The 112998-nt window shown below is 67.9% G+C and carries 112 protein-coding genes, 2 tRNA genes and 1 pseudogene (1 of these 115 only partly in view); 76 read left to right on the top strand and 39 right to left on the bottom strand.

Annotated elements, in window-relative coordinates; genetic code table 11:
- Nucleotides 1-287 (top strand): annotated as a pseudogene (locus tag QMG61_RS00005) (HNH endonuclease); the annotation flags it as partial.
- 14 nt (nt 288-301) lie between these two features.
- Here QMG61_RS00005 and QMG61_RS00010 read toward each other — a convergent pair.
- The 5 genes from QMG61_RS00010 to QMG61_RS00030 are packed head-to-tail and all read right to left on the bottom strand — an operon-like array spanning nt 302 to nt 4464.
- The gene (locus QMG61_RS00010; protein ID WP_283492281.1) at nt 302-658 is read right to left on the bottom strand and encodes a DUF1801 domain-containing protein; all 357 of its coding nucleotides are present in this window, start codon (nt 656-658) and stop codon (nt 302-304) included.
- Nucleotides 659-710: 52 nt separating this feature from the next.
- Entirely contained in the window at nt 711-1304 is a 594-nt protein-coding gene (locus tag QMG61_RS00015) for an energy-coupling factor transporter transmembrane component T family protein (RefSeq protein WP_283492282.1), read from the bottom strand.
- Nucleotides 1301-1981, bottom strand: a complete 681-nt coding sequence (locus QMG61_RS00020; RefSeq protein ID WP_283492283.1) for an energy-coupling factor ABC transporter ATP-binding protein — start codon at nt 1979-1981, stop codon at nt 1301-1303. Before QMG61_RS00020 ends, QMG61_RS00015 begins: the two co-directional genes overlap by 4 nt.
- Nucleotides 1978-2586 (bottom strand): biotin transporter BioY, encoded by a 609-nt coding sequence (locus tag QMG61_RS00025; protein WP_283492284.1) that lies wholly within the window; start codon nt 2584-2586, stop codon nt 1978-1980. The genes QMG61_RS00020 and QMG61_RS00025 overlap by 4 nt, the downstream gene beginning before the upstream one ends.
- Before the next feature lie 45 nt (nt 2587-2631).
- Nucleotides 2632-4464, bottom strand: coding sequence for a glycoside hydrolase family 15 protein (locus QMG61_RS00030; RefSeq protein WP_283492285.1), 1833 nt, complete (start codon nt 4462-4464; stop codon nt 2632-2634).
- A 29-nt stretch (nt 4465-4493) separates the two neighbouring features.
- Here QMG61_RS00030 and QMG61_RS00035 point away from each other — a divergent pair, with 29 nt between their 5' ends.
- Nucleotides 4494-5870 (top strand): glucose-6-phosphate dehydrogenase, encoded by a 1377-nt coding sequence (locus QMG61_RS00035; protein WP_283492286.1) that lies wholly within the window; start codon nt 4494-4496, stop codon nt 5868-5870.
- A gap of 18 nt (nt 5871-5888) precedes the next feature.
- Here the strand turns inward: QMG61_RS00035 and QMG61_RS00040 are convergent, their stop codons facing one another.
- Both QMG61_RS00040 and QMG61_RS00045 read right to left on the bottom strand, forming a co-directional pair.
- Nucleotides 5889-6227: a hypothetical protein gene (locus QMG61_RS00040; RefSeq protein ID WP_283492287.1), complete on the bottom strand. Its 339-nt coding sequence runs from the start codon at nt 6225-6227 to the stop codon at nt 5889-5891.
- 144 nt (nt 6228-6371) lie between these two features.
- Nucleotides 6372-6560: a hypothetical protein gene (locus tag QMG61_RS00045; RefSeq protein WP_283492288.1), complete on the bottom strand. Its 189-nt coding sequence runs from the start codon at nt 6558-6560 to the stop codon at nt 6372-6374.
- A 116-nt stretch (nt 6561-6676) separates the two neighbouring features.
- Between QMG61_RS00045 and QMG61_RS00050 the strand changes: the two genes are divergently transcribed.
- From QMG61_RS00050 to QMG61_RS00100, 11 genes are all read left to right on the top strand, one after another.
- Nucleotides 6677-7291 (top strand): TetR/AcrR family transcriptional regulator, encoded by a 615-nt coding sequence (locus QMG61_RS00050; RefSeq protein WP_283492289.1) that lies wholly within the window; start codon nt 6677-6679, stop codon nt 7289-7291.
- A 4-nt stretch (nt 7292-7295) separates the two neighbouring features.
- On the top strand, nt 7296-10178 hold the full coding sequence (locus QMG61_RS00055) for an MMPL family transporter (RefSeq protein ID WP_283492290.1): 2883 nt from the start codon (nt 7296-7298) through the stop codon (nt 10176-10178).
- A complete protein-coding gene (locus QMG61_RS00060; protein ID WP_283492291.1) occupies nt 10175-12094 on the top strand; it encodes a YhgE/Pip family protein in 1920 nt (639 codons plus the stop codon). The genes QMG61_RS00055 and QMG61_RS00060 overlap by 4 nt, the downstream gene beginning before the upstream one ends.
- Nucleotides 12095-12205: 111 nt before the next feature.
- A complete protein-coding gene (locus QMG61_RS00065) occupies nt 12206-14434 on the top strand; it encodes a bifunctional alpha,alpha-trehalose-phosphate synthase (UDP-forming)/trehalose-phosphatase (protein WP_283492610.1) in 2229 nt (742 codons plus the stop codon).
- Nucleotides 14435-14443: 9 nt separating this feature from the next.
- Nucleotides 14444-16138, top strand: coding sequence for a dihydroxy-acid dehydratase (ilvD, locus tag QMG61_RS00070; protein ID WP_283492292.1), 1695 nt, complete (start codon nt 14444-14446; stop codon nt 16136-16138).
- 37 nt (nt 16139-16175) lie between these two features.
- Entirely contained in the window at nt 16176-17996 is a 1821-nt protein-coding gene (locus tag QMG61_RS00075) for an acetolactate synthase large subunit (RefSeq protein WP_283492293.1), read from the top strand.
- 2 nt (nt 17997-17998) lie between these two features.
- Entirely contained in the window at nt 17999-18508 is a 510-nt protein-coding gene (gene ilvN, locus QMG61_RS00080) for an acetolactate synthase small subunit (RefSeq protein WP_283492294.1), read from the top strand.
- A gap of 81 nt (nt 18509-18589) precedes the next feature.
- On the top strand, nt 18590-19618 hold the full coding sequence (gene ilvC / locus QMG61_RS00085; protein WP_283492295.1) for a ketol-acid reductoisomerase: 1029 nt from the start codon (nt 18590-18592) through the stop codon (nt 19616-19618).
- A gap of 24 nt (nt 19619-19642) precedes the next feature.
- On the top strand, nt 19643-20353 hold the full coding sequence (locus QMG61_RS00090; RefSeq protein WP_283492296.1) for a DUF998 domain-containing protein: 711 nt from the start codon (nt 19643-19645) through the stop codon (nt 20351-20353).
- 4 nt (nt 20354-20357) lie between these two features.
- Nucleotides 20358-20846, top strand: coding sequence for a DNA polymerase III subunit gamma/tau (locus tag QMG61_RS00095; protein WP_283492297.1), 489 nt, complete (start codon nt 20358-20360; stop codon nt 20844-20846).
- Nucleotides 20843-21199: a bacitracin resistance protein gene (locus QMG61_RS00100; RefSeq protein WP_283492298.1), complete on the top strand. Its 357-nt coding sequence runs from the start codon at nt 20843-20845 to the stop codon at nt 21197-21199. The genes QMG61_RS00095 and QMG61_RS00100 overlap by 4 nt, the downstream gene beginning before the upstream one ends.
- 112 nt (nt 21200-21311) lie before the next feature.
- Here the strand turns inward: QMG61_RS00100 and QMG61_RS00105 are convergent, their stop codons facing one another.
- A complete protein-coding gene (locus QMG61_RS00105) occupies nt 21312-21716 on the bottom strand; it encodes a DoxX family protein (RefSeq protein ID WP_283492299.1) in 405 nt (134 codons plus the stop codon).
- Nucleotides 21717-21813: 97 nt separating this feature from the next.
- Here QMG61_RS00105 and serA point away from each other — a divergent pair, with 97 nt between their 5' ends.
- Nucleotides 21814-23406 carry a phosphoglycerate dehydrogenase gene (gene serA, locus QMG61_RS00110; RefSeq protein WP_283492300.1) on the top strand — a complete coding sequence of 531 codons (1593 nt, stop codon included), beginning with the start codon at nt 21814-21816 and terminating at the stop codon, nt 23404-23406.
- Here the strand turns inward: serA and QMG61_RS00115 are convergent.
- Nucleotides 23396-23965 (bottom strand): TetR family transcriptional regulator, encoded by a 570-nt coding sequence (locus tag QMG61_RS00115; RefSeq protein WP_283492301.1) that lies wholly within the window; start codon nt 23963-23965, stop codon nt 23396-23398. The genes serA and QMG61_RS00115 overlap by 11 nt on opposite strands.
- Before the next feature lie 62 nt (nt 23966-24027).
- Here QMG61_RS00115 and QMG61_RS00120 point away from each other — a divergent pair, with 62 nt between their 5' ends.
- Entirely contained in the window at nt 24028-25554 is a 1527-nt protein-coding gene (locus QMG61_RS00120) for an MFS transporter (RefSeq protein WP_283492302.1), read from the top strand.
- Nucleotides 25555-25658: 104 nt separating this feature from the next.
- Here the strand turns inward: QMG61_RS00120 and QMG61_RS00125 are convergent, their stop codons facing one another.
- Nucleotides 25659-25898: a DUF6458 family protein gene (locus tag QMG61_RS00125; protein ID WP_283492303.1), complete on the bottom strand. Its 240-nt coding sequence runs from the start codon at nt 25896-25898 to the stop codon at nt 25659-25661.
- A gap of 116 nt (nt 25899-26014) precedes the next feature.
- Between QMG61_RS00125 and QMG61_RS00130 the strand changes: the two genes are divergently transcribed.
- The 3 genes from QMG61_RS00130 to QMG61_RS00140 are packed head-to-tail and all read left to right on the top strand — an operon-like array spanning nt 26015 to nt 29000.
- The gene (locus QMG61_RS00130; RefSeq protein ID WP_283492304.1) at nt 26015-27097 is read left to right on the top strand and encodes a 3-isopropylmalate dehydrogenase; all 1083 of its coding nucleotides are present in this window, start codon (nt 26015-26017) and stop codon (nt 27095-27097) included.
- On the top strand, nt 27094-28239 hold the full coding sequence (locus QMG61_RS00135) for a branched-chain amino acid aminotransferase (RefSeq protein WP_283492305.1): 1146 nt from the start codon (nt 27094-27096) through the stop codon (nt 28237-28239). The genes QMG61_RS00130 and QMG61_RS00135 overlap by 4 nt, the downstream gene beginning before the upstream one ends.
- Entirely contained in the window at nt 28236-29000 is a 765-nt protein-coding gene (locus tag QMG61_RS00140; protein ID WP_283492306.1) for a fumarylacetoacetate hydrolase family protein, read from the top strand. Before QMG61_RS00135 ends, QMG61_RS00140 begins: the two co-directional genes overlap by 4 nt.
- Here QMG61_RS00140 and QMG61_RS00145 read toward each other — a convergent pair.
- Nucleotides 28997-29584: a TetR/AcrR family transcriptional regulator gene (locus tag QMG61_RS00145; RefSeq protein ID WP_283492307.1), complete on the bottom strand. Its 588-nt coding sequence runs from the start codon at nt 29582-29584 to the stop codon at nt 28997-28999. The two genes, QMG61_RS00140 and QMG61_RS00145, sit on opposite strands and share 4 nt — an antisense overlap.
- Nucleotides 29585-29678: 94 nt before the next feature.
- Here QMG61_RS00145 and QMG61_RS00150 point away from each other — a divergent pair, with 94 nt between their 5' ends.
- Entirely contained in the window at nt 29679-30698 is a 1020-nt protein-coding gene (locus QMG61_RS00150) for an NADP-dependent oxidoreductase (protein ID WP_283492308.1), read from the top strand.
- A 55-nt stretch (nt 30699-30753) separates the two neighbouring features.
- Nucleotides 30754-31461, top strand: a complete 708-nt coding sequence (locus tag QMG61_RS00155; protein ID WP_283492309.1) for a type 1 glutamine amidotransferase domain-containing protein — start codon at nt 30754-30756, stop codon at nt 31459-31461.
- A gap of 4 nt (nt 31462-31465) precedes the next feature.
- Here QMG61_RS00155 and QMG61_RS00160 read toward each other — a convergent pair whose 3' ends face one another.
- Nucleotides 31466-32554, bottom strand: a complete 1089-nt coding sequence (locus QMG61_RS00160; RefSeq protein ID WP_283492310.1) for an aminotransferase class V-fold PLP-dependent enzyme — start codon at nt 32552-32554, stop codon at nt 31466-31468.
- Between the two features lie 81 nt (nt 32555-32635).
- Here QMG61_RS00160 and QMG61_RS00165 point away from each other — a divergent pair, with 81 nt between their 5' ends.
- The 4 genes from QMG61_RS00165 (at nt 32636) to QMG61_RS00180 (ending at nt 35928) form a co-directional block, all read left to right on the top strand.
- A complete protein-coding gene (locus QMG61_RS00165; protein WP_283492311.1) occupies nt 32636-33604 on the top strand; it encodes a LysR family transcriptional regulator in 969 nt (322 codons plus the stop codon).
- A gap of 12 nt (nt 33605-33616) precedes the next feature.
- Nucleotides 33617-35137, top strand: coding sequence for a glutamate--tRNA ligase (gene gltX, locus QMG61_RS00170; protein ID WP_283492312.1), 1521 nt, complete (start codon nt 33617-33619; stop codon nt 35135-35137).
- A 76-nt stretch (nt 35138-35213) separates the two neighbouring features.
- A tRNA-Gln gene (locus QMG61_RS00175) sits at nt 35214-35285 on the top strand.
- A 427-nt stretch (nt 35286-35712) separates the two neighbouring features.
- The gene (locus tag QMG61_RS00180; protein WP_283492313.1) at nt 35713-35928 is read left to right on the top strand and encodes a hypothetical protein; all 216 of its coding nucleotides are present in this window, start codon (nt 35713-35715) and stop codon (nt 35926-35928) included.
- A gap of 673 nt (nt 35929-36601) precedes the next feature.
- Here QMG61_RS00180 and QMG61_RS00185 read toward each other — a convergent pair.
- On the bottom strand, nt 36602-37222 hold the full coding sequence (locus QMG61_RS00185) for a TetR/AcrR family transcriptional regulator (RefSeq protein ID WP_283492314.1): 621 nt from the start codon (nt 37220-37222) through the stop codon (nt 36602-36604).
- A gap of 124 nt (nt 37223-37346) precedes the next feature.
- On the opposite strand from QMG61_RS00185, the gene pdhA reads away from it, so the two are divergent.
- The 8 genes from pdhA to QMG61_RS00225 all read left to right on the top strand — a co-directional run bounded on the left by pdhA (nt 37347) and on the right by QMG61_RS00225 (nt 43793).
- Entirely contained in the window at nt 37347-38498 is a 1152-nt protein-coding gene (pdhA, locus tag QMG61_RS00190; RefSeq protein WP_283492315.1) for a pyruvate dehydrogenase (acetyl-transferring) E1 component subunit alpha, read from the top strand.
- Nucleotides 38495-39511, top strand: a complete 1017-nt coding sequence (locus QMG61_RS00195; RefSeq protein WP_283492316.1) for an alpha-ketoacid dehydrogenase subunit beta — start codon at nt 38495-38497, stop codon at nt 39509-39511. The genes pdhA and QMG61_RS00195 overlap by 4 nt, the downstream gene beginning before the upstream one ends.
- Nucleotides 39508-40839, top strand: coding sequence for a dihydrolipoamide acetyltransferase family protein (locus QMG61_RS00200; RefSeq protein ID WP_283492317.1), 1332 nt, complete (start codon nt 39508-39510; stop codon nt 40837-40839). Before QMG61_RS00195 ends, QMG61_RS00200 begins: the two co-directional genes overlap by 4 nt.
- A 39-nt stretch (nt 40840-40878) precedes the next feature.
- The gene (locus QMG61_RS00205) at nt 40879-41211 is read left to right on the top strand and encodes a cupin domain-containing protein (protein ID WP_283492318.1); all 333 of its coding nucleotides are present in this window, start codon (nt 40879-40881) and stop codon (nt 41209-41211) included.
- A 97-nt stretch (nt 41212-41308) separates the two neighbouring features.
- Nucleotides 41309-41845, top strand: coding sequence for a DUF488 domain-containing protein (locus QMG61_RS00210; RefSeq protein ID WP_283492319.1), 537 nt, complete (start codon nt 41309-41311; stop codon nt 41843-41845).
- Between the two features lie 2 nt (nt 41846-41847).
- The gene (locus tag QMG61_RS00215; protein WP_283492320.1) at nt 41848-42138 is read left to right on the top strand and encodes an MGMT family protein; all 291 of its coding nucleotides are present in this window, start codon (nt 41848-41850) and stop codon (nt 42136-42138) included.
- On the top strand, nt 42138-42794 hold the full coding sequence (locus QMG61_RS00220; protein WP_283492322.1) for a uracil-DNA glycosylase family protein: 657 nt from the start codon (nt 42138-42140) through the stop codon (nt 42792-42794). Before QMG61_RS00215 ends, QMG61_RS00220 begins: the two co-directional genes overlap by 1 nt.
- A gap of 834 nt (nt 42795-43628) precedes the next feature.
- Nucleotides 43629-43793: a hypothetical protein gene (locus QMG61_RS00225; protein ID WP_283492323.1), complete on the top strand. Its 165-nt coding sequence runs from the start codon at nt 43629-43631 to the stop codon at nt 43791-43793.
- On the opposite strand, the gene QMG61_RS00230 is transcribed toward QMG61_RS00225, so the two are convergent.
- Together QMG61_RS00230 and deoD are read right to left on the bottom strand one after the other, a co-directional pair.
- Entirely contained in the window at nt 43787-45199 is a 1413-nt protein-coding gene (locus tag QMG61_RS00230) for an MFS transporter (RefSeq protein ID WP_283492324.1), read from the bottom strand. The genes QMG61_RS00225 and QMG61_RS00230 overlap by 7 nt on opposite strands.
- Complete coding sequence (gene deoD, locus QMG61_RS00235; RefSeq protein ID WP_283492325.1) at nt 45199-45909, bottom strand: purine-nucleoside phosphorylase; 711 nt, start codon at nt 45907-45909, stop codon at nt 45199-45201. Before deoD ends, QMG61_RS00230 begins: the two co-directional genes overlap by 1 nt.
- A gap of 90 nt (nt 45910-45999) precedes the next feature.
- Between deoD and QMG61_RS00240 the strand changes: the two genes are divergently transcribed.
- Nucleotides 46000-46791 carry a GntR family transcriptional regulator gene (locus tag QMG61_RS00240; protein WP_283492326.1) on the top strand — a complete coding sequence of 264 codons (792 nt, stop codon included), beginning with the start codon at nt 46000-46002 and terminating at the stop codon, nt 46789-46791.
- 306 nt (nt 46792-47097) lie between these two features.
- On the top strand, nt 47098-47424 hold the full coding sequence (locus tag QMG61_RS00245) for a LapA family protein (protein WP_283492327.1): 327 nt from the start codon (nt 47098-47100) through the stop codon (nt 47422-47424).
- Between the two features lie 10 nt (nt 47425-47434).
- Here QMG61_RS00245 and QMG61_RS00250 read toward each other — a convergent pair whose 3' ends face one another.
- Both QMG61_RS00250 and QMG61_RS00255 read right to left on the bottom strand, forming a co-directional pair.
- Complete coding sequence (locus QMG61_RS00250; RefSeq protein ID WP_283492328.1) at nt 47435-48766, bottom strand: APC family permease; 1332 nt, start codon at nt 48764-48766, stop codon at nt 47435-47437.
- A complete protein-coding gene (locus QMG61_RS00255; protein ID WP_283492329.1) occupies nt 48766-49968 on the bottom strand; it encodes a PucR family transcriptional regulator in 1203 nt (400 codons plus the stop codon). Before QMG61_RS00255 ends, QMG61_RS00250 begins: the two co-directional genes overlap by 1 nt.
- A gap of 380 nt (nt 49969-50348) precedes the next feature.
- Here QMG61_RS00255 and ald point away from each other — a divergent pair, with 380 nt between their 5' ends.
- Nucleotides 50349-51467, top strand: a complete 1119-nt coding sequence (gene ald / locus QMG61_RS00260; protein ID WP_283492330.1) for an alanine dehydrogenase — start codon at nt 50349-50351, stop codon at nt 51465-51467.
- Here ald and QMG61_RS00265 read toward each other — a convergent pair.
- From QMG61_RS00265 to QMG61_RS00280, 4 genes are all read right to left on the bottom strand, one after another.
- Complete coding sequence (locus tag QMG61_RS00265) at nt 51457-52107, bottom strand: TetR/AcrR family transcriptional regulator (RefSeq protein ID WP_283492331.1); 651 nt, start codon at nt 52105-52107, stop codon at nt 51457-51459. The two genes, ald and QMG61_RS00265, sit on opposite strands and share 11 nt — an antisense overlap.
- 8 nt (nt 52108-52115) lie before the next feature.
- Entirely contained in the window at nt 52116-53417 is a 1302-nt protein-coding gene (locus QMG61_RS00270) for an ABC transporter permease (protein ID WP_283492332.1), read from the bottom strand.
- Complete coding sequence (locus QMG61_RS00275; RefSeq protein WP_283492333.1) at nt 53414-54148, bottom strand: ABC transporter ATP-binding protein; 735 nt, start codon at nt 54146-54148, stop codon at nt 53414-53416. The genes QMG61_RS00270 and QMG61_RS00275 overlap by 4 nt, the downstream gene beginning before the upstream one ends.
- Nucleotides 54149-54334: 186 nt before the next feature.
- Nucleotides 54335-54973, bottom strand: coding sequence for an MBL fold metallo-hydrolase (locus QMG61_RS00280; RefSeq protein WP_283492334.1), 639 nt, complete (start codon nt 54971-54973; stop codon nt 54335-54337).
- A 76-nt stretch (nt 54974-55049) separates the two neighbouring features.
- On the opposite strand from QMG61_RS00280, the gene QMG61_RS00285 reads away from it, so the two are divergent.
- The 10 genes from QMG61_RS00285 (at nt 55050) to QMG61_RS00330 (ending at nt 64960) form a co-directional block, all read left to right on the top strand.
- Complete coding sequence (locus QMG61_RS00285; RefSeq protein WP_283492335.1) at nt 55050-55952, top strand: diacylglycerol/lipid kinase family protein; 903 nt, start codon at nt 55050-55052, stop codon at nt 55950-55952.
- 55 nt (nt 55953-56007) lie between these two features.
- A tRNA-Glu gene (locus QMG61_RS00290) sits at nt 56008-56080 on the top strand.
- A 263-nt stretch (nt 56081-56343) separates the two neighbouring features.
- Nucleotides 56344-57369 carry a TerC family protein gene (locus tag QMG61_RS00295; RefSeq protein ID WP_283492336.1) on the top strand — a complete coding sequence of 342 codons (1026 nt, stop codon included), beginning with the start codon at nt 56344-56346 and terminating at the stop codon, nt 57367-57369.
- A 113-nt stretch (nt 57370-57482) separates the two neighbouring features.
- Entirely contained in the window at nt 57483-58328 is an 846-nt protein-coding gene (locus QMG61_RS00300; protein ID WP_283492337.1) for a PP2C family protein-serine/threonine phosphatase, read from the top strand.
- A 167-nt stretch (nt 58329-58495) separates the two neighbouring features.
- Nucleotides 58496-59941 carry a 3-isopropylmalate dehydratase large subunit gene (gene leuC / locus QMG61_RS00305; RefSeq protein ID WP_283492338.1) on the top strand — a complete coding sequence of 482 codons (1446 nt, stop codon included), beginning with the start codon at nt 58496-58498 and terminating at the stop codon, nt 59939-59941.
- Nucleotide 59942: 1 nt separating this feature from the next.
- The gene (leuD, locus tag QMG61_RS00310; protein WP_283492339.1) at nt 59943-60551 is read left to right on the top strand and encodes a 3-isopropylmalate dehydratase small subunit; all 609 of its coding nucleotides are present in this window, start codon (nt 59943-59945) and stop codon (nt 60549-60551) included.
- A 101-nt stretch (nt 60552-60652) separates the two neighbouring features.
- Entirely contained in the window at nt 60653-61981 is a 1329-nt protein-coding gene (murA, locus tag QMG61_RS00315; protein WP_283492611.1) for a UDP-N-acetylglucosamine 1-carboxyvinyltransferase, read from the top strand.
- A 100-nt stretch (nt 61982-62081) separates the two neighbouring features.
- Entirely contained in the window at nt 62082-62837 is a 756-nt protein-coding gene (locus QMG61_RS00320; protein ID WP_283492612.1) for a lysophospholipid acyltransferase family protein, read from the top strand.
- A complete protein-coding gene (locus QMG61_RS00325; RefSeq protein WP_283492340.1) occupies nt 62827-63954 on the top strand; it encodes an NAD(P)H-dependent glycerol-3-phosphate dehydrogenase in 1128 nt (375 codons plus the stop codon). Before QMG61_RS00320 ends, QMG61_RS00325 begins: the two co-directional genes overlap by 11 nt.
- Nucleotides 63857-64960 (top strand): D-alanine--D-alanine ligase family protein, encoded by a 1104-nt coding sequence (locus QMG61_RS00330; protein ID WP_283492341.1) that lies wholly within the window; start codon nt 63857-63859, stop codon nt 64958-64960. Before QMG61_RS00325 ends, QMG61_RS00330 begins: the two co-directional genes overlap by 98 nt.
- A gap of 15 nt (nt 64961-64975) precedes the next feature.
- Here QMG61_RS00330 and QMG61_RS00335 read toward each other — a convergent pair whose 3' ends face one another.
- Entirely contained in the window at nt 64976-65491 is a 516-nt protein-coding gene (locus QMG61_RS00335) for a DUF3515 family protein (protein WP_283492342.1), read from the bottom strand.
- A 24-nt stretch (nt 65492-65515) separates the two neighbouring features.
- Here QMG61_RS00335 and thiL point away from each other — a divergent pair, with 24 nt between their 5' ends.
- Nucleotides 65516-66523: a thiamine-phosphate kinase gene (gene thiL, locus QMG61_RS00340; protein ID WP_283492343.1), complete on the top strand. Its 1008-nt coding sequence runs from the start codon at nt 65516-65518 to the stop codon at nt 66521-66523.
- A gap of 102 nt (nt 66524-66625) precedes the next feature.
- On the opposite strand, the gene rsmD is transcribed toward thiL, so the two are convergent.
- Nucleotides 66626-67216 carry a 16S rRNA (guanine(966)-N(2))-methyltransferase RsmD gene (rsmD, locus tag QMG61_RS00345; protein ID WP_283492344.1) on the bottom strand — a complete coding sequence of 197 codons (591 nt, stop codon included), beginning with the start codon at nt 67214-67216 and terminating at the stop codon, nt 66626-66628.
- Nucleotides 67217-67288: 72 nt separating this feature from the next.
- On the opposite strand from rsmD, the gene QMG61_RS00350 reads away from it, so the two are divergent.
- From QMG61_RS00350 to mutM, 9 genes are all read left to right on the top strand, one after another.
- Nucleotides 67289-69481, top strand: a complete 2193-nt coding sequence (locus tag QMG61_RS00350) for an ATP-dependent DNA helicase RecG (RefSeq protein WP_283492345.1) — start codon at nt 67289-67291, stop codon at nt 69479-69481.
- 35 nt (nt 69482-69516) lie between these two features.
- Nucleotides 69517-70005, top strand: coding sequence for a pantetheine-phosphate adenylyltransferase (gene coaD / locus QMG61_RS00355; RefSeq protein WP_283492346.1), 489 nt, complete (start codon nt 69517-69519; stop codon nt 70003-70005).
- A 98-nt stretch (nt 70006-70103) separates the two neighbouring features.
- A complete protein-coding gene (locus QMG61_RS00360) occupies nt 70104-71078 on the top strand; it encodes an AAA family ATPase (protein ID WP_283492613.1) in 975 nt (324 codons plus the stop codon).
- Between the two features lie 4 nt (nt 71079-71082).
- Nucleotides 71083-72537: a DUF58 domain-containing protein gene (locus QMG61_RS00365; protein ID WP_283492347.1), complete on the top strand. Its 1455-nt coding sequence runs from the start codon at nt 71083-71085 to the stop codon at nt 72535-72537.
- Nucleotides 72534-74876, top strand: a complete 2343-nt coding sequence (locus QMG61_RS00370; protein WP_283492348.1) for a transglutaminase TgpA family protein — start codon at nt 72534-72536, stop codon at nt 74874-74876. The genes QMG61_RS00365 and QMG61_RS00370 overlap by 4 nt, the downstream gene beginning before the upstream one ends.
- Before the next feature lie 11 nt (nt 74877-74887).
- Complete coding sequence (locus tag QMG61_RS00375) at nt 74888-75460, top strand: YceD family protein (protein ID WP_283492349.1); 573 nt, start codon at nt 74888-74890, stop codon at nt 75458-75460.
- A gap of 2 nt (nt 75461-75462) precedes the next feature.
- Nucleotides 75463-75666, top strand: coding sequence for a 50S ribosomal protein L32 (gene rpmF, locus QMG61_RS00380; RefSeq protein WP_066596228.1), 204 nt, complete (start codon nt 75463-75465; stop codon nt 75664-75666).
- A gap of 122 nt (nt 75667-75788) precedes the next feature.
- A complete protein-coding gene (gene rnc / locus QMG61_RS00385; RefSeq protein WP_283492350.1) occupies nt 75789-76478 on the top strand; it encodes a ribonuclease III in 690 nt (229 codons plus the stop codon).
- A 24-nt stretch (nt 76479-76502) separates the two neighbouring features.
- Entirely contained in the window at nt 76503-77408 is a 906-nt protein-coding gene (gene mutM / locus QMG61_RS00390; protein ID WP_283492351.1) for a bifunctional DNA-formamidopyrimidine glycosylase/DNA-(apurinic or apyrimidinic site) lyase, read from the top strand.
- Here the strand turns inward: mutM and QMG61_RS00395 are convergent.
- A complete protein-coding gene (locus tag QMG61_RS00395) occupies nt 77359-78495 on the bottom strand; it encodes a GNAT family N-acetyltransferase (protein WP_283492352.1) in 1137 nt (378 codons plus the stop codon). The two genes, mutM and QMG61_RS00395, sit on opposite strands and share 50 nt — an antisense overlap.
- Before the next feature lie 124 nt (nt 78496-78619).
- Here QMG61_RS00395 and smc point away from each other — a divergent pair, with 124 nt between their 5' ends.
- Nucleotides 78620-82150, top strand: a complete 3531-nt coding sequence (smc, locus tag QMG61_RS00400; RefSeq protein ID WP_283492353.1) for a chromosome segregation protein SMC — start codon at nt 78620-78622, stop codon at nt 82148-82150.
- A 24-nt stretch (nt 82151-82174) separates the two neighbouring features.
- Here smc and QMG61_RS00405 read toward each other — a convergent pair whose 3' ends face one another.
- The 12 genes from QMG61_RS00405 to QMG61_RS00460 form a co-directional block, all read right to left on the bottom strand.
- The gene (locus QMG61_RS00405) at nt 82175-82570 is read right to left on the bottom strand and encodes a four-helix bundle copper-binding protein (RefSeq protein ID WP_283492354.1); all 396 of its coding nucleotides are present in this window, start codon (nt 82568-82570) and stop codon (nt 82175-82177) included.
- Between the two features lie 35 nt (nt 82571-82605).
- Nucleotides 82606-82935 (bottom strand): ferredoxin, encoded by a 330-nt coding sequence (gene fdxA / locus QMG61_RS00410; protein ID WP_283492355.1) that lies wholly within the window; start codon nt 82933-82935, stop codon nt 82606-82608.
- A complete protein-coding gene (locus QMG61_RS00415; protein WP_283492356.1) occupies nt 82932-84338 on the bottom strand; it encodes an FAD-dependent oxidoreductase in 1407 nt (468 codons plus the stop codon). The genes fdxA and QMG61_RS00415 overlap by 4 nt, the downstream gene beginning before the upstream one ends.
- A complete protein-coding gene (gene cobA, locus QMG61_RS00420) occupies nt 84335-85597 on the bottom strand; it encodes a uroporphyrinogen-III C-methyltransferase (RefSeq protein ID WP_283492357.1) in 1263 nt (420 codons plus the stop codon). The genes QMG61_RS00415 and cobA overlap by 4 nt, the downstream gene beginning before the upstream one ends.
- Entirely contained in the window at nt 85594-86505 is a 912-nt protein-coding gene (locus QMG61_RS00425) for an ABC transporter permease (RefSeq protein WP_283492358.1), read from the bottom strand. The genes cobA and QMG61_RS00425 overlap by 4 nt, the downstream gene beginning before the upstream one ends.
- Nucleotides 86495-87247, bottom strand: a complete 753-nt coding sequence (locus tag QMG61_RS00430) for an ABC transporter ATP-binding protein (RefSeq protein WP_283492359.1) — start codon at nt 87245-87247, stop codon at nt 86495-86497. Before QMG61_RS00430 ends, QMG61_RS00425 begins: the two co-directional genes overlap by 11 nt.
- A 3-nt stretch (nt 87248-87250) precedes the next feature.
- The gene (locus tag QMG61_RS00435; protein WP_283492360.1) at nt 87251-88327 is read right to left on the bottom strand and encodes an ABC transporter substrate-binding protein; all 1077 of its coding nucleotides are present in this window, start codon (nt 88325-88327) and stop codon (nt 87251-87253) included.
- The gene (locus QMG61_RS00440) at nt 88324-89709 is read right to left on the bottom strand and encodes a sulfate adenylyltransferase subunit 1 (protein ID WP_283492361.1); all 1386 of its coding nucleotides are present in this window, start codon (nt 89707-89709) and stop codon (nt 88324-88326) included. Before QMG61_RS00440 ends, QMG61_RS00435 begins: the two co-directional genes overlap by 4 nt.
- Complete coding sequence (gene cysD / locus QMG61_RS00445; protein ID WP_283492362.1) at nt 89709-90710, bottom strand: sulfate adenylyltransferase subunit CysD; 1002 nt, start codon at nt 90708-90710, stop codon at nt 89709-89711. The genes QMG61_RS00440 and cysD overlap by 1 nt, the downstream gene beginning before the upstream one ends.
- Complete coding sequence (locus QMG61_RS00450; protein ID WP_502846979.1) at nt 90707-91444, bottom strand: phosphoadenylyl-sulfate reductase; 738 nt, start codon at nt 91442-91444, stop codon at nt 90707-90709. Before QMG61_RS00450 ends, cysD begins: the two co-directional genes overlap by 4 nt.
- Nucleotides 91408-93117 carry a nitrite/sulfite reductase gene (locus QMG61_RS00455; RefSeq protein WP_283492364.1) on the bottom strand — a complete coding sequence of 570 codons (1710 nt, stop codon included), beginning with the start codon at nt 93115-93117 and terminating at the stop codon, nt 91408-91410. The genes QMG61_RS00450 and QMG61_RS00455 overlap by 37 nt, the downstream gene beginning before the upstream one ends.
- A 157-nt stretch (nt 93118-93274) precedes the next feature.
- On the bottom strand, nt 93275-93985 hold the full coding sequence (locus QMG61_RS00460) for a sirohydrochlorin chelatase (protein ID WP_283492365.1): 711 nt from the start codon (nt 93983-93985) through the stop codon (nt 93275-93277).
- 75 nt (nt 93986-94060) lie between these two features.
- Between QMG61_RS00460 and ftsY the strand changes: the two genes are divergently transcribed.
- From ftsY to QMG61_RS00480, 4 genes are all read left to right on the top strand, one after another.
- Nucleotides 94061-94936 (top strand): signal recognition particle-docking protein FtsY, encoded by an 876-nt coding sequence (gene ftsY, locus QMG61_RS00465; protein WP_283492366.1) that lies wholly within the window; start codon nt 94061-94063, stop codon nt 94934-94936.
- A 7-nt stretch (nt 94937-94943) separates the two neighbouring features.
- Nucleotides 94944-95447 carry a DUF2004 domain-containing protein gene (locus QMG61_RS00470; RefSeq protein WP_283492367.1) on the top strand — a complete coding sequence of 168 codons (504 nt, stop codon included), beginning with the start codon at nt 94944-94946 and terminating at the stop codon, nt 95445-95447.
- Nucleotides 95448-95498: 51 nt separating this feature from the next.
- A complete protein-coding gene (ffh, locus tag QMG61_RS00475) occupies nt 95499-97079 on the top strand; it encodes a signal recognition particle protein (RefSeq protein WP_283492368.1) in 1581 nt (526 codons plus the stop codon).
- Between the two features lie 71 nt (nt 97080-97150).
- Nucleotides 97151-97942, top strand: coding sequence for an LLM class F420-dependent oxidoreductase (locus QMG61_RS00480; protein WP_283492369.1), 792 nt, complete (start codon nt 97151-97153; stop codon nt 97940-97942).
- A gap of 30 nt (nt 97943-97972) precedes the next feature.
- On the opposite strand, the gene QMG61_RS00485 is transcribed toward QMG61_RS00480, so the two are convergent.
- Nucleotides 97973-99283 (bottom strand): HNH endonuclease, encoded by a 1311-nt coding sequence (locus QMG61_RS00485; protein WP_283492370.1) that lies wholly within the window; start codon nt 99281-99283, stop codon nt 97973-97975.
- Nucleotides 99284-99493: 210 nt separating this feature from the next.
- Nucleotides 99494-100633: a glutamate--cysteine ligase gene (locus QMG61_RS00490; protein ID WP_283492371.1), complete on the bottom strand. Its 1140-nt coding sequence runs from the start codon at nt 100631-100633 to the stop codon at nt 99494-99496.
- Nucleotides 100634-100896: 263 nt separating this feature from the next.
- Here QMG61_RS00490 and rpsP point away from each other — a divergent pair, with 263 nt between their 5' ends.
- The 11 genes from rpsP to QMG61_RS00545 all read left to right on the top strand — a co-directional run bounded on the left by rpsP (nt 100897) and on the right by QMG61_RS00545 (nt 108389).
- Nucleotides 100897-101322, top strand: a complete 426-nt coding sequence (gene rpsP, locus QMG61_RS00495) for a 30S ribosomal protein S16 (protein WP_283492372.1) — start codon at nt 100897-100899, stop codon at nt 101320-101322.
- 2 nt (nt 101323-101324) lie between these two features.
- A complete protein-coding gene (locus tag QMG61_RS00500; RefSeq protein ID WP_283492373.1) occupies nt 101325-101561 on the top strand; it encodes an RNA-binding protein in 237 nt (78 codons plus the stop codon).
- Between the two features lie 24 nt (nt 101562-101585).
- A complete protein-coding gene (rimM, locus tag QMG61_RS00505; protein WP_283492374.1) occupies nt 101586-102266 on the top strand; it encodes a ribosome maturation factor RimM in 681 nt (226 codons plus the stop codon).
- Nucleotides 102267-102359: 93 nt separating this feature from the next.
- Nucleotides 102360-103199, top strand: a complete 840-nt coding sequence (locus tag QMG61_RS00510; RefSeq protein WP_283492375.1) for a formate/nitrite transporter family protein — start codon at nt 102360-102362, stop codon at nt 103197-103199.
- Between the two features lie 9 nt (nt 103200-103208).
- Nucleotides 103209-103964 carry a tRNA (guanosine(37)-N1)-methyltransferase TrmD gene (trmD, locus tag QMG61_RS00515; RefSeq protein ID WP_283492376.1) on the top strand — a complete coding sequence of 252 codons (756 nt, stop codon included), beginning with the start codon at nt 103209-103211 and terminating at the stop codon, nt 103962-103964.
- Nucleotides 103965-103973: 9 nt separating this feature from the next.
- Entirely contained in the window at nt 103974-104504 is a 531-nt protein-coding gene (locus QMG61_RS00520) for an MFS transporter (RefSeq protein WP_283492377.1), read from the top strand.
- Nucleotides 104505-104695: 191 nt separating this feature from the next.
- On the top strand, nt 104696-105040 hold the full coding sequence (gene rplS / locus QMG61_RS00525; RefSeq protein WP_134368536.1) for a 50S ribosomal protein L19: 345 nt from the start codon (nt 104696-104698) through the stop codon (nt 105038-105040).
- Nucleotides 105041-105117: 77 nt separating this feature from the next.
- Nucleotides 105118-105864 carry a signal peptidase I gene (lepB, locus tag QMG61_RS00530; RefSeq protein ID WP_283492378.1) on the top strand — a complete coding sequence of 249 codons (747 nt, stop codon included), beginning with the start codon at nt 105118-105120 and terminating at the stop codon, nt 105862-105864.
- On the top strand, nt 105865-106509 hold the full coding sequence (rnhB, locus tag QMG61_RS00535; RefSeq protein WP_283492379.1) for a ribonuclease HII: 645 nt from the start codon (nt 105865-105867) through the stop codon (nt 106507-106509).
- 12 nt (nt 106510-106521) lie between these two features.
- Entirely contained in the window at nt 106522-106845 is a 324-nt protein-coding gene (locus QMG61_RS00540; protein WP_130176401.1) for a DUF2469 family protein, read from the top strand.
- Between the two features lie 59 nt (nt 106846-106904).
- Nucleotides 106905-108389 (top strand): glyceraldehyde-3-phosphate dehydrogenase, encoded by a 1485-nt coding sequence (locus QMG61_RS00545; protein ID WP_283492380.1) that lies wholly within the window; start codon nt 106905-106907, stop codon nt 108387-108389.
- 10 nt (nt 108390-108399) lie between these two features.
- On the opposite strand, the gene QMG61_RS00550 is transcribed toward QMG61_RS00545, so the two are convergent.
- Nucleotides 108400-108840, bottom strand: coding sequence for a nitroreductase/quinone reductase family protein (locus QMG61_RS00550; RefSeq protein ID WP_283492381.1), 441 nt, complete (start codon nt 108838-108840; stop codon nt 108400-108402).
- A gap of 47 nt (nt 108841-108887) precedes the next feature.
- Here QMG61_RS00550 and QMG61_RS00555 point away from each other — a divergent pair, with 47 nt between their 5' ends.
- From QMG61_RS00555 to dprA, 5 genes are all read left to right on the top strand, one after another.
- Nucleotides 108888-109973, top strand: a complete 1086-nt coding sequence (locus QMG61_RS00555) for a dipeptidase (protein WP_283492382.1) — start codon at nt 108888-108890, stop codon at nt 109971-109973.
- A gap of 73 nt (nt 109974-110046) precedes the next feature.
- A complete protein-coding gene (locus QMG61_RS00560; RefSeq protein ID WP_283492383.1) occupies nt 110047-110745 on the top strand; it encodes an SGNH/GDSL hydrolase family protein in 699 nt (232 codons plus the stop codon).
- 124 nt (nt 110746-110869) lie between these two features.
- Nucleotides 110870-111226, top strand: coding sequence for a YraN family protein (locus QMG61_RS00565; protein WP_283492384.1), 357 nt, complete (start codon nt 110870-110872; stop codon nt 111224-111226).
- 16 nt (nt 111227-111242) lie between these two features.
- A complete protein-coding gene (locus tag QMG61_RS00570) occupies nt 111243-112778 on the top strand; it encodes a YifB family Mg chelatase-like AAA ATPase (protein WP_283492385.1) in 1536 nt (511 codons plus the stop codon).
- On the top strand, nt 112778-112998 hold the 5' end (the start) of the coding sequence (gene dprA, locus QMG61_RS00575; RefSeq protein WP_283492614.1) for a DNA-processing protein DprA. The gene runs 1039 nt beyond the window's last position; only the first 221 of its 1260 coding nucleotides appear in the window; it begins with the start codon at nt 112778-112780; its stop codon lies beyond the right edge, outside the window. The genes QMG61_RS00570 and dprA overlap by 1 nt, the downstream gene beginning before the upstream one ends.

Here is a 112998-nt window from a genome sequence, read left to right on the forward strand (position 1 = left end):
TCGTGGGCTGCAACCGGTCCGCACGCAACGCGGAACTCGACCACACCCATGACTGGGCGCTGCTGGGCATGACCGCAGCCGACAACCTCGCCCACCTCTGCACGGCCAGCCACGCCCTGAAAACCCAGACCCGCTGGACCGTCGCCCAACAACCCGGCGGCATCCTCACCTGGACCTCACCCACCGGGCGCGACTTCACCACCGAACCCGCCACCGTGCTCCCCACCGGACCACCACCGACAGCGCCGCCGCAGCCGGCAGCCAACTACGACGACGCACCGTTCTGAGCGCCGGGCGGTGTCTAGGCTGCACCGAGTTCGCGCACCTGTCGGAGCCAGTCTGCCTGCAAGGGAAGATCGAGGTCCGAGTCGCTGTGGAGCTTCACCGAACTCATCGTGCCCGACCCGGCCGCTTCCAGGCGGCCGGAGGGATCCACGATCTCCTGGCCTCGCCAGAGAAGCAGGGTGACATAGGCCGGATAGGCCTTGAACCCGGCCACAGGGGTCTTGGCGGAGAGCCAGACGGGGTGGCCGTGCCACATCTGTCCGTCCGAACGCGGTAGCGCCGCGTCAAGTTGTTCCCGCAAGGTCTTGCCAATGTTGGCCAGGTAGTCGGGGAGGGCATCGAGGTACTCGTCAACGGTCGCGGGGGAGGACATGCTGGGCTCCTGACTTCGGCTGGCGCGGGCTCCCAATCTAGAGCGGATGCGCTCAGTCGTCGAGCCCGCGGGCCACCAAAGCCTCACCGATCGCATCCGCCGCGTACAGCGACCGCACGACAACGGGAACCGCCAGCGCCAGCAGGGAACCCTGGGTTCCTCTGGCCTTCCGGGCCTCACGCACCTCGGTGACGATCTCCGCAACGAGGGGGATGCAGCGCAGGGTGAGCGCGACCAGAAGGCCGACCCGATCCGCGTCGACCCAGCGACGGAACGGGCGCAGCAGCGCCTGGAATGCTTCCAGTACGGCCGTGACCGTGGTCGTGAGGGTGAACAGCGCAGCCAGGGCGACCGCGACGACCAGGCGCCCCGCCATCATGCCCGCGACCGTCCAGCCGGCGAACAACGCCTGAAACGGCACGGCGATGACCAGGATCCAGAGGATTGGCCCGATCTGCTGCCAGGCCGGCCGGGGTGGAATGCCGGCAATCACGTAGACAATGACCACCGCGGCGAGGGCGGTGAGGAGTTGCCACGGTTCGCCGAGCAGCCCCACCACGGTCACTGCGATGGAGAGCAGCAGCAGCTTGAGCAGGGTCGGCGTGCGGTGCACGACCGACTTTCCCGGGTGGTAGAGGCCGATCACGCGAGCAGCTCCCGATAGGCATCGATGGCCGTGTCCGGGGTGCCGTCGAAGGCCACCTCACCCTCCTCGATCACCACAACCCGGTCAAAGCCGGCGAGCAATTCGAGTTGGTGTGTCACGACGATGACCTGTTGGCTCAGCTCCCGCAGGAGTTCGCTGATCCGCCGGGCGTTCCGTGCGTCGAGGAGCGTGGTCGGTTCATCGGCCACGACGATGGAGGGTTCCGCGACGAGAACGGAGGCGAGCGCCAGCAGCTGCTTCTGGCCACCGGAGAGCCGGTGGGCCGGATGATCGGCATGGGCGCGGAGCCCGAATCGGTCGAGGGCATCGTTGGTGCGTTCGGTGACCTGTTCCCGGGTCAGCCCCCGACGGCGCAGCGTGAAGGCCACGTCCTCCTGCACGGTCGGCATGACGATCTGGTTGTCCGGATTGGTGAAGATGAACCCGACCTTCCGGCGCACCTCCCTGGTGTTCCGGGCCACGTCGAGGCCGTCGACGCTGACCGTACCGGCGGTGGGGGTGATCAGCCCGTTGATCATCCGGACCAGGGTGGACTTTCCGGAGCCGTTGGCCCCGACCACCCCGATCCGGTGTTCGGTGAGGTCGAGCCGGATGTCCCGCAGCACGCTGCGCTCCCCGTAGGAATGGGACACCCCCTCGAACGTGATCCGGGTCATCGACCAGTGTGCCCTGCCGCCAAGGCCGGCTTGGGCCGCACGGCGCCGGGGATCAGCCCGGGATACGCCCGGTGCACCTGGCGGGCGACCAGCACGGTCACGACGGCCTTGGCCACGTCACCGGGCAGGAACTTGACGCTGTCCGCAAGCGCGGCCCAGAGCGGCAGGCCCAGGTTCAGGGCGGTGACGGGAACGCCGAACAGGTAGATTGCGAAGACGCCGCCGAGGATTGTTGCACCCAGCGCCGGCCAGAACGGGTATTTCGGGAGCAGCACCGCGGTGAGGTAGCCGATCACCGCGACCCCCGCTAACCATCCGTAGAGGTAGCCGGCTGACGGTGACGTGGTGAACCAGACGAGGCCACCCCGGCCGCCGGAGAGGAGCGGGAGGCCGGCCGCAGTGAGCAGGAGCAAGAGGAGTACGGCGAAGAAGCCTTTGCGGGCCCCGAGGATTGCTCCCGCGAGCATCACGCCCAGCGTCTGGAAGGTGATCGGCACGGCGACGGCGCCGATCGTGAGGGCGCCGGGGAGCCCGAGTGCGGCGATCAGTGCGGCGAAGATGGCGATCTGAGCGAGATCGCGCACGGTGAGGGTTCGGGCTGTCATGTTCTACAATCTAGAATTCGCGGCACCTCCGCCGCTGGAGAAGACCTACAAAGAATCGGGCGAAACTCTGGTCGGCGCATCGTGCGTGGCCGCCGCCCCCGCGATGCCCGTGGAACGGGCGATCGCGTCGGCCGCCCGCACCAGGGCGAGGTGGCTGAGCGCCTGCGGGGTATTGCCGGCCTGCAGACCGGCCTCGACGTCATATTCCTCCGACAGAAGCCCCACGTCATTGGCGAAGCCGACCAGCCGGTCCATGAGGGCGACCGCGTCCGCGTCGCGACCGGAACTCGCATACTGCTCGACCAGCCAGAATGAGCAGGCCAGGAACGGATGCTCGCCGGCGGTCAGACCGTCGACGGCCGCGTCGGTGCGGTAACGCAGCACCAGGCCGCGCTGCAGCAGGTCGGCCTCGATCGCGGCGACTGTACCGAGCATCCGCGGGTCGTTGGCGTCGCAGAAGCCGACCTGGGGCAGAACGAGAAGGGAGGCGTCCACCTCGTCACCGCCGAAATACTGGGTGTAGCAGTTTCGGGCCCGGTTGAAGCCGCGGTCCTCGATTTCGCGGCGCACCACGTCTCGGAGTCGTTTCCAGCGTTCCATCGGGCCGTGCAGCCCGAACTCGGTCGCGCCGCGCACCAGCCGGTCGAACGCGGCCCAGACCATGACCCGGGAATGGGTGAATTCGCGGGCCGGCCCGCGCACCTCCCAGATTCCCTGGTCGGGCCGCGACCAGTTCTCCTCGAGGAAGCCGGCCAGGGCCAGCTGGAGCGGCCAGGAGAACTCGTTCTCGGTGACGCCGGCTTCGCGGGCGTCGTGCAGGGCGACCATTACCTCGCCGATCACGTCGGACTGGAACTGGTCGACGGCGCCGTTTCCCACCCGAACCGGTCCGGAACCCTGGTAACCGGGCAGGCTGCTGAGCTCTCTTTCGGGGAGATACCGTTCCCCGGCAAGCCCGTACAGGATCTGCACGTCGTTCGGGTCGCCCGCCACGGCCCGCAGCAGCCAGGCCCGCCAGTGCTTGGCCTCAGATTCGTACCCGTGCGCAAGCAGCACCGTCAGGGTCAGGGCAGCGTCCCGGAGCCACACGTAGCGGTAATCCCAGTTGCGATGACCGCCGCGCTGCTCCGGCAGGGAGGTCGTGGCCGCGGCGACGATGCCCCCGGTGGTTTCGTGGGTCAACGCGCGAAGCACGAGCATGGACCGTACGACCTCCTCGTGGTACGGCCCTTCGTGCGTGCAGTTCCTCGCCCAGTCGCGCCACCACGTGCACGTGATCTCACGGGTTACGGAGAAGTTCAGGGCGACGGGTGGCTCCCGGTGCGACGGATACCAACTCAACTGAAGATCGACGTCCTGGCCTGCCGCCACCGAAAACGTGGCCACGTGCCGATGGTCGGCGGCGTGCAACTCCGGTCCACGCACGATGATCGCGTCGGGGCCGGCCGCCGCGACCAGCCCGTGGTCGTCGGCGGTCTGCACCTGGCGCACCCACGGCATGGTCGTCGCGTAACCGAAACGGATGCGCAGATCCTCGGTCATCTCGACCGATCCACTGACCCCGTGCACCCGGCGCAGCACGTCCGCCCGATCCTCGGAGTGTGGCATGAAATCGACCACCTCGACCGAACCGGTGGCGGTCGTCCAGACCGTGCTGAGGATGAAGGTGTCCGCCTCGTACGAGCGGGTGCAGGTGGCCGTGGGATCGGCCGGGGCCAGGAGCCAGCGCCCGTGTTCCTCGTCTCCGAGCAGCGCCCCGAACATCGACGCCGAGTCGTACCGGGGGAGACAGAGCCAATCGATGCTCCCGTCCCGGCCGACGAGAGCTGCTGACTGAGAGTCACTGAGCAGGGCGTAATCCTCGATATTGAGTGCCATGAAGTCATCCTGCCAGCTACGTTGGGCTGATGAAGAAGCCAATCTCCACGCTCCTGATCCTCGGAGCCGGCGGCGACCTCGCCTCCCGGCTGCTCCTGCCAGCCCTCGGCCAGCTCCTCACCCGACACCCCGATCGGCGGGTTCGCCTGATCGGCGCCGGTCGCGAGGAGTTCACCGCGGCCGAGTGGCTGGCCAGGCTCAAGAAGTCATTCGCGCTTTCCGAGGCAACCGGTGCTGCGGTCGACGACATCCTGGCCACCACGGAGTACCACACCAGCGACCTGGCCGACCCGGACGAGCTGGAACGTCTGATCGCCCTGTGCCCCGGCGTGCCCGCGATCTATTTCGCCCTGCCGCCCGCCGTCGCCGCCGGCGTCTGCGACGCACTCGCCGACGTCGCCCTTCCCGATGGAACCCAACTCGCCCTGGAGAAACCGTTCGGCGTCGACGAGCAGAGCGCCATCGCCCTGAACGCGCGTCTGGCCCGGCTCGTTCCGGAGAATCAGATCCACCGGGTCGACCACTTCCTGGGGCGTTCCACGGTGCTCAACCTCGTGGGGCTGCGATTCGCCAACCGCATCTTCGAACCGCTCTGGAGCAACATCCACATCGAGCGGGTCGACGTCGTCTACGACGAGCAGCTCGGGTTGGAGGGCCGCGCCGGCTACTACGACAAGGCCGGGGCCATGGTCGACATGATCCAGAGCCATCTCCTGCAGGTTCTCGCCGTGCTGGCCATGGAGCCCCCGGCGTCGCTGGGAGCCGCCGACCTCCGCGATGCGAAGGGCATCGTGCTCAGGGCCACCCGGTTGCGCGGCGGCAGCCCAACCCGGTCGACCCGGCGAGGCCGCTATACCGCGGGTTCGGTCGACGGCAAGCAGGTGCCGGCCTACCTCGACGAAGACGGGGTCCGGGCGGTCAACCACACCGAGACCCTTGCCGAGGTGACCTTCGAAATCAACAACTGGCGTTGGGCGGGAGTGCCATTCACCCTCCGCTCGGGGAAGGCACTGAGTTCCAGACGACGAGAGATCGCCATCACCTTCAAGGCCGTACCGCACCTGCCGACCGGGCTGACCGGGCTGCCGGGGCCGACCGTCCTGCGAATCTTCCTCGGCCCGGATGAGATGGCCATCGACCTCAACCTGAACGGGCCGGGAGACCCGCGCACTCTCGATCAGGTGCGACTCGGGGCCTCATTCGGACCGGGCCAGTTGCTGGCCTACGGTGAGGTGCTCGAAGGTGTGCTCGATTCAGACCCTGCGCTGTCGGTTCGCGCGGACGCGGCGGTGGAATGCTGGAGGATCGTCGCACCGGTGCTTGAGGCCTGGCGTGCGGGCAAGGTGCCACTGGAGCCCTACCCGGCCGGGTCGGATGGGCCGGCCGAATGGAAAAAGCTCGGCTGAGTCGGTGCGCTGAGCGGGTCAGGCGACGAGGCGAGCGCGCTCCGCGGCCGAGAAACTGGGGAGGTGCACGGGGGCATTCGATGCCGCCCGTTCGGGTTCGGCCCACACCGAGATGGGAGCGGGAGTCCACGGCAGCGCGGTGGGCTCTGCGACGACCTCTCCGCGCAGCAGTGCGGTTTCCGAGCGCAGCACTTCGGTCAGCGAGGCGGCGATCTGGTGGGCCTTGAGGCCGTGGAAGATCACGTCGGTGTCGTTCTCGCTGCGGGGCACGAGAGTCCATTTGCCCTGCGCGCCCACCAGTTCAGACAACTGGCCGTGCAGGAGAGCGAAAACCTGCTCATCGCTGAGCTCAGGCACGGGCGTAGGTGCGGCAATGACCGGTGCGACGCGACGTCGGCGACCAAACATCGGGAGCCCCTCTCAATTGGCATGCTGGTGTTGATACCAGTCTGCCGGTCGGGTGGGCGCCGTTCCGGCTGACACGCCGGGTGAATGCGTAAGTCAGCTCTCGATTTGCCGTTCGTCGGCGTCTTTTACGACCGTTCCGATGGCAACCGCCGCGCTGAGAGCCCAGCCGAGCCACATCAGGACCAGTCGCCAGTCGCGCGGCCCCTGCCTGGTGGCCTGCAGAATATTCCAGCCACCGGCAACGACGCCGATGATGGCGGTACTGAAGATGAATTTTCGCATTGAAGGCCTCCTCCGTCCTACGCTACCCGGCCTGGCGGTGTCGCGGTTCCTGCGTGTTGTCTCGGAGTCTGACCGATCGTGCAGATCCTGACCGATCGGTCAACTAGCGTGGGCGAGTGCCTATCGATTCCGTATCGCCCCATCCTGCAGCTCGACCGAACGCCGGCCAGGAACTGCGGGCCACCGCCCTGGCCCAGTTCGCGTCGATCGGGTTCGCCGGCACCTCCCTGCAACAGATCGCCGACGCGGCCGGATATTCCAAGTCGAGCGTGCTCTACCATTTCGCGTCGAAGGAGGCCCTCCTCGGGGAGGTCCTCACTCCGGCGATCGACCGGCTCGAACTCATCCTCGACCGGTTCGTCGCTTCTCCCGGCGAGAGCGAGTCCAGACGGCGGTTCGTCGACGACTTCATCGACTTTCTGCTTGAGTTTCGGCTCGAGCTGCACACCTTCATCAACCAGGCGCAGTCGCTCAGGGGAATCCCGGTGATCGACCGGGCGGGAGCCCTGATCGTGCGCCTCTCCGACACCCTCTGTCATGAGCAAGCCAGCACGGAGGACCGCATCCGTTTCGGCATCGCGCTCGGTGGCGCCGCGTACACCCTCGTCGCGGGGATGACGTTTCTCAGCAAGGACATCGCCCCCGCCGACGAGATCCGCGAGGCCCTCTCCGTGGTGATCACCGAACTGCTCGCCCCCGTGGCCGTCCACACGATTCAGTCTCGGGAGTAGCCCCATGGCCACCATGCTCTACCGCATCGGGCACTTCGCCTACCGCCGCGCCTGGCTCGTGCTCGGTATCTGGGTACTGCTCCTCGCCGGGATCCTCGGTGGAGGCTTCGCCCTGGGCGGCCAGACCCAGGAGTCCTACGCGATCCCCGGGACCGAATCGCAGGACACCATCGACAAGCTCGCCGAGGTGTTCCCCGCCGCGGCAGGCGCCCAGGTGCAGGTCGTCTACCGGGCGCCCGACGGGGCATCCGTCACCGCGCCCGCCTACCGCGCCGCCATCGAGGAGATGGCCACCGCTATCGGCGACGTGCCCGGTGTGAACACGGTCATCACTCCGTTCTCGGAATATGCCTCCGGCGCGATCTCCCAGGACGAATCGACCGCGTTCAGCCAGGCCCAGCTCAGCGGGCCGTCGACCGAGGTGACGCAGGCCACTCTCGACGGTCTCACCGAGACGGCCGCGATCGGCGAGGATGCCGGGCTGCAGGTTGCCTTCGGCGGGCAGGTGTTCCAGGACAACTCGTTCGGTATCACGATCACCGAGGTCTTCGGGCTGCTCTTCGCCGGGGTCGTCTTGCTGGTCACCTTCGGTTCGCTCGTCTCAGCCGGAATGCCGCTGCTGATGGCCCTGATCGGAGTCGGCGTCGCAATCGGCGGCATCACCGCAATCTCCGCGTTCGTCCCGGTCTCGAGCACCGCGCCCATGCTCGCGCTCATGCTCGGCCTCGCCGTGGGCATCGACTACTCCCTGTTCATCCTGTCCAGGCACCGCACCCAGTTGGCCCGCGGCACCGACCCTCACGATTCCGCCGCCACCGCCGTCGCCACGGCCGGCAGCGCCGTCGTGTTCGCCGGCCTGACCGTGATCATCGCCCTGCTCGGGCTCCTTGTCGTCGGGATCCCGTTCCTCAGCGTGATGGGAGTTGCCGCGGCGTTCGCGGTCTTCGTCTCGATCGGTGTGGCGATCACCCTCCTGCCCGCCATCCTCGGTCTGGCCGGGGGGAGACTCGCCCCGAAACCGGGCGGTCGTGCCCACCGACGCGCCATGATGCCGGACACCGGGCGTCCCACCCTGGGGCGGCTCTGGGTGGGCATCGTGCTCAAGGCTCCTGCCCTCGTGGTGATCGTGGTCGTGGGGATCCTCGGAACGCTGGCGATTCCCGCGCTTAGCCTGGACCTCAACCTGCCCGACGGGGCCTCGGAACCGGCCGCCTCGACCCAGTACAAGGCCTTCAACCTGATCGAGGACGGCTTCGGGCCCGGCTACAACGGGCCGCTGATCGTGGTCGTCGACATCACCCAGACCACGGAGATTTTCGCCGACCTCGACACCATCGGCGCACGGCTGCGCGCCCTGCCCGATGTCGCCTTCGTGAGCAAGGGAACACCGAATCCGACGGTCGACACGGCCATCATCCAGGTGATGCCGGGCAGCGCTCCCAATGCACAGGAGACCAAGGACCTCGTGCAGTCGATCAGGGCCATCGCCCCTGAGATCGACGCATCGCTGGGCACCCCCATCGCGGTGACCGGTGCCACGGCGGTCTCGATCGACATCTCCAACCGGCTCAGCAATGCCCTCATCCCGTTCGCGCTGATCGTGGTCGGGCTGTCGATCATCCTGCTCACCATGGTCTTCCGCTCGATCTTCGTGCCAATCAAGGCTGCGCTGGGCTTCCTGCTCTCCGTCTTCGCGTCGATCGGCGCCACCGTGGCGATCTTCCAATGGGGGTGGTTCGCCGACCTGATCGGCGTCGCCAACCCGGGGCCGATCCTGAGCTTCCTGCCGATCCTCCTGATGGCGGTGCTCTTCGGACTCGCCATGGACTACGAGGTCTTCCTCGTCTCCGGGATGCGTGAGGAATTCGTGGCCACGGGCCGGCCGCACGACGCCATCGTGCACGGCTTCTCCCACGCGGCGCGCGTTGTCACGGCGGCGGCGCTGATCATGTTCTTCGTTTTCTTCGCTTTCGTGCCGGAGGGAACGGGGGCGATCAAGGGAATCGCCTTCGCCCTGGCCATCGGGGTGTTCCTCGACGCCTTCCTCGTGCGGATGACCCTGGTCCCGGCGGCGATGGCCCTGGCCGGCAGATGGGCGTGGTGGTTGCCACGCCCACTCGACCGGCTCCTACCCAACGTCGATATCGAGGGCGTGGGCCTCCGTCGTCACCTGGACGACAGCGCCTGGGCCGGTGATCAGGATGCCGCGATCACCGCGGAGGGGGCCGTGTTCGGCCTGCCGGGGAGCCCGCTCGGGCCGCTCGATCTCTCGGTCTCCGCCGGCTCGGTTGTGTTCGTCGCCGGCACCGCGACCCACCGCCGCGTGCTCGCGGCGACCCTCGCCGGGCGTCTCGACCCGGTTTCCGGCCGACTCCAGGTCTGTGGCGCCCCGCTCCCGAGTGAGCGGAGCCGGGCGATGCGCCTGGTCGCGCTCGCCGATGTCGGCGAGTGGAGCGACAACGGTCTCACCGCAGGCGAGGTGCTGGCCGAACGTCTGGACCTCGCTCATTCGTGGCACCGCGCGGCCCGCCGCCGCGCCGAACTCGGGGTCTGGCTGGAGCGGCTGAACACGGCCCTCACCCTGGGGCCCCGCGCAGAGGTGGTCGCGGCCGGCACGCCCATGTCCTCGCTGTCCGCCGTTGCCCGAGCCGCGGTGCTGGTCGCCGCGGCGCTCGCCGAACGCCCCCGCATCGTCTTCGCCGATCTCGGTGGCGGTCTCCCCGCTGACCCGGACGGCCGGGACCTCCCCACCATACTGGCGGCCCTGGCCCCCGCCGCGACCACGCTCGTGCTCGGTTCAACCGCCGGCGAACCCGGCTCCCCGGGCGACTACGGCGCACGTGGAGTACAGGCCATCACCCTCGACCGAAAGGCCCTCCAGCGATGAACACAAGGCTTGAGCGGCTGTTCAGCCGCACGCCGGGGCAACGACGGTGGACCTTCGGGGCGCTGCTGGCCGGGTTGATCGTCGTTCCCCTGGCCGTCGCAGGCCTGTTCGCCGGCGCCCTCGCGAGCGCCGACCAGCGCACGGACACCCTGCCGGCACTGGTCGTCAACAATGACACCTTCGTCACCACCACCCTGCCGGACGGCTCCGAACAGCCGGTGCTCGCCGGCCGGCAACTCGTCACCGAGCTGACGAAACCCGCGACGCCGGGCTCCTCCTCCACCGGTTTCGCCTGGGCGATCTCCAATTCTGCGGATGCCGCCAGCGCGCTCGCCGAGGGCCGCGCCTACGCCGTACTCACCATTCCGGACGATTTCTCCGCGTCGGTCACCTCCCTGGGCGGCTCGACGCCCACGCGCGCCGACCTCGGAATCCGCACCGACGACGCTCACTCCTATCTGGCCGGTTCGGTCGCGCAATCGGTGGGCACCGCGATGACCGGCGTCTTCGGGAGTGAAATCACCGCGCAGTATCTCAGTGCCCTCTACACGAACCTGTCCGGGTTGAGTGATTCCCTCAGCCAGGCCGCAGACGGTGCCGCCGAGGTTTCCTCCGGTGTGACCGGCGTCGCCACTGGCCTGGACAGCCTGGCCGACGGGACGGCCTCCGCGGCCTCCGGCGCGGCCTCCGCGGCCTCCGGCGCCGCATCGCTCGCCTCCGGGGTTGCTGGGTACACCGGAGGGGTGGACGCACTCAGCTCGGGACTGGCCGCGCTTGACACGGGGACAGCCGGACTCGGCATGCTCAGTGACGGCTGGGCGCAGTACACCGGGGGAGTGGGCAGCGCCGCCGCGGGCTTCGAGTCCCTGACCGGCGCGCTGCTGGCCAACCCGGCAAACGCTCCGTACGCCCAGTCCCTGGCCGAGTACCAGGCAGTTCTCGATGGTCTGGCCGGGCAGGGGAGCGCGCTCAGCGACCAGACAGCCGCCGCCGTCGAGGGCGTTCAGGGTGGGATCGCCCAGAGCGCGGCGGGTGCGTCCCGCCTCGCCGCCGGGTCGGCCGGGTTGCGCACGGGCGCCGGCGATCTGGCGTCAGGGGTCACCGGGCTTTCCGACGGAGTCTCCGGACTATCGGGCGGAACCGCGGCCGCGGCATCCGGCGCCCACGAGCTCGAATCCGGTGCCGGCGATCTTGCCGCCGGGCTGAGGGACGGCGCGGCGGGGGCCAAAAAGCTGGGCGAGATCGACCCCAAGCAGACCGCCGACGTCGTGTCCGAACCGGTCGGAATCGTGAGCACCCGCAACAACCCGGTCGACTCGATCGGGCCGATCATCGGCATGCTCTTCGTGCCGGTCGGCCTCTGGATCGGCGCCCTGGCAATCTTTCTCGTGCTGAGGCCGCTTTCCGCAACGGCGCTCGCCTCCACGGCCACGACCGGCCGCCTGGTCGGGCGCGGCCTGGGCCGGGCCTTCCTGATCGCGGCGGCCCAGGCGGTAGTGGTCGTGGCGCTGCTGCACAACTCGCTTGGCGTGTCCTGGCAGCTGCTGCCGTCGACCCTCGCGTTCGCGGTCTTCCTCGCCTTCGTTTTCGTCGCCGTGCACCACTTCCTCGCCACAGCGTTCGGCCGGGTCGGGATCGTCATCTCCCTCGTGCTGCTCGCGCTCCAGATCACCTCGGTCGGTGGCCTCTATCCGATCGAGCTGGTGGCCAAACCGTTCCAGCTGGTCAGCCCGTTCCTGCCGCTGACCTGGGCCGTACGCGGCATGCAGGCCGTCGTCGCCGGCGATGGCGCGGGTGCGACCGCGCCCGCCGCCATCCTCGCCCTGTTCGCACTCGGGGCGGTGTCTCTCTCGCTGGGAACCGTCGTCAGGCGGCGCGGGGCCCGCTCATTCGGGTTCGCCCTGGCCCGCGGCTGACCAGTCGGGCGGGACCCCACCGTGTCCCGGCGGCGTTTGCGGACCGGCTGGTAACCTGTGACAAACAGCAAAAATGATCGCGCGCGGCGCGCGCAGGAACGAGAAGAACTCATCTCGCCAGCAGCCGAATCCCCGCAGGTAGACAGCCGGCAGACCACGTATTCCCTGGTCGTCGTGTCGAACCGTTTGCCGGTTGATTTCGAGGTTGCCGAAGACGGCACGGAAAGCTGGCGCACCTCGCCCGGCGGACTGGTCACCGCGCTCGAGCCCCTGATGCGCTCCTCCGACGGAGCCTGGGTGGGCTGGCCGGGAGTTGCCGACCGATCCTTCGCCCCGTTCGTCAACGACGGGATCTCCATCGTCCCCATCCGGCTGAGCGAGGCGGAGTTGGAGGACTACTACGAAGGCTTCTCGAACGACACGATCTGGCCGCTCTACCACGACGTGATCGCTCCGCCGAGCTTCCATCGCGAGTGGTGGGAAGCCTATGTGCGGGTCAACCAGCGCTTCGCTGAGGAAGCGGCCGCCGTCGCCTCGCACGGCGCGACCGTCTGGGTGCACGACTACCAGCTTCAGCTCGTGCCCCGCATGTTGCGCGAGGCCCGTCCCGACCTCGTGATCGGCTTCTTCAACCACATTCCTTTTCCGCCATATGGGATCTATGCCCAGCTGCCCTGGCGCAAACAGATCATCGACGGCCTCCTCGGTGCCGACCTGATCGGCTTCCAGCGAACGGCCGACGCCGGCAACTTCTCCCGGGCCGTGCGCCGCCTCTACGGTTATCCGACCCGCGGGGTGGCCATCGACGTCCCCGGGCAGAACGGTGTGCAGCGCCGCGTCATCGCCAAGCCCTTCCCGATCTCGATCGACGCCAAGGCCTACGAGGAACTGGCCAGGAACCCCGAGGTGCAGGCGAGGGCACGGCAGATTCGCGAAGACCTCGGCAACCCGAAGACGATCATGCTGGGCGTGGACCGCCTCGACTACACGAAGGGCATCGCGCACCGGATCAAGGCCTTCGGTGAACTCCTCGAGGACGGCAGCGTGAGCGTGGAGGACGTGACCCTGGTGCAGGTCGCCAGCCCGTCCCGTGAGCGGGTGGGGCCGTATATCGCCCTGCGGGATGAGATCGAACTCGCCGTCGGACGTCTCAATGGCGACTACTCCACGATCAGCCACACCGCGATCAGCTATCACCACCACGGATACCCGCGCGAAGAAATGGTGGCGCTGTACCTCGCCGCAGACGTGATGCTCGTCACCGCGCTCCGAGACGGGATGAACCTCGTCGCCAAGGAGTACGTCGCCGTTCGTTTCGACCGCGACGGCGTACTCGTGCTCAGCGAGTTCGCCGGCGCCGCGGACGAGCTCAAGCAGGCCGTCCTGATCAACCCGCACGACATCGACGGGGTCAAGGCGGCGATCCTCCGAGCCATCTCCATGCCGCGACAGGAGCGGCTGCGACGGATGCGCGCCCTGCGCCGCAAGGTCTTCGACAACGACGTGGCCGCCTGGTCCTCGTCCTTCCTCCGTACCCTGACCGAAGGAGCAGCCGTCCGCCCGGGAATCCCCGACGCTCTCGCCGACGCCCTGCGCGACGTCAGCAGTGCCGGAACGCTGCTCGTCGCCCTCGATTTCGACGGGACCCTCGCACCGCACGTTGACGAGCCGGAAGACGCGCGTGCCATCGACGGCACCGGGGCCGCCGTGCAACGCCTGCTCGACCTGGACGGTGTGCGAGTCGCCTTCGTTTCGGGTCGCGCCCTGGTCAGCCTGCGGCACGTCTCCGAGCCGCAGGATGATGTGCTGCTGGCCGGCTCGCACGGGATCGAGGTGCAGTTGCAGGCGCCGGAGATCCAACTTGACCTCGGCGCCGCAGAGCTGGAGCAGCTTGACACCCTCTCCGAGGTGCTCGAACGCATCTCCGGATCGGTCGCCGGTACCTGGATCGAACGCAAACCGGCAGGACTCGCCCTGCACACCCGGCTCGTCACCCCGCAGGCCGGTCAGGCGGCACAGAGAGAGGCCAGGGAACAACTCGGCGCCCTCCTGCCGGAACTGACCGTGCGCGGGGGAAAGAACGTGATCGAATTCGCGGTGCGTTCCAGCACCAAGGGCGACGCCATCGAGCGCCTGCGCCGGCACACCGGTGCCGACCATGTCGTCTACGCCGGGGACGACCTGACCGACGAGGACGCGTTCGCCGTGCTCGGCGATGGGGATCTGGGCCTGAAGGTCGGCGCGGGCGCATCCCTCGCCGGCTACCGGGTTCGCGGCCCCGAGGATGTCCTGCTCGTCCTGGGCATGATCGCCGACTTGCGGGCCGCCGCGACGTCTTAGACTCAATGCATGCCTGAGTATGATCTGAAACCGCGAAGCCGCGACGTCACCGATGGAATCGAAGCCACCACCTCACGGGGCATGCTTCGCGCCGTCGGCATGGGAGACGCCGATTGGGACAAACCCCAGATCGGAATCGCCAGCTCCTGGAACGAGATCACCCCGTGCAACCTGTCCCTGGACCGCCTCGCGCAGGCGGCCAAGGAGGGCGTGCACTCCGGCGGCGGCTACCCGCTGCAGTTCGGCACGATCTCGGTCTCCGACGGCATCTCGATGGGCCACGAGGGCATGCACTTCTCCCTCGTCTCCCGTGAGGTCATTGCGGACTCCGTCGAGGTCGTCATGCAGGCCGAGCGCCTCGACGGCTCGGTGCTGCTCGCCGGCTGCGACAAGTCCCTTCCCGGCATGCTGATGGCCGCCGCCCGCCTCGACCTCGCCAGCGTCTTCCTCTATGCCGGTTCGATCGCGCCCGGCTGGGTGAAGCTCTCGGACGGCACCGAGAAGGACATCACCATCATCGACTCGTTCGAGGCGGTCGGCGCGGTGAAGGCCGGACGGATGACCGAGGCCGACGCCAAGCGGATCGAATGCGCCTTCGCCCCCGGCGAGGGTGCCTGCGGCGGCATGTACACCGCCAACACCATGGCGAGCGTCGCAGAGGCCCTGGGAATGAGCCTGCCCGGATCCGCCTCGCCGGCCTCGGCCGACCGTCGCCGTGACTACTTTGCTCGGCGGTCCGGTGAGGCAGTCGTCAACCTGCTGCGCCTGGGTATCACCGCGCGCGACATCCTCACCCGCAAGGCCTTCGAAAACGCGATCGCCGTGGCCATGGCCTTCGGCGGATCCACGAACGTCGTGCTGCACCTTCTCGCCATCGCGCACGAGGCCGACGTCGACCTGAGCCTTGACGACTTCAACCGGATCGGCGACAAGGTGCCGCACATCGGCGACCTCAAGCCGTTCGGCAAGTACGTCATGAACGACGTCGACCGTCAGGGCGGCGTGCCCGCCGTGATGCGGGCGCTCCTCGAGGCCGGCCTCATCCACGGCGACGCGCTCACCGTGACCGGTAAGACCGTGGCCGAGAACCTCGCGGAGATCGACCCGCCCGACCTCGACGGGGAGGTTCTGCGCACCCTGGACAACCCGATCCACGCCAGCGGCGGCATCACCATCCTCAAGGGAACGATGGCGCCGGAGGGCGCCGTCGTGAAGACCGCCGGCTTCGACAGTGACGTCTTCGTCGGCCCGGCCCGCGTGTTCGAACGGGAACGGGCCGCAATGGACGCGCTCACCGTCGGCGGGATCGAGAAGGGCGACGTCGTCATCATCCGTTACGAGGGTCCGAAGGGCGGCCCCGGCATGCGCGAGATGCTCTCGATCACCGCGGCCATCAAGGGCGCCGGGCTCGGTGCCGATGTACTACTGTTAACGGACGGCAGATTCTCAGGCGGCACAACCGGACTGTGTATCGGCCACATAGCACCCGAAGCGGTGGACGCAGGTCCAATCGCCTTCGTGCGCGATGGTGATCTCATACGGGTCGATATCGCAGCTCGCACGCTCGACCTACTGGTCGACCCTGAAGAGCTGGCTGCACGGCGCATCGGCTGGGCTCCACTCCCACCGCGCTACACCCGGGGAGTACTCGCGAAGTACTCCAAGCTCGTCCAGTCAGCGGCCGTCGGCGCCGTGACCGGCTAGCGCTCACCATTCGTCAACGAACTAGGGACTTGATCTCATGACCGCGGATTCACCCGTGCCATCGCCATCACCCTCGCCCGCCGCGCCCGGCCTGTCCGGCGCCGGCGTCGAGCCGGAGATCCTCACCGGCTCAGGGGCCATCATCCGCAGCCTCGAGCTGCTCGGCGTCACCGACGTCTTCGGCCTCCCGGGCGGCGCCGTCATCCCGCTCTACGACGAGCTGATGACCCAGGACGCCATCCGGCACATCCTGGTGCGCCACGAGCAGGGTGCCGGCCACGCCGCCGAGGGCTACGCCTCCGCGAGTGGACGGGTCGGCGTCGCCATTGCGACGAGCGGCCCCGGGGCCACGAACCTGGTCACCGCCATCGCCGACGCCTACATGGACTCGGTGCCGATCGTCTGCATCACCGGCCAGGTCTTCTCCACCCTGATGGGCACGGACGCCTTCCAGGAGGCCGACATCGTCGGCATCACCATGCCGATCACCAAGCACTCCTTCCTCGTCAAGCGGCCGGAGGACATCCCCGCCGCCATCGCCTCCGCGCACCTGATCGCGTCGACCGGCCGGCCCGGCCCGGTGCTCGTGGACATCACGAAGGACGCCCAGCAGAACAAGGCCCCGTTCATCTGGCCGCCCAAGCTGGACCTGCCCGGCTACCGGCCGATCACCAAGGCCCACGGCAAGCAGGTGCAGGCAGCCGCCCAGCTGCTCGCCGAATCCCGCAAGCCGGTGCTCTACGTCGGCGGCGGCGTCATTCGCGCCCGCGCGTCCGAGGAACTCCTCGCCTTCGCCGAGTTGACCGGCACGCCCGTCGTCACCACGCTGATGGCCCGCGGCGCCTTCCCCGACTCGCACGAGCAGCACCTGGGCATGCCGGGGATGCACGGCACGGTCTCCGCGGTGCTCGCCCTGCAGGAGGCCGACCTGATCATCGCCCTCGGCGCCCGCTTCGACGACCGGGTGACCGGCAAGGTGTCCGAATTCGCGCCGCACGCGACCATCGTGCACGTCGACGTCGACCCGGCCGAGATCTCGAAGATCCGCACCGCGGACGTGCCCATCGTCGGCGACGCCAAGGACGTGATCGCCGACCTCACCGTCGCCTACGCGACCGCCGTCAAGACGACGACCCCCGACATCAGCGTCTGGTGGACCTACCTCAACGGCCTGCGCGAGGAGTTCCCCCTCGGCTACTCCGAGCCGACCGACGGCCTGCTCGCCCCGCAGTACGTGATCAAACGGATCGGCGAACTCACCGGCCCGGAGGGCGTCTACGCCGCCGGCGTCGGCCAACACCAGATGTGGGCGGCCCAGTACATCAAGTACGAACGGCCCAACTCCTGGCTCAACTCGGGCGGCGCGGGAACCATGGGGTACTCCGTGCCCGCCGCGATGGGCGCCAAGGTCGCCGAACCCGACCGGGTCGTCTGGTCGATCGACGGCGACGGATGCTTCCAGATGACCAACCAGGAACTGGCCACCTGCACGATCAACAACATCCCGATCAAGGTCGCGATCATCAACAACTCGTCGCTCGGCATGGTGCGCCAGTGGCAGACCCTGTTCTACGACGGACGGCACTCCTTCACCGACCTGAACACCGGGCACGGCTCGGCGATGGTGCCCGACTTCGTGAAGCTGGCCGAGGCCTATGGCGCCCTGGGCATCCGGGTCACCAGCGCGGACCAGGTCGACGACGCGATCAAGCTGGCCCTCGCGACCAACGACCGTCCGGTCGTGATCGACTTCATCGTCAGCCGGGACGCGATGGTCTGGCCGATGGTGCCGCAGGGCGTCAGCAATAGTTACGTTCAATACGCCAAGGACCATGCACCGACCTGGGGAGAGGAATAACCATGAGCTCCCACGTCCTGAGCCTCCTTGTCGAGGACAAGCCGGGCCTGCTGACGCGAGTCGCCGGCCTGTTCGCCCGCCGCGGATTCAACATCGAGAGCCTCGCGGTCGGCCACACCGAGATCCCGGGCCTGTCCCGGATCACGATCCTGGTCGACGTCGAAGACCTCCCGCTCGAGCAGGTCACGAAGCAGCTGAACAAGCTGATCAACGTGATCAAGATCGTCGAACTCGACCCGTCGCAGTCCGTGCAGCGTGAACACCTGCTGGTCAAGGTTCGCGCCGACAACACGACCAGGTCCCAGGTGCTCGAGGCCGTCACCCTGTTCAGGGCGCGGGTCGTCGACGTCTCCATTGACGCCGTCGTGATCGAGGTCACCGGCGACTCCGGCAAGACCCAGGCGCTGCTGCGCGTGCTCGAACCCTACGGAATCAAGGAGATCGCGCAATCGGGTCTGCTCGCCATCGGCCGTGGTTCGAAATCGATCACCGAACGCGTCTACAAGAACTGACGCTCGCCCCGGCCGGCGGCCGGTTCCTCACTTTCCTCGACCAACCAGACTTCCCACCAAACAACAAGGAGATACCCACTCGTGTCTGAGATTTACTACGACAAAGACGCCGACCTGTCGATCATCCAGGGCAAGAAGGTGGCCGTCATCGGCTACGGCTCGCAGGGTCACGCGCACGCCCAGAATCTCCGCGACTCCGGTGTCGAGGTCGTCATCGGCCTCAAGGAGGGCTCGAAGTCGAAGGCCAAGGCCGAAGAGGCCGGCTTCACGGTGCTCGGTGCAGCCGAGGCATCCGCCTGGGCCGACGTGATCGTCGTGCTCGCCCCCGACCAGGTGCAGCGCCACCTGTTCGCCGACGACATCGAACCCAACCTCGCCGAAGGCAAGGCACTCGTCTTCGGGCACGGCTTCAACATCCGCTTCGGCTACATCACGCCCCCCGCGGGTGTCGACGTCGTCATGGTCGCGCCCAAGGGCCCCGGCCACACCGTGCGCCGCGAATACGAGGCAGGCCGTGGCGTTCCCGTCATCGTCGCCGTCGAAAAGGATGCCTCGGGAGCGGCCTGGCCCCTCACGCTCAGCTACGCGAAGGCGATCGGCGGACTCCGCGCCGCCGGCATCAAGACCACCTTCACCGAAGAAACCGAAACCGACCTGTTCGGCGAGCAGGCCGTGCTCTGCGGCGGCGCGTCGCAGCTGATCCAGTACGGCTTCGAGGTTCTCACCGAGGCCGGCTACCAGCCGCAGGTCGCCTACTTCGAGGTGCTGCACGAGCTCAAGCTCATCGTCGACCTGATGTGGGAGGGCGGCATCGCCAAGCAGCGCTGGAGCGTCTCCGACACCGCAGAGTACGGCGACTACGTGTCCGGCCCGCGCGTCATCGACCCGAGCGTCAAGGAGAACATGAAGGCCGTTCTCGCCGACATCCAGAACGGCGCGTTCGCCGACCGGTTCATCAAGGACCAGGACGCCGGAGCACCCGAGTTCCTCGCGCTGCGCAAGAAGGGCGAGGAGCACCCGATCGAGGCCACCGGCCGCGAGCTGCGCAAGCTGTTCGCCTGGAACGCCTCGAGCGACGACGACTACGTCGACGGCGAAGCCGCGCGCTAAGCGACACCGCCGGGTAGCACTACCGTGCTTGTCAGCGACAGGGTCGGCCGTTCTCGGTCGGCCCTGTCGCCGTTTTCGGCGCGTCGCCTGGCCGCAGCCGCCATGGTCGGTGTCGTCCTCTACGTTCTCGTCGACGTGCTGCTGCAGTTCCTCCCGCCGCACTACAGCCCGATCAGCGACGCGGAGAGCAACCTTGCCGTGGGCCCGTACGGCTGGGTCATGAACCTCAATTTCCTCGGCCGCGCCCTGTCGACGGTCTGCGCCGCCGTCGCGATCGGCTTGACCGACCAAGCGTCATCGCTGCGACGAGCCGGTCTGGCTCTCATGGTCGTCGCCGGCGCCTGCTCGGCGGCTCTGGCCTTCCTGCCGACCGATATCCACCGGCCCGGGGATTTCGGGCTGAGCACATCCACGTCGACGGGCGCGCTTCATCTCGCGGTCGCCTCCGTCGGATTCCTCGCTGCCCTCGCCGCCTTCGCGTTACTGACCGGCTGGCTGCGCCGCAGCCCTCGGCTCCGCCGTGGCTACCGGCCGGCGCTGGCCCTTGTCGTGGTCGCCGCCGTGGGCCTGCTCAGCGTCAGCCTCGCCGATCGTTTCGCGCCGAACCTGACTGGCCTGGCCGAACGGGTCTGCCTGGTCGGCATCCTCGGCTGGGTCTTCGTCGCCTGTGCGGCGATCCGGAGCGCGGAACCGGCCCGCCAGTCATCGGAGGGGTGGGCGACGCCGATAACCTAGGCGTATGAACTCTCCACGCGACGACGATGCCCTGGGCTGGGCCGGCGATGACGACCCGACCCTGCAGACCGGCACCGGAACCACCAATGCGGACGGCGCCGCCGCCGGGGGAGACGTGGCCGAGCCTCCCGAGGGGTGGACCGTGGCCGGGCCGGCAACCGCCGTTCGGGAGCACGAGGCCGCTCTCGCCGCGGCCGCGCCCGTCAGCTCCGTCGCCCTCATCGCCATGGGCGTGTTCGGAGGGGTCTACCTGCTGTACACGATCGGCTGGGTGATCGGGATCTCACGGATCGGGAATCCGCTCTCGGACGCGGTCGGACAGTTCATGTTCTCGCTTGGGCTCTGGCTCGCCGTCGTCGCCCCTGCGACATGGTTCGTCACGACCATCTGGCTGACTCGCTCCCGTCCGCGGGTGCGGTTCGCCGTGCTGCTGCTCGGCGTCGTCCTGCTCGCCCCGCTGCCCTTCATCATCAACGCCGGGGGAGCCTCATGAACGCGACCGCCTCAAACGTCACTGTCACTCCGCGCCGCACTCCGCGCTGGCTCTTCATGGCCATCGCCGCCGTCTTCGCCCTGTTCTACGCCTATGACGCGTGGGAGGGCGTCGGGAACATCGTCGGCCTCAACCTGGCGGCCCACAGCCTCGACACCAGCCTGAGCGGCTTCGGCTGGGGGCTCCTGCTCACCGGAGTGTTCCTGCCCGTCGCGGTCTTCGCGCTCGCGATCCGGCTCGGTCGATCCCGAGGGCCGGGCGTGCAGGCGCTCCTGCTGCTCGCCGGCCTGTGCCTGGTCGCCGCGCTGTCCGCGGACATCTTCATGTTCGGCCTCGGCAGCCTCATCGTCTGACCGGCGTGGCGCGCACCCTCCCGGCACGTGTTGAGGAAGCGGGCGCGCGGTCTAACCCGTGCCGCGAGCTCAAACGCGGGCCGGGAGCCCTGACTTGCGCCGAGGGCCCGGGCTAGGCTCCAGGCACGATCGCGACGCCGATCAGCGCGATCAGGGCGAGCTGGCCGAACAAGCGTGGTACAACGGGGATCGCGACCCGGCCGAACCGCTTCGGATGCCGGGCGGCGAAGGCGTTCGCCGGGAACACCGCGATGAGGAAGAGGATCAGGCAGAGGCCGCTCGTCACAATCAGGGGCCGATACAGCAGGCCCGCGCCGCCGGCGATCTCGCACAGTCCGGTGAAGACGACCAGTGCCCGCGGGCTCAGGATGCCCGTGAATCGCAGTCGTGGCGGGATCATCGCGGCCATCGTTCGCTGCACCGACGGAAGGAAATGGGTGACCCCTGCCCCGATGAAGATCACCGCGAGGACCACGCGGAGGGCGAACTGGAGGTCGGTTGGCGTAACGCTGCTCATTGCCCCATTCTGCAGCCGATAGAGTGAAAACCTAACTGGCGCCCCACGGTCGCGGCGCAAGCCCACCATTTCTGCTGCAATCGGAGGAACCTTTTTCGTGTCAAAACCAGTCGTACTCATCGCCGAAGAACTCTCGCCCGCAACCGTTGATGCCCTTGGACCGGACTTCGATGTGCGCAACGTGGACGGGACCGACCGTCCGGCCCTGCTCAAGGAACTAGCGACCGCCCACGCCATCCTGGTGCGCTCCGCGACGAAGGTGGACGCTGAGGCCATTGCGGCCGCGCCGCTCCTCAAGGTCATCGCGCGCGCCGGAGTCGGTCTGGACAATGTCGACATTAAAGCCGCGACCTCGGCGGGCGTCATGGTTGTCAATGCCCCGACCTCGAACATTATCTCCGCGGCCGAACTCACGGTCGGTCACATTATCAGCCTCGCCCGCCACATCCCGCCGGCCCACGGTGCGCTCGCGGAAGGCCAGTGGAAGCGCTCCAAGTACACCGGCGTTGAACTGTACGAAAAGACGATCGGCATCATCGGCCTCGGCCGGATCGGCGCCCTCGTCGCCGCGCGAATGCAGGCCTTCGGCACGAACATCATCGCCTTCGACCCGTACATCACCTCGGCGCGCGCGCAGCAGCTCGGCGTGACTCCCGTCACCCTCGACGAGCTGCTGGCCCAGTCCGACTTCGTCACGATCCACATGCCCAAGACCCCGGAAACCACCGGGATGCTCGGCGCCGCCCAGTTCGCGCTGATGAAGCCGACCGCCTTCGTCGTCAACGTCGCCCGCGGTGGCCTGATCGACGAGGCCGAACTGCACGACGCCCTCGTCGCCGGAACCATCGCCGGCGCCGGCCTGGACGTCTACGTCAGCGAACCCCCGACCGGCTCGCCGCTGCTGGGCCTGCCGAACATCATCACGACGCCGCACCTCGGCGCCTCGACCGACGAGGCCCAGGAAAAGGCGGGCGTGTCGGTCGCCAAGTCGGTGCGCCTCGCACTCTCCGGCGAACTCGTCCCCGACGCGGTCAACGTCGCCGGTGGCGTCATCGACCCGTACGTGCGCCCCGGCATCCCGCTGGTCGAGAAGCTGGGCCAGGTCTTCTCCGGCCTCGCCGCACACAGCCCGCTCACCAGCGTCGACGTGGACATCCGCGGCGAACTGGCCGACTACGACGTCAGCGTGCTCAAGCTCGCAGCGCTCAAGGGAATCTTCACGAACGTCGTCAGCGAGACGGTGTCCTACGTCAACGCGCCGCTTCTTGCGGAGCAGCGCGGCGTTGCCGTGCGCCTGATCACCGACAAGGAATCGCCGGAGTACCGCAACGTCATCACGCTGCGCGGCGCCCTGGCCGATGGTTCGCAGGTCTCGGTGTCCGGCACCCTGACCGGCACCAAGCAGATCGAGAAGATCGTCGAGGTGAACGGCTACGAGGTCGAGGTTCCGTTCGCGCAGCACCTCATCGTGATGATCTACACCGACCGCCCCGGAATCGTCGCCGTCTACGGCCGCGAGTTCGGCGATGCCCAGATCAACATCGCCGGCATGCAGATCGCCCGCCACGTCGCCGGCGGGAAGGCATTGAGCGTGCTCACCGTCGACTCACCCGTTCCGGCCAGCCTTCTCGCCACGGTGCGCGACGCGATTGACGCCGACGTGATGGTCGAGATCGCCCTCACCGAGTAGCGGGCCGTTCGGTCATTCGCCCGATCACGGCGAGCAACCGGTCCAGCCTCGCCGCCGATGTCAGATCGGCGGCGGGGCGACCGGGACCGGCCAGTGTGGATTCGTAATACAGGCCATCACTGATGAGCATGATCGCCTCGGCCACGTCCGGGTCGCCCACCGTCTCCTCGATCACCGCCAGCCACTGGCGCCGGGTTGAGTCGAGAGCCTCGTTGGCGAGCGGATGCGCCCCCTGCGCCAGCCGCACGGCCGCGGCGATCGCCTGGTCCAGTGGTGTGCCCTCACTCATCGATGTGCGGATCAGGTAGTCGATCGGGCCGGCCGGGGCAGCCCTGATCTGCTCGACGTCGTCGGCGACGAGCGCTTCCAGCCGGGTGAGCATCCCCTCGACGAGGGCGTCCTTCGAGCCGAAGTGATAGAGCAGGCCGCCCTTCGACAGCCCGGCGGCCGCGGCTACGGCTTCGAGTGTGGCGGCCCGTTCGCCCTGGTCGATCAGGAGCTGGGCGAATGCGTCGAGGATGCGCTCGCGGGTGGGCGCTGCTGCGGGAACGGAGATCATGGTGCTACTGTACCGTCTGGACGGTATAGTTGCCGTTCAGACAAGCCGAAAGTAGCACCCCCGTGTCGTCCGACCTCCGCGAGATCGCCCCCTCAACCCATGAACTCAGCCCCCGCCGCCGGTGGGCGGCACTGGTCGTGCTCATGCTGCCGGTGCTCCTGGTCTCGATCGACAACACCGTGCTCAACCTCGCCCTGCCCGCCATCTCGGAGGCCCTCCGGCCCACGGGGACGCAGCTTCTGTGGGTGATCGACATCTACCCGCTCATGCTCGCCGGGCTCCTCGTCGCCATGGGCAGTCTCGGTGACCGGATCGGTCGCCGCCGTCTGCTCCTGATCGGATCGGCCGGGTTCGGCAGCGTGTCCGTGGTGGCGGCCTTCGCCCCCAACGTCGAGTGGCTCATCATCGATCGTGCCGTGCTCGGCCTGTTCGGCGCCATGCTGATGCCGCCGACCCTCTCGCTGCTCCGCTCCGTCTTCACCGACCGGGACCAGCGGCGACTGGCCATTGCCATTTGGGCCAGTGGTTTCGCCGCGGGCAGCGCGCTGGGACCGGTCGTCGGCGGCGTGCTCCTCGAACACCTGGCTTGGGGCTCCGTCTTCCTGCTCGCCGTTCCGTTGCTCGTGCCGCTGCTCGTGCTCGGCCCGCTGCTCGTGCCGGAATCGCGCGACCCACACCCCGGTCGGATCGACCTGACGAGCATCCTGCTCTCGCTGGCGACCATGCTTCCCGTCGTCTACGGCATCAAGGTGCTGGCCGAGCATGGGCCGAGCGTCGCCACGGTCGGCCCGATCCTGCTGGGACTTCTCGCCGGCATCCTCTTCGTGCGCCGCCAGCCGCGCCTGAGCGAGCCGATGATTGACCTGGCCCTTTTCCGCCAGGGCGCGTTCAGCGGCGCCATCGGCGTGAACCTGCTCAGCGTCATCGCGCTCGTCGGCGGGTTGTTCTTCGTGTCGCAGTACCTGCAGCTGGTGCTCGGCCTCTCCCCGCTCGCCGCCGGGCTGGTGCTCGTGCCCGGCCTGACGGCCATGATCATCTCCGGGCTGGTGATCGTGCCGATATCCCGGCGGGTGCGGCCGTCCATCGTCGTTCCGGTGGGTCTGCTGGTCTCGGCCGCGGGGTATCTGGCGTTCGCCATCGGCGGGGCGAGGCTGGATGCCGTCGGCGTCGCGCTCGTCTTCGCCCTGCTCGGGATCGGAATCGGCGCCGCGGAGACCGTGTCGAACGAACTCATTGTGGCGACCGCCCCAGCGGACAAGATGGGTGCGGCGTCGGCGGTGGGTGAAACGGCCTACGAGCTCGGCGCTGTGCTGGGCACGACGATCCTCGGCACCATCCTCACGGCCGCCTACCGTGGCTCGGTCGTGCTTCCGTCGATGCTGACGGCCGCCCAGCGATCCGCCGCCGAGGAGACGCTCGGCGGTGCCGTCGCCGTGGCCGGCGGGCTTCCGGCAGGCCAGGCCGAGCTGCTCCTCGCCTCGGCGAGGGAGGCCTTCGGCACGGGGATCGGCCCGACGGCCTGGATCGGGATGGGGCTCGTGCTGGCGGCGGCGGTCGTCGCGCTGCTCACGCTGCGCAAGGCGAGCTGAGCTGGGTTGAGCCCGAGCGAGCCGGGATCAGAGCGAGCCGGGATCAGAGCGAGCCGGGATCAGAGCGAGCCGGGATCAGACGTCGTCGATGGAGCGAGCCGGGATCAGACGTCGTCGATGGAGCGCTTTTCGCTCGTGATCTGCTCACCGTCGACACGCCGGGTGGTGCTGACGCTGGTGCGCTTGCGGGTGAGGAGCACGATTCCCAGGATGATGACCACGGCGCCGGCACCCATCAGGATGTAGCCGACCAGGTCGAGGTCCATCCATTCGACGCTGATGTTCAGCGCATAGACGAGGATGGCGCCGACGACGACGAGGAAAATGCCGAGTCCAAGGCTCATGATGAACTGCTTTCTGTAGCTGACAAGGATTGTGCTGTCAGGGATTGTCCAGCTTAGACAATGGATCGCTCACAGTAGGGTGTTTCTACAGGTAAATCTCAGACATACGGAGCCGAATGTCCACTCAAATCAAGCTCGCCGTCATTCCAGGCGACGGAATCGGTCCCGAGGTCGTTGCAGAGGCCGTCAAGGTACTCGAGGCGGCGACGGTGGCCGACGACGTCGTCTTCGACCTGACCTGGTTCTCGCTCGGGGCTGCCCGCTTCCTCGAGACCGGCGATGTGCTCACCGATGAGGACCTGTCCTCGATCGCCGCGCACGACGCGATCCTGCTCGGCGCCGTCGGCGGCGTGCCGGGAGACCCCCGCCTGGCCAACGCGAACATCGAACGCGGACTGCTGTTGAAGCTGCGTTTCTCCCTTGACCACTACGTCAACCTGCGGCCGAGCGTGCTCTTCCCCGGTGTGCCCAGCCCACTGGCCGCGCCGGGCAACGTCGACTTCGTCGTCGTGCGGGAGGGCACAGAGGGACCCTATGTCGGCAACGGCGGTGCGATCCGTCAGGGCACAACCCATGAAGTGGCCAACGAGGTGTCCGTGAACACGGCCTTCGGCGTCGAGCGCGTCGTGCGCCACGCTTTCCAGGTCGCCCAGTCCCGTCCCGGCCGCCACCTCACCCTCGTGCACAAGACGAATGTGCTCGTCTTCGCCGGGAGCCTGTGGCAGCGCGTCGTCACGGCCGTCGCGGCCGAATTTCCCGAGGTGAGCGTCGATTACCTCCACGTCGACGCAGCGACGATTTTCCTCGTCACGAATCCGAGTAGATTTGATGTCATCGTCACGGACAACCTCTTCGGCGACATCCTGACCGACTTGGCGGCCGCAATCAGCGGCGGCATCGGCCTCGCGGCATCCGGAAACATCAACCCGGACGGTCGATTCCCCAGCATGTTCGAGCCGGTACACGGATCGGCACCCGACATCGCGGGCAAGCAGCTGGCAGACCCGACGGCAGCCATCCTGTCGGTCGCGCTCCTCCTCAGCCACCTCGGCCTGACGGATGCCGCGGCGAGGGTGACCGACGCGGTCACGGCCGACATCGCTGATCGCAGGGGGGACGGTGCCGCAACGGCACCGCGCAGCACCACCGACGTGGGCAACGCCATCGTGACCCGATTGACAGACAAGGGACTCCAATGAGCCAGGCAGCACCGAACCAGACGGCACCGAGCGCGGCGGCCCCGCTCGACTTCAGCGTCACCCGGGCGACCACGCCCCGTACGCCGGCCGAGCGTGAGGCGATTCTCAGCGACCCCGGCTTCGGCAAGCAGTTCACCGACCACATGGTCGCGATCGACTGGACGCTGGAGGGCGGCTGGCAGGATGCCCGTGTCATTCCCTACGGCCCGCTCCAGCTCGACCCGGCGTCCTCCGTGCTGCACTACGGCCAGGAGATCTTCGAGGGCCTGAAGGCCTACCGGCACGCCGACGGCTCAATCTGGACCTTCCGTCCGCAGAAGAATGCCGAACGGCTTCAACGTTCGGCCCGACGACTCGCCCTGCCGGAACTCCCGGCGGCGGATTTCATCGAATCGATCCGGCAGATGATCGCCGTCGACGGCGATTGGGTGCCCTCCGCGCCCGAGACGAGCCTCTACCTGCGCCCATTCATGATCGCCAATGAGAGCTTTCTCGGCGTGCGCGCCGCGCACAAGGTCGGCTACTACGTCATCGCCAGCCCGGCGGGCGCGTACTTCACCAACGGCGTCGCCCCGATCAAGATCTGGCTCTCCACCGAGTACTCCCGGGCCGGCCGCGGCGGCACCGGCGCCGCCAAGTGCGGCGGCAACTACGCGGCATCGCTGCTGCCCCAGATGCAGGCCTACGAGAACGGCTGCGCCCAGGTGCTCTTCCTCGACGGAGAGACCAGCAGCCGCATCGATGAGCTCGGCGGCATGAACGTCTTCTTCGTTCACGGCACCCACACGCTCGTCACCCCGCGGCTGACCGGATCGATCCTCGAGGGGGTCACCCGCGACAGCATCATGCAACTGGCCAGGGACCGCGGAATGACCGTGGAGGAGCGCGATGTAACGCTCGGCGACTGGCGAGACGGCGTCGAGTCCGGGGGAATCACCGAGGTGTTCGCCTGTGGCACGGCGGCCGTCGTCACGCCCATCGCCGAGCTCAAGGGCCCCGGCATGTCGATCGGCAACCCGGATGCCCCCGCGGGCGAGATCACGATGGCGCTGCGCCATGAGCTGACGGACATCCAGTATGGCCGCCTGCCCGACCGGCACGGCTGGCTCACCCGCCTCGACGCCGGGGCTGGATCCGCGTGAAGATCGCGCGGTTCAGTCACGACGGACTGATTTCGTTCGGGATCATCGATGACGACGAGCTGGTGGTGCTCAAGGGTGACCCGATGTTCGCCGGTTACGACCCGACCGGTGAACGGATCGCGTTGCGCGAGGCCAAACTGCTCGCCCCGGTGATCCCGCGCTCCAAGGTTGTCGGGATGGCCTGGTCCTATTTCGCGAGCCGGGACGAGCAGGCCGCCGCCCGGCCGGTGGAACCCCGGTTCTTCCTCAAGCCGAACACCTCCGTGGTCGGCCCGGGCGACTCGATCGTGTTGCCGGCCCAGTCCGCGGACGTGCGGGTCGAGGGCGAACTGGCCTTGGTCATCGGCAAGATCACCAAAAACGTGTCGGTGGAGGATGCCGAGGACGCGATTTTCGGCTACACGATCGCCAACGACGTCACCGCGGTCGACCTCAGGGAGCGAGACGGGGGCCCGGCACGGGCCAAGAGTTTCGATTCCTTCTGCCCACTGGGCCCGGTCATCGACACCGAGTTCGACTGGACCGGGTTGTCGCTGCACGGTCGGATCAATGACCGGCCTTTCCAGTCCGGCGACGCTGCGCTGCTCAAGCACACCATCGCGGAGATGGTGTCATTCGTCTCGGGCTCATTCACCCTACTTCCCGGCGACGTCATCCTCATCGGTGCCCCGGGGACGGCCGCTACCGTCGTCGACGGCGACACAGTTCAGATCGAGATCGCGGGAATCGGCGTGCTGTCGAACCCGGTGCGCCGCGCCTAAGGAGTCGGCGCCGGGAACCAGGCCCGGATCTCGTCCAGTGCCGTGTCGAGCAGCGCCACCGATTCCGTCGCGTTGACGCGGGCGAGAAGCATGGCGCTCATCCCCAGCGAGGCCAGGGTTCTGGCGCGCTCCGGGGCACGGTCCGACCCGGCCGTGTGCAGGGCGTCCTGCAAGGACCTGATCAGTTCCGACCGGTAGCCGTCGACGACCTGGCGGGCCAGGTCGTCGTGACCGGCCAGGCCTGCGGCGCAGTTCACGAGCAGGCATCCGCGGCGGGGGGAGTCCTCCGGCAAGGCGTGCACGGCCGAACGGAGTTCCTCGAAGTAGGCAACCAGCGAGGCCCGGCTGCCCCCGGCCTCGGTCAGGATGCGCAGCCGCGGCCGGATCACGGTGTCCAGGTAGTCCTCGACGGCGGCGTCGAAGAGGCCGCGCTTGCTGCCGAAGGCGTGATAGATGCTGGAGCGTTTGAGGCCGGTCGCGCCTTCAAGGTCGGCGAGCGAGGCTGCCTCGAAGCCCTTGTCCCAGAACAGGTCTCGGGCGGCTTGCACGACGGTCGTGCGCTCGAAACTCTGAAGCCGTCCCATGGTGTTTCCTCCGTTTTCGCTGTGGATGGTTTTGTGTATCGCTCAGTACACAATATATTAGACCATCCGTTACAAAAAAGCAGAGGAGCCCCCCATGGCCTCGTCCACCACCAGTACCCAGATCCAGCTCGCAGCCCGCCCCACCGGCTGGCCCACGGATGCCGAATTCAGCACCATCCGGATCCACCTGCCCGAACTCGCGGCCGGCCAGGTTCGCGTCGCCAACGAATTCGTCTCGGTCGACCCGTACATGCGCGGTCGGATGAACGACGCGAAGTCCTACTCGGCCCCCTACGCCCTGGGCGAGACAATGACCGGCGGAGCCGTCGGCCGCGTCGTCGCATCCGAGTCCGACGCGATCAAGGTCGGCGACGTCGTCCTGCACCAGTTCGGCTGGCGGGACCTGGTACAGGAGGATGCCGCGGGCTTCCGCGTCGTCCCCGAGCTTCCCGGTGTGCCGCTCTCCGCCTACCTCGGCGTGCTCGGCATGACCGCGCTGACGGCCTACGTCGGCCTGCTCGAGGTCGCCGGGCTCAAGGAAGGCGACACCGTCTTCGTCTCCGGGGCTGCCGGCGCAGTGGGCAGCATGGTCGGCCAGATCGCACGGCTGAAGGGCGCGAAGCGCGTCATCGGCTCTGCGGGTTCGGCCGAGAAGGTCGCCCTGCTGACCGAGAAGTACGGCTTCGACGCCGCCTTCAATTACAAGGACGGCTCCGTCGCCAAGCAGCTTGCAGCGGCAGCACCCGACGGCATCGACGTGTACTTCGACAACGTTGGCGGAGACCACCTCGAAGCCGCCATCGCCAGCTTCAATGACGGCGGACGTGCCGCACTCTGCGGCGCCATTTCCGTCTACAACAACACCGAGGCATCCGCCGGCCCCCGCAATATGGTGAACATCGTCGGCCGTGGGCTGACGCTCAAGGGCTTCATCGTGGGCAACTACGTGCAGCACTTCGCCGCGTTCTCCGCCGACATGGCCGGCTGGCTTGCCTCGGGCGAGGTCGTCTTCGATGAGACCGTCGTCGACGGGATCGACCACTCCGTGGAGGCCTTCCTCGGCCTCTTGCGCGGCGAGAACACCGGCAAGATGGTCGTCCGCACGAACGTCTGATTCGCATCCGTCGCCCGCACCACCCTCAATCCGCATCGACTCTTTTGGAGAAACCATGAATTCCGTACTCTTTGTCGTCAGCGCCGCTGACCACTGGACCCTCAACGACGGCAGCCTGCACCCGACCGGCTACTGGGCCGAAGAGCTGGCCGAGCCGCACCGCCTGTTCACCGAGGCCGGCTGGCAGATCACCATCGCGACGCCGAACGGCGTCGCCCCCACGATCGATGCGGGCAGCCTGTCGCCCCAGGCCGCCGGCGGCGAAGACCGTGCCGCGGCCATCGTTGCCTACCTCGACACGATCGGAAGCGAGCTCGACGAGCCCCGCTCGATCGCCGACATCACGGTCGCCGACTATGACGTCGTCTTCTACCCCGGAGGACACGGGCCGATGGAAGACCTCGCCGTGGACGCCGTCTCCGGTCGCATCATGACCGAGGCCCTGGACTCCGGTCGCATCCTCGGCGTGCTCTGCCACGCCCCGGCCGCCCTGCTCGCCGCGGTGCGCGACGACGGCAGCTGGCCCTTCATCGGTTACCGGATGACGGGCTTCACCGATGAGGAGGAGACGCTGGGCGGCCTGGCGCCGAAGGCGCCGTGGCTCGTGCAGAGCCGCCTGGTCGAACTGGGCGCCGACTTCGTGGCCGGCGATCCGTGGGCCTCGCACATGGAGATCGACCGCAACCTCTACACCGGCCAGAATCCGGCCTCTTCGGCCGCCCTCGCCGGTGCGATCATCGCCGCCGTCGCCGAAAAGGAGTAGCTGCTCAGCCGCGGTGCAGCGCGGCGAGCACGGCGTCCACGTCACCGCGGTCGTTCCAGAGGTGGAAAGCCACCCTGGCGCGGCCGGCCCGTCCGGACGCCGTGATCCCGGCGGCGGTGAGTCGAACGAGGTCGCTGCCGTCGGCATCCGCCCAGGTGACGATCGCCTGCCCGTTGGCGGGGACGCCGAGCCCGCGGCTCAGGGCGTCGCCGAGATCGGCGTCGTGGCCCCGCACCACCTCGGGGTCGAGCGACGCGAAGAAGCCCAGCGCGGCCCGGGCGCCGACCCAGGCCGGCCACGCGGGGGATACATCGAACCGGCGGGCGTCCGTCGCGAGCGTCATCTCCGGTCCGTAACAGGACTGCCACGGATCCAGGCCGGCATACCAGCCGGCCTGGCCCGGGTGGAGTCGGTCGGCGAACGCGGGCAGCACGGTGAGGAAGGCCGCCCCACGCGGGGCTCCGAGCCACTTGTAGGCGTGGCAGATCGTGGCGTCGAAGTCGCCGGCCCGCACCGGCATCCAGCCCGCCGCCTGGGTCGTGTCGCAGAGCGTGAAGGCGCCGTGGGCGCGGGCCGCCTCGGTGATACGGTCGGCGTCGGCCAGCAACCCGGTCGCGGACTGCACGAGGGAGAACGCGACCAGCCAGGTTGCGGTCGTGATCGCCTCCGCGAGTTCGTCGAGTGCGATGTGCCGCACCACCACCCCGCGGTGGGCCTGCTGCGCGAACGGGAACACCATCGAGCTGAAGTCCCCGTCGACGCAGAGCACCTCGGCGCCGTCCGGCACCGAGGCCGCGACCATCGCCGCGAGCACGGATGCCTGCGACCCGATCGCCACGAACCCGGTCGGAACGCCGACGAGTGACGCGTAGCTCTGCCGTGCCGCCGCGATATCGGCCGTATAGTCGGCCGGGCTGGCCTCGCCCCGCGCCCACCGCTCACCGTCGTCGCGGAGGGCGGTCACGGTGTCGATCGTGGGGAGGCCGAGCGTGCAGGCGGCCAGGTAGCGCCCGGCGGTCGGCGCATACGCCGCCTTCGCCTGCGCCAGGGTCTTCCCGGGCGTGAGTGAAACGGCAGGAGACGAAATAGGCATGCTTCCATGGTCCCGTTGCCCGTGCCATTCAACAATCCCCGGTCTTCGATCGAACCCATAAGCCTGCCTTATGCTTGGGGGATGACGCTCACCCCGCCGCAGGCCCTCGACCTCGATTCCGACGCACTGAGGATCGTGCAGCGGATCGCCGAACTCGGGTCGATCACGGCGGCGGCGCGCTCCCTCGGCTACAGCCAGCCTGCGGTGAGCCAGCAGCTCAAGCGCCTGGAGGCCAGGATCGGCATGCCGGTCGTGAGCCGGGCCGGTCGCGGTGTGCGTCTGACCGAGGCCGGCCGCATTCTCAGCCGGCACGCGGTCACCGTCGCCAACGCCCTGGATGCCGCGGCGGGAGAACTCGGCGAACTGGCCGGCCTGCGCTCGGGGCGGGTGCGACTGGCCTCGTTCCCGTCGGCGTCGTCGACGATTGTGCCGACGCTGCTGCGCGATCTCTCGAACCGGCATCCCGGCCTGCAATTGAGCTACCGCGAGGCCGAACCCCCGGAGGCGGTGCGGTCGGTGCGCGACCAGGCCGCGGACATCGCCGTCACCTTCAGTTATCCGGGGGACCCGGGCGACCTGCACCGGTCCAGTGCTACGGGGCTCGCCGTTGTGCCGCTCTGGCGGGACGAGATGCTCGTGGTGCTCCCGGCGGCGCACCCGCTCGCGACCGGCGAGGTCGTCGACCTGGCCGGCCTCGCGGGGGAAAGCTGGATTGCCGGCTGCCCCCGTTGCCGCGCCCACCTGCTCGCCCTCGCCGAAGCCCGCGGGTATCTGCCCCGTATCGCCCACGAGACCGACAATTTCGTCGCCGTCTTCGGGATGGTGGCCGCCGGTCTCGGGGTGGCCCTGGTGCCCACCCTGGCCGTTGCGGCATCCGCCCTGCCGCGGGGTGCCGTGGCCCGGCCGACCTCCGGCGGTGACTTCCGCACCATCCACCTCGTGGCCGAGGCCGGCTCCGACCTGATCCCCGCCGTAGCCGCCACCATCCGCGCGATCACCGAACTGGACGAGACCGTCTGGTCCCTCTCGGGGCTGGAGCACAATCGCTAGGATGAGGAGCGTATGTCTACGACACCAGCACACCCATTCTCGACCGCAACCGGCACCGATGTGCGCGTTCGGTTCTGCCCATCTCCCACGGGAACGCCGCACGTCGGCCTGGTGCGCACCGCGATGTTCAACTGGGCCTACGCCCGGCACACCGGCGGAAAGTTCATTTTCCGGGTGGAGGACACCGACCCGGCGCGCGACACCGAAGAAAGCTTCGTGCAGCTGCTCGAGGCCCTCCGCTGGTTGCGCCTCGACTGGGACGAAGGAGTCGACACCGGGGGACCGCACGGCCCATACCGGCAGTCCCAGCGTTATGACATCTACCGTGACGTCATCGCCAGGCTCACCGAGTCCGGCCACATCTACGAGAGCTTCGCCACGGGCGAGGAGATCGAGGCCCGCAACGTGTCCCTCGGACGCGACGCGAAGCTCGGCTACGACAACTTCGAGCGCGACCTGACGGACGCCCAGAAGGCCGCCTACCGCGCCGAGGGTCGCTCACCGGCGCTCCGGCTCAAGGTGCCCACCGAGGACATCACCTTCGACGACCTCGTCCGCGGCGAGATCACGTTCCCGGCCGGCTCGTTCAGCGACTTCGTCGTCGTGCGGCCCAACGGGCATCCGCTCTACCCGTTCGTGAACCCGGTCGACGACGCCCTGATGGGCGTCACACACGTGCTGCGCGGCGAGGACCTGCTCTCCTCCACCCCGCGGCAGATCGCGCTCTACCACGCGCTGATCGAGATCGGTCTGACCGACTTCGTGCCCCGGTTCGGTCACCTGCCCTACGTCATGGGCGACAAGAACAAGAAGCTCTCCAAGCGCGACCCCGAGTCGAATCTGTTCCTGCACCGCGAGCGCGGGTTCATTCCGGAGGGTCTCGTCAACTACCTGTCGCTGCTCGGCTGGTCGCTCTCGCACGATCGCGACGTCTTCTCCATCGAGGAGATGGTGGCCGCGTTCGACGTGGTCGACGTCAACCCGAACCCCGCCAGGTTCGACCTGAAGAAGGCCGAATCGATCAACGGCGACCACATTCGGCTGCTCGAGCCCGCCGACTTCGCCGCCCGGCTCGTGCCGTACCTGGCCGCGGCCGGAATCGTCACCGAGCCGCTGACGGATGCCGAGCGCGCCATCCTCGACGCCGGTGCGCCGCTGATCCAGGAGCGCATCGCCCTGCTCGGTGAGGCGCCCGGCATGCTCGGGTCGCTCTTCATCGCCGGTGACGCCCTCGTGCACGAGGCCGACGCGCTCGCCTCACTTCCGGCGAACACCGCGGAGATCCTCGCGGCATCCAGTGCGGCGCTGCGGGACATTCCCGAGGCCGACTGGGCGCACGAACTCGTGCACACGACCCTTGCCGCGACCCTGATCGAGGGTCTCGGGCTCAAGCCGCGGATCGCCTTCGGCCCGCTCCGCGTGGCCGTGTCGGGACGCAAGGTGTCGCCGCCTTTGTTCGAGTCGATGGAGATCCTCGGCAAGACCGAGTCCCTCGCCCGGCTCGACCGTCTGGCGGTCGTCAAGCCCGCCTGAACCGCAGCGCGTCGGTTTGTCCTCTTCCCGCAGGTAGGTTAGAGTTACAAACCGGCCCGCTCTTCGGAATGGGCATTGGGGTATGGTGTAATTGGCAACACGACTGATTCTGGTTCAGTTGTTCTTGGTTCGAGTCCAGGTACCCCAGCATTAGCAGACGCAGAATTCCGCGGCAGAATCACCCTTTGCACATCCACTCTGTCAGGCCCGAAACGGGGCTGGTGACCAGAAACGACACCAAAAACCTCGTGCGGGGTCGCGTCACAGATCGCTGACGGTGACCTGCGCGGCATCGTCGTCGGAATCCTCCCCAGCGGAAGGTTTCGCGCCCGTGCATCGACTCGTGACGACAGCGGAGCGTTGTATCGTCTCGCCGCGACGGCCGAGACCGAGGAGGAGCCCGTGCCGATGTCCGCCGACAGGCGAGAGCAATATCCACAGGCGGTTCTGGAACGCTCGCTCCGACCAGCACGATCGCGGAAGCGGTCGAGCTCTGGCTGTCGTAAATCCTCATCCGCGCGAAAGCGGGCAGCCTCGCCTACTCGACCACTGAATCATACGAGACGACCGCGCTCGTGATCATCGTGCCGCGTTGCGGGGGAGTGAAGCTCGACCGTCTGACCGTTGGTCGCTGCGACCGCATCTCGCAGCGAGTCCTGGCGGAGGAGACGATCTCGAAGGCACGTCGTGCCCGGGCGGGGCCGAGTCTGGTGTGCGGCTACGCCGTGCGCGATGACGGGCTGGAGCGAAACCCCGTTCGCGACGTGCAGCGCCGCCGCCGACCCTCGTAGGAAACGGGACAATCGTCAGCAACACGATGAAAGGGACGAACCGGAAGGATTTTCCCCAGCGCTCTCGTCATCGGCGGAGGGTCGCACTCCCGTCAATTGCAGCGCGGCCGTGAGTCACCGGCTGTCACTCGCCGAACCCGACCCGGAGGCGTTCCTGTTTCCCACGAGGACCGGCCGCTCGCTAAGGGTTAGCAACTACGAGAGCCTGGTTCGTGCGTTCGTCGAGGACGAGAGGACGAGAGGACGAAACTGGTCGGCTTGGGCGTTGATGTCGACGAGTACGCGACGCACATCGATCAGAGCAGGCGGGGACCGGGTGGTGCGTGCTCTGCATCACGGCCCAACAGACCTGCAATCGGCGGTAGGGGCCCACCGAGCCGGAATAGAGCATCGTCTCGACCGTCCGGTCAGATCGTGGCGGAGGTGGAACCTGCGCCGCTGCCAGTCGTGCACTGGTCCGCTGAGTTGCTCGAGGTGCAACAACGTTTCAGGGAAAATACACCACTTTTCCCTCACTTGTGGCGTCAAGATGCGGCCATCGGGTTCCTGGTATCTGTGCCAGAGCTGCGGGAGCACGAGCGGTTGCAGCTGAACCGCTCCGCGGAAGACCCTGAGGTCATCGTTCGGCAGCGGCAGCGGCAGTGTCCGTGCAATGAAGCGGGATGGCTTCCCTTCAGACTGAGCCGTCGCCCTGCGCGCTGCCAATCCTCGCGAGTGCGGTGAGAGCGTGCTGGGTTGCTTCTTTCGTCGTCGCGGGGCCGATCAGCCCCAGTAGCCGCCGTCTGTAGTCTTCGCCGAGTAACAGGCTGTAAAGGGCCTCGGCGCTCGCGGAGGGGGCATCGAGGCCCCATTCGACCCGGATGAGGTCGGCGAGACGGGCGATGTGGCGCTGGTCGCCGTTGTTATAGAGGTTTCTGGCCAGCTCTGGGAATCGGAGCGATTCTGCAATAACCAGGCGATGTAACCCGATCATCTCGGCGGAGTGCAGGCGAAGGACGATCCGGGTTGCCAGCGACGCGAGGGTATCGTGCGCGGGGGTATCTCCGCTGACCATCGCGGCCAAACGCCGTTGCATCTCGGTGAAGACCCCGGCTTTGTTGCCGAAATAGCTGTAGAGCGTGCGCTTGGTTACGCGGGCTGCGGCGGCGAGCTGATCCACTGTGGTGGCGCCGAATCCGTGCTCCAGAAAGACCGGCAGCGCGGCCTCCAGAATCTGCGTGCGCCGTTCGACGCGTTCTTCCTCGGTCGGTCGGCCGCGTTTGCGAACCGCGTGTGCCGTATTCAGCGACTCCATGTTGCCCCTTCTGAGCGTCGGCTCTATGAATTGACGGTACTACTGCTATAGAATGATACTAATTCGTTTCATTAAAAGGTAAACAACCTCGATCCCACAAGGGGAGAGGAAAAGGAGTTCTCCGATGACCGCTCATACGCGGATGCCGCGGAAGCCGACGGTGCTCAAGCGCACCGTCCCTCTTGACCCGCCGGATACCTCGACCGCCGCGCCGTCGACTCCTCCAGCCGACAGCCCCATTGCGGGCGGTGACCGACTGGTCGAGTTCTACCGCAGCATGATGCTGATCCGGCGCTTCGAAGAGCGCGCCGCCCGCGCGTACACGCAAGCGCTGGTTGGCGGCTACTGCCACCTCAACCTCGGCGAGGAGGCGGCCGTTGTCGGCCTGATGGCGGCGTTGCAGCCCACCGACTATCTCTTCACCAACTACCGCGAGCACGGCTACGCAATCACCCGTGGCATCGACCCGAACCGGGTGATGGCTGAGCTGTTCGGCCGTGTCGACGGGGTCTCCAAGGGGTGGGGTGGTTCGATGCACATGTTCGATCTGGAGAAACGAATGCTCGGCGGCTACGGTATCGTCGGTGGGCAGCTTCCGCTGGCCACGGGCGCGGCTCTGGCCATCGACTACCGCGGCGGCCCGGAGATCGTGCTCTGCACGATGGGTGACGGCACGACCAACATCGGCGCCTTCCATGAGTCGCTCAACATCGCGGCGCTCTGGAACCTTCCGATCGTCTACGTTGTGATCAACAACCGCCTGGGTATGGCGACGACGGTCGACCGGGCATCGGCGGAGCCGGAACTCTACAAGCGGGCCTCCGCATACCGGATGGCCTCGGAGCGCGTCGACGGGCTCGACCCGCTGGCCGTGTACGAGGCGGCCGAGCGTGCCGTGGCTTCCGCCCGGGCCGGTAAGCCGTTCCTGCTCGAGGTGATGACCGAGAGGCTGCGGGGGCATTCCGTGGTCGACCCGGCGAAGTACCGCACGGCCGAGGAGATGAGCCTGGTCAAGGAACGCGACCCCGTTCCCGCCTGCGCCGCACGGCTCCTCGCCGACGGGCTGCTCGATCACGAGGCCCTCACCGCCATCGACGAGCGGGCAACGGCCCGCGCGAGCGAGGCCGCGGCGTTCGCCGAGAACAGCTCCTTCCCCGATGTGTCGACGCTGTTTGACTACACCTACGCCACCCCGGTGCCCAACGACTCCCGCCGGCTACCCGGCGAACCGCTCTACAAACCGGCACCGCTGCCCGAGCTAGGAACGAACCCATGAGCATCATGACTTACCGTCAGGCGTTGCACGACACGATCCGCGAGGAGATGCGGCGCGACGACAATGTGTTCCTGATGGGCGAGGAGATCGGTCTCTTCGAGGGCGCATACAAGATCACGGCCGGCATGCTCGACGAGTTCGGAGAAAAGCGTGTGCGCGACACCGCAATCGCCGAGGAAGGCTTCACGGGCGCGGCGATCGGGGCCGCCATGCTGGGCCTGCGTCCCGTGGTGGAGATCATGACGATCAATTTTTCGCTGCTGGCCCTCGACCAGATCGTCAACCACGCCGCCAAGATCTACGGCATGTTCGGCGGCCAGGCCAGGGTTCCCCTGGTCATTCGCACCCCGGGAGGCGGAGGACAACAGCTCGGTGCGACGCACTCGCAGAACATCGAGTTGTACTACGCCTTTGTGCCCGGCATGAAAGTCGTCGCCCCCAGCACGCCCGCGGATGCCAAGGCGCTCATGCTCGCCGCGATCCGAGACGATGACCCCGTCCTGTTCCTGGAGAACCTCTCCCTCTATAACACCAAGGGTGAAGTGCCCGACGGTGATACCGCCGCGGTGATCGGCAAGGCCGCTGTGACCCGGCCGGGGCGTGACCTCACCCTCATCGGCTATTCACGGATGGCATGGGTCGCCGCCCAGGTTGCCGAGCAACTGGCGCACTCAGAGGGTCTCGACATCGAGGTGATCGACCTGCGCAGCCTGCGCCCCCTGGACCGCGAGACGATCGTGGAATCGGTCAAGAAGACCCACGCAGCCGTCGTGCTCGAAGATGACTGGCTCACCTACGGGATCGGCGCCGAAATCGCCGCGACGATCTCCGACGGAGCCTTCGACTACCTGGACGCGCCCGTGCGCCGGGTCGCGATGGCCGAGGTCCCCCTTCCCTACTCGAAACCACTGGAGACGGCCGCGTTGCCGTCCGCGGATGACGTCATCGGCGCCATCCGTCAGACGCTCGACGCCGTCGGTCACCGCCGCAACCCGATGGGCAACAACTCATGATCGAAATCACCATGCCCCGCCTCTCCGACACCATGGAGGAAGGCGCCATCGCGATCTGGCACAAGCAACCAGGCGACAGGGTCGAGATCGGCGACGTGCTCGTCGAGATCGAGACCGACAAGGCCACCATGGAATTCGAGGCCTACGAGGCCGGCACTCTGGTCACACAACTCGTGCCCGAGGGCGAGGTGGCCACGATCGGAACGCCGATTGCGCTGCTCGATGATGGCAAACAGGATGCCGCGACCGCGCCTTCATCCGCCGCACCGGACGCCGCCGATGTACCTCCCACTCCCGCCACCCCTAAGCTCGCAGACGCAGCGCCCGCTCCCGATTCCCGGCCGCTGCCGTCGACGGATGCGGTACGCGACGATGGCACCCGGTTGTTCGCGTCACCGCTCGTGCGCAAGCTGGCCCGCGAGAACCATCTGGACCTCAGCCAACTGCACGGCACGGGGCCAGGCGGCCGCATCATCCGTGCCGATACTGACGAACTGCTCGCTCACCCGGCGCCCGCCTCTGGCGACGCGGGCGAGCCCGCAGTGCACGCGGTGCCCGCAGCGCCCGCAGTGCCCGCAGTAAAATCCTCAACGCCGGCCGCATCCGCTCCGCTCATCGACGACAAGCGCGGCTCCGACGCGGTCCCGCTCAGCAACATGCGCCGCGTCATCGCGCGGCGCCTGGGCGAGAGCGCCCGGAACATTCCGCACTTCTACGTCACAGCGGTCGCCGATGCCGAGAACCTTGTTCTCCTGCGCACGCAGTTGAACGCGCAGCTCGTGGCAGCGGGGAGGGGAAAAATCAGCGTCAATGACCTGCTGATCCGGGCCAGTGCGCTTGCGTTGCGGGAGCATCCGCGGGTGAACGCGTCATATATCGACGATGCCAGCGGCGAGATGCTCGTGCACAATCGGGTCAACGTCGGTGTGGCCGTTGCGTCGGAGAACGGGCTCGTCGTTCCGGTGATCGAGAACGCAGACCAGAAGACCGTTACGCAGCTCGGCACCGAGACTCGTCACCTCGTGGCCCTGGCGAATGCGAAGAAGCTCACCGTGCAGCAGATGTCCGGTGGAACCTTCACCATCAGCAACCTCGGCATGTTCGGCGTCGACCAGTTCACGGCGATCATCAATCCGCCTGAGGGAGCAATTCTCGCGGTCGGCGGCACGGCACGGGAAGCCGTCATCGTCGGCGACGAGATTCTCCCTCGACACCGGATGCGTTACACGCTGTCGGCTGACCACCGCATCATTGACGGTGCCCTCGCCGCACAGTTCCTGCAGACACTGACTCGCCTGATCGAGAACCCGTGGACAATTATCGCGTGATTGACTCGTCTGCAGAGCGACCAGGAAAGAAGTGACGATATGCAGAAAGTTTCGTTGGCGGCACTCGCCCGGACCGAGCTGGAACTGGCGCTCCGCGCGCCCAGCGGACGGAGCGCCAGAACGGTGTTCGGAGGTCACGAGCACCAGCTTCGGCAGACTCTGATGGCGTTACGCGCCGGCGAGAGCCTCTCGGAGCACAAGAATCCGGGAGAGGCAACTCTGCTCGTGCTGGAGGGACGGGTGCTTCTTCGGTCGGGGGAAACGTCCTGGAACGGTTCGCCGGACGACCTGATGACAATTCCGGATGGCCTGCATTCGGTGGATGCCCTCGAGGACAGTGTGATCTTGCTTACGGTGGTCAAGAGGCGGTGACCGCACGAAGCCGTCGAGTCAAGCGACAGCCGAACGCACCGAGGCCCGTGAACAGGAAAAAACCAGATAGGCGGGATGTCGTGGATCAGTGGCTTCTATGGCGTTTCACCGAGTACTGACGATCGGTCACTCCACTCGTGAGTTTGACGACGTACTTGCGATGCTGCGGGCGAATGGGGTGACCGAGCTGGTTGACGTGCGATCGTTTCCGTCATCGCGAAAGTTTCCGCAGTGGAATCAGGACGCGATCGAGGACGCGCTCCCCGCAGATCTGGGGTATCGATGGATCCGGGGCCTCGGAGGCCGCAGGCACACGCCGGCGGGTGTGACGAGTCCGAACACGGCGTGGCGGGTCAAGGCGTTCCGTGACTACGCCGACTACATGGCAACCGAGGAATTCAGTTCCGGACTCGCTGAGCTGCTTCGGGTAGCGAACGAGTCGGTGCCCGCGATCATGTGCAGCGAGGCCGTGCCGTGGCGGTGTCACCGGCGGCTGATTACGGATGCGCTCATCATCGCGGGGGTAGAGGTGTTCGATATATTGTCCATCTCCTCGACCCGACGCGCGACGATGACCGAGTTCGCGCGGGTGCAGGACGGAATGATCGGCTATCCCGGATCGGGAGAAGAGTGAGCATGGACGTGGCAGAGGAAGTTCGCACAATTGTCATGGCGATCCCCACGGGGTGCGTCGCAACCTACGGCGAGATCGCGCGCACACTCGGAATCGGCCCCCGGCAGGCTGGCCGGGCCGTTTCGCTGCTGGAGGGTGACGTGCCGTGGTGGCGGGTCGTTCACGCCGACGGCGCAACGGCAACGTGCCATGAAGGAGCTGCCCGAGCGCTGCTCGAGTTGGAAGGCGCTCCTTTTCACGACGACCGCGTTGACATGGCCAAGGTCCGCGCTGCTGGAACCCATCGACGCTAATGGATGCCTTCGACGCGCTCCGACAGTCATTAGTCGACGATGAGGGCAATGCCGCAATGCGCCAGCACGGGTGGCAGCCCTTGTATACGGCGTCCTGGAGCGCCAGGATCGTGGTGATTGGGCAGGCACCTGGGCATAGGGCGCAAACGAGCGGTGTGCCGTGGGACGATGCCAGCGGGAAGAACTTGGTCGCCTGGCTGGGTGTCACTGAGGAGCAATTCCGGAATCCAAACCTGTTCTCTCTGCTCCCGATGGATTTCTACTTCCCGGGGACCGGACGCAGCGGAGATCTACCGCCTCGGAAGGGTTTCGCGAAGCGTTGGCATCCACCGCTGCTCGCGCTGATGCCCGACATCCGGCTGACCCTGCTGATCGGCCGGTACGCGCAGATTCACTACCTGGCGAATGCACGGCAGCACACGTTGACGGATACGGTGCGTAACTATCGGCGATTCGTCCCGGAGCGGTTTCCGCTCGTGCACCCCTCCCCGCTGAACTTTCGATGGCAGACCAGGAACCCCTGGTTCGTCACCGATGTGCTCCCCGAGCTACGCCGGCACGTCAGCGCCGCGCTCGACCATACGATCACGCGCGATCTGTCGTCGCAGAGTGGAAAGAACCCCGAGCACCCCGACAGTGAATGGGAGAATCGATGAAGCGAACGCATCACGTTGGCTTCAGTGCGCCGTCTTTGTGTATGGGAGCGAGATCTTGGCGCTGCCGATCTAGTCACAGGGTGGCAACCCGTGCAGGAGCTCGGTGAAGTGGTCGTCGGCATCGTCCCACGCGGCGAGCGGGCCCGCTTGACCAGCCCATAGTGACACGAGGTCACCGATGTTGCGGCGGCTTGCCACAGTGCGGAACTGCCCGGTGAGCCAGTTCTGCACGGGGAAGGGCGCGATGTGTGTGTAGTCGGAATCGATCGTGCGGATGGCGCGCTTGGGTATCCCTCGAACGAGCGGGCCACCCCGCGATAGTCCGCGATGCCGTCTGCTGCGATGACTGGACGGGTGACGGCATTGACAACCTGGGGTACCACAACGAATGTGCCCACGAGTGAGTCTTCGAAAACGGCGGTAGGTACCGGTCCGGGCGTTGCGGTGGTTCCATGTCGAGTTCGGCGAAGAACGGTGCGAGGATTTCGAGCGCTGTTGAAAATTCGACCCGTGAGCCGTCGGGCGAGGCTTCGCTGGGAACAGGGAGCCAGAGGTTCACGGCGAATGGGCTCTCTGTCAGGTGGCGCAGCACTTGGATGGTCGAGGAGAATCGCTCTCCGCTGTACCCATAGAGGCCGTACGACCCAAGACCACCCCGGTTGCTCACGAGTCGGGCGCAAAGCCACCCAGTCCGCCCGGATCGGTGAACTTCGCGCTCAGCTGGCCTGCTCGGAAACCATTCGGGCCGACCAGGCCACCACTGCGCTACGCAACTAGGGAGTGAGGAACATGCCGGATTACATCAGCACCAAGGACGCCGCGTAGTTGGTACGTGTGGCGTTCAAGAACGCGTGTCATGGCGTGACGTTCAGCGTCAGGATGAGCACCGGCACCGGCACCGGCACCGGCACCGGCACCGGCACCGGCACCGGCACCGGCACCGGCACCGCGAGGCCGAGACGAACAGTTCTCAAGCCGTTTGCCAGAGCTAATCAATGAGCCTCCTCACTGACCATGTTCATCTCGGCGACCTGGCGCTCCATGACCACGATGAAGACGCGGTAGAGAATCAGACCGAGGGCAGCGACCCCCGCAAGAATCAACAACACGGATCCGTAGGAGGACGCCTGGCCGCCGTCGGTGATGCCGTCCAGCAGGTTGGGCTTGAGCTTCATCAGTGTTGCGGTGTACGCGATCCCGACCGGCACGGCGATATTGATGGTGAGGTTGTAGAAACCGATGGCGATACCGGAGTTTTCGACCGGCACCCGCATGATGGCCGTCGACACGAGCGGGCCGTACATTAGCGCGAAGCCCATGCCGAACAAGATCATCGAGATCACGAAGATCCCGATCCATTTGCCCACCAACAGTGCGGGGATCAGCATCGAGACGACGATCACGATCAACGCGATGGTGATTGCCTGTTCGGACGTGAGGAACCTGGCGATTTTGCCCGTGGCAGTGCCGACGATCACAGCGGCGATGTAGCCGGGGATTAGTAGCAGGGAGACCTCGCCGAGGTTGTAGCCGTAGACGTCGGAGATCAGGAACGAGAACAGGAAGGTGTAGCCCAGCTGGACCGAGTAGGTGATGAACACCACGATGATCATGAGCGAGTACTGAGCGTTGGCGAAGAACGCGCTCGTGATCACGGCGTTGTCGTGGGTTCGGATGTGCCAGATGAAGAGACTCAGCCCCGCAGCGACAGGCAGCAGAAACCACCAGTTGAAGTTCTGCATGAACAGGATGACTCCGGTGGAGAACACCGCGATTAGAAAGAGGCCGAACACGTCCACATGGCCGCCGCCCGTCGCCTCCTCGGGCACGGTACGCAACACGACCGGGATGGCGAGCAGGGAAAGCAACGCGACCAGGAAGAAGGCCGCCCAGCCGATGTAGGTGGCGATGAAGCCGCTGCCGACGGTGCCGATCAGCAGAGACAGCTGGAAGGCCGCGGTGCTGAAGCCCAGACACTTCTTCTGCTCGTCGCCCCTGAAATGCTTGGTGACGTAGATCACGTAGAGGGTCTCGGCGGCCGCCAAGCCTGCGCTTTGAATCAGCCGGCCAACCAGGATCAGCCAGAAGTTGCCCTGAAAGATGAAGCCGACGAGCGACCCGATCGTCATCACGATGATCGCGAAGATGATGAGTTTCCGGATGCTGATCGAGTCGGCCAGCGCTGCGTACACCACCGCCCCGATACCTATCAGGATGCCGGCCAAAGTGGCTTGCAGGCTGACAGTGTTGACCGGGAGGTCGAGATTCTCCGCCAATGCCGGTGACATGAACTTGAAGCCGTTGTCCAGCACAAGCGAGAACACGAAGAGGAACAGCAGGATGGGGACGGCACGGCTCGGTTTGCAGACCCGGGCTGGAACTGTGGTGTCAGTTGCGGTGCTCATCAGGCCAGTTCCAGCGCGATCTCGATCATGGCGGTGAAGGCGGTCTGCCGTTCCTCGGGCGTGGTCTGGGCGCTAGTGACGATCTGGTCGCTGACGGTGAAGATGGCAAGCGCATCGACGCCCGCGGCCGCAGCGTTGGCGAACAGCCCTGCCGACTCCATCTCGACCGCAAGGATGCCCATCCTCATCCACGTGCTCAGGGCGTCAGGATCGGCGCCGTAGAACACATCGGATGAGAGAATGTTGCCGACGTGGGTGCGTTGACCGCGCTCGTCGGCGATCCGCTTGGCCTGCTCCAGGAGCCGATACGACGACAGTGCCGCCCAGTGACCGGGCAGGTTGAACTGGTCCAGATAATTGGAGTCGGTCGAGGCGCCCTGGGCGATGACGACGTCGTAGAGCTCCATGTTCTCCTGCATGGCGCCGCAGGTACCCACGCGGATCAGGTTCTTGACGCCGAAGTGATGGATCAGCTCGTAGCTATAGAGCGAGATGGAGGGAATGCCCATTCCCGTGCCCATGACGGATACGGGGCGCCCTCGGTAGGTGCCTGTGAAGCCCAACATGTTGCGAACCTCGTTGAAGCAGCGGATGTCGTCGAAGTAGGTCTCGGCGATGAACTTCGCTCGCAGGGGGTCGCCGGGAAGAAGGATTGTCTCGGCGATGTCCACCCCCTTCGGATCAATGTGGGGTGTGCTGGTCGTGATCATGATGGGACTCCTTTGTCTGCGTTGCAGTATGAGGTTATACCTCTTGGGTCACATGTCAAATGTGATAAGGTCGAACGACAAGGAGGTCTCGTGACGCCCCGTTTGGAACCTCACCCGTTCTTGCAACAGCAACTCCACCTCGCCGTCGGCCAGCCAATTCGAGTCGCCGTCTACACGCGGCTCGCTGATGGAATCCGCTCTGGCGTATTCCAGCTCGGCGAGATGCTGCCGAGGGAAACAGAGCTCTCTGCAATGCTCGGCGTCAGCCGCACACCCGTACGCGAGGCCTTGATGCTCCTCGAAGAAGACGGATTGCTCGTCACCCGTCGGGGAGTGGGGCGATTCGTCACGGACTCCATCCCGCACAGCGGACTGGAGCAGATACGGCCGTTTGAGATCGTCTTGGCCGACCCTAACAAGGCAATGACCGTGCAGCCGTTGCGCTTCGAGTTGGAAAGCTTTACTGACTTCGTGTCCAGTCGGCTCGCACTTGACCCGGCTGCCAACGCTTGGATCCGAGAAAGTGTGTTGCTGCAAGACGGCCTGCCCATTGCCACTGTTCAAGAGCACCTCCCTGCCGGGCGCTACCTCAGTGATGTGAGCGAGCGAATCGCATCCGAACTCATGGAGATCGCCGCCAAACCACGGACACTCCTCGCATCCATGCAGGACAACGGTCACGTCTTCACTAACGGCGTGTGTCAGATCGTTGCAACTAACGCTGGCCCGACTCGAGCGAAACTGCTCAATATCGAGCCGTCAGCGGCGGTCCTCATTCTCACCCAGACAGCGGGTCACGGCGGAGTGCCGCTCTACGCCGCGAAGTGTGTGGTAGCTCCCGGTCACAGGTCGTTGGCGGTAATGCAACAAAACCCGAACTAGTGTTGCTCTTTGGCGGGAGCCCAGCGCGCGTCGACCTGCGCGGTTCAAAGAAGAGTATTCTCTGCTTTAATCGTCCGCAACGGACGAAGCGCTCCGTTCCAAGGGGATGAAGAAGTGGCTGAGAACACCGTTCCGAACCCGTCGTCACCGAACCCGTCGTCACCGAACCCGTCGTCACCGAGTCCATCGTCGGGGTCGCGCCCCGCTTCCGAGCCAGCGGCGAAACCCGGGCAGTCTGCACCCGGCCGGCCGCCCGGAACAGCCGTCCCGAAACCGGGCGGGTCCCCGGACCGGCACGATACGGACGTGACGAGGGCCGGGATGATCTGGGTCGCCGTCATCGCGGCGCTGGTCCTGCTGGTGCTGCTGATCATCTTCATTCTGCAGAACGAGGACCGTGTGACCGTGCACTACCTGGGCGCGGCCGGCGAACTCTCCCTGGGTATGGCCCTGTTCATTGCCGCCGTCGCCGGCGGGATTCTGGTGGCGATCTCCGGTGCGGCGCGCATACTCCAGCTCAGGAGCCAACGGCTCAAAACTCAACGCCGCCAGCGCGCCGGTCGGCCGACGGGGCCCGCGGCACCCGGCAGCCCTGCAGCATCGGGCGGGCGGGAACCCAAGTCCAGGACGTGAGCCGTCGCGGTCAGGCGTCGCTCACCGGGTCACTTTTCTGACGCCGGACAAAGGCGTATCGCAGGGCGGATACGGACACGAGCGAAACTCCGATCAGCACCAGAGTGGCCCGGTCATGGAGGACGAGCTCAACCAACAGGATGACCAGCGCCCCCAGACAGGCCAGAAAACCGAATCCGCTGACGGCTCGTGGCCAGAACCCCGACAGGACCCGGCATGCCAGCAGGTTCGTGGAGCCGAACACCGCCAGGAAGACCGCCGACCCGAAGGTCAGCAGGGCGGTGATATCCGGCAGCATGGCAAACGCGGCACCGAACACGGCCAGGAACACCAGCGCGGTGACGGGCAGGCCGGCTCGGCTTCTCGCGAACACTCCGGGCAGCTCCTTCGCCAGCGCGATTTCGTGCATCTGGCGCGCGGTGGAGAACAGGGTTGCGTTGATGGCCGAGCTTGCCGCCAGAAGCGCACCCAGGCTGGCGATCCAATACCCTGCCGTCCCCAGTGCGGCCTGTCCGGCAGCCGCGAACGCCACTTCCTTCTGGGCGACGAGGACGTCGTCACTGACCAGCATCTGCGAGCCGATCGTGACGAGAACGTAGACCAGGGTGACGATCGCGACCGAGAGGAAAAGCGCCCGCGGCAGAGTCCAGCGCGGCTTCACCAGGTCGTCATAGTCATAGGAAAGCAGTTCGAATCCCTCGTAGGCGACGAAGATCGACGCCGACGCGACGATGACGCCGGCCAGACCCTTGTCGTCCAGCGGGGCAAGTCGTTCCGGGGAGAAGTGAGCGAAACCCACGGCGGAGATGAGCGCCAGCACGGCGACCTTGATCAGCACGACGAGATCTTCCGACAGCGCCGATGCACCAACCCCGCGCAGGTTGATCGCGAGGAAAACGGCCAGGATGAGGACCGCGAAACCGTCCGCGAACAGCCAGGGCAGACCGAGGACGTTCGCGGCGTAGTGCCCGAAGGTGAACCCGTACACCGCCAGGGCGATCAGGTAGCCGAAGATCAACAGCCAGGAGATATAGGAGCCGGCGCGCGGAAATCCCGCATTGTGCAGGTAGACGAAGAGACCGCCGGAGCGTCCGGCCCTGGCCGAGAGCGCCGCGAATGAGTGCGCGGTCGCCATGGCGATGGCTCCTCCGATGAGGAAACTTCCGACGGCGAGATGTCCCGCAAGCGCGACGGTCACCCCCAGGACGCTGAAGATGCCGCCGCCGATCATGCCCCCGACGGCCATCGCCACGGCATCACGCAAACGTAGCCCGCCCGGGCCCTTGTCCCGGCGCGCGGCGGTCCGAGGATGGAACGCTGCGTGGGGTGTCGGAGATGTCATCAGATTCGAGGCCGACGCGACCACCGGTCGGCCTTCATCGCCAGGTGCAGGTCCAACCGCACCTGGCCGCCCAGCGGGTCGGCCCCGATCACGTCGCGAATCTTCGCCAACCGGTTGTAGATGCTGCTGCGGTGCAGGTGCAGGGCTGCGGCGACATCCTGCACGGACCCGTCGGTGTCGTAGAGCAGTTCCAGCATGGGCATGAGCTCCCGGTTGCCATCGAACTCCGCGAGCTCGGTGAAGTAGACGGACTCGACCGGGGCCAGGTTTCGGCTGGCCGCCGCCAGGAATTGGTAGACGCCCACTCGGCGGTACTCGGCCACTGCTCCGAGCCGCCCGTCGACGGCCGCGGCCTGCACCGCCTTGCGGGACTGGGCGTATGCCTCCGGCAGGCAGCGCAGGTCGTGGAAGGCCTCACTCACGCCCATCAGATCGGGGCGCGTCAGTGTGCCTCCGCGACGGGCGACCTCCGCGCTGTACCGGTCGAGAACCTGGGCGTGCACCAGCCGGCCGGGGGAGTCGCGGAGGAGCACCACCGCATGGGTGTCGGTGCCGGCGCTGAACCTCGCGGCGTCGATGCCGACCGTGGCCTGCAATGCGGCGATCCGCTGCAGCAGTTCACCACCGTCCGTGGGGAGAACGGCGGGCGGGTGGAGCAGGGTGGCGACATGCCAGGGGCCCGTGGCGTGGATCTGCGGCCAGTCCGCGATGTCCTCGACCGCGGCGAGGTCTGCGGCGCAGGCGGCCAGGAAGACGGACTCTCGCTGCCTGCGGTGCTCGGACTCGGCCGTGTTGGTGTCGAGCAGCATTCCGGCGAGCTGGTCCAACTGGGTACGAACGGCGGGCAACGCACCAAGGATCTCGGCCGGGGACTCGTCCTGGGTTCCTTGGAGGGCCCAAAGGTAGCCGACCCGGAAACCACGCACGAGCAGGGGGACGCACACCCGCCCCAGCATCCCCAGTTCGGCGTTGGCCGGCACGACGACCGGCCGCACCGCCGCAGCGATGCCGTGCCGCAGCTGCCAGGCGCTCACGTCGGCGGGCACCTTCTTGCTGAGCAGGAAGTTCACCCGAACGCTGTCCGCGAGCGGCTGGTCCCGGCTGTACGCGACGAGCGCGCCGTCGAGGTCTTCGAGCGACAGGGCACGATCCAGGCCGGCCGCGAGCGCCTCGACGAGCTCTTCGATTTCCGCCGTCTTCATGGGCTCCATGCTATGCGCCGGCGCCGCCTCCGCACGGACAATCGTCGACAATCTGCACACTAAAATTCGACATTTGTCGAGTGACAAATCATCTTAGCGTTCCGTTTCCGTGGCGTTCCGCACCTCGATGGGCATCCGGGCACCCGCTCGAACGGAGGAAAACCCCTGAACCACTGCGGAATGGCGTGCTGAAGGGTCCCGGCGGCGTCGTCCGGCTCGTGAGCGCGCTGAGACAGGGGCTGGGCGGGTGACGCGCACCCCGGTGGCCATCGATGGACCCGCCGAAAAGGCGGCCCTATTCTTGACCCCGCCGCCGGCAACGTCGCTTGAGGCATGCCAGCAGACCCTTCCACGAGAACCAACCAGCAATGGAGTCGGCCATGATCATCGGTGTACCCAAGGAAATCAAGAACAACGAGTACCGCGTCGCGATCACCGCCGCGGGGGTGCACGAGTTCCTGGCCAACGGCCACACCGTGCTGGTCGAGACGGGGGCCGGAATCGGCTCGCAGATCAGCGACGAGGAATACCGGGTCGCCGGCGCCGAGCTGATCGACTCCGCCGATGTGCTCTGGGCCCGGTCGGACATGGTCATGAAGGTCAAGGAGCCGGTCGCCGCGGAATACCACCGCTTCCGTGCCGGGCTCGTGCTCTTCACCTACCTGCACCTGGCCGCCGAGCCGGAGCTGACCGCGGCGCTGATCGAAGCGGGAGTCACCGCCATCGCCTACGAAACCGTGCAGACCCCCGCCCGCGGCCTACCGCTGCTCGCCCCGATGAGCGAGGTCGCCGGTCGGCTTTCCGTTCAGGTCGGCGCACAGTCTCTGATGGCCCCGGCCGGCGGCAAGGGTGTGCTGCTCGGCGGCGTGCCCGGGGTGCGTCCAGCGAAGGTGGTCGTGCTCGGTGCCGGCGTGGCCGGGACCAACGCCGCCGCGATGGCCCTGGGGCTGGGTGCCGACGTGACCATCCTCGACATCAACATCGACCGGCTCCGCCAGCTCGACGGGCAGTACCAGGGTCGGCTGAAGACGGTCGCCTCGAACTCCTATGAGGTCGAGCGGGCCGTCGTCGATGCGGACCTGGTGATCGGCTCGGTCCTGATTCCGGGGGCAAAGGCGCCGAAACTGGTCACGAATGCGCTGGTCGCGCGGATGAAGCCCGGCTCGGTGCTGGTCGACATCGCCGTCGATCAGGGCGGCTGCTTCGAGGACACCCGCCCGACGACGCACGAGAACCCGACCTACACCGTGCACGAGTCGATCTTCTACTGCGTGGCGAACATGCCCGGCGCGGTGCCGAACACCTCCACCTACGCCCTCACCAACGTCACCCTGCGCTACGGGATCGCCCTGGCCAACCTGGGCGTGAAGGTTGCCTGCGAGCGCGACTCGACGCTGGCCCTCGGCCTGAACGTCGCCGCCGGGCGGGTCACCCACAAGTCCGTGTCCGACGCGCACGGCCTGGAACTGGCCGACTGGCGGGAGCTCGTCACGGCCTGACGCCAGGGCCCGCCGCACCGGTGATGCGGCCGACCAGGCCGAGCGAATGCCGGAGGAGCTCGCTCGGGGTCCCGGCAAAGCCAGCACAGAACCACTTCTGCATCGAGAAACGCATCACGCTTCCCGCGAGAGCGACGACCATGCAGGCCTCGTCCCCCAGATCGGGCGTGGATTCCTCGGCACGGCCCCGTGCATGGAGGCGCTCCAGCACGAGCTGGGTGAGGCTCTCCTCGAGCTCGGCAATGCGCGTATTCTCGAGGCTGAGCAGGTCCGGGGTTCGTTCGATCAGCATCCGCCGTGACTTGAGGACGTCGAGGTCCGGCTCCCGACCGACCAGCGCCGCGGTGATCAGCCCGACGAGGTCTCCGAGAATGTCGGGGCCGGTGCCGTGCACGAAAGCCGCGAGGTCGGCATCCGACGGCACCGGTGGCGCCGTGCCGAGAAAGACGCCCTCTTTGGTGCCGAAATAGTTGAAGAACGTGCGCTGGGAGACCAGGCCCGCTTCGCAGATCATGTCGACCGTGACACTGTCGTAGCCGTGTTCGAGCGCGAGGGCCAGCGCCGCCCGTTCCAGGCGAGTCTGGGTGGCCGCGCGCTTTCGGGCGCGCAGCCCGTCGTCGAGGGGTGGCCTACTCGTCATTCGGCCCACTACTCGTAGCGCAGGGCGTCGATCGGGTTCTGCCTGGCGGCGGACCTGGCCGGAAGGGTACCGGCCAGGAAGGCGATCAGCATCACCACGCCGATGATGATGGCGATGGAGCTCGGGGCGAACTGAACGACCTGCAGGCCGGGCAGGGCGGAGAACACGCCGTCGGCGAGGATGTTGCTGACCACCGAACCCACTCCGACCGCGGCCAGTGCGCCCAGGGCGCTGCCGAGGAAGCCGATGAAGACGGCCTCGGTGCTGAAGAGGGTATAGACCCGCCCGCCGTTCATTCCCATGGCCTTCATCAGGCCGATCTCGCGGGTGCGCTCCTGCACGCTCATCAGCAGGGTGTTGATGATGCCGAAACCGGCGGCGATGAGCGCGATCACGGCGAACGCGTTGAGCACGCCGATGATGACGTTGATCACGGTCTGGAAGGAGCCGATCGTGTCGGCGACGGTCTGAGAGGCGTATCCCTGGGTGGCGAGATCGTCCTTGATCGCGGTGATCTCTGCCGCGGTGCTCGAGGCGTCGAAGAGCGCGGTGGCCGTCGCGTAGCTGTCCGAGGCGCCGGCGGGTGCCCCGGTGACCTGGATCGCCTGTAGCCCGTCGGTCAGGTGCTGGTTGAGCCCTGCGCCCACGCCGAGGATCGTTTCATTCTGCACGCCGATGACCGTGGCCTTGGCTTCCTGCTGCACTCCGGTGTAGTCGGTGATTCCGATCGAGACGGTCTTGCCGATCGCGGCCTTCGCGTCTGCGAAGCCCAGATTCTTCAGGTAGGTCGTCGGCAGCAGGACCTCGTCGGTCGTACTCGAGTTGTCCAGTTGCGCGCCGGCGGCCAGATCGGCGGTGGTGAGGGTGGCCGCGGCATTGACGATGAGCTCGAACTTGCCATTTCCGTCGTACTCGATGTAGTCGGGCGTGACCCGCACCGATGGATCGACTCTCAGGATGCCGGTGGTCTTGCCGATCGCGGTGATGTCCTTGGCGGTGAGCGCCTGGATGGTCGTACCCGGGCGGGATCCGTTGCCCAGGCTGACCGTGGTCGCCTTGCTCGGGTCGTAGGCGGCCGGGCCTTCGGTGGCGGATGAGGTGGAGTCGGCGGCCTTGGAGATCGTGAGCACATCCGCCGCCCCAATGGCGGTGACCTGGGTGTCGATGTAGCTCGTGACGCCGGTGCCGATGCCGCTGGTGATGGTGAGGGTGAAGGCGCCGATGAAGATCGCGATCACGGTCAGTCCGGTGCGGACCTTGCTGCGGAAGCTGTTCGCGATCGCGGTCTTGACGATGTCGATGAACTTCATGCGTGTGCTCCTGCGTGTGCTCCGGCGTGCCTCTTGCGCGGGATTCCGGATTCGGTGGTGTCCTCGAGGCCGTCGCGGATGAAGATCTGGCGGTCGCAACGCGCGGCGAGTTCGATGTCGTGGGTGACGATGATGAGCGTGATGCCGTTGTTCTTGTTGAGCGCGAAGAGGATGTCTTCGACGACGGCCCCGGTCGCCGTGTCAAGGTTGCCGGTCGGTTCGTCCGCGAAGATCACCTTCGGGTTGTTCACGAGGGCGCGGGCGATGACGGCGCGCTGCTTCTGCCCGCCGGAGAGGTTGATCGCCTTGTTCTTGGCTTTGTCGGCCAGTTCGAGCTGTTCCAGCGCGGCCATGCCACGGGCCTTGCGTTCCCTGGGTGGGACGCCGGCGATCTTGAGCGGGAGCACGACGTTGTCGAGCACGCTCGCGTTGGCGGTGAGGAAGAACTGCTGGAAGACGAAACCGAAGTCCTGGTTGCGTAGCCGGTTCACCTCCTTGCCCTTGAGTTTTTTCGCGTCGGTGCCCTCGACCAGCAGCGTGCCGCTGTCTGGATCGTCGAGGAGCGCGAGCAGGTGCATCAGCGTGGACTTGCCCGATCCGCTCTTGCCGACGATGGCGATGGATTCACCCGCTGCGATGTCCAGGGACACCCCCTTGAGCGCGTCGAAACGGTTCGCGCCGCTCCCATAGGACTTGCCTATGTTCTGGGCGGAAAGCACGGGAACGCTCATGAGGCGGGGTCCTTCGTTGAGAGGAGACAATAAAATTACAGTAGCTGCACACATGCGGGGCTGGCTGGGAGCGGGCTGAGTGCGTGCCGGTAGTTCACGGCACGTTCAGTTGCGCACAAAGCACCCTCGTGGAGTGCGCGAGCGTGCTTTTTCCGCAACCCAACCGCCGATCGACGGACGGGCGAGTCAGAGGTCCAGCGACTCGTTTGGCTCCAGGGGGAAGAATTCCCCGCCGTTCTGCTCGGTGGCGGACTTGATCCGGGTGTTCGACAGGTCCTTCCCGGCCCTGGAGAGCAGCATCTCGTGGGTGGGGAAGCTGCGTCGCGGCTTGATCGCCAGCACGTAGTCGATGACCTCGCTGATCTTGAGCCAGGGAGCGTTGGCCGGAACGGCGAGGGTATTCACCTCGACGTCGGCCGGGATCGTGAACGAGTCCCCGCCGTAGTAGAGCTCGTCGTTGACCAGCACTCCGACATTGTCGATCACCGGGATCGACTCGTGGATGACCGCATGCGTCCGGCCGAAGAACCGGAGCCGGAACGGACCCGCCTCCACGCTGTCGCCGTCCGCGACGACCGTGACCGGATACCCCTTTGCCGCGGCGGCGACCCCGGCCGGACCGAAGATCCGCACGTCGGGGCTGAACTTGAGGATCCGGTCCAGCTGCTCCGCCGTCCAGTGGTCCGGGTGCTCATGCGTGATGACGACGGCATCCGCGTTGGTGGTGTCGGTGAGGGCTGTCGTGAACGACCCGGGATCGATGAACAGCCGGCGACCGGCGACGTCGACGACGAGGGCGGCGTGCTCCAGCTTGGTCAGCTTCATGCCCCGAGCTAATACCAATTCGGATCGCCGTGCAAGCCGCGACACACCGTGCTCGATCGCCCCCTACGCTGGCCCCATGCCTGCTCCTGCACTCTGCATCATCGTCGCGGTCAACGCCTACGCCTCCTTCGGCCGCCGCGCCGATGTCGGTCCCCGGGTCGGGGCCGCCCTGATCGCGGCCGGCCACACCGTCACCGTGCGCAGCGAAGTCAACTTCGAGCTTCTCCGCACCGAGGTGGCGTCCGAGCTGGTGCCGGGCGTAGACGTGCTCGTCGTGGTCGGCGGCGACGGGATGGTGAGCCTCGCCACGAACCTGCTCGCCGGAACCACGATTCGGCTGGCCATTGTGCCGACGGGCACGGGCAACGACCTTGCGCGCGGGCTGGGAATCCCGCTCGACGATACCGACGGCGCCATCCGTCATCTCCTCGACGCGATCTCACGGCCGCCGCGGGCAATCGACGCCATCCTCGTGCGGGCCGAAGGCCGCACCAGCTGGTGCGCCGGCGTCGTCTCGGCCGGCTTCGACGCCGTGGTCAACGACCGGGCCAACCGGATGCGGCGCCCGCGCGGCAAGAGCCGGTACACGCTCGCGATGCTGCTGGTGCTCGCGACCTTCAGGCCGCTGTCCTACCGGCTGAGCGTCGACGGCGTGGAACGCAGCATCCGGGCCATGCTGATCTCGGTGGCGAACAACACCTCGATCGGCGGCGGCATGCGGATCGCCCCCGACGCGCGCATCGATGACGGCCTGCTCGACCTGTTCATCGTCTCGCCCCTGTCCAGGCTGGGCTTGCTCCGGGTGTTCCCCAAAGTATTCTCCGGAACGCATACCGGGCTTCCGCAGGTCGAACTCAGTCGTTGCCGCAGCGTGCGAATCGACGCGGACAACGTCGTCGCCTACGGGGACGGCGAGCGAATCGGACGCCTGCCCATGCAGCTCGATGTGGTGCCCGGAGCCCTGCTCGTACACGCCTGAGCCGCTCAGTTTGGTTCCGGTCCATTTCGTGTGGCATACTCGGTGAGTTGCAAACGGCCCCATCGTTTAGCGGCCTAGGACATCGCCCTCTCACGGCGGTAACGCGGGTTCGAATCCCGCTGGGGTCACAACGAGAAAAGCTCCTCCGGTTCGCCGGGGGAGCTTTTTTGTGGTCGGTGCGCGAGTGGCCCGAAACCGGGGAGCGTGCCGGTAGACTGCACCGAGTGAAAGGGAGTATCCCTGTGGGCTGAGATTCTTCGCCCTACGCCGTGATCGTCAACACGGGCCGCAGCATCGCAGGCCCCGGGCACGGTGGTATCGATAAATACGGGAGAGACTTTCGGGTATTTGTGTTGCCTCCGGCACCCGTCAGTGAAAGGCCTTCCCCCGCATGGATCTTGCCCTCCCGCTCTGGTTTGAGATCGGCGCCCTCGTCGGCCTCACCCTCATCCTGGTCGCCGACCTGCTGATCGTCTTCAAGAGGCCGCACGTGCCGTCGATGCGGGAGGCGAGCCTCTGGGTGGCCTTCTACGTGGGACTCGCCCTCGTCTTCGCGCTGCTGATGCTGCTGCTCGCCGACGCCGAACACGCCGGCCAGTTTCTCGCCGGCTGGCTGACCGAGTACAGCCTCAGCATCGACAACCTGTTCGTCTTCATCATCATCATGGCCAGGTTCCAGGTGCCGAGGAAGTACCAGCAGGAGGTGCTCATGGTCGGCGTGATCATCGCGCTCGTGCTGCGCGGCATCTTCATCCTGCTCGGCGCCCAGCTGATCGAGAACTTCAGCTGGATCTTCTACATTTTCGGGGCGTTCCTGCTCTACACCGCGGTGCATCAGGCGATCGCGAAGGAGCCGGACGAGGACGAGGCCGAAAACGGCTTCATTCGCCTGCTCCGGAAGCGCATGCGGATTTCCCCGTCGTTCGACGGTTCCAAGCTTCGAACCCGCGTGGACGGGCGCAAGATCTTCACCCCGATGCTGATCGTGCTTCTGGCGATCGGAACGACCGACCTGGTCTTCGCCCTCGACTCCATTCCGGCGATCTTCGGCATCACGACCAGCCCATTCATCGTGTTCACGGCGAACGTCTTCGCGTTGATGGGCCTGCGTCAGCTGTACTTCCTGCTCGGAGGGCTGATCGAGCGGCTGGACTACCTGAAGTACGGGATCGCCTTCATCCTCTTCTTCATCGGCGTCAAGCTCGTGCTGCACGCCCTGCACACGAACGAGGTCGGATTCATCAACGGCGGAAACGGAGTCGAGTGGGCGCCGGAGATCGGCACCTGGACGTCGCTCGGCGTGATTGTCGGGTCGATGGCCGTCGCCACAGTGGCCAGCCTGATCAAGGCGTCCCACGACGCCCGCAAGCGAGGCCACACCCTGGCCGAGGAGATCCCGGAGCTCGTGGAGGAGTAGCCCGTGCCTGGCGAGGCCGCGGCGACCGCCACGGAACTTGGTACGGTGGAAGCTTGTCTTCGTCTGTGACCGCTGCGGCTCATCGGCGCGAGGAACCCAACACTGGAGTGCGCATGGCCCAATCTGGCGAGATCAACATGATGCTGCCCTCCGGCCGGGTGCTGTTCACCTTCAGCGCCCACAGCGACGTCGGACTCGTGCGCAAGATCAATGAGGACAGCCTGATGGCCCAGGCGCCGGTGTTCCTCGTCGCCGACGGGATGGGCGGGCACGCCAACGGAGACGTGGCCAGCCAGACCGTCACGCGAGTGTTCGACGAGCACATCGAGCTGGGCACCCCCTCGACCCCCGAGCGCATCCTCGACGCCATTCACTCGTCGAACGACGCGGTGCGCGACATCAGCACCGTCGACGACTTCGGCACGGCGGTCTCCGGGACGACACTCGCCGGGGTGGCCTTCGTGGATGCCGGCGACGACGTCGGATTCCACTGGATGGCCTTCAACGTCGGCGATTCACGGGTCTACACCTGGGACGGCAGCGCCCTGGTGCAGGTGAGCGTCGACCACTCGGCCGTGCAGGAGATGGTGGACGCCGGCCTGATCACGGCCGAATCCGCCGAGAAGCACCCGGAGCGCAACGTGATCACGAGAGCCATCGGCGCCGACGAATTCGTCGACGCCGACGTCTGGCTGCTGCCGGCATCCGGGCGCCATGCGTTCCTGGTCTGCTCCGACGGCCTGACCAAGGAGCTGGACGCCGCGGAAATCGCCGCGCTGCTCACCGCCCATGCCGAATCCGGGCAGACCGAACGCTCCATCGCGGAGATGCTCGTCGACGCCGCACTGGCCAACGGCGGCCATGACAATGTGACCGTCGTCTACGTCGAATCGGTGCTGGGTGAGGAATTCCTGCCGGGGAACGCACCTGATCCCGGCCCGAATCCGGCGGCACCGTAGCCCTGAAATGGACGGCGTTCCCAGTCTTGGCACACGCGAAGTGTTAGCCTGTCGGAGTGCTGATGGGTCGACTTTTTCTTCTCCGCCGCGACGGGTCCCAGTTCTGAGGCCTCACTCGTCGCGGAGTTCGTCGTTGGCTGCCACCAATCCTGAGGAAGACGCACAACATGACTGACGTAACACCCACGGGCACCCGACCGCGCACCCTGGCCGAAAAGGTCTGGGACAAGCACCTCGTCGCCAAAGGCGAAGACGGAACGCCCGACCTCATCTACATCGACCTGCACCTCGTTCACGAGGTGACCAGCCCGCAGGCCTTCGACGGTCTCCGCCTGGCCGGTCGGCCCGTGCGCCGCCCCGATCTGACCATCGCCACGGAAGATCACAACACCCCGACCCTGGCAATCGACCGGCCCATCGCCGACCCGACCAGCCGCACCCAGATTGAAACGCTCCGCCGCAACTGTGAGGAGTTCGGTGTGCGCCTGCACTCCCTCGGTGACATCGAGCAGGGCATCGTGCACGTCGTCGGCCCGCAGCTCGGCCTGACTCAGCCGGGAATCACCGTCGTCTGCGGCGACTCCCACACCTCCACTCACGGCGCCTTCGGGGCCATGGCGCTCGGAATCGGCACCAGCGAGGTCGAGCACGTGATGGCCACCCAGACGCTCCCGCTCAGCCCGTTCAAGACCATGGCGATCACCGTGAACGGCGCGCTGCGCCCCGGCGTGACGGCCAAGGACATCATCCTGGCCGTGATCGCGAAGATCGGCACCGGCGGCGGCCAGGGCTACGTGCTCGAGTACCGCGGCAGCGCCATCCGAGACCTCTCGATGGAGGGCCGGATGACGATCTGCAACATGTCGATCGAGGCCGGCGCCCGGGCCGGCATGGTGGCCCCGGATGCGACCACCTACGCCTACCTGAAGGGTCGCGCCCACGCACCGTCCGGCCAGGACTGGGACGACGCCGTGGCGTACTGGGACACTCTCGCCACCGATGACGGAGCCACCTTCGACGCGGAGGTCGTGCTCGACGCCGACACCCTCGAACCCTTCGTCACCTGGGGCACCAACCCCGGCCAGGGCGTCTCGCTGAGTGAGACCGTGCCCAACCCCGCCGGCATCAGCGACGCCAACGAGCGTGCCGCCGCAGAGCGCGCCCTCGAATACATGGACCTCACGGCCGGCACCCCGATGAAGGAGATCAGGGTCGACACCGTCTTCCTCGGCTCCTGCACCAACAGCCGGGTGGAAGACCTCCGCGCGGCGGCCGAGATCATCAAGGGACACTCCCTGGCCGACGGGGTGCGGATGCTGGTGGTCCCCGGATCCGCCCGGGTGCGAATCGAGGCCGAAGCCGAGGGTCTCGACAAGATCTTCCTCGACTTCGGCGCCGAGTGGCGTTTCGCAGGCTGCTCGATGTGCCTCGGGATGAACCCCGACCAGCTCGAACCGGGGGAACGGTGCGCCTCGACGAGCAACCGGAACTTCGAGGGCCGACAGGGCAAGGGAGGACGCACGCACCTCGTGTCCCCGCTCGTCGCCGCGGCCACGGCGATCCGCGGCACCCTCTCAAGCCCGTGGGACCTGATCCAGGATGGAGATCGCTGAGATGGAAAAGTTCACGACCGTCACGGGAATCGCGCTGCCCTTGCGCCGTTCCAACGTCGACACCGACCAGATCATCCCGGCCGTCTACCTCAAGAGGGTCACCAAGACCGGTTTCGACGACGCCCTGTTCGCCGCCTGGCGCCAAGACCCCGACTTCGTACTCAACCAGCCCGCATACCAGGGGGCCAGGGTGCTCGTGGCCGGGGCAGACTTCGGTACCGGCTCCTCCCGTGAGCATGCCGTTTGGGCGCTCCGCGACTACGGCTTCGACGTTGTGCTCAGCCCACGATTCGGTGACATCTTCCGGGGCAACTCCGGCAAGCAGGGACTCCTCGCCGGCACGATCACCGAGGCCGATGCCCAACTCCTCTGGGACATCATCGAGGCCGACCCGGGAATAGAACTCACGGTGGATCTGGTTGCCCGCACGGCACGCGTCGGTGACCTGGTCATCCCGTTCGTGATCGACGACTACACCCGTTGGCGCCTCCTCGAGGGCCTCGACGACATTGGCCTGACCCTGCGCGACGAGGCGCGGATCTCAGAATTCGAATCCCACCGGGAGTCATGGCGACCCCGAACCCTCCCCGCAAAGCAGGTAAATCAGTGAGCACAGTCAGCGATGTCGAGCGCAATCGTGGCCTCGCACAGCAACGTGAAGACGACCAGAACCGCGAAAATGCGCAGAACGCCCAGAACTGGGGCGCGGCCGTGGGACTGAAAGGCGACAAGATCACGATCCGCGGCGGCATTCCGCTGCGCGGCCGGATCGAGCTGAAGGGCGCGAAGAACCTGGTCACCAAGGCCATGGTCGCCGCGCTCCTCGGGGAAAGCCCGAGCGTGCTGAAGAACGTGCCGAACATCAGCGACGTGCGTATTGTGCGCGAGCTGCTCGAGGTGCACGGCGTCAAGGTCACCGACGGCGACGAGCCCGGCGAACTGCTGCTCGACCCGGTCGACGTCGAGAGCGCCCACTTCGCGGCGATCGACGCCCACGCGGGGTCCTCCCGAATCCCGATCCTGTTCTGCGGGCCGCTGCTGCACCGCCTCGGTGAGGCGTTCATCCCCGACCTCGGCGGTTGCCGCATCGGCGACCGCCCGATCGACTATCACCTCGACGTGCTGCGCAAATTCGGCGCCGTGGTCGAGAAGCAGCCCAACGGCATCCGGATGTCCGCGCCCAACGGTCTCAAGGGCACCAAGGTGTCTCTGCCGTACCCGAGCGTTGGAGCCACCGAGCAGGTGTTGCTCACCGCGGTCCGCGCCGAGGGCATCACCGAGCTCAAGGGCGCGGCGATCGAGCCGGAGATCATGGATCTCATCAACATCCTGCAGAAGATGGGCGCCATCATCACGGTCGACACCGACCGGGTGATCCGGATCGAGGGCGTCGAGCGGCTGGAGGGCTACAACCACCGCGCACTGTTCGACCGGAACGAGGCGGCCAGCTGGGCGGCTGCCGCCCTGGCCACCGACGGTGACATCTTCGTCGGCGGAGCCAAGCAGGCGGAAATGCTCACCTTCCTCAACGTGTTCCGCAAGGTCGGCGGCGCGTTCGACATCGCCGACGACGGCATCCGTTTCTACCACCCGGGCGGCGAGCTCAAGCCGGTCATCATCGAGACCGACGTGCACCCCGGCTTCATGACCGACTGGCAGCAGCCGCTCGTGGTCGCGCTCACCCACGCGCACGGCGTGTCGATCGTGCACGAGACCGTCTACGAGCAGAGGTTCGGTTTCGTCGACGCACTCGTCGACATGGGCGCCACGATCCAGATCCACCGCGAATGCCTCGGCGGGCACCCGTGCCGCTTCGGCCAGCGCAACTTCAACCACTCGGCCGTCATCACCGGGCCGACGAAGCTGCACGGCGCCGACATCGAGGTTCCCGACCTGCGCGGCGGCTTCAGCCACCTGATCGCCGCACTCACTGCGGAGGGCACCTCGACCGTCAGCAACGTGGGAATCATCAGCCGCGGCTACGAGAACTTCATCACCAAGCTCGAACTGTTGGGGGCTGACTTCGATCTCGAAGGATAATGGGGCTGTGCCAGTCCCTGAAAACGCGCCAGTCCCTGAAAAGGCGCCAGTCCCTGAAAACGCGCCAGTTCCCGAGGAAGCGTCCACGCCCGAGCAACGGCTGACCGAGAAACGGCAGGGTTCCGAGACCCGGCGACCATCGATTTTCTGGATCCTGGCGGCGATCGCGCTCCCGATCATCAACCTCTCCGTGCGTTACCGCATCGAGGATGGGGACAAGTTCCCACGCACTGGCGCGTTCGTGATGGCGCCCAACCACTTCAGCGAAATCGATCCACTGGTGATGGGCGTGCTGAGCTGGAAGCTGGGGCGCGCGCCCCGGTTCATGGCGAAGGCGTCCGTGTTCGGGATCCCCGTGCTCGGCGCGTTGCTGCGCAAATCGGGGCAGATCCCCGTTGCCCGCGGCGGAGCCGCCCGGGGCAATGAACCCGTCAAGGCCGCCGAACGACTGGTCCGCAACGGCCAGATGGTCGTCGTCTATCCGGAGGGCTCGCTGACCCGCGATCCTGGCCTGTGGCCGATGCGCGGCAAGACCGGCGCGGTGCGGATCGCCCTCGAGCAGGGTATCCCCGTCGTCCCGGTCGCCCACTGGGGCACCCAGGCGCTCATGCCCCGGTACTCCAAGAAGATCAGCCTGTTCCCCCGCAAGACCGTGAAGGTCAAGATTGGCGACCCGCTCGACCTCGCCGAGTTCCGCGGCCGCGCCCTCGACCCGACCACACTGAACGAGGCGACCGCGGTCGTCATGGACGCCATCACCCACCTGCTCGAAGACCTCCGCGAGGAGAAGGCGCCTGCCCACCGCTGGAATCCAGCGGAGCACAACCAGAAAGAGACCGGCCGTTTTGAAGCCTAAGGTTCAGCCAGGCAAGCGGGTCGCCGTTCTCGGCGCCGGCAGCTGGGGCACCACATTTGCGAAGATCCTGGCCGACGGCGGGGCGGACGTCGTGCTCTGGGCGCGCCGGCCCGAACTCGCCCGGGAGATCACCGAGGGGCGCCGCAACAGCGACTACCTCCCGGGCATCAACCTGCCTGCCAGCCTCCGCGCCACCTCGCGGCTCGACCTGGCCCTCGCCGGGGCCGAGCAGGTGTTCGTCTCCGTGCCGAGCCAGTCGCTCAGGGAGAACCTGATCCTCGCCGAACCGTTCCTCGCGCCCGGCGCGATCATCGTGTCGCTGATGAAGGGCGTCGAACGTGGCTCCGGCCTGCGGATGAGCGAGATCATCGCCGAGGTCCTGCCGATCAACCCGGACCTCATCGCCGCCATCTCCGGGCCCAACCTCGCCCTCGAAATCGCCAAGGAGCAGCCCACCGCGGCGGTGGTCTCCTCGAACAGCCTCGAGACCGCGCAGGCGGTCGCCATGCTCGCGACCAACCGCTACTTCCGCTCCTACGTCAACACGGATGTCATCGGCACCGAATTCGGCGGCGTGCTGAAGAACCTGATCGCCGTCGCCATCGGCATCGTCGACGGGGTCGGCTACGGCGAGAACACCAAGGCGTCGATCATCACGCGAGGTCTGGTCGAGATGACGGACTTCGCTGTGGCCTACGGTGCCAAGCCGGAGACCCTGGCCGGGCTGGCCGGACTCGGCGACCTGATCGCCACCTGCCAGTCCCCGCTCTCGCGCAACAACACCGCCGGCCGGCTCCTCGGCCAGGGTTACGGCATCAATGACGTCGTGAAGCAGATGCAGCAGACCACCGAGGGTCTCGCCTCGGTCGGCCCCATTCTCGAGCTCGCCCGTGCCAAGGGGGTGGACATGCCCATCGTCGAGCAGGTTCGCCAGGTGCTGGCCGGTACGCTGAAACCGCGGGATCTCGCCCCGCACCTCACCACGGACTCGGACGAGCCGCAGGGCGAAAGGACGATCGATGACTCACAAGCTCACGGTGGCGCTGCTCTTTGGGGGTCGGTCAAGCGAACATTCGATCAGCTGCGCCACGGCGGGGGGCGTTCTGGCGGCAATTGACCGCGAACGTTACGACGTCATCCCGATCGGCATCACCCGCGACGGGGCCTTCGTGCTGGAGGTGGACGACCCGGCACGGTTCGCGCTCAACGCGGACGAACTGCCGGAGGTCTTCGACAACGGCAGCCGGGTTCGCTGGCCGGAAAGCACCCTCAGCCGGCAGCTGACCGTCACCGACGGCGCCGGTCTCGGTTCGCGCTCGCTCGGCAACGTCGACCTCGTTTTCCCGATCCTGCACGGACCGTTCGGCGAGGACGGCACCATCCAGGGGCTGCTCGAGCTCACCGGTCTGCCCTATGTCGGCTCCGGAGTGCTCGCATCGGCGCTCGGGATGGACAAGCACTTCACCAAGACGGTCTTCCAGCAGGCGTCCCTGCCGGTCGCGCCGTGGCGCACGATCACGGCGGATGACTGGGCGGAGGCTCCCGGGATGGCCCACGCGGCGATCGAGGAACTCGGGCTTCCCGTGTTCGTCAAGCCCGCCAGGGCCGGGTCCAGCGTCGGGGTCAGCAAGGTATCGACGAGGGACCAGCTGCCGGAGGCGATGAGGGTGGCCCTCGCCGAGGACGAGAAGGTGCTGATCGAGGCCGCCCTCGTCGGGCGCGAACTCGAGATCGCGGTTCTGCAGGGTCGCCCAGGCGAACCGACCAGGGCATCCGTCGCCGGCGAGGTACTCGTCAGCGGTCGCGACTTCTACGACTTCGCCGCCAAATATCTGGGCGCCGCCGGCATCGACCTGATCTGCCCCGCCGATCTCACGGCCGCCGAACTCGCCGAGATGCAAAGGCTCGCCATTCGCGCGTTCGACGCCATCGACGGGGCCGGGCTCGCCAGGGTGGACTTCTTCCACACCGAGGGCGGCTGGGTGATCAACGAGATCAACACCATGCCGGGTTTCACCCCGATCTCGATGTTCCCCAGTTGTTGGCTCGCCAGCGGCTACACCTACCCGCAGCTGATCGACGAGCTGATCGAGGTGGCGGTTAGCCGCACGGCGAAGCGGTAACCGGCGCGCCGTGACCTATGGGGCGGTCACGGCCGTGCCGCCGTCGGTGGGGATGGTGAGGTCCTCGACCCCGAGGCACTGCCGGGTGGCCGGGATGGCGGACACCGCCTGGGCCAGGTCGACCAGTACGGTCGAACCGCTGACCGTGCCGGAGTCGATCACCAGCTCGGTCGCCGGGTTGCGACCGTAGGTCGTGTACCGGTAGAGCGGCGCCTCCGAGTCGTCCTCGATCCAGTCGATGCCGTTCACGTTGAGGCAGGGAAGGGTTGTCGGCACCGGTACGGCGACCCCGCAGTGCAGCAGCACCGCGGCGGGGGTGCCCCAGGCCCCGGTGGACTGCGCGTTCGTCTCGCGCTCCGGTAACGCCCCGACGGCGGTGGGCAGGCGCACGATCAGATCGGCGCAGGTCGGATTCGCGGCATCCTTCGACGGCTCGAGCGGCACGATCGCGGTGCAGCCGGTGAGGAGCACGGTGCCGACGACGAGCGTGATCGCGAGGCCGGCGCGGAGGAGGCGGGAACGGGGGGTCATTGCATTCAGGCTACCGTTTGACGTATGACGATTGCTGCGGCCGCACCGCTTCCCTCCGGCCAGACACTCGCCGACCTCAGCGAGGGTGAGGTGCTTGCCCGGATCTTCCCGCGCCTGCCCGGCTCTGCCGCCCAGCTGATCGGACCGGGCGACGACGCCGCCGTGCTGCGGGCCCCGGACGGCCGCTATGTGGTGACCACGGACATGATGATCCAGGGTCCTGACTTTCGTCTGGCCTGGTCGACCCCGCACGACCTCGGCTGGAAGGCAGCCGCGACGAACCTGTCGGATGTCGCCGCCATGGGTGCACGCCCCACCGCCCTGGTCGTCGCCATCGCCGCGCCGCCCTCCACGCCGATCTGGGTGATCGAGGGGATCGCAGACGGACTCAGGGACGGCTGCGAGGCGCTGGCCCCCGGCTGCGGCGTCGTCGGCGGCGACCTGTCCGCCTCCGACGCCCTCACGCTGGCCGTCACGGCCTTCGGCGACCTGGAGGGGCGCGAGCCCGTGTTGCGCTCCGGGGCGCGCCCAGGCGACGTCGTGGCGCTTGCCGGGCGGCTCGGAGACGCCGGGTGGGGGCTCAGCCTGCTGTTCCGGCTCGGTGTGGACGCCGACGGGGTGCCGGATGCCGCGCTCGCCGCTGCACTGCGGCAGCAGCATCCGCGCGAGATCGAAGCCCAGCTCACTCCGGAGCCGCCGATCGACCGCGGCCCGGCCGCCGCGGTCGCCGGGGCGACCGCGATGCTCGACGTGTCGGACGGCCTCGCCATCGACGCCGGGCGACTCGCCCGGGCCAGCGGCGTGGGGATCGATTTCGACGGGGCGACGCTCGGCGACCACGTCGAGCGTGCCCTCGGCGGCGGCGAGGACCACGGACTGCTGGCAACGTTTCCCGCCGGGACGACGCTGCCGGAAGGCTTCCGCCGGCTCGGTGTCGTCACGGCCGAGGCGGGCATGGTGTTCGTCGACGGGACCGCGCACACCCAGGGCGGCTGGGACCCGTACCGCGGTTGGGACGGCGCGGCGGGCTGAGCGCCCCGCCGGTCGATGAGCGCGCCCGTTTCCGCACCCCGCGCCCGCCCCCGCGGTAGCGGGCTGCGGAAACGGGCGCGGCGGCGGGTGCGCGACCGCGAATCAGGCCGGCGGCAGGTCCTGGGCGGAGACGGGAACGGCGTACCAGACGGTGGTGTCGCCGTAGTCCTTGCGCCGGTCGCTCTCGAGGCCGGGGCCCCAGGTCGGTTCGGGGGAGCGGGAACTGCGCTCGACGACCACAAGGGCGTCTTCATCGAGGAGCGGGGCGAGCGCGGCCAGGTTGTGCCCGAGTTCGATCTCCGGCAGGTCGTAGGGCGGGTCAAGGAAGACGAGGTCGAAGCCCTCCCCGGTGGCGGCCAGGAACGACTGGACGGCCTGCGACGTCACCTTGATCTTCGGTGTGTCCTTCTTCGGCGCGGCCCGCAGCACCGCGTCCGTGTTCTTGCGGCACAGCTGCGCGGCCCCGAAGCTGTTCTCGACCAGGGTGACGATGCGGGCGCCCCGGCTGGCTGCCTCGAGGCCGAGCGCACCCGACCCCGCGTAGAGGTCGAGTACCCGGGCGCCGCGCACGATGTCGCGGGCGTCGAGGGCGGAGAAGATCGCTTCGCGCACCCTGTCGCTGGTGGGACGGGTGCCGGTCTTGGGTACAGCCAGGGGCAGGGAACCGGCAAAACCGGCGACAATTCGCGTCATGAGGGTTTCGAGCCTAGCGCCCGGCCGCCCGATGGGTGCGTCAGTGTCGGAGCCCACGCCTACGATCGAAGCATGACCGAATCGGCTGCCGCACACACCGACGCCGTCACCCTCGACACGAAGCTGGCGAACGTGGTCGGCGGCCGCACGACGACCGCGCTGACCAAGGCATTCGGCATCGTCACGGTCGGCGACCTGCTCAGTCACTACCCGCGCCGGTATGCCCGACGCGGCGAACTCTCCGCGATCAGCCTCCTGCCCCTCGACGAGAACGTGACGATCATCGCCGAGATCCGCACCGTGGAAGAACGCGAGATGAAGGTCCGAAAGGGGTCGATCGTCGAGGTCAAGATCTCCGACGGTCGCGGCATTCTCAGCCTCACCTACTTCAACCAGTCCTGGCGGGCCAAACAGCTCGCCCCCGGCATGCGCGGCATGTTCGCCGGCAAGGTGTCCGATTACAAAGGCCACCTGCAGCTCACCCACCCGACCTATCGACTCTTCGGTGCCGGCGAAGACGACGAGCCCGACATGCCCACGGATGCCGCGGCCGCGAAACTGTGGATCGAGCAGCCGATCGCGATCTACCCGGCCACGAACACCATCGCCAGCTGGCAGATCACCAAGACCGTGGAGGTCGTCCTCGACGCCCTCCGCCGCGTCCCAGACCCGATCCCGGCCGCGCTCCGCGCCGAACGGGGTCTGCTGCCGCACGCCAGGGCGCTCGAACTCATCCACCGGCCGGAGACCGATTCGGACTGGCGCCGGGCGAGGGACACCCTCCGGTTCACCGAGGCGCTCGTGCTGCAAACCGCGCTCGTGCAGCAGCGAAACTCCGCCCGTGCCCAGAAGGCGACGCCGCGCGTGCCGGTGCCCGGCGGCTTCCTCGAGCGTTTCGATGCCGCCCTCCCCTTCACCCTGACGAGCGACCAGGAGGTTGTCGGCGGTGAGATCGCCCGCGACCTCGCCGAAGACGCCCCGATGAACCGTCTCGTGCAGGGTGAGGTCGGGTCCGGGAAGACGGTCGTCGCGCTCCGGGCCATGCTCGCGGTGGCGGACTCCGGTGGCCAGGCAGCATTCCTCGCCCCGACCGAGGTGCTCGCCGGGCAGCACCTCCGGTCGATCGTGCGTGCCCTCGGACCAGACCTCGCCGTGGCGCTGATGCCGACGCTGCTCACCGGGCAACTGCCGGTCGCCGAGCGCCGCAAGGCCCTGCTGCGGGCGGTGTCCGGCCAGTCGCGCATCGTCATCGGCACCCACGCCCTTCTCGGCGACACGGTCACCTTCTTCGACCTCGGGCTGGTTGTGGTCGACGAACAGCACCGGTTCGGCGTCGATCAGCGTGAGGCCCTGCGGCAGAAGGGCGCCGTTCCGCCGCACGTGCTCGTGCTGACCGCGACCCCGATCCCGCGCACGATCGCGATGACGGTCTTCGGCGACCTCGACGTGAGCACGATCGCCATGCTGCCCGAGGGCAGGCAGGGCATCGAGACCTTCGTCGTTCCCCTCGGCGACAAGCCGGCCTGGGTGACCCGGGTCTGGGAGCGGCTGGCGGAGGAGCTCGCCCTGGGCAGGCAGGCCTTCGTGGTCTGCCCGGCGATCGCGCCGAAACAGGTCGAGGAGGGCGAAATCCAGGACCCGGAAGCCAGGGCACCGGCGTCCGTCGAGGAGATGCTCGCCGAGCTGCGGGCCAGGCCGATCTTCGCCTCCGCGCGAATCCAAGCCCTGCACGGCCGGATGACCAGCGAACAAAAAGACCTGACCATGCGTGCGTTCGCCGGCGGGGAGATTGACGTGCTCGTCGCGACCACCGTGATTGAGGTCGGCGTCGACGTGCCCAATGCGTCGGTGATGGTGGTGATGGACGCCGACCGGTTCGGCGTGTCCCAGCTGCACCAGCTTCGTGGCCGGGTGGGCCGCGGGGGAGTGCCCGGACTCTGCCTCCTCGTCACCACGGCGGAGGCCGAATCGGTGGCCCGGGAACGGGTCGATGCCGTCGCGGCGACCCTCGACGGCTTCGAACTGGCCCAGGTCGACCTCGAATTGCGCCGGGAGGGCGATGTGCTCGGCAGCAACCAGTCCGGCGGGCGGTCCTCGCTGCGACTGCTCCGGGTAATCACTGACGGCGACCTGATCGGGGAGGCGAGGGGGCACGCCCAGGAGCTGATCGGTTGGGATCCCGAGTTGGAGAGCGTTCCTGCGCTGCGGGACGCGGTGCGGCGGCGGCTCGACGACTCCGAGCGAGCCTCACTGACAAAGAGCTGACCCGCCGTCCACACTCTGGGGCTAGGGTGAAACGTATGCGCAGGATCGCCGTCGTCCCTGGATCATTCGACCCCGTCACACTGGGTCACCTCGACGTGATCGAACGGGCGGCCGGTCTCTTCGATGAACTTCATGTTCTCGTCGTGCACAATCCGGACAAATCGGCACTCCTGCCGATCAGCCAGCGGGTGTCGCTGATCCAGCTGGCGATCAAGGATGCCGGCCTGCCGGACAACATCACGGTCGCGTCCTGGAGCATGGGCCTCCTCGTCGACTACTGCCTGGAGGTCGGTGCCAGCGTGCTGGTCAAGGGCATCCGCTCGCAGGTCGACGTCGCCTACGAAACCCCGATGGCGATCGTCAACCGCAACCTCGCGTCGGTCGAAACGGTCTTCCTGCTGCCCAACCCCGCCAACGCCCACGTCTCCAGCTCGCTGGTGCGCCAGGTCGCCGCGCTCGGCGGAGACATCACCCCCTACGTGCCCAGCGTCGTCGCCAGCTTCCTGCAGAAGGCCCCCGTGTGAACGCAACCCCCGTCAGAGTCGTGACGGGCCCGGCGGGCGCCGGGACCGCGGTCGGAGTTGCGGCCGAGGTCGGAGTTGCGGCCGAGGTCGAGACGCCGATGGACCTCGCCGCCGTCGAAGCGTCGGCGCGGGCGATCATCCTCAACGTCGAGACCGTCATCGACGGCAAACACGCGGCAGTCAAGACGGCCCTGACGGTGCTGCTGGCGGAGGGACACCTCCTGATCGAAGACGTCCCCGGGGTCGGGAAGACCATGCTCGCCAAGGCTCTCGCCAAGTCGGTGCACTGCACGGTCAGCCGGATCCAGTTCACCCCCGACCTTCTCCCCTCCGATGTGACCGGCGTCTCGATGTTCAACCAGGCCGACCGCCGGTTCGAATTCAAGCCGGGCGCCATCTTCGCGAACATCGTCATCGGTGACGAAATCAACCGGGCCAGCCCGAAGACCCAGTCCGCCCTGCTCGAATGCATGGAGGAACGCCAGGTCACCGTCGACGGGGCCACCTACCTGCTCCCGCTGCCGTTCACGGTGGTGGCCACCCAGAACCCGATCGAGATGGAAGGCACCTACGCGCTGCCGGAGGCGCAGCGCGATCGCTTCATGGCCCGGATCTCGATGGGCTACCCCGACAAGACGTCGGAGCTGGCCATGCTCGACTCCCGGGACACCGCGAGCCCGCTCGCCGGCATCGCCCCCGTCGTGTCGGGCGCCCAGCTGCGCGGCATGATGACCGCGGCGCGCGCCGTCTTCGCGTCCGGAGCCGTGAAGGAATACGCGGTCAACCTGGTCAGGGCGACCCGTGACGACCGGGACCTGCGCCTCGGGGCCAGCCCCAGGGCGACCCTGCAGCTGATCAGGGCGGCGAAGGCGCAGGCCGCACTGAACGGCCGGGAGTATGTGCTGCCCGACGACATCGATTCGCTCGCGGTGGCCGTGCTCGGGCATCGCCTGGTCGTCAGCAGCAGGGTGCTGGGACACCACCACCAGGATTCCGCGCCACTGATCGAGGAGATCGTCACCCGCATCGTCGAGGCCACTCCGGTGCCGGTCGGCGCGCAGGGACGCCCCTAGGCTCATGTCCGCGTCGCGGCGGCCCGTGTGGTTTCCCCGGCTCACCCTCCGGGGCGGGGTGTTCCTCGGTGTCGGCGGGCTCTTCCTGGCGCAGTACTTCTTCACCGGGCGCCGGGACATCCTCTTCGTGGCCTGCCTGCTCATGCTCGTACCGGTGACCGCAGCAGCCTTCGTCGCGATCCGTCCGGTGGCGGTGAAGGTGACCAGGGGGTTCCGGCCGCTGGTGGTCGAGGCCGGCCGGGAAGCGGTCGTGTCCCTCACCGTGCGCAACCTGTCCGCCCGGCCGCTCCAGGGACTGCGCTGGCGCGACACGGGCGATCCGGGCTTCGGCACAACCGGCCTGACGGCGCTGCCCGGCCTCGACCGGTTCGACGGCGGCAGGGACAACAGCGGAGACGTCGTCCGGCTCGAGTACACCCTGGTGCCCCGCCGACGGGGCAGATACGCCAGTGGCCCGCTCCGTCTGGAACGGTACGACCCCTTCGGTCTCGCCGCGAGCGAGTGGGCGGTCGGGGAGCCCGTCGACCTGTTGGTCACCCCGACGGTCACCGTGTTGCCCGGTCGGGGGCTGGCGAGCGCCGACGGAGACGGCGACGCGCATGATCGGCTGAGGCACCTCAATCACAACTCGGACCAGTTGATCGCCAGGGAATACCGGCCCGGGGATCCGCTCCGGCGGGTGAACTGGCCGGCCACGGCGCGGCACGGCGAGATCATGGTGCGCCAGGAAGAACACCGCAGCAACCCGGCGGCGCGGATTGTGCTGGACACGGCGCTGCGCGGGCGTCCGGTGCCGCCGCCCGGCCAGGGCGCGGGTCACCAGAACGGCCACGACCAGGCCTTCGAGGTCGCCGTCGAACTGGTCGCCTCCATCGGGGTGCACCTCCTCGTGGCGGGCTTCAGAGTGGATCTCGTGGAGCTGGGTCCGAGTCAGCTGGGTCCGAGCCAGCTGGGTCCGAGTCAGCTGGGTCCGAGCCGGCTGGGTCCGAGTCAGCTGGGTCCGAGCCGGCCGGCGCCGGGCACGTTCGGGAAGCGGGGCGGGCTGCGCGGGGATGCACCGGTCGATTTCGAGGCGATCGGCGATGTGCAGGCGCTGCTCGAGGGGCTGGCCGGCGTCGTGCCCCTCGAGCCTGCCCAGGCCGCTCCGGTACACAGCAGCGGAGCCGCGCCCGAACCGGCCGTCCTTCCCGTCGGCTACGCGCCGCAGGTGCCACTGCCCACCTTCGCCGTGCTCGTTGATGTCGACCGCACGGATGCCGCGGAGCTGGCCGCTCTCGCGGCCGCGGGCCGGCCGGCGGTCGCGTTCGTCCTCGATCCGATGGACCGGGACACTGTTGCTGTGCTCCGCGACGCCGGGTGGCGCTGCATCCGGGTTCGGTCCGCCCAGGGCATTGCCGCAGCCTGGCAGGAAGCCACCGGTGCGACGGTTTCCGCACCCGTCCCGGGGAGTCGACGATGAGCGGGCCAGGCCGGACCGGGAGCTCGGAATGGCCGGTCACCGGCGCGCTGCTGCTACTGCTGCTCGTGGCGAACGGCGCCCTCGGCCCGGTGCTCCAGGGCACCGCCTGGTGGTGGCTGATGGCGTTCGTCACCGCGGCCGTGATCCTCGGCCTGGCCGGACTGCGCCGGCTCGGCCTGCCGGATTCGCTCGCCCCGGCTGCCGGCTTCGGCATCGTGCTGGCCACGGTGACGCTGTTGTTCGGTGCGGGCAGCGGGCTGCTGTGGCTGATCCCGACGCTGGACACCGTCGACCGGTTCCGTGTGTTCGTCGACGCCGGGCTGGAATCGATCCAGCGGCAGGGCACCCCGGCTGACCCGATCCCCGGGATTCTCCTCCTGCTCTGCGTGGGCGCCGGCGTGATCGCGATCATGGTGCACCTGCTCGCGATCACCCTCCGGGTCCCGGCGCTCGCCGGGCTGCCCGCGCTCGTCCCCGTCGCCGTTCCGGGGCTCATCATCGAGGGAGGGGCAGACACGTTGGCCCTCGTGCTCACGGCCGCCGCCTTCCTCCTGCTCCTGCGCGTCGAGGTGCAGGTGCGGCGCACGAGGGAGGTCGAGAACCCGCCCGTCGGGCCGGGGGCGCCCCGGGTGCTCGGCCCGGCCCGGCGCCACGGACCCGGCCCGCTCTGGGGATCGACGGTGGTCGGCAGCATCGGCATCGTCGGCGCGCTCCTGCTCAGCGTCGCCACCCCCGCCGTGCCCGGCGGCGGTTTCGCGGGCACCGGCGGCCAGGTCGGATCGCTCCTGTTCGGACGTGGGGTCACCCCGCTGATCAACCTCGGCCAGGACCTGCGACGCCCCGAGTCCAGCCCTGCCCTGCACTACCGCACCAACGCGACCGTTCCGCCCTACCTGAAACTGCTGACCCTCGACAACTTCGTCGGGTCCACCTGGATGGCCAGGATCGAACCGACCGACCCGCGCGGCGATCTCGAGGCCATCGACCCGCCGCAGGGCCTCTCCGCCGCTGTCGTCACCTCCGAGACGACGACCCAGATCGTCATCGACGGCCTCGTCACCGGCTGGCTGCCCACCCCGTTCGCGCCCACGAACGTCACCGGACTCCAGGGCGAGTGGTACTGGGACGCGCCGACCTCGACCATCGCGAGCACGACCACCATCACCCGAGGCCAGTCGTACACGGTCACGGCGCTCCAGCTCGCCCCGACCGCCGAACAGCTCAGGGCGGCCGGATCCCGGTACCCGGCGAGCATCAGACGGTCCCTCGCCCTGCCGCGCAACCGGCCGGCACTCATCGACGAGACGGCCCGCAGGGTGACCGCCGGCTCGATTTCGCCCTATGACTCGGCGGTCGCGCTGCAGGACTACCTGAGGGGCAATGAGTTCACCTACGACACGGATGCGCCGGTCGAGAAGGGCTACGACGGCGGCGGCGTCGACATCGTCGGCAAGTTCCTCGAGGTGAAACGCGGGTACTGCGTGCACTTCGCGTCGGCGATGGCCGTCATGGCCAGATCCATCGGCATCCCCGCCCGGCTCGCGATCGGCTACCTGCCCGGTTCGCGGTCGACCAGTTACATCGAGGGCAGGGACCGGTTCAACGTCGACGCGCACGATCTGCACGCGTGGCCCGAACTGTACTTCAACGGGATCGGCTGGGTGGCATTCGAGCCCACCCCCGGCCGCGGCACGGTGCCCGCGTACACGAGGCCGACGGATTCCCAGGTTCCGGTCGGCGGCGAGATCGGCGGGCTCCCCTCCACCGCGCCGCGCGACGCCGACCAGGCCGGCCAGAACGTGCCGGGCGGCCTGGGCGCCGCCGACTCCTCGACCGGGGACGACGCGCTCACCCGCACGGTCTCCGCGGCACTCGCAGCCCTCGTGCTGCTGCTCATCCTGCCCGCCGTGGCCAGGATGCTGCGGAGACAGCGCCGCCGCCGCCGGGTCGGCGCCGGCCCGGGAGCGGCGGCCTGGGCCTGGGACGAACTCGTCGATACGGCCGTCGACCACGGTGTGCGGGTGCGCGACACGGAGACCCCCCGGGAGCTCGCCGCGCGGCTCGAAGTCCTCCCCGGACTCGTTCTCGCGGGCGAGGAGGATGCCGTCGGCGCCCTGCGGCGGCTGCTGGTCGCCGCCGAGCGTCAACGCTTCGGCCGGCCGGGCACCGACCAGCACGGGGAGGTCGCCGCCGGCCTCGTCCGAGACCTCGACGCGGTCATCCGCGCGATCCACGCCGGCGCCCGGGGGCCGGCGCGCATCCGCGCCCTCGTGCTGCCGGCCTCGCTCCGGATGCCGGCTCGGGCGGCACGGAACGAGACCGTGCCCGCGGACGCGTAGAATCTCCCACCGTGACCAAGTTTAAGAAGACCCCGTACAAGGTCGATGTGCGCGACCTCATCAACCGGCCAGGCACCATGCACGAGCGCCAGATCGAGGTCGTCGTGCCCGATGACCTCGGAGAGGGCCTGGTGGCCGTCAAGAGCGGTTCCACGCTCACCGTCAACCTGCGCCTCGAGACCCTCCACGAGGGCATCCTGGTGTCCGCTCAGATCGCCGGAAAAGCCGCCGGAGAGTGCGGACGATGCCTGATTGACATCGAGTTGCCTGTCCAAGTCGAGTTTCACGAGCTTTTCGCGTACTCTCGAGACGAAGCTTATGAGTGTGAGGTTCAAGATGACCACGTGGATCTTGAACCTCTGATCAGGGACGCAGTGGTGTTATCACTGCCTTTCCAGCCGGTTTGCCGGCCGGATTGCCCAGGTCTCGACCCAGAGACCGGGCAGCGGCTTGCCGAGGCCCCTGTGCTCGAACCAGAAGAAAAGCGCGATCCCCGGTGGGCCGCGCTGATGGAATTCCAGGCTTCCGCAAGCATCGGCACGGATGAAGACATCCGCGCTGAATCAGATAGAGAAGAGAAGTAGTCATGGCAGTCCCGAAGCGCAAGCAATCACGCTCGAACACCCGCTCACGTCGTTCCTGCTGGAAGGCCGAAGCCCCCACCCTGGTGAAGACCATGGAAAACGGCAAGGTCGTCTACAGCCTCCCGCACCGTGCCAAGGTCGTCACCGACGCCGCCGGCACCGCGCTCTTCATGGAATACAAGGGCCGCAAGGTCGCTGACGTTTAGCCAGAAAGCTCTGGTCAGCAGATGCTGGATCGTCTGATGCCGCGCCGACGCACGCCGAGCAGTCCCACCAGGGGCCGCCCCACGTCGCGACGCGGCATCAGTCATTGCCGGAAGGTCGCCGGATGAGCGCCGACGAAATCGGGATCTCGACTCTTCCGGCCATCCTCGGCGTCTCGATCGACCCCGGTCTGCTTGAGCTCGCGCTGACCCACCGCTCGTACGCGTACGAGCACGGCGGCGTGCCCACGAACGAACGCCTCGAATTCCTCGGCGACTCGATCCTCGGCCAGGCCGTCACGGTCATGCTCTACCGTGACTTCCCGCGCCTGGATGAGGGTGACCTTGCCAAGCGCCGGGCCAGCCTCGTCTCGAGTGTCGCCCTGGCCGAGATCGCGCGCGGCATCGGCCTGGGCGAATTCATCCGCCTCGGCCGCGGTGAAATCCTTACCGGCGGACGCGACAAGGGCTCGATCCTCGCGGACACCGTCGAGGCGCTGATCGGCGCGGTCTACCTGGACTCCGGCGGCGAGGTTGCCACCCGACTCGTGCTGCGCCTGATCGCACCGATGCTGAACGACCCCGGTCACTTCGGGGTCTCGATGGACCCGAAAACCAGCCTGCAGGAGGCCGCGGCCCGGCTCGGATCAGGGGTTCCGGTCTACGAGATCGCCGAAAGCGGTCCCGACCATTCGAAGGTCTTCATCGCAACGGTCACCGTCGGCATCATCACCGCGACCGGTGAGGGCACGAGCAAGAAGCACGCCGAAATGGCGGCCGCGCTCGACGCCTGGACCCTGCTCAGCGAACGCTGACCCTGCTGCTGAAAGGCGCGTGACGTGCCCGAACTTCCCGAGGTGGAGGTCGTCCGGTCAGGGATCGAGCCGGCGGCCACCGGCGCGGTCATCGCCGCGGTCGAGGTCTTCGAGCAGCGCTCGCTCCGCCGCCACGACCCCGTGCTCGGACCGTTCGCCGGTTTGCTCGAGGGGCGGCGCATCCTCGGTGCCGTGCGGCGCGGCAAGTTCCTCTGGCTGCCGCTTGACTCGGGTCAGGCCCTCGTCATCCACCTGGGGATGAGCGGCCAGGTGCTGCTGCGTGCCCCCGGCTCCGACGCGGACCGGATGCTGCGGGTGCGGCTGCACCTGGACCACCCTGGGCACGGTGAGCTCTGGCTCAACTTCGTCGACCAGCGCATCTTCGGCAGCATGGCCGTCGACACGATGCGACCCACCGATGACGGCCTGCCAGCGGGATTCTCCGGCGCCGCATCCGGCGACTGGTCGACGCTGATCCCGACCCAGGTGGCGCACATCAGCAGGGACCCGATCGACCCCGACTTCTCGGCGGCCGGGTTCCTGGCCGCCCTGTCCCGCAAGAAGACCGGAATCAAGCGCGCGCTTCTCGACCAGACCCTGATCAGCGGGATCGGCAACATCTACGCCGACGAGGCGCTCTACGAGGCCCGTCTGCACTATGACCAGCCCGCCAATTCGTTGTCCGCGCCCAGGGCAGGACTGCTGCTCGACTCGGTACGCACCATCCTCGGCCGTGCCCTCGCCGAGGGTGGCACCAGCTTCGACGCCCAATACGTGAACGTCAACGGCGAATCCGGTTACTTCGCGCACAGCCTCGCCGCGTACGGGCAACAGGGCACCCCGTGCCGGCGTTGCGGCACCACCCTGGTCAGGGAACAGTTCATGAATCGGTCCTCCCACCTGTGCCCGCGCTGCCAGCGGCTGCGCTGACCGGGCCGGCGGCGCACTTCCGCCACGCCCCCTCCTGACCCATCGGCCGAAACCCCATGGCCTCGTTGACCGAGAGCATGGGCCGGTTCTCCTCGGCGTTGAAGGTCATCACCGACGGATGCCCCGGCCGCTCCCGTTCCAGCCGCTGCAGGTTCGTCGCCTTGAGCAGCAGTCCCAGCCGGTGACCCCGATGTTCCCTCAGCACGAGGGTGTCCTCCTGGAGCACCGCGCGGGCAGTCTCCTGCGGCACAGACAGCTCCGTGAAGCCGACCAGCCGGCCGGAGGGGCGATGCAGGGCGGCCGCGGTGAGCGTGCTTCGCGGGCTCTGCGCCGCGGCATTCTCCTCGGCGGTGACCCGCGCGGCCGTCCACACATCCTCCGGCTCCTCGAGGCCCGCGCTCGGGGCATCCGTCGTCATCCGCGTGCGGAGCACGGCCAGGTCGGCCAAACGGTCCGGCGGGGTATGGTCGCTCCAACACAGCACGGCATAGTCGGGTCCGGCCTTCAGTGCCGCGGTGACCCGAAGCCGTTCGACCGTGTCGGGGTCGCAGGGAAGATCGAGACGGCTGGTGCGCACAACCTGCTCGAGGCGATAGCCGCGCCCGATCAGGAACTTCACCTCGGGGTTGCCGAGGGGCACCGAACCGAAACCGGTCTGGGCGTGCAGCCGGGGGCTCTCGGCCTCCGGAGATACGGTGTACACGATTAGGGAGAGCCGGGACTCGGCCATCGCGATGGCCTCGAGATGATCGAACAGTGCCGTGCCGATGCCGTGGCGACGCCGGTCGGCGAGCACCTGCACGGCGATCCAGGCGTGGGTGATCGACTCGTCGGCCAGAGTCTCGTAGACCCCGCGAGCCACGATCCGGCCGTCCTGCCTGGCCACGAACAGTCTTCGGGGTTGCCAGGTCTGGTTCAACCATTCCGGCAGTGACTCGGCGGCCGAGAGGGTCAATTCGTGGCCGCCGTACCCTTCCGCCTCGACCGTGGCGGCGACGGAAGCCGCGGCCTCGAAATCGGCCCAGCCCGGCTTGCCGGGGGCAGCGGGAATGAACAGCTCGTCCAGTTCGAAACCGGGGTCGGTCATGGTCGAGGAGTGTAACCGGGGTTGCTGCGGGAGGGAAGGTACCGTTGCCCGCGCCTCCCGGGCGTGACACCAACTGTCCGGTACCGTAGTTTCAGGCGACAGACCCGCCGGAAAGGGCGCAGCGGTGTATCTGAAGAGCCTCACCCTCAAGGGGTTCAAGTCGTTCGCGCAGCCCACGACATTCGCCTTCGAGCCCGGCGTGACCTGCGTGGTCGGTCCGAACGGCTCCGGCAAGTCGAACGTGGTCGACGCGCTCGCCTGGGTGATGGGGGAACAGGGGGTCAAGACCCTTCGCGGCGGCAAGATGGAAGACGTCATCTTCGCCGGCACATCGACCAAGGGCCCGCTCGGCCGGGCGCAGGTCACGCTCACCATCGACAACACCGACGGTGCCCTTCCGATCGACTATTCGGAGGTCACGATCTCCCGCACGCTGTTCCGCAACGGGGCGAGCGAGTATGCGATCAACGGGCAGACCTGCCGACTTCTCGACGTGCAGGAACTGCTCAGCGACTCCGGACTCGGGCGGGAAATGCACGTCATCGTCGGCCAGGGCCAGCTCGACGCCGTGCTCAGGGCCAGCCCGGAGGAACGGCGCGGCTTCATCGAGGAGGCCGCGGGCATCCTCAAACACCGCCGGCGCAAGGAGAAGACGCTCCGCAAGCTCGACGCCATGCAGGCCAACCTGACCCGTCTCAGCGACCTGGCCGGGGAGATCCGCCGCCAGCTCAAGCCGCTCGGACGCCAGGCCGAGGTCGCCCGTGAGGCGCAGACCATCGCCGCGGTCGTGCGCGACGCACGGGCACGGCTGCTGGCCGACGACGTGGTCGCCCTGCGCACCGCCCTCGACGCGCATGGGCGCACCGAAAGCGAACGCCACTCGGAACGCATTGTTCTGCAGGAGCAGCTCGAGCAGAAGCAACTGCGACTGCACCGGCTCGAGGAAGCCCAGGTCGGTGACGCCGTCGACCTGGCCAGGCGCACCAGCTTCGCCCTCGAAACCGTTCAGGAACGCCTCCGCGGGCTGTACACGCTCGCCAACCAACGCCTGGCCCTGCTCGGTTCCGCATCGGACTCGGTCGCCGCCGGGCCGAGCGTGACCCCGGCCATGCTGCGGGATGCGGCGGCTGAGGTCGACGCGCTGAAAGACCGGATCGGGCTGGCCGAGACCCGTCACGCGGCCGCTCGTGACACCGCCGCCACCGCACGGGGCAGGCTCGACGCGCTCGACGTGGAGATCGCGGCCCAGGCCGCGCTGGTCTCCCGGCACGATCTCGACCTGGCCGCGCAGAAGGGCCGCGTCGAGACCGCCGCGTCGCGACTCGGCCAGGTCAGGGGCGAGGTGCTCCGCCAACAGCACGCCTTCGACGCGGCCGGCGAGCGGGCGCACGCCGCACAGGCCCTGCTCGACGGCCTCGAGGCCGAAGCCGGGGCGGTGGACACCGACGAAGCGGATCTCGGCGAGTCCTGCGAACGGGCCCAGGCCGTCGTCACCGAGGCAGAGGCCGAGGTCGAACGGCTGCGCGAACAACTGCATGCGCGCGAACGCGAACGGGACGCCCTGGCGGCCCGCGCCGGAGCCCTGTCTCTCGCCCTTGACCAGAAGGACGGCTCGTCGGCTCTCCTCGCCCAGGCGTTGCCCGGCATCCGCGGACTGATCGCTGAGCACGTGCACGTGCGTCCCGGCTTCGAGGCGGCAATCGCCGCGGCCCTCGGTTCGTTGGCGGATGCCGTGCTGGCGGAGACGCGGGATGCGGCCTTCGACGCCGTGGGCGCGGCCCGCTCCGGAGACCTCGGCCGGGTCGAACTCGTCGTCGCCGGGAGCGAAGCCACCGGCCCGTCCCTGCTGCCGGACCTGTCTTCGCGGCCCGGACTGGTCTGGGCGAGTTCGGTCGTCGAGGCCCCGGCCGGGGTGCTCGCACTGCTCGAACGCACCGTCGTCGCGGACGACCTCGACAACGCCAGGGCCGCGGAGGATCTGCTCGTCGGCGATGCAGCCGTGCCGCTGACCGTGATCACCCTGGCCGGGGACGTGCTCAGCGCACACGTGTTGCGCGGAGGCTCCGGTGCGCGGCGGAGCCGGCTCGAACTGGTCGCCGACCGGGACACGGCCGCCGACCGGCTCGGTGAGGTTCGTTCGCTGGTCGAACGGGTTGGCGCCGACCTGGCCCAGCAGCGCACCCTCCTCCGGGGCGGCAAGGATCAACTCGGCTCCGTGCGCGCCGCCCTCCGGGAATTCGAGTCCCGGGTCAGCGCCAGGGCGGAGAAGAGCAACCGTGCCACCGTGCAGGTCGAGGCGGCCGCCGCCGAATTCGCCCGGCTCTCCACCGGCCTGAAGCTGGCCGTCGAGGCCGTGAGCGGTGCGGAGGACGAATTGGCGCTCGCGTCCGCGGAACTCGAGGCTCTGCGCGCGCGACCCCGCCCGGTGCTCGACGTGAGCCGGCGCGACGCCGCCTATGCCGCGGTGGAACAGGCCAGGGAGACCGAGGTCGAGGCCCGGCTCCAGGTCGAGACCGCCAGGGAACGGGTGCGTGCAGGCCAGGCCAGGAGCGCCGCCCTCGTGGCCGCGCTCGAGGCCGACCGGGCGGCTGCCGAAGAGGCTGCCAGGCGTGCGGTCATCCGCCGACGTCAGGTTGGGGCGGCTACGGCTGTTGCGGAGGCGCTGCCCCCGGTGCTCGCCTCCGTCGACGGTGCCGTCAGCGAGGCCCGCCTTCGGCTGGCCCAGGCCGAGGCGGAACGGACCAGCCAGAACGAGGAACTGTCCGCGCTGCGGAGGGAAGACGCCGCGCTACGCAATCGGCTCCAGGCGGTCACCGAGAATGTGCACGGCCTCGAACTGGAGATCTACGAGAAGAAGCTGCATCTCTCCGGGCTGCTCGAACGGGCGACCAGTGAACTCGGTCTGGTCGAGGCCGTACTGGTGGGCGAGTACGGTCCTGACCAACCGGTTTCCGCCGAGGGTGATGACGCCCCCTCGGTGCCGTACGACCGGGCCGAACAGCAGAAACGCCTCGCCGGGGCCGAACGCCGGTTCGCGCAACTGGGCCGGATCAATCCACTCGCTCTCGAGGAGTTCGCGGCGCTCGAGCAACGGCACAAGTTTCTCAGCGAACAGCTCACCGACCTCACCAACACCCGCACCGACCTGCTCACGATCATCGAGGAGATCGACGAGAAGATGGGCGCCATCTTCGGCAGCGCATTCGACGACACCCAGGCGGCCTTCGCAGAGGTGTTTCCGGTGCTCTTCCCCGGCGGCAGCGGCAGCATCCGGCTCACCGATCCCGGCGACCTGCTCACCACAGGGATCGAGGTCTCCGTCAAACCGGCGGGCAAGAAGATCGAACGGCTCTCTCTGCTCTCCGGCGGGGAGCGGTCCCTGGCCGCGGTCGCCCTGTTGATCGCGATCTTCAAGGCGCGGCCGAGCCCGTTTTACATCATGGACGAGGTGGAGGCGGCCCTCGACGACGCCAACCTCGGCCGGTTGCTCACGATCTTCGAGGATCTGAAGGCGGCGAGCCAGCTGATCATCATCACCCACCAGAAGCGCACCATGGAGATCGCGGATGCCCTCTACGGCGTCTCGATGCGCCAGGACGGGGTCTCGGCCGTCGTCGGGCAGCGGCTGGCAAAGGACGAGGCCCAGGCGTCCTGAGACCGGGCCCACCCACGGCCGGGGCTAGCCGTGGCCCTTCGCCAACAGGTCGAGCAGCCGGGTGCAGGAATCGCTGAGCCTGCGGCAGGCCATCGTGCAGGTCTGCCAGGACGGGTGCAGCACCTTCATCTGTTCGCAGGCCGTGATCGAGACCCGGCAGGCCTCGCGGCAGGCCTCCAGGATCGCGACGGCGGTCGGCCCGTCGTTCCGGGTATGCCAGGACAACACCCTGGTCGTGGTGATGCTGACCTCGATGCAGTCCAGATCGGCCAGGAAGCAGGCGGTGACCTCGCCGTTGCCCTCGAGGGCGAGGCAGGCGTCCGCGCAGTCCTCGCTGACCTTCACGAGCGCGTCGCAGGCGGCGACGCACTGGGAAATCCCGGCCTCAATCGAGTCCGCGGGCCACTCGTTCCCCGGCATGCAGACACCATAGCTCCGATGTGCTCCGGCCGCCCCTACCCCGCAGTGCTGCCCTGGGGCGACAGCACGGCGATGATCGGGTGGTCCTTGTGGATCACGCCGACCTTGGCCGCGCCGCCGGGGGATCCGACGTCGTCGAAGAATTCGACGTTGGCCTTGTAGTACTCGGCCCATTGTTCGGGCACGTCGTCTTCGTAGTAGATCGCTTCGACCGGGCAGACGGGTTCGCAGGCTCCGCAGTCGACGCATTCGTCGGGGTGGATGTAGAGCGAGCGGTCGCCCTCATAGATGCAGTCGACGGGGCATTCGTCCACGCAAGCGCGGTCCTTCACGTCGACGCACGGGAGGGCGATGACGTAGGTCACGTCGACACCAGGCTGTCGTGCCGAGCGATGCCGACCTGCTCGTCCCGGGGAACGACCTTGACCCGTTCCCGCAGCACCGGTGAAGGGTCGGCCGCGCCGAGCGCGCGCTCGTGCGCGTCGAGGGCCAGCCAGCCCGCCCAGGTGGTGAAGCGGATGCCGCGCCCGTCGAGCAGGGCGAGGATCGCGTCCTCCTCCGGGCGTTCGGGCTGCGTCGCCGGACCGATGTCCTCGAGCAGCCTCGTCACGGTCTCGAGGGCGTCGCTCTTCGTGTGGCCGATCAGGCCGACCGGGCCGCGTTTGATCCAGCCGGTCGTGTAGAGCCCGGGGAGGGGAGCGCCGGAGGCGTCGAGAACGCGGCCGTCCTCGTTCGGGATCACCCCGGCCGCCTCGTCGAACGGTACCTGAGCGAGGGCACTGCCCCGGTAGCCGACGGCGCGGTAGACGGCCTGCAGCGGGTAGTCGAGGATTCGCCCGGTGCCGCGCACGCCGCCGTCGCCGGTCGGTTCCGTGCGCTCGAAGCGCATGCCCTCGACCCGCCCGGTGCCGTAGACCTCGACGGGGCTGTGCAGGAAGTGCAGGTGAAGCCGGCGGGAGGCCCCGGTCGGCTGCCTGGCCAGCCAGCCGTTCAGGGTGCGGCTCATCACCTTGACCTGGTTGTTCGATGCGGCGAGCAGCTGCTCTGACGACTCGTCGCGAGGAAAGTCCTCCTCGTAGACCAGCACGTCGACGTCGGGGATGTCGCCGAGTTCACGCAGCTCGATCGGGGTGAACTTCACCTGGGCGGGCCCGCGGCGCCCGAAGACGTGCACGTCCGTGACGGGCGAGCCGGCCAGCCCGGCGTGCACGGTGCCGGGGATGTCGGTGCCGAGCAGGTCGATCGGATGCTTGGCGAGCATTCTGGCCACGTCGAGGGCCACGTTACCGTTGCCGATCACGGCGATATCGGTGGCGTCGAGGGGCCAGTCGCGCGGGGCATCCGGATGCCCGTCGAACCAGGACACGAAGTCGGCGGCCCCGTATGACCCGGGCAGGTCGATGCCGGGAATGGGCAGCGCGGCGTCCTGGATCGCCCCGGTCGCGAAGATGACGGCGTGGTAGTGCGCGCGGAGGTCGGCCAGGTCGAGGTCGATGCCGTAGCCGACGTTGCCGATGAACCGGATGGTGCCGGCGCCCAGCATCTCGTGCAGCGAGTTCACGATGCCCTTGATCCGGGGGTGGTCGGGGGCGACCCCGTACCTGATCAGGCCGTAGGGCGCGGGCAGGGAATCGAACAGGTCGATGCCGACGGTGCCGCCGGCCTCGCTCACCGCCCGGGCGAGGATGTTGCCGGCGTAGATGCCGGCCGGGCCGGCGCCGATGATGGCGACGCGGAGGGGCTGGGGCGCCGGGGGCGTCCGGGTCATGAGTGGGCCTTTCGGGGTGCGCTGGAGAGAAGTTCACTGAAGTCATCTTGACGGGCGTGCGGGCTCAGCCTGACGACGTCGCCGACCACGATGACAGCGGGGGAGGCGACGCCGCGGCTCACGGCCAGGGCGGTGATCGTGGCGAGAGTGCCGATCGTGACGCGCTGGTCCGGGCCGTAGCCGTCTTCGATGATGGCGACGGGACAGTCCTCGCCGCGGGCCCCGGTGGCCAGGACCTCGGCGGACCCGGCCAGGGCGCTGACGCCCATCAGCAGGATCACCGTGTGGTCCCGCCCGCCGGGCAGCTCACGAAGCTGTTCGTGCCCGGTGACGACCGTGAAACCCGCCGCGACCCCGCGGTGGGTGACCGGGATGCCGGCGGCCGCGGGGACCGAGATGGCGCTGGTGACACCGGGCACGACCTCGACCTCGACTCCGCGGCTGCGGCAGTAGGCCGCTTCCTCGCCGCCGCGGCCGAGCACGTAGGGGTCACCGCCCTTGAGGCGCACGACCCGGCGCCCGGCGCGGGCGTGCTCGACGAGCAGCGCGTTGATCTCGTTCTGCGGAACCGGGTGGTGGCCGGGGAGCTTGCCGACGTCGATCACGAGCACCTCGGGGTCGAGTTCGCCGAGGAGGGAGCGCGGGCCGAGACGGTCGGCGATCACGACGTCGGCCTCGGCGAGGAGTCTCCGGCCGAGCACGGTGATCAGACCGGGGTCACCGGGGCCGCCGCCGACCAGGTACACGGTTCCGGCGCCCGCGGGACGGCGATGGTGGCGGAGCGGCAGCTCGCCGGCGTCGAGGGAAGTCGCGATCGCATCCCGCAGCGCCATGGCCCGGCGTGGGTCGCCGCCGGTCGACACCGTGACCGTGACGTCGTCCCGCCGGGTGACGGCGGGGACCCAGGCGTCGGAGGCAGTGTGATTGCCAGCGTTGAGGCACCAGATCCGGGCGTCCTCGGCATCGGCGGCGACCAGGGCGTCGACATCGGTCACGCCGGTCGCCGTGTGGGCGAGCCAGGCCCCGGCCAGGTCGCCGGTGCGATAGGCGCGGTTCCGCCAGGTGACGCTGCCGGTGGCCAGGAGGGCGCGGAGGTCCAGTCCGGCCTCAGGGGCGACGACGGTGACGAGCGCTCCGGCGCCGACGAGGCCCGAGGCGCGCCGGGCGGCGACGGCACCGCCGCCCACCACGACAACGGCGCGGCCGGAAAGTTTCAGGCCGAGCGGGTACAGGGCGATGGGGTCGTGGGTGATCGTCATCGGGTGCCTCCGGGGGTCAGGCCGCGGTGGCGCAGGAGGCTGCGCTCGACCGGGGCGAATGCGATCAGTTCGACCAGGATGCCGACGAACAGGATGACGAGGATGGTGGCGAGCACCGCGGGCAGGTCGGCCAGGTCCCGGCTCTGCTGCAGCATGGAGCCGAGGCCGAAACCGATCGACCCGCCCATCGCGATGATCTCCGCCGCCATCAGGGAGCGCCAGGAGAAGGCCCAGCCCTGCTTGAGCCCGGCCAGGTAGCCGGGCAGGGCGGCCGGCAGGATCACCAGGGTGGCGAGCTGGAGCGGGGAGGCGCCGAGCACTGTGCCGACCCGGCGCAGCTGCGGCGGAACCTGGTCGATCCCGGCGACAAGTCCGTTGGCGATCGAGGGGACCGCGCCCATCAGCACCACGAAGTAGACGGTCGCGTCCGTGAGCCCGAACCAGATGATCGCGGCAGGCACCCAGGCTACCGAGGGCAGCACCTGCAGCCCGGAGAGCAGCGGGCCGAGCGCGCGGCGGAGCAGCCGCCACTCGGCGAGCAACAGCCCGAGTGGGGTGCCGATGGCGACGGCGATCAGGAAGCCGGCGCCGCCGCGGGCGAGGCTCGTGAGCACCGCCTGCTGCAGCCGCCCGTTCGACCAGAGTTCGCCGATCGACGCGGCCACGTTGAACGGGCCGGGGATCAGGTCGGGGCGTGGCTGGGCAATCACCACGTAGAGCTGCCAGGCCAGGACGAGCGCCGCGAGCAGCAGCACCGGTGGCAGCACCCCGTCGACGATCCGGCGCCAGCGTCCGCGCTCGGCGAGGGGAACGGTCTGCAGGGCGTCGAGCCCGGCCTCGAGACTGCGGAAATCGTCGTCTCGGGGGGCTGCTACGGGGGAGACGAGCGTGCTGGATTCAGTGGGCATTGCGGCGGATCTCCTGTCTGAGCTGCTCGGTGATCTCGATCGACAGGCGGGAAACCTCGGGGGATTCGATCCGGCGCGGCCCGGTGTCGGCCAGGCGCCACTCGTTGGCGATCCGTCCCGGCCGGGACGACATCAGCAGCACCCGCTGGCCGAGCCGGGCCGCCTCGCGAACGTTGTGGGTGACGAAGACGATCGTGCGGCCGGTTTCCCGCCAGATCCGCTCGAGTTCCTCGTGCAGCAGGTCCCGGGTGATCGCGTCGAGAGCGGCGAACGGTTCGTCCATCAGAAGCACCTTGCGGTCCTGGGCGAGCGAGCGGGCGAGGGCGACCCTTTGGCGCATGCCGCCGGAGAGCTCGTGCGGGCGCTTGTGCGCGGCATCCGCGAGGTTGACGAGATCGAGCAGTTCGAGGGCCTGGCTCCGGCGCTCGGCCCTGGGCACTCCGCGCAGCTTGAGCGCGAGCTCGACATTGCGACCGGCGGTCAGCCAGGGGAAGAGTGCGGACTCCTGGAACATGACCGCGGCGCTGCCGCTGGCGACGGTGACGGTTCCGCTGGTGGGACGATCGAGGCCCGCAATGATATTCAGCAGGGTCGATTTGCCGCAGCCGGATGCGCCGAGCAGGCAGACGAATTCGCCGGGGGCGATCGAGAGCGTGATGTCCTCGAGCACGATCGGGCCGTCGGTGCCGAATCTCTTGGTCAGGCCGTCGATGCGGATCTCGGTGTCCAGGGTGGTCAGCATCGCCTACTCCGTTCCGAGTCCGGCGGCGCTCGCCGGGGTGCCGCCGGACTGGGCCAGCACGGCGTTGAGGGGAGTCAGGTCGAAGAGCCCGGCCAGGTCGCCGGTGGTGGCGGTTCCGACCTTCACCCCGGCCCCCAGCAGCACGGGGAAGGTCGCCGCGAGCGGGTCGGTCGTGAAGGTCACATGCGCGAGCGCCCTGGTGATCACGGCGTCCGAGAGGGCCTTGCCGGTGTCTTCGGTCAGCTTCTTGTTGATCACGGCGGCGGCCTCGTCGGGGTGATCGGTGAGCCAGCCGACGGATGCCGTGTGCCCGGCGACGAGGGCCCGCACGGTCTCCGGGTGCGCGGTCAGGTACTCGCTCCGCACGAGCAGCACCGTGGTGGGGAAGGCCCCGTCGGGCCAGAGGGATGCCTCGTCGACGAGCACGGTGGCGCCGGCGTCGAGCACGAGCCGGGACACCCAGGGTTCGGGCAGCCAGGCCCCGTCGATCTTGCCGCTCTGGAACAGTGCCAGGGTCTGGGCGCTGTCGGTGGGGGCGATGTGCACCTGGCCGCCGCCCGCGGTGTCGGTGTCGTAGCCCTGCTCGCCGAGCCACGCGCGGAGGGCGACGTCCTGGGTGTTGCCGAGCTGGGGGGTGGCGATGGTGGTGCCGGCCAGGTCGTCTGGCCCGTCAATGCCGGCGCGCACGACCAGGGCGGCGCCGCCGCTGGCGGCCCCGGCGACGATTCTCACGGACTGCCCGGCGCTCTTGATGTAGCTGTTGATCGCCGGGTTCGGGCCGATGTAGGCGGCGTCGATGGCTCCCGCGCTCAGAGCCTCGATGGTGGCCGGCCCGGCGCTGAAAATCTGGGTGCGGAGCGTCGTTCCGCCGAGGCTGTCGGCGAGGAGGCCCTTCTCCAGCCCGACGAGCGCGGGGGCGTGTGTGACGTTGTCGAAGTAGCCGAGGCGGAGTTCCTCGGCCGGTCCGGCAGGCGACGCCGCGCTGCCCTGCGCCGAGCATCCGCCCAGCAGCACGGGAACGAGGGCGATCGCGGCCAGGGCCAGGCCGGTGCGCGAGGCGAGACCGGTGCGCCGGGTCATGCCGGCACCCCGGTGGCCGTGGCGATGCCGGCGGCGAGGGTTGCGCCGTCCTGCGGGTGGATGACGAGGAAGGCGCCCGAACGGCGGCTGGAGGCGAAGGTCTCGATCGGCAGCGCCGCGGCGAGCCGCACGGTGACGTGGCCGATGTCGTTGATGTCGAGGCTCGCGGCGGTCTCCTGCTCCAGCGTGTCCAGGTTGAGCCGGCCGGTGACGGCGGTGACGATGGCCTGAACCGTGTTGGCACCGAATTTCACGAGGGTGCGGTCGCCGGGGGTGAGCGGCCGGGGGTCGAGCCAGAACAGGGCCGCCGTCAGCTCCTTCGTGGGGTCGGGGAGCGTGCCGGCGGCGCCGATCACCGCACCGCGGGCGATGTCGAGGTCGTCCCTGAGCCGGAGGGCGATCGACTGCGGTGCGAAGGCCTCGGTGAGCGCGGTGCCGGCGAAGTCGATCCCGGTGACGACGGTGCCGGCCCCGCCGGGCAGCACGGTGACGGCGTCGCCGACCCGCACGGTGCCGGAGGTGACCTGCCCGGCGTAGGCGCGGTAGTCGCGGAAGGCGGGCGCGTCGGCTGCGGGGACGGCGACGGCTCCCTGCGGACGCAACACCAGCTGAACCGGCAACCGGAAGGCCTCCAGCGCACTCTCGACCTCGTCGACGACCGGCAGGGTCTCGAGCAGTTCGAGCAGACTGGGTCCGGTGTACCAGGGGGTGCGCGGGGAGGCGTCGACGACGTTGTCGCCGGCCAGGGCCGAGACGGGGATGACGTGCACCTCGCCCAGGCCGAGTTCCGCCGTGACGGCGCGCACGGCATCCGCGATCTCGGTGTACGCGGCCTCGTCGTAGCCGAGCAGGTCGATCTTGTTGACGGCGACGATGATGTGCGGCACCCGGAGCAGGCGCACCACGGAGAGGTGACGTCGGGTCTGCTCGAGCACGCCCTTGCGCGCGTCGATGAGCATGATCACCGCATCGGCCGTGGTGGCGCCGGTGACCATGTTGCGCGTGTACTGCACGTGTCCGGGGCAGTCGGCGAGGATGAAGGAGCGTCGGTTGGTGGCGAAGTAGCGGTAGGCGACGTCGATGGTGATGCCCTGTTCGCGTTCGGCGCGGAGGCCGTCGGTGAGCAGGGCGAAGTCGATGCCGCCCTCGGTGCCGCCGAAGCCGCGCTCGGTCGAGGTGCGGGTGACGGCGTCGAGCTGGTCGGCGAGAACGGCTTTCGAGTCGTGCAGGAGCCTGCCGACGAGGGTCGACTTGCCGTCGTCGACCGAGCCGGCGGTGGCGAAGCGGAACAGGGTGCCGCCGGCCTGGTCGGTGAGCGCCTGGCTGTCGGTGAGTGCCTGGCTGTCGGTGAGTGCCTGGCTGTCGGTGAGTGCCTGGGTCATTAGAAGTACCCGTCCTTTTTTCGGTCTTCCATGGCGGCTTCGGAGATCCGGTCGTCGGCGCGGGTCGCGCCACGTTCGGTGATCGTGCTCAGGGCGACCTCGCGCACGACGGCGTCGACGGAGGCGGCATCCGACTCGACCGCGCCGGTGCAGCTCATGTCGCCGACGGTGCGGTAGCGCACGGTGCGGGTTTCGACGGTCTCGCTCGTGCGCGGCTCGCTGACCGGGCCGGTTGCCCGCCACATGCCGTCACGGCGGTAGACCTCGCGGTCGTGCGCGTAGTAGAGCGGCGGCAGAGCGATCTGCTCCCGCTCGATGTAGCGCCAGACGTTGAGCTCGGTCCAGTTGCTGATCGGGAATGCACGCACGTGCTGGCCGACAGTGTGGCGGCCGTTGTAGAGGTTCCACAGTTCGGGCCGCTGGTTGCGCGGATCCCACTGGCCGAATTCGTCGCGGAGGGAGAGGATGCGTTCCTTCGCCCGGGCCTTGTCCTCGTCGCGGCGGGCGCCGCCGAAGACGGCGTCGTGCCGGCCGGCAGCGATCGCGTCCAGCAGTGGCAGGGTCTGCAGCGGGTTCCGGGTGCCGTCCGCGCGCTCGTGCAGGCGGCCGTCGTCGATGTAGTCCTGCACCCGGGCGACCTCGAGCCGCAGCCCGAGGCGCTCAACGGTCTCGTCACGGAACGCGATCACCTCGGGGAAGTTGTGCCCGGTGTCCACGTGCAACAGCGGGAAGGGCACCCGGCCCGGCCAGAACGCCTTCGCGGCGAGGTGGAGCACCACGACGGAATCCTTGCCGCCGGAGAACAGCAGCACGGGTCGTTCGAATTCGGCCACCACCTCACGGATGATGTGGATGGCCTCGCTCTCGAGCACGTCGAGCTGTGACAGGCGGTGGCTGCCGGCCCGGTTCGCGGTGGCAGGGGCCGGGGTGGCAGCGTTCGGGGTGGCAGGGGCCGGGGTGGCAGCGTTCGGGGTGGCAGCGAGGACCGAGGAAGCGTTCACAGGTGGAGTCCGCATTCTGTTTTCGCCAGGCTGGCCCAGCGTCCGGATCGGGGATCGTCGCCGGCGGCGACGGGTTTGGTGCACGGCGCGCAGCCGATGGAGGGGTAGCCCTGGGCCATCAGCGGGTTGACCGGAACCTGGTGCAGCGCGGCGTAGTCGAGCACGTCTTCGAAGCTCCAGGCGGCGAGCGGGTTCACCTTGACCAGGCCGTTGCGGTCGTCCCAGGTGACCAGCGGTGTGCCGGCGCGGGTCGGCGCCTCATCCCGGCGCACGCCGGTGAACCACAGCTCGTAGTCGCCGAGGGCCCGGTGCAACGGCTCGACCTTGCGCATCGCACAGCAGAGGTTGGGGTCGCGGGAGAAGAGTTCGGCCCCGTGCTTCAGGTCCTGTTCGGCCACCGAGTGCTCGGGGAGAACGTCGACGACCCGCACCGGCAGCAGCCGGGCCACATCCGCCCTGGTCTCAAGGGTTTCGGAGAAGTGGTAGCCGGTCTCGAGGAACAGCACGTCAACGCCGGGCAGCTGCTCTGAGACCACGTGCGGGAGCACGGCGTCGGCCATCGAGCAGGCGACCGCGACCGCGTCGACGGAGAAGTTCCCGGCGACCCAGGCGACGACCCGTTCGAAGCCGGCGTCGCCGAGTTCTGCGGCGCCGCTCTCGGCGAGGGAGCGCAGCTCGGTTGCGGAGCGGAGTGTGCTCACTGCAGGGCCTCCTCGTCGGCGCGGTGCGCCCACTGGGCGAAGGTTTCGGTTTCGGTGCGGTCGGCGAGGAAGCGGAGCACAATGCGTTCGACGTAGTCGGCGAGGTCGTCCGCGGTGACCTTGAGGCCACGCACGGTGCGGCCGAGTCCGGCCTCGTCCCGGCCGACCGACGCCAGGCCGCCGCCGAGGTGCACCTGGAACCCGGGAACCTGGCCGCCCTCGCCGTCCGGCAGGAGCTGCCCCTTGAGGCCGATGTCGGCCGTTTGGATGCGGGCGCAGGAGTTCGGGCATCCGTTGACGTGCAGGCTGATCGGCTGGGGCACGTCGATGCCGGCCAGACGCTTCTCCAGTTCGAGCACGGCGTCGGTGGCCGTCTGCTTGGTCTCGACGATGGCGAGCTTGCAGTACTCGATCCCGGTGCAGGCGATGGTGGACCGGCGGAACAGGCTCGGCCGCGCGGCCAGACCGATCTCGTCGAGCGCCGCGATCAGCGGTTCGACGCTCTTCTCGTCGATATCGAGGAGCACGAGCTTCTGGTGCGGCGTCGTGCGCAGCCGGGTCGAGCCGTGCCGTTCGAGCAGGTCGGCGAGCGTCGTGAGCATCGTCCCGGATACCCGACCGACGAACGGGGTCACGCCGAGGTAGAACCGTCCGTCGTTCTGCTTGTGCACGCCGATGTGATCGCCCTGCTGCGTCGGGGTGGGTGCGGGCGGGCCGTCGGGAAGGGTCTCGTGGAGGTATTCGTCCTCGAGCACCCGGCGGAACTTCTCCGGCCCCCAGTCGGCGAGCAGGAATTTGAGCCTGGCCTTGTTACGCAGTCGCCGGTAGCCGTAGTCACGGAAGATCGAGGCGACACCGAGCCAGACGTCGGCGACCTTGTCGGGGGTGACGAAGGCACCGAGGCGCTCGCCGAGGCGGGGGCTCGCGGAGAGGCCGCCGCCGACCCAGAGGTCGTAGCCGAGGCCGAGTTCCGGGTGCCGGAGGGCGACGAAACCGACGTCGTTGATCTCGTGCACGACGTCCTGGCTCGGGTGCCCGGTGAGGGCCGTCTTGAATTTCCGGGGCAGGTTGGCGAGCTCGGGGACTCCGATGTACCGCGCGGTGATCTCGTTGATCGTGTCGGTCGGGTCGAGGAGCTCATCGACGGCGATCCCGGCGACGGGGGAGCCGAGAACAACCCGGGGCACGTCGCCGCAGGCCTCCGTGGTCTGCAGGCCGACGGCCTCGAGGCGTCGCCAGATCTCCGGCACGTCCTCGACCCGGATCCAGTGCAACTGGATGTTCTGCCGGTCGGTCAGGTCGGCGGAGTCGCGGCCGAACTCGATCGAGATCTCGCCGATCACGCGCAGCTGGGCGGTGCTGAGCTGGCCGCCGTCGATGCGCACGCGGAGCATGAAGTACTTGTCTTCGAGCTCGTGGGGTTCGAGGGTGGCGGTCTTGCCGCCGTCGATTCCCGGCTTGCGCTGCGTGTAGAGGCCCCACCAGCGCATCCGGCCGTGCAGGTCGGTGCTCTCGATGGAGTCGAAGCCCGCCTTGGAGTAGATCTTTTCGATCCGCTCCCGCACGTTCAAGCCGCCGTCATCCTGCTTCCAGGCTTCGTTTCCGTTCAGCGGCGCGGTGCCGTCGACCTTCCATTGTCCGTTCGGGCGCGACGCCGGGCGCTGGGGGCGAACCGGCGGTGCCGTCTCGGTCTGACTCGGTGTCACGATGGTTCCTCCTCGGTGGACGCGGCGACGGCGATAACGGTGCCGGACTGCGTGGGAGAAAACGTACCGAGAACGGGGGGACAAGTCTCCCCGGCGCGTAACGGCCAGTCATGCGCCGTAGCGCGGCGTCACAGAGGGTATCGGCGAGGCGGGTCGGCTACAGTGCGGCGGAATACCGGCCGACGACAACCTCGACGAGCAGCGGCGGTGCCGGCTCGTCCGGCACGAGAAGCGGCCGGGTCACGACATCGGCTCCGGCCTTCTCGACCAGCCCCTGGAAATAGCCCGGAGCCAGCAGGTAGCTGCTGACGACGACCCGTCGGCCGGGACGGTTGATCCTGGCCCTTGTCACCGCGCAGGCGAGGCGGGGGGTCGCGGCGGAGAGGAAGCCGAGGGTCACCTCGAGCCCGCCGGCATCCGCCAGCCGTTCCGCCACGACCCGGCAGGCCTCGACGGCCCGCGCGTCGCTCGAACCGGCGACGGCGAGCACGACCACGTCGTCGGGGCGGAGCCCGGCCTCCGCGAGCCGCTGGCGGAGGACGGCGACGATTCGGTCGTCTGGCCCGAGCGCGCCGGCGAGCAGCACCGAGCGCCCGGTCTCGGCCCGCACCGCCTCGGTCAGGTCAACGTGCACGTGATAGCCCGCCGACAGGAGCAGAGGCACAACGACGGCCGGTAGTCCCGCCGGGAGGGCGGCAAGGGTCGCCGGCGTGTCAGGCTGCTGCACGTCGACGAAACCCGCGGCGACCGTGAGGCCGGGTTGAGCCGCGGCCACGGCGCGCATCAGCCCGGCGACCGCGGCCTGGCCGTCCGGGGACGACGTGCCGTGGGCGATCCCGACGAGCGCCGGGGGAGTCTGGGTGCTCACCCGACCATTCTGCCGGGTTGGGCGGTCGGTGTTACCCCGGATGTCACCGCGGGTCGCGAGCCATAGGCTAGAGGCATGGCAGAACGCACCTCCTGGTCTCTCTCCGGCGCTCTGCGCGGCATGTTCGCAAAGAAGACGATCGACGACGACACCTGGGACGACCTCGAGGACGCGCTGATCCAGGCCGACTTCGGACCGGACGTGACCGAGGTGATCGTCGCCGAGCTTCGAGCGAAGGTGGCGAAGTACCACACGACCGACCCGGTCGACCTGCAGCGGATGCTCCGCGAGGGCATCGAGGAACGCCTCGCCAGGCACGACCCGACCCTCAAGCTCAGTGCGCGCCCCGCGGTCGTTCTCGTCGTCGGTGTCAACGGCGTCGGCAAGACGACCACGATCGGCAAGTTCGCCAAGTTCCTCCGTGGCTACGATCGCAGCGTGCTGATCGGGGCAGCGGACACGTTCCGTGCCGCCGCCGTCGAGCAGCTCGCCACCTGGGCCGAACGGGCCGGGGCGGACATCGTGCGGCCGCAGGCGCACGGCCAGGATCCGGCATCCGTCGCCTTCCAGACCGTGCAGAAGGCGATGAACGAGGGCATCGAGATCGTGCTCATCGACACCGCCGGTCGGTTGCAGACCAAGGGCGGTCTGATGGACGAGCTCACCAAGATTCGCCGGGTGATCGAGAAGCAGACCCCGATCGCCGAGGTGCTCCTCGTGCTCGACGCGACGACCGGCCAGAACGGGCTCGCCCAGGCCGAGGCCTTCATCGAACACGCCGGCGTGACCGGGCTCGTGCTCACGAAGCTGGACGGCTCGGCCAAGGGCGGCTTCGTGCTGGCGGTGCAGGAGAAGACCGGCATCCCCATCAAACTCGTCGGCCAGGGTGAGGGCATCAACGACCTCACCGGTTTCACGCCGCACGTCTTCGCCAAACAACTCGTCGGATAGGACGTACATGACAATCGAACACGATTTCTTTGGAATTCTCGGCAGCGACGATGCGGGCGAGGTCTACTGGTCGGACACGGCCGAGCTGGGCGACCAGGACGTGCAGATCGACCTCAACTCGCCGGACGAGGACTCCGTCGCTGTCGAGGCGCTCGACATTGCCGCGGCCATGGTCAATGCGCTCGAGGAGCTCGACGCCCAGGCCCGCGAGTCTCTTGTGGCCGACCTCAGCGCCGAACGTTCGGTGACGAACGCATACATCACCACCGAGCTGGAGGAGATGGATCCCGAGGCGCTCGAGGACGCCCTGATCTGGGACTCCGGCGACAAGCAGATCGACTTCCTGCGCTCGATCCAGCTGCAGCGGGTGGGCTTCCACCCGCACCACTTCCGCAGCGAGGAACACTTCGCGGTGCTCGAATACTCGATCAGCCCCGACGAGACCGACGCCCTGCTCGTGGTGACGATCGACGTGCACGGGGACCCCGTGATCATCTCCGTCGAACGGTAGACGGCGCACCCGCTCACCGAGGGTCGGCTGACCGGTTAAAGTAGAAGCACAATGGCTACTTTTGGAACCCTCTCAGATCGCCTGGCCGAGACGTTCAAGAATCTCCGCACCAAGGGCAAGCTCAGTGCGGCGGATGTTGACGGCACCGTCCGTGAGATTCGTCGCGCCCTCCTCGATGCCGACGTCGCCCTCGACGTCGTCAAGGACTTCACCGGGAAGGTGCGCGAGCGTGCCCTCGGCGACGAGGTCAGCAAGGCGCTGAACCCCGCACAGCAGGTGGTGCGGATCGTCAACGAGGAACTCGTCGAGATCCTCGGCGGCCAGCAGCGCCGGCTCGAATTCGCCAAGAAGCCGCCGACCATCATCATGCTCGCCGGCCTCCAGGGCGCGGGTAAGACGACCCTCGCCGGCAAGCTCGCGAAGTGGCTGGCGAAGGACGGTCACACGCCCGTTCTGGTCGCCGCCGACCTCCAGCGCCCCAACGCGGTCACCCAGCTCCAGGTCGTCGGAGCGCAGGCCGGCGTCGCCGTCTTCGCCCCTGAGCCGGGCAACGGCGTCGGCAACCCCGTGCAGGTGGCCCGCGACGGCGTGAAGTTCGCCCAGCAGAAGATGCATGACGTGGTCATCGTGGACACCGCGGGCCGTCTCGGCGTCGACGCCGACATGATGAAGCAGGCCTCGGACATCCGTGCGGCTATCGGGCCGGACGAAGTGCTCTTCGTCATCGACGCGATGATCGGCCAGGATGCCGTCGCCACGGCGAAGGCCTTCCAGGACGGCGTCGACTTCACCGGTGTCGTGCTGACCAAGCTGGACGGTGACGCCAGAGGTGGTGCGGCGCTATCCGTGGCATCGATCACCGGCCGCCCGATCATGTTCGCGTCGACGGGTGAGAGCCTGGACGACTTCGAGCCGTTCCACCCCGACCGGATGGCCAGCCGCATCCTCGACCTCGGTGACATCCTCACCCTGATCGAACAAGCCCAGGGCGCCTTCGACGAAGACGAAGCGCGCAAGATGGCGGAGAAATTCTCCACCGACTCGTTCACGCTCGACGACTTCCTCAGCCAGATGCAGCAACTGCGCAACATGGGCTCGATCAAGAAGATGATGAGCATGCTCCCCGGCGCAGGCGCCATGAAGCAGCAGCTTGAGAACTTCGACGAGCGCGAGATCGTGCGCACCGAGGCGATCATCCAGTCGATGACGAAGGCCGAGCGCACCACCCCGAAGTTGTTGAACGGATCCCGCCGCCTGCGCATCGCCAAGGGCGCCGGCTCCAGCGTGACCGAGGTCAACCAGCTGGTGCAGCGTTTCGAGCAGGCAGCGAAGATGATGAAGACGGTCGCCAAGGGCGGCATGCCCAACATTCCCGGGATGGGCCCGATGCCAGGCGCCGGCCTGGGCGGAAACCGAGGCAAGCAGCAACCGAAGAAGAAGGGCTCGAAGTCGGGAAACCCGGCCAAGCGCGCGGCGGAGAACGCAGCGCTCGCGTCGGGGGAGAAGCCCGCCGGTGCGGCAACGGCCGGCGGAACGGGCTTCGGCCTGGGTGGCGGCAAGCCGGGGGCAGGCAAGCCCGGCGGACCCACCGAAGAAGAGATGGCCGCGCTGCAGAAGATGCTCGGGCGGTAACGCCCGGGTCGCCCGACGGCCACGGGGCGGAACGCGGGCCGGGCCAGGGGCGGTCGGATTATGCTGGCCGCATGACTTCAGCCGCTACCCGCCCGGTGCGCATCGGCGCGCAATTGGCCCCCCAACACGCCACTTACGGCACGATCCGCGATGCCGTCGCCCAGGTGGAGGCGATGGGAACCGATGTCGCCTTCAACTGGGACCATTTCTTCCCGCTCTCGGGTGACCCGAACGGGCTCCATTTCGAGTCCTGGACGATACTGGCCGCCTGGGCGGAGCAGACCACCACCATCGAGATCGGTGCCCTGGTGAACTGCAACAGCTACCGGAATCCCGATCTGCAGGCGGACATGGCCCGCACCATCGACCAGATCAGCGGCGGCCGGTTCATCTTCGGTACCGGTTCGGGCTGGTTCGAGCGCGACTACGACGAGTACGGCTACGACTTCGGCACCGTGGGCAGCCGGCTGGACGCCCTGGCCGAAGACCTGCCTCGGATCGAGGCACGGTGGGCGAAGCTCAATCCGCCGCCCGTCCGGAAGATTCCCGTGCTGATCGGCGGTGGCGGCGAGAAGAAGACACTGCACATCGTCGCCCGTCACGCCGACATCTGGCACTCGTTCTCCCGCCCGGACGTGCTCGAACACAAGCTCGGCGTGCTGGCCGACTGGTGCGACACGGTTGGCCGCGACCTGGCCGAGATCGAGATCTCCACCGAACTCCGCGGGCGGAGCGTGGAGGAAGCCGACCAGCTCTACGACCTCGGTGCCCGCCTGTTCACCCTCGGACTGTCGGGCCCGGAGTACAAGCTGGACCGCCTGACCGATTGGCTCGCCTGGCGCGACTCCAAGAACGAGGGCTGACCCAGACGCCCATTTCGATGCCGCAGTCGCTCAGAACGGTGCGTCGTCGTAGCGGGCTGCCGCTGACCCTGCCGCTGACCCTGCCGCTGTCGCCGGCGCCGGCGCCGGCGCTGTCGGTGGTGGTTCGGTGGGGAGGATGGTGGCGGGTTCGGTGGTGAAGTCGCGCCCGGTGGGTGAGGTCCAGGTGAGGATGCCGCCGGGTTGTTGGGTGACGGTCCAGCGGGTTTGGGTTTTCAGGGCGTGGCTGGCTGTGCAGAGGTGGGCGAGGTTGTCGGCTGCGGTCATGCCCTGCAGCGCCCAGTCATGGGTGTGGTCGAGTTCCGCGTTGCGTGCGGACCGGTTGCAGCCCACGAAGCGGCAGGTTTCGTCGCGGAGGCGCAGGAATTGGCGCATGCGTTTGGGGACCTTGTATCGGTCTCGGCCGACGGAGAGGATCACCCCGGTTTCGGGGTGGGTGAGTAGCCGGGTGAAGCTCGGCGCCCGCGAGGCGAGGTCCCGGGCGGTGTCGGCGTCGATCGGCCCGTACCCCTCGAGGTAGCCGGGCTCGTCACTGTGACCGAGGAGTGTCATGACCGGCACGGTCACCTGCACGCTCGCTTTCACTCCCGCGCCCACCCCGGTGGGGGTGACCCCGTCGATCAGCAGGTCGCTGAGCACATCGGTGCGGATCTGGCTGAGCGTGCGCGTTTCGCCCGGGCCCTGCAGGCTGGTGGCGAGGTCGGTGGCCCGGTGGAAGATCGCCTGCACCAGCTCCGCCCCCGTCGTCACGTACAGCGTCGCCATCCCGTCGTGCTCGGGGATCACCCCGCTGGTGCGGTCCGCGATCGACTTCTCCCGCCTGGTGGTGATCGTCTCCGGGTGCAACTTCTCCCGCAACAGGCGGGCCTTGTGCTTGAGTTTGGCCACGGTGAGCTTCTCCGCCGCGGGCAGCAGGGCTTGTTCGAAGGCGGCGAGTCCGTCGACCGGGATCGACCAGGACTGTTGGACCACCGTTTGCGCGTGCCGGTAGCTGATCCGACCGGCCGCCAGCGCCGCCCGGGTGCCGGGCAGGTCGTCGGCCAACGCCCGGCTCTCCGCGAGGAGGTTCTCCGCGGTGCGCTCCGGGATCCGCAGGGTCGCGGCCAGCTCGCTGGAGAGCTCCCGTTCGGCGATCTCCTCCCGGGTCCACCGGGCCTGCAGGCTGAGCGGGATTCCGACGGCGTGCGCGGCGCTGAACCGGCGGGCCCGGTCGACAGCCTCGGCCCGGGCGGCGAAGCACTGGGCGATCGCCTTGTCGGCTGCCGCGACCGCGTCGAAGAGCAGTCCGAGCTGCTGTTGGGAGGTGCTCACCAGGGTGGCCATACCCGAACTTTACGACCAGCCACCGACATTCGTGACCGGCCGGGACGGCATGGTGGAAAGGGGTGGATAACCTGATCAACGGCGCTTTGTGGAGGAGTTGTTCGGGGTGATTTCGACAGGCTCAATCACCGGGCGGCTCAATCACCGGGCGGCTCAATCACGGGGCGGCTCAATCACCGGGCGGCTCGATCACCGGGCGGGAGAGCCGGCTCAGCGCGCGACGAGTCCCGTGCGCAGTTCGTCGGCGAGGGAGCGTACGACGCTCGGCAGGTCGCCGCCGGCCGCGTCGGCCACCCGCAGTTGGCGCTGGTAACTCGCCCCGGCATCGAGGATCAGGTTCAGTCCCAGAAGCTCCGGCAGGCAGCCCAGGCGTTCCGCTACGGGGGAGAGAACCCCGATCAGGCGCCGCACATCGTCGACGACGTGGCATTCGGAGCCGGCGGAGTCGACGATGATCTCAGCGTCGAGCCCGTACCGCGCCGCGCGCCACTTGTTCTCTCGCGCGAACCATTGCGGCAGATGAGGCACTGTCTCGCCCGCATCCAGCCGGGTCGACATCCACTCGACCAGGCACTGGATGAACGCGGCGATCGCGGCCAGCTCCTCGGCCGTGGAGACGCCGTCGCAGGCACGGATCTCGATCGTGCCCCAGCGCGGCGACGGGCGGATGTCCCAGCGCACCTCTGTCACATCATCGACGATGCCGGTGACGGTCAGGTCCTCGACGTAGCGCTCCCACGCCGCCCAGTCCTCCAGGATCCAGGGCAGGCCGGCCGTGGGCAGCTGCTGGAACATCTGCGCCCGGTTCGAGGCGTAGCCGGTGTTCACGCCCGCCCAGAACGGGCTCGACGCGGACAGCGCCTGCAGGTGCGGCAGGTAGGTGAGCAGGCCGTTGAGGATGGGGATCACCTTGTTGCGGTCCTCGATGCCCACGTGCACGTGGATGCCCCAGATCATCATGTTGCGGCCCCACCACTGGGTGCGGTCGATCAGACGGTGGTACCGGGGCTTGTTCGTGACCTGCTGGTCGAACCACTGGCCGAACGGATGCGATCCGCTGCAGATGAGGTCGACGCCGCGCGGGTCGGTGATCGCGCGGACTTCGCCGACCTGGCCGACGACATCCGCCACGGCCCCGGCCACGGTGTGGTGCACCGCGGACACCAGCTCGACCGTGTTGAGGAGCAGCTCGCCGGTGATCTTCGGATGCGCCGAGCCGTCGCCCCCGCGGAGGTCGTGGAGCACTTCGTCGGCGATGGAGACGAGGTCGCCGGTGTCGCGATCGACCAGCGCGAGTTCCCACTCGATGCCGATGGTCGACCGCTCAGAGCGGGCGAACTCGATTTCCACGTTGAGCCTTTCGAAGGGTCACCCCGATTTGGGTGCGTCCTGGCACAATCCTGACACCGATTGGGGGTGCTCGGCCACGAGGGCGGGTGCGCCGAATGCCGATTATCGGAATCGGGGCATCGTCTGGCAGAATGGTTAGTCGAGTTCTCTTGCGTTCGACCCTCTACTCAGACGCAGGAAAAAACCACCTTATTGAGCTTGTGCCGAGTGTGCCCCCACGCTCACGGCCGTCAGTTCGCCAAAATCAAAAACACAGGAGAATTGTGGCTGTCAAAATTCGTTTGAAGCGCATGGGTAAGATCCGTGCACCGTACTACCGCATCGTTGTCGCCGACTCGCGCACCAAGCGCGATGGCCGTGTCATCGAAGAGATCGGCATCTACCACCCCACGCAGGAGCCCTCCGTCATCGAGGTCAAGTCCGAGCGTGCGCAGTACTGGCTCGGCGTCGGCGCACAGCCGACCGAGCAGGTTGCCGCTCTCCTCAAGCTGACCGGCGACTGGGGCATCTTCAAGGGTGACAAGAACGCCGTCAGCACCGTGAAGTTCAAAGAAGCCAAGGTCGCGTTCGTCGCCGACGAGAAGAAGAAGCCGGTTCTGAAGCCGAAGGCCGACAAGCCCGTCGCCAAGGAAGAGGCTCCCAAGGAGACCGAAGCTGACGCAACGGCCACCGAAGAGGACAAGGCGTAGCCTTGCTCGCTCCCGCGCTTGAGCACCTCGTCAAGGGAATCGTTGATCACCCGGACGACGTGCACGTTGCCGCCCAGAACTCCCCGCGTGGCGAGGTGCTCGAGGTTCGCGTGAACCCCGAAGACCTCGGCCGCGTGATCGGTCGCTCTGGGCGCACCGCCAAGGCACTGCGCACCCTCGTGGCCGCGCTGGCCGATGGCAGGCGCGTGCGGGTCGACGTCGTCGACACCGATTTCTAAAGAACCGTAAGCGAGTAGTTGGTAATGAGTGTGAACGACAGCACGCCTCCCCGTAGTCAACTCCGGGTGGGGCGTCTGACGAAGGCGCACGGCCTTAAGGGCGCCATCAAGCTCGAACTGTTCACGGATGACCCGGGACGTCGTTTCGTCCCGGGCGCCGTGTTCACCCTTCAGGTCCCCACGGGGTCACCCTGGCACGGCAAGACCATCGAGCTCGTTGAGTTGCGCTGGTACAACCAGCACGCCGTCGGGTTCTTCAAGGACGTGCCCGACCGCGAAGCGGCCGAGGCCCTCGCCAAGGCGATCCTCTGGATCGACCAGGACGACGCGGAACAGCCCGACGAAGAAGACGCCTGGTACGACCACCAGTTGGTCGGACTCTCCGTCGTGCGGGATGGCGAGGCGATCGGCACCATCGCCCGGCTCGAGCACATGCCGGCGCAGGACCTGCTGATCGTGAAGACCCCGGCCGGCGAAGTGATGATCCCCTTCGTCAAGGCCATCGTGCCCTCCGTTGACATCACGACCGGCATCGTTACGATCACGCCGCCGCCCGGACTCCTTGAGGAGTTGCCGGAAGAACCGGACACCGAACCGGACACCGAGCCGGACACCGAGCCGGACACCGAACCAGAGTCCGAACCGGAGTCCCCAACGGACACCCAGACTTCTCCGGCGGAAAAGCCGGATAGCGAAGGCGCATAGGCGCGCCAGACTCTCACCCGGGGAGTGGCGCCCGCGCCCGTCCGACTTCCCTCCTCGTCATGACGCGGTACACCCTCCAAGGAGAACCGCCGCATGTCGTACGTCAAACCGGACCAACTCATCGATGACATTATTCATTCCGGTGTCCTAAAAACCAGACTGACCATTAAGCAGATGTTCCTGCGCGGCGCCCTGTCCGGCGCCATCCTCGGTGCCGCCACGGCGGTTTCCCTGACCGCGGCCGCCCAAACCGGCTTGCCCATCGTGGGCGCCGTGCTCTTCCCGGTCGGCTTCGCCATTATTCTGCTGCTCAACCTCGAGCTGGTCACCGGCAGCTTCGCCCTTATCCCGCTCGCGATCCTCGAGGGCCGCACGACGCTCAAGAAGGGCCTCACCAACTTCGGTGTCGTCATCGGCGCGCACCTCTTCGGTGCGGTTCTCTTCGCCCTCCTCTATGTCATCTCGATCACCTATATGGGCACCCAGACCACCGACCCGGTGATCGACGCGATCATCAACCTCGCCGACCACAAGGTGCTGCCGTACGAGGCGGCCGGCCCGGCCGGAATCCTCGTTGCCTTCATCAAGGGCATGCTCGCCAACTGGATGGTCGCGCTCGGCACGATGATGTTCTACGTCTCCAAGTCGACCTCCGGGAAGGTGCTCGCGATGTGGCTGCCGGTCACGATCTTCTTCAGCCTGGGCTTCGAGCACGCGATCGTGAACATGTTCGCCATCCCGGCGGGCATGATGCTCGGCGCCCCCATCAGCATCGGCCAGTGGCTGGTCTGGAACCAGGTCCCCGTGCTCGTCGGCAACCTGCTCGGAGCGATCCTGTTCACCGCGCTGCCGGTCTATTTCTCGCACCGCACCAAGGTGAACCGGGCCGCCAAGCTCGTCGAAGCGAACGAGCCGGCGCTCATCCGCTCTTAGACTTCACTGGTGCGCATCGACATCCTCACCATCTTTCCGGAGTTCTTTTCCGTCCTCGACGTTTCCCTCGTCGGCAAGGCCCGCCAATCGGGACTGATCGACCTGCGCGTGCACAACCTGCGCGATCACACGCATGACCGGCACAACACCGTCGACGACACTCCTTACGGCGGCGGCGCCGGGATGGTGATGAAACCGGAGCCCTGGGGCGAGGCACTCGACGAGATCCTCGGCGAGGTCTCCGGCGCCGGGGCAGAGGGCGAAGCGGGGGCGGATGCCGGGCCGGTCCTGATCTTCCCGTCCCCGGCCGGAGAGGTGTTCACCCAGAAGATGGCCAGGGCCCTGGCCGTGGAGCCGAACCTGGTCTTCGGCTGCGGGCGCTACGAGGGCATCGACCAGCGGGTGTTCGACCATTACGCGGCCAGTGGGCGGGTGCGTCTGGTGTCGCTCGGCGACTACGTGCTCAACGGGGGAGAGGTCGCCGTGATGGCCATGATCGAGGCCATCGGGCGGCTGATCCCCGGCGTCGTCGGCAACCCGGAAAGCCTGGTCGAGGAATCGCACGAGGACGGGCTGCTCGAATACCCGAGCTACACCAAGCCGTCCAGCTGGCGAGGCCACGACGTGCCGCCCGTGCTGCTCAGCGGAAACCACGGTGCGGTCGCAGCCTGGCGTCGGGAGCAGCAGCTCGAACGCACGCGCCGGGTGCGCCCCGACCTTCTGCCCCCAGCGAACTCCGAGCCGGACGCCAAATCGCGCGGGTAGTCTGATCTCGTGTTCGTACGCAGAGTCTTCTACTACTGGCAATTCATCGCCGTCGTCGTGCTGCCCGCATGGCTGATGGTCGGCGCGTCGATGTTCGGCGCGAGTGGCTGGATGGTGCTCGGCAGCTTCTTCGGCGGGGTGATCCTCGGCATCGGCCTGCTCTTGGTGGCCTTGCTCATCTACGCCCGCAAAGAGGTGCGCACCCGTCGAGCGGTGTCCTGGGCCGACGTGGGAGTTCTCACCCTCTGGCATGCCATGATCGTCGCCGTCGGTTTCAGCACGGCGTCATCCGGTCTTCCCGTGCTTGTCGTCGCCGTAGGTCTTGCCGCGTTCTGGTTCGTCATCTGGGAGTTCTACAACGCCGCCAGGGCCAGGATGCGGGAGATGCTCGTCGTGATCGACGAAACCGCCCGGTTCGGGTCGGCGCAGGCCGCGGGCGGTCAGGGTGCTGCCAGGCCGCCTCGCTTCGACAGCACGATCGATCCCTCGGTTATCGTCATCCGTGAGAAGGCGGCGGACGAGAAGCCCACCGAGCAGTAGCGGCGTTCTTTTGCGGCGCAGGCCGCTTCCATGACATAATCAGCGTTTGTGCCGTAGCAAGCCTCTGCCACAGGGGAGCTGCAACATCTGGCACGAAACATACTCAGTCGGTTGCCGACGCGGTTCGCGTGAAGCGGGTCGTCCGGCACAAATCGTAGTCGTCCTGTGGCGGATACAGAGAGCGAACCAATATGCATATTCTCGACCAGGTGGATGCACCATCCCTCCGTAAGGACATCCCGGCGTTCCGCGCCGGCGACACCGTCAAGGTCCACGTCAACATCGTTGAGGGCGCCCGCTCTCGTGTCCAGGTCTTCCAGGGTGTCGTCATCGGCCGCTCCGGCGAAGGCGTGCGCGAGACGTTCTGCGTTCGCAAGGTCAGCTTCCAGGTCGGCGTCGAGCGTACCTTCCCGGTGCACTCCCCGGTGATCGACCACATCGAGGTCATCACCCGCGGTGACGTGCGTCGCGCGAAGCTGTACTACCTGCGCAACCTGCGTGGCAAGAAGGCCAAGATCAAAGAGAAGCGCGACTAACAGTCGACTCCCAGCCTCGGCTGGACTTCTCCCTGAGCTCCTCACCCTTACACTGGGTGAGGAGCTCAGGCGGTTTAATGACAGACAATTCTCTGCCCACACGATCACATCGCGTGGCATCAGAAACGAAGCGCAAGAAGCGTGGGGTGGCACTGTTCATTCGCGACCTTCTGGTTATTTTCGTGGTGGCTCTGCTCATCTCGTTCCTGATCAAGACCTTCCTGATTCGATCGTTTTACATCCCCTCCGGGTCGATGGAAACGACCCTCCTGGTGAACGACCGCATCATCGTGAACGAGCTCGAGCCCGGGCTCATCCCGATCAGCCGCGGTGACGTCGTCGTGTTCCGCGATCCGGGCGGCTGGCTCCTGCCGCAGGCGCCCCTGGAACAGAACCCGATTGTGGCCGGCGTGGACTGGGTGCTCGCCGTGGTCGGCCTGTCCGCCCCGGACAGCAACGACCACCTGATCAAACGGGTCATCGGTCTGCCGGGCGACCACGTCGTCTGTTGCAATACCCTCGGCCAGATGAGCGTCAACGACATTCCGATCTCGGAACCGTATGCGCGGCTTCCGGTCGGTGAGACGAAGGTCTCCAAAGATCCCTTCGACGTCGTCGTCCCCGCGAAATCGCTCTGGGTGATGGGGGACAACCGGTACAACTCCAAGGACTCCCGGTACAACGGCGACACACCCGGCAAGGGCTTCGTCCCGATCGACAACGTCGTCGGCCGCGCCCTGGTGATCAGCTGGCCGCTGGCACGCTGGAGCTGGCTCGACGACTACCCGGAGGTTTTCCGCGGGGTCACAACGGAGACCAGGTAGATGGCGGTCGTCGACCCCACCCTCGACGTGGAGCTGGCCATGATCGCCGCCGGGGCGAGCTGTGTGATCGGCTGTGACGAGGTCGGCCGCGGCGCGCTGGCCGGTCCGGTCGGCGTCGGCGTGGCCGTCGTCGGGCCCGCCGCTGCGAACATCCCCGCCGGCCTGCGCGACTCCAAGATGCTCAGTGAGCCCAGGCGCGAGGCCATGGCGCCCGTCGCGGCGGCCTGGGCGTCGCACTCCGCCGTCGGCCTGGCTTCGGCCGCCGAGGTCGACGAACTGGGCATCATCGCCTGCCTCGGGCTCGCGGGCAAACGAGCCCTGGCCCAGCTGCACGCCGCCGGGGTCGACATCGCCGGGAGCGTCGTGCTGCTCGACGGTAACGACGACTGGCTGAACAAGGCCCTGAACACGCCGCTCAACGTGGTCACCCGGGTGCGCGCCGACCAGGACTGCGGTTCCGTGGCCGCGGCATCCGTCATCGCCAAGGTGCACCGGGATCGCCTGATGATCGAAGCGGACGCCCTGAATCCGGGGTATGGGTGGGCGGGAAACAAGGGCTACGGCAGTGCGGCCCACATGAAAGCGATCGCCCTGCTCGGGCCGACCCTGCTACACCGCAAATCGTGGCTGAGTATCACAGCGTAGGATTGAAACACCATGGAAGAAGAAGAATTCGAGGACTACGACCGCGAGGTCGAGTTGGCCCTGTACCGAGAGTACCGAGACGTTGTCGGGCAGTTCCAGTACGTCGTCGAGACCGAGCGACGCTTCTATCTCGCCAACGAAGTCGAACTGGTACGCCGTGACACGGAGCACGACTTCTACTTCGAACTGACCATGAAGGACGTCTGGGTCTGGGACGTCTATCGCTCCGACCGCTTCGTCAAGTCGGTGCGCGTGCTGACCTTCAAGGACGTCAACGTGGAGGAACTCGCCTCCAAAGAGTTCGAGTTGCCCAAGGAACTCGCGCTCGACGAATAGCTAGACCCAGGCTGCCAGCCTGCAGAACCCGGCGCAACGATGCGGCCGGGAGAGAAGGGATGTCCTTGCTTCAGGATGCTGATCGCTGCCGAGCCACATGGATCAACCGGGAGGAGCTGGCGGAGGCGATGATCCCGCTGATCGGCCGGCTGTACCGGGACAATAACGTCGTCACCAGCGTGCACGGACGCAGCCTGATCAACCAGTCGGTGGTCGGCCTGCTCAAGGCGCACCGCTTCGCCCGGCAGATCGACGAGGTCGAGCTGTCTCTGGAAGACACCCTGCCGATGCTGCAGGCGCTCGGCCGGCTGGCGCTCGGGGCGGCCTCGATCGACCTGGCCCGGCTGAACCTGGCCCGCCGGCGCGACGAAACCGGTCGGAGCCTTGACGAGTTTCTGCGCGAAGAACTGGCCGACGTCGTCGGCCTGCAGGGCATCGACCCGCGCACGAGTACGGACGTCGTGCTGTACGGGTTCGGCCGGATCGGGCGCCTCCTGGCGCGGATCCTGATCGAACACGCCGGCGGCGGCCAGGGGCTGCGACTGCGCGCCATCGTCGTGCGCCGCGGGTCGGCCAACGACATCGTCAAGCGTGCCAGCCTGCTGCGCCGCGACTCGGTGCACGGGCCGTTCGAGGGCACCATCACCGTCGATGAGGCCAACGACACCATCCTCGCCAACGGCACGCTGATCCAGGTCATCTACTCCTCCGATCCGGCGACAGTCGACTACACCCGGTACGGCATCCAGGATGCCGTCGTCGTCGACAACACGGGCCGCTGGCGCGACGAGGAGGGCCTCTCCCAGCACCTCGCCTGCCCAGGCGTGGCCAGGGTCCTGCTCACCGCACCCGGCAAGGGCAGCCTGAAGAACATCGTGCACGGCATCAACCACACCTCGATCACGGCGGACGACCTGATCGTCACCGCGGCATCCTGCACCACCAACGCGATCAGCCCCGTGCTCAAGGCCGTCAACGACCGCTACGGCATCGTCGACGGGCACGTCGAGACCGTGCACTCGTTCACGAACGACCAGAACCTGATCGACAACTTCCACTCCGGTGACCGCAGGGGCCGTTCCGCGGCGCTCAACATGGTGCTGACCGAGACCGGCGCGGCGAAAGCGGTGGCCAAGGCCCTCCCCGAGCTGGCCGGCAAGCTGACCGGCAACGCCATTCGGGTGCCCACCCCCGACGTGTCGATGGCGATCCTCAACCTCACCCTCGAGCGGGAAACCGACAAGGACGAACTCAACGCATACCTGCGTTCGATGAGCCTGAACTCCGACCTGCACAAGCAGATCGACTACATCGACTCGCCGGAGGTGGTCTCCAGCGACTTCCTCGGTTCACGCCGGGCCGGGATCGTCGACGGGCTGGCCACCATCACGACCGACCATAAGGCCGTGCTCTACGTCTGGTATGACAACGAATACGGCTACAGCTGCCAGGTCATCCGGGTGCTCGAGGAGATGGCCGGCGCGCATCCGCCGGCGTTCCCGCGCACCGCGACCGTGTTGCCCGACGCGGTGCTGCAGGCCTAGCGGCGAGCGGTCAACGCGGCTCGCAGATGACCACCGGGATGTCCCGGTTGGTCTTCTGCTGGTAGCCGTCGTAGCCCTTGTACGAGGCGACGATCTGCGGCCACAGCACGCTCTTCTCCTCCGTGGTCGCCGTGCGGGCGCGCATCGGCATGGTGGTGCCGTACACGGTGAGCTCGACCTCCGGGTTCGCGACCAGGTTCAGGTACCACTGCGGGTTGCGGTCGTCGCCGCCCTTCGACGCGATCAGCACGTAGCGGTGCCGGTCGTGCACGGGAGCGGTGAGCATCGTGGCGCGCCGTTTACCGCTCGAGCGGCCGATCGTGTGCAGCTCCACCGCGGGCATCGACCCGAAGGAGGCGAGGACGCGCCCGCCGGAGACCCGGAACACGGCCCGGTGCAGCACGTTCATCGTCTTCATCTGCAGGTCGACCAGCTCATTGCGAAATCCCATGGTTCCAGACTACGAGTCATCGGACGGCCTGCCGCTAGCGTGGACGCATGACTCCCGCCGATCCTCTCGCAGCCGTCGTCGCCCGGGCACTCGAACTCGCGCCGGTCATCGACGGCCACAACGACTGGGCCTGGGTCTGCCGCGAGGAGCGGGAGTACTCGGTCGAGGGCCTCGAACGCGGTCTGGCCACCGACACGGACATCGCCCGACTCCGCGCCGGCCGGGTCGGCGCGCAATTCTGGTCGGTCTACGTGAGCGACGACCACCGCGACGCCGACGCCGTGCAGGGGACCCTCGAACAGATCGACTGGGTCTACCGGCTCGCGGCCCGCTACCCCCGGGAGTTCGTCATCGCGCGCAGCGCGGCCGACGTCGAGGCGGCCAGGGCGGACGACCGGGTCGCATCACTGCTCGGTGCCGAGGGCGCGCGCTGCCTCAACGACTCGCCGGCGGTGCTGCGGATGTTCGCCCGACTCGGCGTGCGTTACCTCACTCTCACCCACGTGCACAATACGAGCTGGGCCGATTCGGGCACCGACGAGCGCGTGCACGGCGGCCTGACCCGGCGCGGGGAGGAGTACATCCGGGAACTGAACCGGCTCGGCATGCTCGTCGACCTCTCTCACGTGTCGCCCGCCACGGCGCACGCAGCCCTCGACGTGACCGACTCCCCGGTGATCTTCAGTCACAGCTGCGTCACGGCCCTGGCCGATCATCCCCGGAACGTGCCGGACGACGTGCTCGTGCGGCTCGCGGCCAACGGAGGCGTGGTCATGATCACCTTCGTTCCGCAGTTCCTCACCATGGACTATTCGGCCTGGTTCAACGGTGCCCAGGACACCCCGGCGCCTCAGGTGTCGATCGTGCACGTCGCCGACCACATCGAGCACGCCCGCCGGGTCGCGGGCATCCGGCACATCGGACTCGGCGGCGACTTCGACGGTACGGACGAGTTCCCGGCGGGCCTCGAGGGCGTCGACGGCTACCCGGCACTGCTGGCCGAGCTCGCCCGGCGTGGCTGGTCCGCGGAGGACCTCGCCGCCCTCATCGGCGGGAATATTCTCCGCGTTCTCGGTGCCACGGATGCGGCCTTCGCCGCTGCCGGCGCCGGGATTCCCTCGCTCGTGCGCTGAACGTGCGTCCCGGGAGTAGCGTCGACTGAAGGCGCGACCAATCCGGAAGGGCCACCGCTGCCGAATGAGAGTCATGACCCTGCGCCGCCGAATCGTCCTCCTGACCGTGATCGGCGCGTTGTGCGTCGGGACCATCGCCATTGTCGCGGGGGCGAGCGTCGCGGGCTCGACCGTCGCTGGCTCGACCGTTGCGGGCTCGACCGTCGCTGGGTCGACCGTCGTCGCGTTCTACGGCGACTCATACACGCGCGGCACCGGCGCGTCGAACCGGGCCGCGCGCTGGTCGACCATCGTGTCCGCCGAGCACGACTGGACCGAGGTCAACCCGAGCACGAACGGACTCGGCTTCGTGAACAACCGGGCCAACCTGCCCGGACCAGACCTGGTCGACCGGGTGATCGGGGCGAAACCCGACATCGTGTTCAGCACCATGGGGTTGAACGACAACTTCGTCATGCGCGACCGCGCCGACGACGTGCGCGCCGCGATTGAACGCGACTTCACCGAGATGAAGAGGGCCCTGCCCGACGCCCGGTTCATCATCGTCGAACCGTTCTGGTACACCGACGACCGGCCCGAATCCGTGGAGCGCATCATCGGCTGGGTCAGGGACGCGGCCGCCGCGATCGACGCCGACTACATCCCGGGCGCCTCGCACTGGCTGGACGGGCATCCCGAATGGATGGCCGCAGACAACCTCCACCCCAACGACGTGGGCTACGCGGAAATCGCGAACCGGATGGACGCCGAACTGGCAAAACTGGGTCTCTGAGCGGCCTGACCCCGCGGAACCGCCGCCGTTCCTCCACAGGACGGGCACGGACACTCTCCGCACCTATCCCGGACGGCACCGGGGCAGCGGCCCCGGCCGGGACACTCTGGTCCCGGAGGCACCCGTGGCAGAGAAGGATGAGCTGGGCAGGCTGGGCGAGGAACGCGCCGCAGTGTTCCTCGTCGCCGCCGGCTACCGGGTCGTCGCGCGCAACTGGCGGTGCGACCAGGGTGAGATCGACCTCATCGTCGAGCGGGACGGCGAGGTCGCGTTCGTCGAGGTGAAGACACGGTCGGGAACGCGCTTCGGGCATCCCTTCGAGGCGATCACGGTGCAGAAGCTCGCCCGACTGCGCCGGCTGGCCGCGGCCTGGTGCGATCAGGCGATGACCCGGCCGGCGCGCATCCGGATCGACGCGGTGTCGGTCATTGCTCGGCCGGGGGCCGACCCGGAGATCGAACACCGTGCCGGGGTGTTCTGATGGCCAGGGTGTTCTGATGGCGCTTGCGCGAACGCACGCGGTGGCGCTCCTCGGCCTGACCGGGGCGTTGGTGGAAGTGGAGGCCGACATCTCCGGCCAGCTGCCGGGCATCGTGCTCATCGGTCTGCCCGACGCCGCACTCTCGGAGGCCACCTGGCGGGTGCGCACCGCAGCGCAGAACTCGGGTTGCCCGCTCACCCGCAACAAGCTCACCATCAACCTGTCCCCGGCGGCCCTTCCCAAACACGGGTCCGGCTTCGACCTGGCGATCGCGCTGGCCTGTCTCGCCGCCGATGAGGTGGTGTCCGCCGCGTCGGTCGGATCGGTGGTGCACATCGGCGAGCTCGCCCTGGACGGTCGGCTGCGCCCGACGTCAGGCATGCTTCCCGCCGTGCTCGCCGCCTCCAGACTGGGCCACACCACGGTGATGGTCCCGGCAGGCAACGCCGCGGAGGCCTCCCTGGTGCCCGGCATGCGGGTCGTCGGAGTCGCGTCCCTCCGGGACGCCGCCATCTGGCACGGTTCCCGGCTCGAACCGGTCGACGTCGAGGTGATCGAGGCGCCGGGCGAGGACGGCGCCGACACCGCCGAACCGGAACTGGCCGATGTGATCGGCAACGATGATGCCATCCTGGCCCTGCAGATCGCGGCGGCCGGCGGCCATCATCTCTTCATGGTCGGCCCGCCAGGGGCGGGCAAGACAATGCTGGCGGCCCGGCTCCCCGGACTCCTGCCCGATCTCGATCCGGAGGCCTCCCTCGAGGTCAGTTCGATGCGCTCGCTCAGCGGGCGTGGCGTCGGCCGTGCCCTCGTCACCCGGCCGCCGCTCGAGGCGCCCCACCACACCGCCACCGCCGCGGCAATGGTCGGCGGGGGCAGCGGCCGAATCCGCCCAGGCGCGGCGGCGCGGGCCTCCCACGGCGTTCTGTTCCTGGACGAGGCGCCGGAGTTCGCCTCCGCCGTGCTCGACGCACTCCGCCAACCGCTCGAATCGGGCGAGATCAGCATTCATCGCGCGAATGCGGTGGCCAGGTTCCCGGCCAGATTCCAGCTCGTGTTGGCCGCGAACCCCTGCCCCTGCGGCCAGTACGGCGCCGCCGACCTCGAGTGCAGCTGCCCGCCCAGCGCCCGCCGGCGATACCTGGCCCGGCTCTCCGGTCCACTGCTCGACCGGATCGACATCCAGCTGAGGGTGCAGCGGATCACCGCGGCGCAGCTGCGCCTGGCCGCGGACGGACCGCGCCTGACCAGCCAGGCCGCGCGGCAACGCGTGGTCACGGCCCGGGCCGCAGCCGCCGAACGGCTTGCCGACACGCCCTGGTCGCTCAACTCGGAGGTGCCGGGACCGTGGCTGCGTGGCGGGCCGGCCCGGCTCCCCGGTGCGACCACCGCGGTGCTCGACCGGGCCCTCGAGCGCGGCGGGATCACCATGCGCGGCTACGACCGAGTGCTCCGGGTGGCGTGGACCGTCGCCGATCTCGGCGGTGTCGCGCGGCCAGGGCCCGAACACCTCGGCCAGGCGCTCTACCTGCGGAAGGGAATGTCATCGTGATGCTGTTCGGATTGGAGGAGGCCGCTGTTGCCGAGCTCGCCGCCGGGGTGCGCCCCGCGGCTGCCACGCACGGCAGGTCCGAACCCGGTGAGATTGAGCCCGGTGTCGCGGGTGAGGTGTTCGCCAGGGCCGCCTGGTCCTGCATCGCGGAGCCCGGAGACGGCACTGCCGGGGCGCTGGTCGACCGACTCGGCGCCGGGCCGGCACTGGCCGCCGTGCT

Source organism: Cryobacterium sp. PH31-AA6, assembly GCF_030063195.1.
Classification (GTDB): Bacteria; Actinomycetota; Actinomycetes; order Actinomycetales; family Microbacteriaceae; genus Cryobacterium.

What these genes read in the sequence shown, in the direction of transcription:
- rimM (WP_283492374.1), top strand. Translation starts at nt 101,586, where the DNA reads ATGAGTGTGAACGACAGCACGCCTCCCCGTAGTCAACTCCGGGTGGGG.
- QMG61_RS00270 (WP_283492332.1), bottom strand. Translation starts at nt 53,417, where the DNA reads ATGAAGTTCATCGACATCGTCAAGACCGCGATCGCGAACAGCTTCCGC.
- QMG61_RS00055 (WP_283492290.1), top strand. Translation starts at nt 7,296, where the DNA reads ATGGCCACCATGCTCTACCGCATCGGGCACTTCGCCTACCGCCGCGCC.
- QMG61_RS00295 (WP_283492336.1), top strand. Translation starts at nt 56,344, where the DNA reads ATGGATCTTGCCCTCCCGCTCTGGTTTGAGATCGGCGCCCTCGTCGGC.
- QMG61_RS00430 (WP_283492359.1), bottom strand. Translation starts at nt 87,247, where the DNA reads ATGCTGACCACCCTGGACACCGAGATCCGCATCGACGGCCTGACCAAG.
- QMG61_RS00570 (WP_283492385.1), top strand. Translation starts at nt 111,243, where the DNA reads ATGGCGCTTGCGCGAACGCACGCGGTGGCGCTCCTCGGCCTGACCGGG.
- ftsY (WP_283492366.1), top strand. Translation starts at nt 94,061, where the DNA reads ATGGCAGAACGCACCTCCTGGTCTCTCTCCGGCGCTCTGCGCGGCATG.
- QMG61_RS00350 (WP_283492345.1), top strand. Translation starts at nt 67,289, where the DNA reads ATGACCGAATCGGCTGCCGCACACACCGACGCCGTCACCCTCGACACG.
- QMG61_RS00370 (WP_283492348.1), top strand. Translation starts at nt 72,534, where the DNA reads ATGAGCGGGCCAGGCCGGACCGGGAGCTCGGAATGGCCGGTCACCGGC.
- QMG61_RS00335 (WP_283492342.1), bottom strand. Translation starts at nt 65,491, where the DNA reads ATGACCCCCCGTTCCCGCCTCCTCCGCGCCGGCCTCGCGATCACGCTC.
- QMG61_RS00360 (WP_283492613.1), top strand. Translation starts at nt 70,104, where the DNA reads ATGGACCTCGCCGCCGTCGAAGCGTCGGCGCGGGCGATCATCCTCAAC.
- QMG61_RS00210 (WP_283492319.1), top strand. Translation starts at nt 41,309, where the DNA reads ATGGCGTTTCACCGAGTACTGACGATCGGTCACTCCACTCGTGAGTTT.
- deoD (WP_283492325.1), bottom strand. Translation starts at nt 45,909, where the DNA reads ATGATCACGACCAGCACACCCCACATTGATCCGAAGGGGGTGGACATC.
- rnhB (WP_283492379.1), top strand. Translation starts at nt 105,865, where the DNA reads ATGGCGGTCGTCGACCCCACCCTCGACGTGGAGCTGGCCATGATCGCC.
- QMG61_RS00205 (WP_283492318.1), top strand. Translation starts at nt 40,879, where the DNA reads ATGCAGAAAGTTTCGTTGGCGGCACTCGCCCGGACCGAGCTGGAACTG.
- QMG61_RS00095 (WP_283492297.1), top strand. Translation starts at nt 20,358, where the DNA reads ATGAACTCTCCACGCGACGACGATGCCCTGGGCTGGGCCGGCGATGAC.
- gltX (WP_283492312.1), top strand. Translation starts at nt 33,617, where the DNA reads ATGTCTACGACACCAGCACACCCATTCTCGACCGCAACCGGCACCGAT.
- QMG61_RS00150 (WP_283492308.1), top strand. Translation starts at nt 29,679, where the DNA reads ATGGCCTCGTCCACCACCAGTACCCAGATCCAGCTCGCAGCCCGCCCC.
- QMG61_RS00155 (WP_283492309.1), top strand. Translation starts at nt 30,754, where the DNA reads ATGAATTCCGTACTCTTTGTCGTCAGCGCCGCTGACCACTGGACCCTC.
- QMG61_RS00255 (WP_283492329.1), bottom strand. Translation starts at nt 49,968, where the DNA reads ATGAAGACGGCGGAAATCGAAGAGCTCGTCGAGGCGCTCGCGGCCGGC.
- QMG61_RS00220 (WP_283492322.1), top strand. Translation starts at nt 42,138, where the DNA reads ATGGATGCCTTCGACGCGCTCCGACAGTCATTAGTCGACGATGAGGGC.
- QMG61_RS00365 (WP_283492347.1), top strand. Translation starts at nt 71,083, where the DNA reads ATGTCCGCGTCGCGGCGGCCCGTGTGGTTTCCCCGGCTCACCCTCCGG.
- QMG61_RS00145 (WP_283492307.1), bottom strand. Translation starts at nt 29,584, where the DNA reads ATGGGACGGCTTCAGAGTTTCGAGCGCACGACCGTCGTGCAAGCCGCC.
- QMG61_RS00395 (WP_283492352.1), bottom strand. Translation starts at nt 78,495, where the DNA reads ATGACCGACCCCGGTTTCGAACTGGACGAGCTGTTCATTCCCGCTGCC.
- ilvD (WP_283492292.1), top strand. Translation starts at nt 14,444, where the DNA reads ATGCCTGAGTATGATCTGAAACCGCGAAGCCGCGACGTCACCGATGGA.
- QMG61_RS00470 (WP_283492367.1), top strand. Translation starts at nt 94,944, where the DNA reads ATGACAATCGAACACGATTTCTTTGGAATTCTCGGCAGCGACGATGCG.
- QMG61_RS00250 (WP_283492328.1), bottom strand. Translation starts at nt 48,766, where the DNA reads ATGACATCTCCGACACCCCACGCAGCGTTCCATCCTCGGACCGCCGCG.
- QMG61_RS00100 (WP_283492298.1), top strand. Translation starts at nt 20,843, where the DNA reads ATGAACGCGACCGCCTCAAACGTCACTGTCACTCCGCGCCGCACTCCG.
- QMG61_RS00440 (WP_283492361.1), bottom strand. Translation starts at nt 89,709, where the DNA reads ATGACCCAGGCACTCACCGACAGCCAGGCACTCACCGACAGCCAGGCA.
- QMG61_RS00405 (WP_283492354.1), bottom strand. Translation starts at nt 82,570, where the DNA reads ATGCCGGGGAACGAGTGGCCCGCGGACTCGATTGAGGCCGGGATTTCC.
- leuD (WP_283492339.1), top strand. Translation starts at nt 59,943, where the DNA reads ATGGAAAAGTTCACGACCGTCACGGGAATCGCGCTGCCCTTGCGCCGT.
- cobA (WP_283492357.1), bottom strand. Translation starts at nt 85,597, where the DNA reads ATGACGATCACCCACGACCCCATCGCCCTGTACCCGCTCGGCCTGAAA.
- ald (WP_283492330.1), top strand. Translation starts at nt 50,349, where the DNA reads ATGATCATCGGTGTACCCAAGGAAATCAAGAACAACGAGTACCGCGTC.
- QMG61_RS00265 (WP_283492331.1), bottom strand. Translation starts at nt 52,107, where the DNA reads ATGACGAGTAGGCCACCCCTCGACGACGGGCTGCGCGCCCGAAAGCGC.
- rpmF (WP_066596228.1), top strand. Translation starts at nt 75,463, where the DNA reads ATGGCAGTCCCGAAGCGCAAGCAATCACGCTCGAACACCCGCTCACGT.
- QMG61_RS00555 (WP_283492382.1), top strand. Translation starts at nt 108,888, where the DNA reads ATGACTCCCGCCGATCCTCTCGCAGCCGTCGTCGCCCGGGCACTCGAA.
- QMG61_RS00280 (WP_283492334.1), bottom strand. Translation starts at nt 54,973, where the DNA reads ATGAAGCTGACCAAGCTGGAGCACGCCGCCCTCGTCGTCGACGTCGCC.
- QMG61_RS00550 (WP_283492381.1), bottom strand. Translation starts at nt 108,840, where the DNA reads ATGGGATTTCGCAATGAGCTGGTCGACCTGCAGATGAAGACGATGAAC.
- QMG61_RS00195 (WP_283492316.1), top strand. Translation starts at nt 38,495, where the DNA reads ATGAGCATCATGACTTACCGTCAGGCGTTGCACGACACGATCCGCGAG.
- QMG61_RS00560 (WP_283492383.1), top strand. Translation starts at nt 110,047, where the DNA reads ATGACCCTGCGCCGCCGAATCGTCCTCCTGACCGTGATCGGCGCGTTG.
- rsmD (WP_283492344.1), bottom strand. Translation starts at nt 67,216, where the DNA reads ATGACGCGAATTGTCGCCGGTTTTGCCGGTTCCCTGCCCCTGGCTGTA.
- QMG61_RS00115 (WP_283492301.1), bottom strand. Translation starts at nt 23,965, where the DNA reads ATGATCTCCGTTCCCGCAGCAGCGCCCACCCGCGAGCGCATCCTCGAC.
- QMG61_RS00510 (WP_283492375.1), top strand. Translation starts at nt 102,360, where the DNA reads ATGTCGTACGTCAAACCGGACCAACTCATCGATGACATTATTCATTCC.
- QMG61_RS00130 (WP_283492304.1), top strand. Translation starts at nt 26,015, where the DNA reads ATGTCCACTCAAATCAAGCTCGCCGTCATTCCAGGCGACGGAATCGGT.
- QMG61_RS00165 (WP_283492311.1), top strand. Translation starts at nt 32,636, where the DNA reads ATGACGCTCACCCCGCCGCAGGCCCTCGACCTCGATTCCGACGCACTG.
- QMG61_RS00045 (WP_283492288.1), bottom strand. Translation starts at nt 6,560, where the DNA reads ATGCGAAAATTCATCTTCAGTACCGCCATCATCGGCGTCGTTGCCGGT.
- QMG61_RS00185 (WP_283492314.1), bottom strand. Translation starts at nt 37,222, where the DNA reads ATGGAGTCGCTGAATACGGCACACGCGGTTCGCAAACGCGGCCGACCG.
- QMG61_RS00415 (WP_283492356.1), bottom strand. Translation starts at nt 84,338, where the DNA reads ATGACCCGGACGCCCCCGGCGCCCCAGCCCCTCCGCGTCGCCATCATC.
- rnc (WP_283492350.1), top strand. Translation starts at nt 75,789, where the DNA reads ATGAGCGCCGACGAAATCGGGATCTCGACTCTTCCGGCCATCCTCGGC.
- lepB (WP_283492378.1), top strand. Translation starts at nt 105,118, where the DNA reads ATGACAGACAATTCTCTGCCCACACGATCACATCGCGTGGCATCAGAA.
- leuC (WP_283492338.1), top strand. Translation starts at nt 58,496, where the DNA reads ATGACTGACGTAACACCCACGGGCACCCGACCGCGCACCCTGGCCGAA.
- QMG61_RS00025 (WP_283492284.1), bottom strand. Translation starts at nt 2,586, where the DNA reads ATGACAGCCCGAACCCTCACCGTGCGCGATCTCGCTCAGATCGCCATC.
- QMG61_RS00285 (WP_283492335.1), top strand. Translation starts at nt 55,050, where the DNA reads ATGCCTGCTCCTGCACTCTGCATCATCGTCGCGGTCAACGCCTACGCC.
- coaD (WP_283492346.1), top strand. Translation starts at nt 69,517, where the DNA reads ATGCGCAGGATCGCCGTCGTCCCTGGATCATTCGACCCCGTCACACTG.
- QMG61_RS00540 (WP_130176401.1), top strand. Translation starts at nt 106,522, where the DNA reads ATGGAAGAAGAAGAATTCGAGGACTACGACCGCGAGGTCGAGTTGGCC.
- QMG61_RS00485 (WP_283492370.1), bottom strand. Translation starts at nt 99,283, where the DNA reads ATGGCCACCCTGGTGAGCACCTCCCAACAGCAGCTCGGACTGCTCTTC.
- QMG61_RS00075 (WP_283492293.1), top strand. Translation starts at nt 16,176, where the DNA reads ATGACCGCGGATTCACCCGTGCCATCGCCATCACCCTCGCCCGCCGCG.
- QMG61_RS00275 (WP_283492333.1), bottom strand. Translation starts at nt 54,148, where the DNA reads ATGAGCGTTCCCGTGCTTTCCGCCCAGAACATAGGCAAGTCCTATGGG.
- QMG61_RS00060 (WP_283492291.1), top strand. Translation starts at nt 10,175, where the DNA reads ATGAACACAAGGCTTGAGCGGCTGTTCAGCCGCACGCCGGGGCAACGA.
- QMG61_RS00160 (WP_283492310.1), bottom strand. Translation starts at nt 32,554, where the DNA reads ATGCCTATTTCGTCTCCTGCCGTTTCACTCACGCCCGGGAAGACCCTG.
- QMG61_RS00480 (WP_283492369.1), top strand. Translation starts at nt 97,151, where the DNA reads ATGACTTCAGCCGCTACCCGCCCGGTGCGCATCGGCGCGCAATTGGCC.
- QMG61_RS00035 (WP_283492286.1), top strand. Translation starts at nt 4,494, where the DNA reads ATGAAGAAGCCAATCTCCACGCTCCTGATCCTCGGAGCCGGCGGCGAC.
- QMG61_RS00330 (WP_283492341.1), top strand. Translation starts at nt 63,857, where the DNA reads ATGACTCACAAGCTCACGGTGGCGCTGCTCTTTGGGGGTCGGTCAAGC.
- QMG61_RS00545 (WP_283492380.1), top strand. Translation starts at nt 106,905, where the DNA reads ATGTCCTTGCTTCAGGATGCTGATCGCTGCCGAGCCACATGGATCAAC.
- QMG61_RS00030 (WP_283492285.1), bottom strand. Translation starts at nt 4,464, where the DNA reads ATGGCACTCAATATCGAGGATTACGCCCTGCTCAGTGACTCTCAGTCA.
- rplS (WP_134368536.1), top strand. Translation starts at nt 104,696, where the DNA reads ATGCATATTCTCGACCAGGTGGATGCACCATCCCTCCGTAAGGACATC.
- QMG61_RS00010 (WP_283492281.1), bottom strand. Translation starts at nt 658, where the DNA reads ATGTCCTCCCCCGCGACCGTTGACGAGTACCTCGATGCCCTCCCCGAC.
- QMG61_RS00230 (WP_283492324.1), bottom strand. Translation starts at nt 45,199, where the DNA reads ATGAGCACCGCAACTGACACCACAGTTCCAGCCCGGGTCTGCAAACCG.
- pdhA (WP_283492315.1), top strand. Translation starts at nt 37,347, where the DNA reads ATGACCGCTCATACGCGGATGCCGCGGAAGCCGACGGTGCTCAAGCGC.
- thiL (WP_283492343.1), top strand. Translation starts at nt 65,516, where the DNA reads ATGACGATTGCTGCGGCCGCACCGCTTCCCTCCGGCCAGACACTCGCC.
- QMG61_RS00435 (WP_283492360.1), bottom strand. Translation starts at nt 88,327, where the DNA reads ATGACCCGGCGCACCGGTCTCGCCTCGCGCACCGGCCTGGCCCTGGCC.
- ilvN (WP_283492294.1), top strand. Translation starts at nt 17,999, where the DNA reads ATGAGCTCCCACGTCCTGAGCCTCCTTGTCGAGGACAAGCCGGGCCTG.
- QMG61_RS00135 (WP_283492305.1), top strand. Translation starts at nt 27,094, where the DNA reads ATGAGCCAGGCAGCACCGAACCAGACGGCACCGAGCGCGGCGGCCCCG.
- QMG61_RS00125 (WP_283492303.1), bottom strand. Translation starts at nt 25,898, where the DNA reads ATGAGCCTTGGACTCGGCATTTTCCTCGTCGTCGTCGGCGCCATCCTC.
- QMG61_RS00105 (WP_283492299.1), bottom strand. Translation starts at nt 21,716, where the DNA reads ATGAGCAGCGTTACGCCAACCGACCTCCAGTTCGCCCTCCGCGTGGTC.
- ffh (WP_283492368.1), top strand. Translation starts at nt 95,499, where the DNA reads ATGGCTACTTTTGGAACCCTCTCAGATCGCCTGGCCGAGACGTTCAAG.
- QMG61_RS00215 (WP_283492320.1), top strand. Translation starts at nt 41,848, where the DNA reads ATGGACGTGGCAGAGGAAGTTCGCACAATTGTCATGGCGATCCCCACG.
- QMG61_RS00020 (WP_283492283.1), bottom strand. Translation starts at nt 1,981, where the DNA reads ATGACCCGGATCACGTTCGAGGGGGTGTCCCATTCCTACGGGGAGCGC.
- QMG61_RS00425 (WP_283492358.1), bottom strand. Translation starts at nt 86,505, where the DNA reads ATGCCCACTGAATCCAGCACGCTCGTCTCCCCCGTAGCAGCCCCCCGA.
- QMG61_RS00300 (WP_283492337.1), top strand. Translation starts at nt 57,483, where the DNA reads ATGGCCCAATCTGGCGAGATCAACATGATGCTGCCCTCCGGCCGGGTG.
- QMG61_RS00200 (WP_283492317.1), top strand. Translation starts at nt 39,508, where the DNA reads ATGATCGAAATCACCATGCCCCGCCTCTCCGACACCATGGAGGAAGGC.